The organism is Cobetia sp. QF-1, assembly GCF_002213105.1.
Taxonomy (GTDB): domain Bacteria; phylum Pseudomonadota; class Gammaproteobacteria; order Pseudomonadales; family Halomonadaceae; genus Cobetia; species Cobetia crustatorum.
The window spans coordinates 459,696-575,038 of the sequence record NZ_NBVS01000001.1 but is presented as its reverse complement, the minus strand read 5'-3'; the positions used below and the strand labels follow the sequence as shown (position 1 = coordinate 575,038).

99 protein-coding genes, 1 tRNA gene and 1 riboswitch (2 of these 101 cut by a window edge) are annotated in these 115,343 nt (G+C 57.6%); of the genes, 52 read left to right on the top strand and 48 right to left on the bottom strand.

Annotated features, from left to right (window positions below; translation table 11 throughout):
* The 3 genes from secA to CFN46_RS02525 form a co-directional block, all read left to right on the top strand.
* A protein-coding gene (gene secA, locus CFN46_RS02535; RefSeq protein WP_088742610.1) for a preprotein translocase subunit SecA crosses the window boundary here: on the top strand, positions 1-2,054 show its 3' portion. It extends 688 nt beyond the left edge of the window; the window shows 2,054 of its 2,742 coding nt (coding positions 689-2,742); its start codon lies beyond the left edge, outside the window; it ends in the stop codon at positions 2,052-2,054.
* Positions 2,055-2,157: 103 nt separating this feature from the next.
* Positions 2,158-3,381, top strand: a complete 1,224-nt coding sequence (gene argJ / locus CFN46_RS02530; RefSeq protein ID WP_088742609.1) for a bifunctional glutamate N-acetyltransferase/amino-acid acetyltransferase ArgJ — start codon at positions 2,158-2,160, stop codon at positions 3,379-3,381.
* 97 nt (positions 3,382-3,478) lie between these two features.
* Positions 3,479-4,432, top strand: a complete 954-nt coding sequence (locus tag CFN46_RS02525) for a Nudix family hydrolase (protein WP_024951292.1) — start codon at positions 3,479-3,481, stop codon at positions 4,430-4,432.
* 99 nt (positions 4,433-4,531) lie between these two features.
* Here the strand turns inward: CFN46_RS02525 and yacG are convergent, their stop codons facing one another.
* The 5 genes from yacG to pilB form a co-directional block, all read right to left on the bottom strand.
* Positions 4,532-4,777, bottom strand: a complete 246-nt coding sequence (gene yacG / locus CFN46_RS02520; protein ID WP_035160353.1) for a DNA gyrase inhibitor YacG — start codon at positions 4,775-4,777, stop codon at positions 4,532-4,534.
* A gap of 72 nt (positions 4,778-4,849) precedes the next feature.
* Entirely contained in the window at positions 4,850-5,488 is a 639-nt protein-coding gene (gene coaE, locus CFN46_RS02515; RefSeq protein WP_088742608.1) for a dephospho-CoA kinase, read from the bottom strand.
* A complete protein-coding gene (locus tag CFN46_RS02510) occupies positions 5,485-6,282 on the bottom strand; it encodes an A24 family peptidase (RefSeq protein ID WP_088742702.1) in 798 nt (265 codons plus the stop codon). The genes coaE and CFN46_RS02510 overlap by 4 nt, the downstream gene beginning before the upstream one ends.
* A gap of 198 nt (positions 6,283-6,480) precedes the next feature.
* On the bottom strand, positions 6,481-7,719 hold the full coding sequence (locus CFN46_RS02505; protein ID WP_088742607.1) for a type II secretion system F family protein: 1,239 nt from the start codon (positions 7,717-7,719) through the stop codon (positions 6,481-6,483).
* Positions 7,720-7,965: 246 nt separating this feature from the next.
* Positions 7,966-9,702 carry a type IV-A pilus assembly ATPase PilB gene (gene pilB, locus CFN46_RS02500; protein ID WP_088742606.1) on the bottom strand — a complete coding sequence of 579 codons (1,737 nt, stop codon included), beginning with the start codon at positions 9,700-9,702 and terminating at the stop codon, positions 7,966-7,968.
* 600 nt (positions 9,703-10,302) lie between these two features.
* Here pilB and CFN46_RS02495 point away from each other — a divergent pair.
* Entirely contained in the window at positions 10,303-10,749 is a 447-nt protein-coding gene (locus CFN46_RS02495; RefSeq protein WP_088742605.1) for a pilin, read from the top strand.
* A gap of 68 nt (positions 10,750-10,817) precedes the next feature.
* On the opposite strand, the gene CFN46_RS02490 is transcribed toward CFN46_RS02495, so the two are convergent.
* The 6 genes from CFN46_RS02490 to CFN46_RS02465 form a co-directional block, all read right to left on the bottom strand.
* Entirely contained in the window at positions 10,818-11,120 is a 303-nt protein-coding gene (locus tag CFN46_RS02490) for a hypothetical protein (RefSeq protein ID WP_024951939.1), read from the bottom strand.
* Between the two features lie 63 nt (positions 11,121-11,183).
* A complete protein-coding gene (locus CFN46_RS02485; RefSeq protein WP_088742604.1) occupies positions 11,184-12,476 on the bottom strand; it encodes a cation diffusion facilitator family transporter in 1,293 nt (430 codons plus the stop codon).
* Between the two features lie 123 nt (positions 12,477-12,599).
* Positions 12,600-14,159, bottom strand: coding sequence for an ABC transporter permease subunit (locus CFN46_RS02480; RefSeq protein WP_254918380.1), 1,560 nt, complete (start codon positions 14,157-14,159; stop codon positions 12,600-12,602).
* Positions 14,149-14,937, bottom strand: coding sequence for an ATP-binding cassette domain-containing protein (locus CFN46_RS02475; RefSeq protein WP_088742603.1), 789 nt, complete (start codon positions 14,935-14,937; stop codon positions 14,149-14,151). Before CFN46_RS02475 ends, CFN46_RS02480 begins: the two co-directional genes overlap by 11 nt.
* A gap of 4 nt (positions 14,938-14,941) precedes the next feature.
* Positions 14,942-15,823 (bottom strand): putative selenate ABC transporter substrate-binding protein, encoded by an 882-nt coding sequence (locus CFN46_RS02470; RefSeq protein ID WP_088742602.1) that lies wholly within the window; start codon positions 15,821-15,823, stop codon positions 14,942-14,944.
* 230 nt (positions 15,824-16,053) lie between these two features.
* Positions 16,054-16,911 (bottom strand): MurR/RpiR family transcriptional regulator, encoded by an 858-nt coding sequence (locus CFN46_RS02465; protein WP_024951944.1) that lies wholly within the window; start codon positions 16,909-16,911, stop codon positions 16,054-16,056.
* A 376-nt stretch (positions 16,912-17,287) separates the two neighbouring features.
* On the opposite strand from CFN46_RS02465, the gene zwf reads away from it, so the two are divergent.
* The 3 genes from zwf to CFN46_RS02450 are packed head-to-tail and all read left to right on the top strand — an operon-like array spanning position 17,288 to position 20,196.
* Complete coding sequence (gene zwf / locus CFN46_RS02460; protein ID WP_024951945.1) at positions 17,288-18,778, top strand: glucose-6-phosphate dehydrogenase; 1,491 nt, start codon at positions 17,288-17,290, stop codon at positions 18,776-18,778.
* Between the two features lies 1 nt (position 18,779).
* Positions 18,780-19,484 (top strand): 6-phosphogluconolactonase, encoded by a 705-nt coding sequence (gene pgl / locus CFN46_RS02455; protein ID WP_088742601.1) that lies wholly within the window; start codon positions 18,780-18,782, stop codon positions 19,482-19,484.
* Between the two features lie 49 nt (positions 19,485-19,533).
* Positions 19,534-20,196 carry a bifunctional 4-hydroxy-2-oxoglutarate aldolase/2-dehydro-3-deoxy-phosphogluconate aldolase gene (locus tag CFN46_RS02450; RefSeq protein WP_024951947.1) on the top strand — a complete coding sequence of 221 codons (663 nt, stop codon included), beginning with the start codon at positions 19,534-19,536 and terminating at the stop codon, positions 20,194-20,196.
* Between the two features lie 180 nt (positions 20,197-20,376).
* On the opposite strand, the gene CFN46_RS02445 is transcribed toward CFN46_RS02450, so the two are convergent.
* From CFN46_RS02445 to CFN46_RS02435, 3 genes are read right to left on the bottom strand one after another with little or no spacing between them, the layout of a single operon-like run.
* Entirely contained in the window at positions 20,377-21,414 is a 1,038-nt protein-coding gene (locus CFN46_RS02445) for a ketopantoate reductase family protein (RefSeq protein WP_088742600.1), read from the bottom strand.
* Between the two features lie 26 nt (positions 21,415-21,440).
* Complete coding sequence (locus CFN46_RS02440) at positions 21,441-23,519, bottom strand: DNA topoisomerase III (protein WP_088742599.1); 2,079 nt, start codon at positions 23,517-23,519, stop codon at positions 21,441-21,443.
* Between the two features lie 58 nt (positions 23,520-23,577).
* Positions 23,578-25,482: a hypothetical protein gene (locus CFN46_RS02435; RefSeq protein WP_035159696.1), complete on the bottom strand. Its 1,905-nt coding sequence runs from the start codon at positions 25,480-25,482 to the stop codon at positions 23,578-23,580.
* A 281-nt stretch (positions 25,483-25,763) separates the two neighbouring features.
* Between CFN46_RS02435 and CFN46_RS02430 the strand changes: the two genes are divergently transcribed.
* The gene (locus tag CFN46_RS02430) at positions 25,764-26,723 is read left to right on the top strand and encodes a homocysteine S-methyltransferase family protein (protein WP_246116415.1); all 960 of its coding nucleotides are present in this window, start codon (positions 25,764-25,766) and stop codon (positions 26,721-26,723) included.
* 120 nt (positions 26,724-26,843) lie between these two features.
* On the top strand, positions 26,844-28,670 hold the full coding sequence (locus CFN46_RS02425) for a YecA family protein (RefSeq protein WP_088742598.1): 1,827 nt from the start codon (positions 26,844-26,846) through the stop codon (positions 28,668-28,670).
* Positions 28,671-28,905: 235 nt separating this feature from the next.
* Here CFN46_RS02425 and CFN46_RS02420 read toward each other — a convergent pair whose 3' ends face one another.
* On the bottom strand, positions 28,906-30,282 hold the full coding sequence (locus CFN46_RS02420; RefSeq protein ID WP_088742597.1) for an AmpG family muropeptide MFS transporter: 1,377 nt from the start codon (positions 30,280-30,282) through the stop codon (positions 28,906-28,908).
* 80 nt (positions 30,283-30,362) lie between these two features.
* Here CFN46_RS02420 and rfaH point away from each other — a divergent pair, with 80 nt between their 5' ends.
* A complete protein-coding gene (gene rfaH / locus CFN46_RS02415; protein WP_024951951.1) occupies positions 30,363-30,890 on the top strand; it encodes a transcription/translation regulatory transformer protein RfaH in 528 nt (175 codons plus the stop codon).
* Between the two features lie 66 nt (positions 30,891-30,956).
* Positions 30,957-31,463, top strand: coding sequence for a peptidylprolyl isomerase (locus CFN46_RS02410; protein ID WP_024951952.1), 507 nt, complete (start codon positions 30,957-30,959; stop codon positions 31,461-31,463).
* A 516-nt stretch (positions 31,464-31,979) separates the two neighbouring features.
* Here CFN46_RS02410 and CFN46_RS02400 read toward each other — a convergent pair.
* A complete protein-coding gene (locus CFN46_RS02400) occupies positions 31,980-32,366 on the bottom strand; it encodes a ComEA family DNA-binding protein (RefSeq protein WP_088742595.1) in 387 nt (128 codons plus the stop codon).
* 298 nt (positions 32,367-32,664) lie between these two features.
* On the opposite strand from CFN46_RS02400, the gene pyrF reads away from it, so the two are divergent.
* The gene (pyrF, locus tag CFN46_RS02395; protein WP_024951955.1) at positions 32,665-33,372 is read left to right on the top strand and encodes an orotidine-5'-phosphate decarboxylase; all 708 of its coding nucleotides are present in this window, start codon (positions 32,665-32,667) and stop codon (positions 33,370-33,372) included.
* A 209-nt stretch (positions 33,373-33,581) separates the two neighbouring features.
* Here the strand turns inward: pyrF and CFN46_RS02390 are convergent, their stop codons facing one another.
* Positions 33,582-34,412, bottom strand: coding sequence for an SIMPL domain-containing protein (locus CFN46_RS02390; protein WP_051510874.1), 831 nt, complete (start codon positions 34,410-34,412; stop codon positions 33,582-33,584).
* A 198-nt stretch (positions 34,413-34,610) separates the two neighbouring features.
* Between CFN46_RS02390 and CFN46_RS02385 the strand changes: the two genes are divergently transcribed.
* Positions 34,611-35,546 carry an ABC transporter substrate-binding protein gene (locus CFN46_RS02385; RefSeq protein WP_088742594.1) on the top strand — a complete coding sequence of 312 codons (936 nt, stop codon included), beginning with the start codon at positions 34,611-34,613 and terminating at the stop codon, positions 35,544-35,546.
* Here the strand turns inward: CFN46_RS02385 and cobO are convergent, their stop codons facing one another.
* The 5 genes from cobO to CFN46_RS02360 form a co-directional block, all read right to left on the bottom strand.
* On the bottom strand, positions 35,547-36,146 hold the full coding sequence (cobO, locus tag CFN46_RS02380; RefSeq protein ID WP_024950749.1) for a cob(I)yrinic acid a,c-diamide adenosyltransferase: 600 nt from the start codon (positions 36,144-36,146) through the stop codon (positions 35,547-35,549). It lies immediately after the preceding gene.
* 120 nt (positions 36,147-36,266) lie between these two features.
* A complete protein-coding gene (locus CFN46_RS02375) occupies positions 36,267-38,195 on the bottom strand; it encodes a TonB-dependent receptor (protein ID WP_088742593.1) in 1,929 nt (642 codons plus the stop codon).
* A 133-nt stretch (positions 38,196-38,328) separates the two neighbouring features.
* Positions 38,329-38,564: riboswitch (cobalamin riboswitch) on the bottom strand.
* Positions 38,565-38,696: 132 nt separating this feature from the next.
* The gene (locus CFN46_RS02370) at positions 38,697-39,938 is read right to left on the bottom strand and encodes a NupC/NupG family nucleoside CNT transporter (RefSeq protein ID WP_024950752.1); all 1,242 of its coding nucleotides are present in this window, start codon (positions 39,936-39,938) and stop codon (positions 38,697-38,699) included.
* Positions 39,939-40,166: 228 nt separating this feature from the next.
* On the bottom strand, positions 40,167-42,101 hold the full coding sequence (locus tag CFN46_RS02365) for a sodium:proton antiporter (protein WP_024950753.1): 1,935 nt from the start codon (positions 42,099-42,101) through the stop codon (positions 40,167-40,169).
* Positions 42,102-42,371: 270 nt separating this feature from the next.
* On the bottom strand, positions 42,372-45,584 hold the full coding sequence (locus tag CFN46_RS02360) for an FAD-binding and (Fe-S)-binding domain-containing protein (RefSeq protein ID WP_088742592.1): 3,213 nt from the start codon (positions 45,582-45,584) through the stop codon (positions 42,372-42,374).
* A gap of 358 nt (positions 45,585-45,942) precedes the next feature.
* Between CFN46_RS02360 and CFN46_RS02355 the strand changes: the two genes are divergently transcribed.
* The 5 genes from CFN46_RS02355 (at position 45,943) to CFN46_RS02335 (ending at position 52,346) form a co-directional block, all read left to right on the top strand.
* Positions 45,943-46,818 carry a pyrroline-5-carboxylate reductase gene (locus tag CFN46_RS02355; protein WP_088742591.1) on the top strand — a complete coding sequence of 292 codons (876 nt, stop codon included), beginning with the start codon at positions 45,943-45,945 and terminating at the stop codon, positions 46,816-46,818.
* 208 nt (positions 46,819-47,026) lie between these two features.
* Complete coding sequence (gene crcB / locus CFN46_RS02350; protein ID WP_024950756.1) at positions 47,027-47,404, top strand: fluoride efflux transporter CrcB; 378 nt, start codon at positions 47,027-47,029, stop codon at positions 47,402-47,404.
* Between the two features lie 136 nt (positions 47,405-47,540).
* Positions 47,541-48,818, top strand: a complete 1,278-nt coding sequence (gene serS / locus CFN46_RS02345; RefSeq protein ID WP_088742590.1) for a serine--tRNA ligase — start codon at positions 47,541-47,543, stop codon at positions 48,816-48,818.
* 241 nt (positions 48,819-49,059) lie between these two features.
* The gene (cobA, locus tag CFN46_RS02340; RefSeq protein ID WP_339378974.1) at positions 49,060-50,265 is read left to right on the top strand and encodes a uroporphyrinogen-III C-methyltransferase; all 1,206 of its coding nucleotides are present in this window, start codon (positions 49,060-49,062) and stop codon (positions 50,263-50,265) included.
* Positions 50,266-50,516: 251 nt separating this feature from the next.
* The gene (locus tag CFN46_RS02335) at positions 50,517-52,346 is read left to right on the top strand and encodes an acyl-CoA dehydrogenase C-terminal domain-containing protein (protein ID WP_088742588.1); all 1,830 of its coding nucleotides are present in this window, start codon (positions 50,517-50,519) and stop codon (positions 52,344-52,346) included.
* 81 nt (positions 52,347-52,427) lie between these two features.
* Here CFN46_RS02335 and CFN46_RS02330 read toward each other — a convergent pair whose 3' ends face one another.
* Together CFN46_RS02330 and CFN46_RS02325 are read right to left on the bottom strand one after the other, a co-directional pair.
* Entirely contained in the window at positions 52,428-52,985 is a 558-nt protein-coding gene (locus tag CFN46_RS02330) for a DUF962 domain-containing protein (RefSeq protein WP_088742587.1), read from the bottom strand.
* A 211-nt stretch (positions 52,986-53,196) separates the two neighbouring features.
* Positions 53,197-53,649, bottom strand: coding sequence for a nucleoside diphosphate kinase regulator (locus CFN46_RS02325; RefSeq protein WP_088742586.1), 453 nt, complete (start codon positions 53,647-53,649; stop codon positions 53,197-53,199).
* Positions 53,650-53,868: 219 nt separating this feature from the next.
* Here CFN46_RS02325 and CFN46_RS02320 point away from each other — a divergent pair, with 219 nt between their 5' ends.
* Together CFN46_RS02320 and CFN46_RS02315 are read left to right on the top strand one after the other, a co-directional pair.
* Positions 53,869-54,195: a YnfA family protein gene (locus CFN46_RS02320; protein WP_024950761.1), complete on the top strand. Its 327-nt coding sequence runs from the start codon at positions 53,869-53,871 to the stop codon at positions 54,193-54,195.
* Positions 54,196-54,314: 119 nt separating this feature from the next.
* Positions 54,315-54,686, top strand: coding sequence for a hypothetical protein (locus CFN46_RS02315; protein ID WP_088742585.1), 372 nt, complete (start codon positions 54,315-54,317; stop codon positions 54,684-54,686).
* A 346-nt stretch (positions 54,687-55,032) separates the two neighbouring features.
* Here the strand turns inward: CFN46_RS02315 and CFN46_RS02310 are convergent.
* From CFN46_RS02310 to bioB, 6 genes are all read right to left on the bottom strand, one after another.
* Positions 55,033-55,117, bottom strand: a tRNA-Leu gene (locus CFN46_RS02310).
* Positions 55,118-55,209: 92 nt separating this feature from the next.
* Entirely contained in the window at positions 55,210-55,980 is a 771-nt protein-coding gene (gene bioD, locus CFN46_RS02305) for a dethiobiotin synthase (protein WP_088742584.1), read from the bottom strand.
* A 10-nt stretch (positions 55,981-55,990) separates the two neighbouring features.
* Positions 55,991-56,812: a methyltransferase domain-containing protein gene (locus CFN46_RS02300; protein WP_088742583.1), complete on the bottom strand. Its 822-nt coding sequence runs from the start codon at positions 56,810-56,812 to the stop codon at positions 55,991-55,993.
* A gap of 1 nt (position 56,813) precedes the next feature.
* Entirely contained in the window at positions 56,814-57,605 is a 792-nt protein-coding gene (locus CFN46_RS02295) for an alpha/beta fold hydrolase (protein ID WP_088742582.1), read from the bottom strand.
* Positions 57,593-58,933 carry an 8-amino-7-oxononanoate synthase gene (locus tag CFN46_RS02290; RefSeq protein ID WP_246116414.1) on the bottom strand — a complete coding sequence of 447 codons (1,341 nt, stop codon included), beginning with the start codon at positions 58,931-58,933 and terminating at the stop codon, positions 57,593-57,595. The genes CFN46_RS02295 and CFN46_RS02290 overlap by 13 nt, the downstream gene beginning before the upstream one ends.
* 6 nt (positions 58,934-58,939) lie before the next feature.
* A complete protein-coding gene (gene bioB / locus CFN46_RS02285; protein WP_088742581.1) occupies positions 58,940-60,145 on the bottom strand; it encodes a biotin synthase BioB in 1,206 nt (401 codons plus the stop codon).
* Between the two features lie 408 nt (positions 60,146-60,553).
* Here bioB and CFN46_RS02280 point away from each other — a divergent pair, with 408 nt between their 5' ends.
* From CFN46_RS02280 to CFN46_RS02255, 6 genes are all read left to right on the top strand, one after another.
* Positions 60,554-61,105: a ComF family protein gene (locus CFN46_RS02280; RefSeq protein ID WP_141103617.1), complete on the top strand. Its 552-nt coding sequence runs from the start codon at positions 60,554-60,556 to the stop codon at positions 61,103-61,105.
* A gap of 124 nt (positions 61,106-61,229) precedes the next feature.
* The gene (locus CFN46_RS02275; RefSeq protein ID WP_088742579.1) at positions 61,230-62,327 is read left to right on the top strand and encodes a serine/threonine protein kinase; all 1,098 of its coding nucleotides are present in this window, start codon (positions 61,230-61,232) and stop codon (positions 62,325-62,327) included.
* Between the two features lie 331 nt (positions 62,328-62,658).
* Positions 62,659-63,210, top strand: coding sequence for a GTP cyclohydrolase I FolE (gene folE / locus CFN46_RS02270; protein WP_024950769.1), 552 nt, complete (start codon positions 62,659-62,661; stop codon positions 63,208-63,210).
* A gap of 108 nt (positions 63,211-63,318) precedes the next feature.
* Complete coding sequence (gene folX, locus CFN46_RS02265; protein WP_088742578.1) at positions 63,319-63,723, top strand: dihydroneopterin triphosphate 2'-epimerase; 405 nt, start codon at positions 63,319-63,321, stop codon at positions 63,721-63,723.
* A gap of 76 nt (positions 63,724-63,799) precedes the next feature.
* A complete protein-coding gene (locus CFN46_RS02260; protein ID WP_088742577.1) occupies positions 63,800-64,153 on the top strand; it encodes a hypothetical protein in 354 nt (117 codons plus the stop codon).
* Between the two features lie 156 nt (positions 64,154-64,309).
* Positions 64,310-65,767 (top strand): NAD-dependent succinate-semialdehyde dehydrogenase, encoded by a 1,458-nt coding sequence (locus CFN46_RS02255; RefSeq protein WP_088742576.1) that lies wholly within the window; start codon positions 64,310-64,312, stop codon positions 65,765-65,767.
* 396 nt (positions 65,768-66,163) lie between these two features.
* On the opposite strand, the gene glsB is transcribed toward CFN46_RS02255, so the two are convergent.
* Positions 66,164-67,105, bottom strand: a complete 942-nt coding sequence (glsB, locus tag CFN46_RS02250) for a glutaminase B (RefSeq protein WP_035158591.1) — start codon at positions 67,103-67,105, stop codon at positions 66,164-66,166.
* Positions 67,106-67,411: 306 nt separating this feature from the next.
* Here glsB and CFN46_RS02245 point away from each other — a divergent pair, with 306 nt between their 5' ends.
* A complete protein-coding gene (locus CFN46_RS02245; protein WP_024950774.1) occupies positions 67,412-67,621 on the top strand; it encodes a DUF2061 domain-containing protein in 210 nt (69 codons plus the stop codon).
* 63 nt (positions 67,622-67,684) lie between these two features.
* Positions 67,685-68,776, top strand: coding sequence for an amidohydrolase family protein (locus CFN46_RS02240; protein WP_246116413.1), 1,092 nt, complete (start codon positions 67,685-67,687; stop codon positions 68,774-68,776).
* A gap of 147 nt (positions 68,777-68,923) precedes the next feature.
* On the opposite strand, the gene purH is transcribed toward CFN46_RS02240, so the two are convergent.
* The 8 genes from purH to dsbD form a co-directional block, all read right to left on the bottom strand.
* Positions 68,924-70,501, bottom strand: coding sequence for a bifunctional phosphoribosylaminoimidazolecarboxamide formyltransferase/IMP cyclohydrolase (purH, locus tag CFN46_RS02235; RefSeq protein WP_088742575.1), 1,578 nt, complete (start codon positions 70,499-70,501; stop codon positions 68,924-68,926).
* A 62-nt stretch (positions 70,502-70,563) separates the two neighbouring features.
* Complete coding sequence (gene fis, locus CFN46_RS02230) at positions 70,564-70,809, bottom strand: DNA-binding transcriptional regulator Fis (protein ID WP_225348107.1); 246 nt, start codon at positions 70,807-70,809, stop codon at positions 70,564-70,566.
* A gap of 47 nt (positions 70,810-70,856) precedes the next feature.
* Positions 70,857-71,891: a tRNA dihydrouridine synthase DusB gene (dusB, locus tag CFN46_RS02225; RefSeq protein WP_088742574.1), complete on the bottom strand. Its 1,035-nt coding sequence runs from the start codon at positions 71,889-71,891 to the stop codon at positions 70,857-70,859.
* A 121-nt stretch (positions 71,892-72,012) separates the two neighbouring features.
* Positions 72,013-72,927, bottom strand: a complete 915-nt coding sequence (gene prmA, locus CFN46_RS02220) for a 50S ribosomal protein L11 methyltransferase (RefSeq protein ID WP_024950778.1) — start codon at positions 72,925-72,927, stop codon at positions 72,013-72,015.
* Between the two features lie 133 nt (positions 72,928-73,060).
* Positions 73,061-74,401 carry an acetyl-CoA carboxylase biotin carboxylase subunit gene (gene accC, locus CFN46_RS02215; protein ID WP_024950779.1) on the bottom strand — a complete coding sequence of 447 codons (1,341 nt, stop codon included), beginning with the start codon at positions 74,399-74,401 and terminating at the stop codon, positions 73,061-73,063.
* A 19-nt stretch (positions 74,402-74,420) separates the two neighbouring features.
* Positions 74,421-74,885, bottom strand: coding sequence for an acetyl-CoA carboxylase biotin carboxyl carrier protein (accB, locus tag CFN46_RS02210; RefSeq protein WP_024950780.1), 465 nt, complete (start codon positions 74,883-74,885; stop codon positions 74,421-74,423).
* 160 nt (positions 74,886-75,045) lie between these two features.
* Positions 75,046-75,489 (bottom strand): type II 3-dehydroquinate dehydratase, encoded by a 444-nt coding sequence (gene aroQ / locus CFN46_RS02205; protein WP_024950781.1) that lies wholly within the window; start codon positions 75,487-75,489, stop codon positions 75,046-75,048.
* A gap of 302 nt (positions 75,490-75,791) precedes the next feature.
* Complete coding sequence (gene dsbD / locus CFN46_RS02200; protein ID WP_254918379.1) at positions 75,792-77,798, bottom strand: protein-disulfide reductase DsbD; 2,007 nt, start codon at positions 77,796-77,798, stop codon at positions 75,792-75,794.
* A gap of 378 nt (positions 77,799-78,176) precedes the next feature.
* Here dsbD and CFN46_RS02195 point away from each other — a divergent pair, with 378 nt between their 5' ends.
* Complete coding sequence (locus CFN46_RS02195) at positions 78,177-79,280, top strand: DUF2333 family protein (protein WP_024950784.1); 1,104 nt, start codon at positions 78,177-78,179, stop codon at positions 79,278-79,280.
* A 142-nt stretch (positions 79,281-79,422) separates the two neighbouring features.
* On the opposite strand, the gene ppa is transcribed toward CFN46_RS02195, so the two are convergent.
* Positions 79,423-79,953 (bottom strand): inorganic diphosphatase, encoded by a 531-nt coding sequence (gene ppa / locus CFN46_RS02190; protein ID WP_024950785.1) that lies wholly within the window; start codon positions 79,951-79,953, stop codon positions 79,423-79,425.
* A 306-nt stretch (positions 79,954-80,259) separates the two neighbouring features.
* Between ppa and CFN46_RS02185 the strand changes: the two genes are divergently transcribed.
* On the top strand, positions 80,260-81,987 hold the full coding sequence (locus CFN46_RS02185; RefSeq protein WP_024950786.1) for a bifunctional protein-serine/threonine kinase/phosphatase: 1,728 nt from the start codon (positions 80,260-80,262) through the stop codon (positions 81,985-81,987).
* 103 nt (positions 81,988-82,090) lie between these two features.
* Here the strand turns inward: CFN46_RS02185 and CFN46_RS02180 are convergent, their stop codons facing one another.
* Positions 82,091-83,353, bottom strand: a complete 1,263-nt coding sequence (locus tag CFN46_RS02180; RefSeq protein WP_088742573.1) for a 6-phosphofructokinase — start codon at positions 83,351-83,353, stop codon at positions 82,091-82,093.
* Positions 83,354-83,545: 192 nt separating this feature from the next.
* On the opposite strand from CFN46_RS02180, the gene mpl reads away from it, so the two are divergent.
* The 3 genes from mpl (at position 83,546) to CFN46_RS02165 (ending at position 86,366) form a co-directional block, all read left to right on the top strand.
* Positions 83,546-84,988 carry a UDP-N-acetylmuramate:L-alanyl-gamma-D-glutamyl-meso-diaminopimelate ligase gene (mpl, locus tag CFN46_RS02175; RefSeq protein ID WP_088742572.1) on the top strand — a complete coding sequence of 481 codons (1,443 nt, stop codon included), beginning with the start codon at positions 83,546-83,548 and terminating at the stop codon, positions 84,986-84,988.
* Complete coding sequence (locus tag CFN46_RS02170; RefSeq protein WP_088742571.1) at positions 84,985-85,647, top strand: flavin prenyltransferase UbiX; 663 nt, start codon at positions 84,985-84,987, stop codon at positions 85,645-85,647. The genes mpl and CFN46_RS02170 overlap by 4 nt, the downstream gene beginning before the upstream one ends.
* Before the next feature lie 89 nt (positions 85,648-85,736).
* On the top strand, positions 85,737-86,366 hold the full coding sequence (locus CFN46_RS02165; protein WP_024950789.1) for a LysE family translocator: 630 nt from the start codon (positions 85,737-85,739) through the stop codon (positions 86,364-86,366).
* Between the two features lie 72 nt (positions 86,367-86,438).
* Here CFN46_RS02165 and CFN46_RS02160 read toward each other — a convergent pair whose 3' ends face one another.
* From CFN46_RS02160 to CFN46_RS02145, 4 genes are read right to left on the bottom strand one after another with little or no spacing between them, the layout of a single operon-like run.
* Positions 86,439-87,317 carry a DMT family transporter gene (locus tag CFN46_RS02160; protein WP_088742570.1) on the bottom strand — a complete coding sequence of 293 codons (879 nt, stop codon included), beginning with the start codon at positions 87,315-87,317 and terminating at the stop codon, positions 86,439-86,441.
* Positions 87,318-87,371: 54 nt separating this feature from the next.
* Positions 87,372-88,832, bottom strand: a complete 1,461-nt coding sequence (locus tag CFN46_RS02155; protein ID WP_088742569.1) for a bifunctional DedA family/phosphatase PAP2 family protein — start codon at positions 88,830-88,832, stop codon at positions 87,372-87,374.
* Entirely contained in the window at positions 88,829-89,791 is a 963-nt protein-coding gene (locus CFN46_RS02150) for a diguanylate cyclase (protein WP_088742568.1), read from the bottom strand. The genes CFN46_RS02155 and CFN46_RS02150 overlap by 4 nt, the downstream gene beginning before the upstream one ends.
* Positions 89,791-90,732 carry a hypothetical protein gene (locus CFN46_RS02145; protein WP_088742567.1) on the bottom strand — a complete coding sequence of 314 codons (942 nt, stop codon included), beginning with the start codon at positions 90,730-90,732 and terminating at the stop codon, positions 89,791-89,793. The genes CFN46_RS02150 and CFN46_RS02145 overlap by 1 nt, the downstream gene beginning before the upstream one ends.
* A 229-nt stretch (positions 90,733-90,961) precedes the next feature.
* On the opposite strand from CFN46_RS02145, the gene CFN46_RS02140 reads away from it, so the two are divergent.
* From CFN46_RS02140 to lipA, 12 genes are all read left to right on the top strand, one after another.
* Positions 90,962-92,245, top strand: coding sequence for a glutamate-5-semialdehyde dehydrogenase (locus CFN46_RS02140; RefSeq protein ID WP_088742566.1), 1,284 nt, complete (start codon positions 90,962-90,964; stop codon positions 92,243-92,245).
* A gap of 218 nt (positions 92,246-92,463) precedes the next feature.
* Positions 92,464-93,099, top strand: coding sequence for a nicotinate-nucleotide adenylyltransferase (gene nadD / locus CFN46_RS02135; RefSeq protein WP_088742696.1), 636 nt, complete (start codon positions 92,464-92,466; stop codon positions 93,097-93,099).
* A gap of 139 nt (positions 93,100-93,238) precedes the next feature.
* The gene (rsfS, locus tag CFN46_RS02130; RefSeq protein WP_024950796.1) at positions 93,239-93,598 is read left to right on the top strand and encodes a ribosome silencing factor; all 360 of its coding nucleotides are present in this window, start codon (positions 93,239-93,241) and stop codon (positions 93,596-93,598) included.
* Positions 93,599-93,717: 119 nt separating this feature from the next.
* Complete coding sequence (rlmH, locus tag CFN46_RS02125; RefSeq protein WP_088742695.1) at positions 93,718-94,185, top strand: 23S rRNA (pseudouridine(1915)-N(3))-methyltransferase RlmH; 468 nt, start codon at positions 93,718-93,720, stop codon at positions 94,183-94,185.
* 41 nt (positions 94,186-94,226) lie between these two features.
* Positions 94,227-96,176 carry a penicillin-binding protein 2 gene (gene mrdA, locus CFN46_RS02120; RefSeq protein ID WP_088742565.1) on the top strand — a complete coding sequence of 650 codons (1,950 nt, stop codon included), beginning with the start codon at positions 94,227-94,229 and terminating at the stop codon, positions 96,174-96,176.
* Positions 96,166-97,314, top strand: coding sequence for a rod shape-determining protein RodA (gene rodA / locus CFN46_RS02115; protein WP_088742564.1), 1,149 nt, complete (start codon positions 96,166-96,168; stop codon positions 97,312-97,314). Before mrdA ends, rodA begins: the two co-directional genes overlap by 11 nt.
* 74 nt (positions 97,315-97,388) lie before the next feature.
* Positions 97,389-98,432 (top strand): lytic murein transglycosylase B, encoded by a 1,044-nt coding sequence (gene mltB, locus CFN46_RS02110; RefSeq protein WP_024950799.1) that lies wholly within the window; start codon positions 97,389-97,391, stop codon positions 98,430-98,432.
* Positions 98,429-99,463 carry a septal ring lytic transglycosylase RlpA family protein gene (locus tag CFN46_RS02105; RefSeq protein ID WP_088742563.1) on the top strand — a complete coding sequence of 345 codons (1,035 nt, stop codon included), beginning with the start codon at positions 98,429-98,431 and terminating at the stop codon, positions 99,461-99,463. The genes mltB and CFN46_RS02105 overlap by 4 nt, the downstream gene beginning before the upstream one ends.
* 101 nt (positions 99,464-99,564) lie before the next feature.
* Positions 99,565-100,767, top strand: coding sequence for a D-alanyl-D-alanine carboxypeptidase family protein (locus tag CFN46_RS02100; RefSeq protein ID WP_024950801.1), 1,203 nt, complete (start codon positions 99,565-99,567; stop codon positions 100,765-100,767).
* Positions 100,768-100,903: 136 nt separating this feature from the next.
* Positions 100,904-101,191 (top strand): YbeD family protein, encoded by a 288-nt coding sequence (locus tag CFN46_RS02095; RefSeq protein WP_024950802.1) that lies wholly within the window; start codon positions 100,904-100,906, stop codon positions 101,189-101,191.
* Positions 101,192-101,248: 57 nt separating this feature from the next.
* Complete coding sequence (gene lipB / locus CFN46_RS02090; protein ID WP_024950803.1) at positions 101,249-101,974, top strand: lipoyl(octanoyl) transferase LipB; 726 nt, start codon at positions 101,249-101,251, stop codon at positions 101,972-101,974.
* Positions 101,974-102,966, top strand: a complete 993-nt coding sequence (lipA, locus tag CFN46_RS02085) for a lipoyl synthase (RefSeq protein WP_024950804.1) — start codon at positions 101,974-101,976, stop codon at positions 102,964-102,966. Before lipB ends, lipA begins: the two co-directional genes overlap by 1 nt.
* An 88-nt stretch (positions 102,967-103,054) precedes the next feature.
* Here lipA and CFN46_RS02080 read toward each other — a convergent pair whose 3' ends face one another.
* Positions 103,055-104,041: a LysR family transcriptional regulator gene (locus CFN46_RS02080; RefSeq protein ID WP_024950805.1), complete on the bottom strand. Its 987-nt coding sequence runs from the start codon at positions 104,039-104,041 to the stop codon at positions 103,055-103,057.
* A 127-nt stretch (positions 104,042-104,168) separates the two neighbouring features.
* On the opposite strand from CFN46_RS02080, the gene CFN46_RS02075 reads away from it, so the two are divergent.
* The 5 genes from CFN46_RS02075 (at position 104,169) to CFN46_RS02055 (ending at position 109,885) form a co-directional block, all read left to right on the top strand.
* Positions 104,169-105,584 (top strand): acetyl-CoA carboxylase biotin carboxylase subunit, encoded by a 1,416-nt coding sequence (locus CFN46_RS02075; protein ID WP_088742562.1) that lies wholly within the window; start codon positions 104,169-104,171, stop codon positions 105,582-105,584.
* A gap of 64 nt (positions 105,585-105,648) precedes the next feature.
* Entirely contained in the window at positions 105,649-107,490 is a 1,842-nt protein-coding gene (oadA, locus tag CFN46_RS02070) for a sodium-extruding oxaloacetate decarboxylase subunit alpha (protein WP_088742561.1), read from the top strand.
* Between the two features lie 113 nt (positions 107,491-107,603).
* A complete protein-coding gene (gene gloA / locus CFN46_RS02065; protein ID WP_024953303.1) occupies positions 107,604-108,155 on the top strand; it encodes a lactoylglutathione lyase in 552 nt (183 codons plus the stop codon).
* A gap of 199 nt (positions 108,156-108,354) precedes the next feature.
* Positions 108,355-109,128: an SDR family oxidoreductase gene (locus CFN46_RS02060; protein WP_024953302.1), complete on the top strand. Its 774-nt coding sequence runs from the start codon at positions 108,355-108,357 to the stop codon at positions 109,126-109,128.
* 67 nt (positions 109,129-109,195) lie between these two features.
* Positions 109,196-109,885, top strand: a complete 690-nt coding sequence (locus CFN46_RS02055; protein ID WP_024953301.1) for a prephenate dehydratase domain-containing protein — start codon at positions 109,196-109,198, stop codon at positions 109,883-109,885.
* Positions 109,886-110,076: 191 nt separating this feature from the next.
* Here the strand turns inward: CFN46_RS02055 and CFN46_RS02050 are convergent, their stop codons facing one another.
* Positions 110,077-110,550 carry a methylglyoxal synthase gene (locus CFN46_RS02050; RefSeq protein ID WP_024953300.1) on the bottom strand — a complete coding sequence of 158 codons (474 nt, stop codon included), beginning with the start codon at positions 110,548-110,550 and terminating at the stop codon, positions 110,077-110,079.
* A gap of 52 nt (positions 110,551-110,602) precedes the next feature.
* Entirely contained in the window at positions 110,603-112,072 is a 1,470-nt protein-coding gene (gene pyk / locus CFN46_RS02045) for a pyruvate kinase (protein ID WP_024953299.1), read from the bottom strand.
* A gap of 614 nt (positions 112,073-112,686) precedes the next feature.
* Here pyk and topA point away from each other — a divergent pair.
* Both topA and CFN46_RS02035 read left to right on the top strand, forming a co-directional pair.
* Positions 112,687-115,329 carry a type I DNA topoisomerase gene (topA, locus tag CFN46_RS02040; protein ID WP_024953298.1) on the top strand — a complete coding sequence of 881 codons (2,643 nt, stop codon included), beginning with the start codon at positions 112,687-112,689 and terminating at the stop codon, positions 115,327-115,329.
* On the top strand, positions 115,329-115,343 hold the start of the coding sequence (locus CFN46_RS02035; RefSeq protein WP_024953297.1) for a DUF6586 family protein. The gene runs 465 nt beyond the window's last position; 15 of the gene's 480 nt are visible here — the first part of the coding sequence; the start codon lies at positions 115,329-115,331; the stop codon falls past the right edge of the window. The genes topA and CFN46_RS02035 overlap by 1 nt, the downstream gene beginning before the upstream one ends.

Below are 115,343 nucleotides of genomic sequence, written 5' to 3'. Positions count from 1 at the left end.
AAGAAAATACCGATCTCTACAAGATCATCGACCGCATGGCACGTGAGCTTGTTCAGTGTACCGACGAGGAAGACCCCGAAAGCGGCGACTTTACCCTCGACGAGAAGCAGAAGCAGGTCGAGCTGACTGAACAGGGCCACCAGAAGGTTGAAATGCTGCTGCGTGCGCAGGAGTTGCTGGGCGAGGAGGATTCTCTCTATGCAGCCCAGAATCTGAGTCTGCTGCATCATGTGCACTCTGCGCTACGTGCCCAGAATCTGTTTGTGCGAGATGTGGATTACATCGTCGACAATGGCGAAGTGGTCATCGTTGATGAGCACACAGGTCGCACAATGGTCGGGCGCCGCTGGTCTGAGGGTTTGCATCAGGCTGTCGAAGCGAAAGAAGGCGTAGCGATCCAGAAGGAAAGCCAGACCTTGGCGTCGACGACCTTCCAGAACTACTTCCGTCTCTACGACAAGCTGGCCGGCATGACCGGTACTGCTGATACTGAGGCATTCGAGTTCCGTCAGATTTACAACCTTGATGTGATGGTCATCCCGACCAACAAGCCCATCGCGCGCAAGGACATGAACGACCTGGTGTATCTGACGGGCGGAGAGAAATTCGACGCCATCATTGAAGATGCCCGTGAAAAGGTCGGTGAGGGCCGTCCTGTGCTGGTCGGTACGGCCTCGGTGGAGACTTCCGAACTGCTGTCACAGATGATGCACAAGGCAGGCGTCAAGCATCACGTCCTCAATGCCAAGCAGCACGTCAGTGAGGCTGCCATCATCGCTCAGGCAGGTCGTCCGGGGGCGGTGACTATCGCCACCAACATGGCGGGTCGTGGTACCGATATCATGCTTGGCGGTAATTGGGAGGCCGAACTGGCAGCTCTGGAAGCGCCGACTGATGAGCAGGTCAACGAGATCAAGCATGGTTGGCAGGAGCGTCATGAAGCGGTGCTGGCAGCGGGTGGCCTGCATGTCATCGGCTCCGAGCGTCATGAATCACGCCGTATCGATAATCAGCTGCGTGGTCGTGCCGGTCGTCAGGGCGACCCGGGCTCCACGCGCTTCTTCCTGTCATTGGAAGATAGCCTGATGCGCCTGTTCGGTTCCGATCGTGTTCAGCGCCTGATGGGCGCACTGGGACTCGAGAAGGGCGAAGCCATTGAGCACAAGATGGTGTCCAATGCGGTCGAACGCGCACAGAAGAAGGTTGAGGGTCGTAACTTCGACGTCCGCAAGCAACTGCTTGAGTACGATGATGTTGCCAATGATCAGCGCAGTGTCATCTACGAGCAACGTAACGATATTCTCGAAGCGGATGAGATTTCCGAGAACATCACGGGGATTCGCCGCGAAGTGCTGGATGACGCCATCTCCATGCGCGTGCCGCCACAAAGCCTGCCGGAGCAATGGGATCTGCCGGGGCTGGAGAATGACCTCAAGGCCGATTTCAATCTTGATCTGCCGCTATTGCAGTGGGCAGAAGAAGATGACCATTTCCATGAAGAAACCCTGCGCGAGCGTCTGCAGACTGCTCATGCCGAACTTTATGCCGCCAAGGTCGAGGCTGTCGGCCCTGAGCTGATGCGTCGCTTCGAGAAGCAGGTCATGCTTCAGGTACTCGATACTCGCTGGAAGGAACACCTGCAGGCGATGGACAACCTGCGTCGTGGTATCCACCTGCGCGGTTATGCTCAGAAGAATCCGAAGCAGGAATATAAGCGCGAAGCTTTTGAGCAGTTCCAGACGTTGTTGGTCAACATCAAGGCTGACGTGGTGCGCATTCTGAGCCACGTTCAAGTGCGTCGTCAGGAAGAGGTCGACACGCTGGAAGAAGAGCGTCGTGCCCATCTTGAGCGTGAGCAGGCCAGTGCCGAAATGCATCGTGTCGAAGATGACACCATCAGCGATGAAAGTGTTGAAGCAGCGGAACAGGTGGCCTCCCAAGAGGAAAGCGTCAGTGAGCCGGTGCGTCGTGATGCCCCCAAGGTTGGTCGCAATGATCCATGCCCGTGTGGCTCGGGCAAGAAATACAAGCAGTGCCACGGCAAGCTGAGCTAAGCCCAACCAGGCGAAGTAGGGCAGCCAGGCGCATTCGTGGGTCAGCGTTGGTTGGCCCACGACAGAATGATGTAACAGGAAAATGTGACTGGAGACGTGAGCGATGGCGGTAGGGCATTCCACTTTTCCCGCCGATATGCCGGAAATTGCCGGCTTTCGGATCGGGGTTGCAGAAGCGGGTATCAAGAAGCCGGGCCGTCGCGACCTGGTTGTCATGGCGCTCGATGCTGGTTCTCGCCTTGCGGGCACCTTTACTCGTAATGCCTTTTGCGCAGCGCCAGTGCAGGTCGCGCGTGAGCACCTGAAAGCCAGTGTTGCTGGACCACGCTACCTCGTGGTCAATACCGGCAACGCCAATGCAGGCACTGGTCCACAGGGACTGCAGGATGCTTATGCCACCTGTGAGCAGTTTGCGGAAATCGCAGGCTGTGATTCACGGGCAGTGCTGCCTTTTTCAACTGGTGTGATCGGTGAGCCGTTACCGATGGAGCGTTTGATCGCTGCATTGCCGACGGCCTTCGAGACGCTGGGTCACAGTGATTGGTCTGCTGCTGCACATGGCATCATGACCACCGACACGCGCCCCAAGGGCAGCTGGCGTGAAGTGGTACTGAGCAATGGCGAGACCGTGACCATTGCCGGTGTCTCAAAGGGCTCTGGCATGATCTGCCCCAACATGGCGACCATGCTGGGCTATGTGGCCACGGATGCTGATCTCGCTATTGAGCAGTCAGCGCTGGATGCCATGTTGCAGCGTGTCGTGGTCACCAGCTTCAACAGCATCACGGTTGATTCCGATACATCGACGAATGACGCCTGCATGCTGGCTGTCACGGGGCAGGGCAGCCGTGTTGAAGGCGATGACTTGTTGGCCTTCGAGGTTGCACTCGGTGACGTCATGCTCGAACTGGCACAGGCCATCATTCGTGATGGTGAAGGTGCCACCAAGTTTGTCACCGTTGAAGTCAGCGAAGCTCGTTCGTTGGAGGAAGCGCGTGCCGTTGGCTTCACGGTCGCGCATTCGCCCCTCGTCAAGACGGCACTCTATGCCAGTGATGCCAATTGGGGGCGCATTCTTGCCGCCGTCGGGCGTGCACCACTGGAAGACCTTGATGTTGATGGCGTGGCGATCACGCTCAATGGCATCAGCATTGTTGAACAAGGCGGACGTGCCGCCAGTTACACCGAAGCCGCCGGCAGCAAGGCGATGGCTGAAGAAGAGCTGGTAATCGCGATTCATCTGGGACGTGGCCAGCAGAAGGCGCGTATCTGGACATCTGACTTGTCCCACGATTACGTCACGATCAACGCCGATTATCGTAGCTAGAGCGATGCATCATTAAGCAATAACGCAGCATCTCCCGCAGGCTCTGTCCTTCAAGGGCAGGGTCGGTTGTACAACGCGAGTCAAAGGTACAGGCATCATGCCGAAGCGAAGGGTTCATGTGGCGGCTGCCGCCATCTTAAACGAACAGGGCCAGGTCCTGATTGCGCGCCGTCCGGCGACGGTGGATCAAGGCGGTCTGTGGGAGTTTCCGGGTGGCAAGCTGGCGCCCTACGAAACTGGACTGGAAGCGCTCAAGCGTGAACTGTGCGAAGAGCTGGGTATCGAGATTACTCGCGCTCAGCCATTGATCCGCATTCATCATGAGTATCCGGATAAGCACATCTTGCTGGATGTGTGGGAAACCCGTCAGTTCAGTGGTGAACCGTTCGGGCGTGAAGGGCAGGCTGTGCGCTGGGTGGAGATAGCAGATCTCTACAATTATGCCTTCCCGGCTGCCAATCTACCTATCCTGCGGGCTGTCGCATTGCCGCGTGAGTACTTGATCACACCTGAAGAAGCAGATGAAGCGATTTTCGAGACACGCCTGATTCGTGCGTTGGATGAAGATGGCGTGCGTCTGGTTCAGTTGCGTGCCAAGGAACTCGATGAGGCGGCTTACATCGCACGGGCAGAGAAAGCGCTCGCTATCTGTCATGCACGCGGCGCACGTCTGTTGTTGAATGCAGAGCCTGCGATGCTGGATAAGGTCGATGCCGATGGCATCCATCTGACTAGCGTGCGATTGGCTGAACTTGCGGAGAAGGGCGAGCGCCCAATTCCGGATAACAAGTGGTTGTCGGCTTCTACGCATGATCAGCAGCAATTGGATCAGGCGGGGCAGGTTGTATGTGATTTTGTTTCTCTGTCACCGCTGCGGGTGACGCCTTCGCACCCAGAGCGTCCGCCATTGGGTTGGCATGACTTCCAGAGTCTGGTCGAGCAGGCCTGTATGCCGGTTTATGCGCTCGGAGGCATGTCGCGCCATGATAGTGATCACGCTCGCGCCGTTGGTGCTCAGGGTATTGCGTCGATCCGTGATTTCTGGAAATGAGCTTGATCCTCTGATCGATGCTGCTTGAAACAAAAAGACCGCCAAGGCTAGCCTTGGCGGTCTTTTTGTTACCTGCTGTTCACGGCGATGAAGGCGACTTCATTGCTGATTCAGGTCTCGCTCCATCCTTGCGACCATCTCGTCGATGCTGGTCTCGTCCATGGCCGTTTCACCCGCGATACGATGAGACTCATCTGCCCATGCACCAAGGTCTAGCAGGTGGCAGCGCTTGCTGCAGAAGGGCCGAAATGTGCTTTCGGGGCTCCATACGACGGGAGTACGGCACTGAGGGCAGGCGACCGTTAACGGCGAGCCGGTCTGTTGAGATGAAGAGGAGTCAGACATGGGAAACATCCTGAAGCGGTGAATGATGGGAATTCAATCGACTGGCATGCAGTAAGACGAGTCGCTACAGGTTCAAGGCGATACCTGTGTCAGCGCCAGTGCGCGATAGCGAGCATCAAGCGCGATGACCTGCTCGCGTAACTGCGTCTGTGTCCCTACATTGTCGATCACATCACACGCCTTGGCTAGCCGTGTTGCGCGTGGCAGCTGTGCGGCGAGAATGGCGCGTACCTGCGCCTCGCTGACGCCATCACGCTGTAGCGTGCGTGCCAGCTGTACGTCTTCCGGCACATCAACCACCAGGCAGTGGCTTACCAATGCGTCTTGCCCAGACTCGAACAGTAACGGCGATACCAGCAAGCGGTACGGGCCGGGCATGGCTGTCAGATGCTGCTCTATGCGTTCGCGAATACGCGGATGCGTGCAGCGCTCCAGCCATTGGCGTTGTTCGGGGGCGGCGAAGATGCGCTCGCGTAGCGCCGCGCGATTCAGCTGGCCGGCGCTGTCAACTATCTCATCGCCGAAGTGAGCGATGATCTCGCCCAGTGCCAGCTCTCCCGGGCGAACAATCTCTCTCGCGACGTCGTCGGCATCGACCCAATGAATACCCAGCTCCCCAAACAGACGCGCGACACTGGACTTGCCACTACCAATGCCGCCGGTAAGCCCGATGATCGGCCCTTGGTTGGCCGTATGGTTTTGTGTCGTCATGCGCCGATGACACTAAGGTAGAGGCTCATCAACGGCGTGCCGAACAGCAGGGCGATCCAACCAGCAACAGCCAGATACGGCCCGAAGGGCATCGGCGCACCGCGCAGGCGAGGCACCATCAGCTGCAGCAGAATGCCGAGGACTGCGCCCAGGCCAGCTGACAGAATCAGCAGCAGCGGTAGCCACTGCCAGCCGAGCCAAGCGCCAAGCGCGCCAAGCAGCTTGAAGTCACCGTACCCCATGCCTTCCTTGCCGGTAATCAACTTGAATAGCCAGTAGAAGCTCCACAGCACCAGATAGCCGGCCATTGCACCGACAACAGCGCTGGATAGCATCAACGGCTGGAACATCAACTGATAGGCAAGGCCGGCCCACAACAGCGGCAGTGTGATGGCATCAGGCAGAAGCTGGGTACGAAAATCGATGACTGACAGGACAAGTAATGTCAGGCAGGCACCGAAGATCCACAGGCTCTGCATGTCGAGGCCATAGATGAGGGTAATGGCAACTGCCAAGGTGCCACCGGCAAGCTCTACCAGCGGATATTGCGGGCTAATGTGTGTGTTGCAACTGGCGCAGCGGCCACGGCGCTTCAACCAGCCCAACACCGGGATATTGTCATGCCAATGAATGGGAGTGTCGCAGCCTGGGCAGCGTGAAGCCGGTACCAGTAAATTGAAGCGTGGATTTACCTCTGTCTCGAGTTCCAGTGCTTCGCGGGCTTCGGCGCGCCATTGGCGCATCATCATGACCGGTAAACGAGTGATCACGACATTCAGAAAGCTGCCGACCATCAGGCCAAAAACGCCCGCCAAGCAGGCCTGAAGTGTGAGGGGGAGCTGCGCGAGTGAATCCACGTAAAATCCTTGTCTTGAAGCACATGGAAATACTATTCACGTGAATAGTATTTCCATGATGAGAAAATGAAATAGATAACTTGTTCGGGTATGAGCCGCACATGGTAGATAGATGACTGGTCTTGAGGGATACAGTCAGACCACGTTACCCAGCTCGAAGATAGGCAGATACATCGAGACTACTAACCCACCGACCAGTGTACCAAGTACCACAATGATGAAAGGTTCCAGTAGTGAGGTCAGTGCATCAACCTTGTTGTCGACATCTTCTTCATAGAAGTCCGCAACCTTGTTGAGCATGGCGTCCAGAGAACCTGATTCCTCGCCTATCGCCACCATCTGTACTGCCAATGTCGGGAACAGTTGAGTATTGCGCATGGCAAAGTTGAGCTGCTGGCCGGTAGAGACATCTTCCTTTATCTGGGCGATAGCGCGCTCGTAGACCTTGCTGCCTGAGGCTCCAGCAGCAGTATCAAGCGATTCTATCAGCGGCACACCTGCCTGGAAGGTGGTCGCCAGCGTACGTGAATAACGTGCTACGGAAGATTTGTCCAGAATGTCACCCAGCACTGGCACTTTAAGCATGAAGCGGTGCATCGCATAGGCGAAATTATCTGATCGCTTCATACCTTGAGAAATAAGTACCCCTATGATTATCATGGCACCAAGTGCTATATACCAATAGCTTTGAGCATATTCGGATAGAGTAATGGTCATCTGTGTAAAGGCGGGTAGTTCGGCGCCGAAGCCTTGGAACAAACTTTCGAACTGAGGAACGACCTTGATCAACAAGATAGCCGTCACGCCAAAACCGACGCAGATAACAGCCGCTGGGTAGTAAAGTGCTTTCTTGACTCGCGCCTTCAAGGAATCGATTTTTTCTTTATAGGTCGCGACACGATCGAGCATCTTGTCCAGCGCACCGGCTTGTTCGCCAGCTGCCACCAGATTGGTGAAAAGACTGTCAAAATGTTGCGGATGCTTGCGCAGTGCCTCGGAGAAACTGGCGCCAGCGCCCACCTGACTCATCATATCCTCGACCAAGTGCCTCATGCCGGGACTTTTCATGCTTTCAGCCACGATGCCAAAGGCTTGTAGCACCGGTACACCGGCGCGGATCATGGTCGCCATCTGGCGGGCAAACATAGTGACATCCTTGCCACTAACCTTCTTGCTGCCCCCAAATAGTGACGATTTCTTACGTAAGCGCTTGACGACGATACCCTGACTGATAAGCGTATTCTTGACGATATCGACATTGGCCGACATCAACTCGCCCTTGACGTTCTCGCCACGCGAATTTTTGCCTGACCACTGCCAAGTTTCTATGCCCGCCTTCTTTTTCTTGTGCTTGGCAGTTTTGATTGTTGCCATATTAGCTGTCATTCCCTATTGGGTGGCAGTATTCGTTCAGTATTGCCAAGTTATCTGCACTCATGAGTATTTGTCGCATGGTCCACATGATGCATGCAGTATCGCGTGTCACTGATGTCGACCTTCTCACGATCAATCATCCTGGCTAATGATTATTGTATCTTATCGCTAATGTGCATGATGGCTGAAGAAAAGTCAGTGCTGTTCAAATGTTTAGCAGTTGATTTTTCAACGATTGCAGCGGCTTCAATCCTTGGTAATGCGGTTGACTTCCTCAAGTGAAGTCATACCAGCCATCACTTTACGTAGCCCACTACGTCTCAGGTCGGAGAGCCCTTCCTTGCGTGCCTGGTCTGCCAGTTCGATCGCGGTGCCTTCACGCATAATCAGACGGCTCATTTCATCGGAGATCGGCATGACTTCATAAATACCGACACGTCCCTTGTAACCTAGTGTGCATTGACTACAGCCTACTGGACGGAAAATTGTCGCGCTTTCAAGTTCCTCGCTACTGAAGCCATTATCTGTACGGAATCCCATTGATTCACGTGCCTCTGGTGGTATTTCCGCTGGCTGACGACAGTGAGTACACAGACGGCGTGCCAGTCGCTGCGCGATGATCAGCGAGACTGAGCTGGCGATATTGAAGGGCGCTATGCCCATGTTACTGAGGCGTGTCAGTGTTTCTGGTGCCGAGTTGGTATGTAGCGTGGACAGTACCAAGTGGCCTGTCTGGGCCGCTTTGATGGCTATCTCGGCGGTTTCCTTGTCACGTATCTCACCGACCATTACCACATCGGGATCCTGGCGCAGGAAGGCGCGTAAAGCCGAGGCAAAATCCAGTCCGATCTTGGGTAGTACATTGACTTGATTGACGCCTTCGACCTTGAGCTCGACAGGGTCTTCCGCGGTCGAGATGTTGCGTTCAGCGGTGTTGAGAATATTCAAACCGGTATAAAGGGTGACCGTCTTGCCGCTACCCGTCGGGCCTGTGACGAGAATCATCCCTTGTGGTTCATCCAGTGTCTTCTCGAACATGGCACGTTGTTCAGGCTCGAAGCCCAGCGCCTCAATCCCCATCTTGGCAGAGCTAGGGTCGAGAATACGCAGTACCAGCTTCTCGCCATACACTGTTGGCAAGCTATTGACGCGGAAGTCGATGGAGCGCGATTTGGATAGACGTAGCTTGATGGCACCATCTTGCGGCAAGCGTCGCTCTGAGATATCCATCCGTGACATCACCTTCAGGCGTGCCGAAATACGGTTACGCATATTGAAGGGCGGTCGTGTGTTCTCGATCAGCATGCCATCGATACGGAAGCGGATTCGATAGGTTGATTCGTACGGTTCGAAGTGGATATCCGAGGCGCCGCGTTTGATGGCATCCATCATTACTTTGTGAACGAAGCGCACCACCGGGGCATCATCGCTACTGGCGGTAATCGCCATGTCGTGGTTGTTGTCTTCCTCGCCTTCGAATTCCAGATTGTCGAGTGCTTCACCTTCTTCACCGAGCATATCCATGGCGCTTTCTTCGCCGGCCTCCAGATATTGCTCGAGGGCTGGTGTCAGTTGGTCGGCGGCGACCAGTACGCTCTCGATTGATAGCCCGGTGGCGAACTGCAGCTCATCGAGATGTGTCAGCGTCGAAGGTGAGGGCACACCCACCGTCAGGCGGTGCTCGCGGCGATAAAGGGGTAATACGCCTAACTTGCGCAATACCTTTTCAGGAAGCTCGTCTATAGAAGGGAGGGAGTCGATACGCAGCGCATCGAGATCAACGTAGGGCAGGCCGTACTCCCATGCCGCCGCCAAGGTGGCTTCACGTGCGGGTGCCAAGCCATGCGTAATCACATGTAGCAAGAGGCTTTCTCCGGCCTCGTTGGCTTCCTGTTCGGCAAGCTTGGCAGCCTGAGCCTCCAGCAAGCCTGCTTCGACCAAGCGAGCGGCAAACCCTTTAAGCGTGTGATCTGTCTGAGGCATGGAAATGTCCTGTTCCGAGTCCTTTCGCTTACCTGGGAAGATTTCTCCAAAGGAAGCTTGCCTGACCTCACAGCAATCGCCTTGCTTTCAAGGCGTGAAAAGCCTGTGCTGACAGAGAGTTGATACTGACCTGGTGCTGCTGGCCTCTTGCGGTCAGTGTAGCTCGAAAGCTTTCTATCAGAAATGCTACTGTGAGATTGATTCGGCCTTGGCCAATATCAGGCCTCTGGTATCGACGATAGTGAGAGTGTGGTGCTCTAAACGTTGAATATATAGTGCATCCAAAGGAGAAAGTTTTTCTGGCGTTGCTTGCAATGTCACTGAGTGTAATCTATTGTAACAACCAAGCAGCCGTCAGCGCCGCCAGAGTAGCGTCTTGCGACATGGCAATGGCACCTAGTCTGTGGCTGTGGTATCAATCGTCCCGTCCGGTCGATACCCCGTGATATCAGAATGTTATGGCAAGATTATGAAGTGTGGATAATAGCTGAATGCAGACACAAGTCATGGTGATATAACATTCTGGACATCAGGGAACGTAACCGGGGTCTCAGGACGTACGACCTGATCTCACTACGCAAACGCAAGGGAGTCATACACATGACACGCAAGCAATCTGGTTTTACATTGATCGAGCTGATGATCGTTGTGGCGATCATCGGCATCTTGGCGGCCATCGCTATTCCGCAGTACCAGAACTATGTGGCACGCTCACAAGTCGCTCGCGTAATGAGTGAAACTGGCTCACTTCGGACTAGTGTTGAAGAATGTATCTTGAATGGTCGGACTGATATTGGAGATGCAGCTGGTGAATGTCAGATAGGTGCAACTGATTCTAACCTTCTCGATAGTGGCCGTCCTACAGTTGCTGATGACGCAAAGTTGACTGCAACGACTGAGATTAAAGCTACATTTGGTGATAATGCAGCTGCTGTATTAGACACAGCCAGTCTTTCATGGACTCGTGATGCTAATGGTAGCTGGACCTGCACTACAACTGTAGCGGTTAATTATATTCCTAATGGCTGTGTTGCACCTACTCCGTAAGATTAGAATTATTCGGCACAATAAAAAACCGCCCTTCGGGGCGGTTTTTTATTGTGCCGAATAAGGTATCAATAAAGCGCTTCTTCTTCCTCTACGACATCCTTCAGTAGTTCCAGGAACAATTTGTCGGCATCTGAGTGCTCCGCCGGATCTTCCGGGATATGGATGCTGGTGGTGTCGGACACCTCGTTGGCGATGATGGCCAGCATCTGCGCTTCGCTTTGCCCCTGTTCTGCCCCTTCCTTGAGGCGCGCCCGCGCCACGATCAGCGACTGTTCGAGTATCTTCGGGTCTTGCAGCAGCTTGCGAATGAAGCCTTTCAGCTCACTGATGATACGTGTCTTGTGCATTTCGCCGGATGCATTGCTCATGGGCGTGCTCCTTGATGATCGAGTGTTGTCGTGACTGATATATGGTGCAGTGTAACGCAGACTTCAGCGCGTGGGAGTAGGCGAAATGACACTGAGCTCGAGGTTGCCTAGCCAGTTGATATCGGCTGTCAGGCGTTTCATTTCGGTGATCTCAGTGTTGCGTTTATTCGCATCTCGGTAACGTTCCGCGGTTGGTTCAAAGCAAGTTGCTGTTAGCTCCAGCAGGATATCCACATGTGGTGGCAGCGTGGTGGGCGAATCAGGCATTGATGACGCTGCTGGCTGCTGCTGATGTTGGAAATAATGCAGTGTCATGCCGCTACGCGCGTGCCACAGCGGTTGCTGCTGCCAGCGTTCATCCAGCATGGCGATGATCTCACTGCGTAGCGGCAGTGGCTGGTGAGAGGGCGGATGAGGTGAGTCGGTCTGCGTCAAATGGGAGTCATCTTCCGGGTCGATGTGATAAAGCACATCACTGAGCTGAGGGAATTCTCGCTTGAGGCGTGCCACCGCATGGTGACCAATGGCGTGTCCTTCGGAGACGCTGATGCGTGATGCCACCAGCAAATGCACTTCCAATACGATACGTCCGGCGAGTGTTCTGCTACGCAAGTCATGTACACCACGAACTTCCGGCAGGGTGAGTAAGCACTCACGAATCTCGTGTTGTTGTTCACGCGGCAGCGCGGTATCGATCAGCTCACGTGAGGCCTCCCAGGCCAGTGACACGCCAATCTTGCCCACCATCACGCCGACCACGATGGCTGCGATACCGTCCAGCCAGCCGGCACCCAGCTGCGTGCCAATCAGGCCCACGAGTACCGCGACGGTGGAAAGTGCATCACTACGCGAGTGCCAGGCATTGGCTTCCAATAGTTTGGACTTCTGGCGATGGGCGACCTTGAGCGTGGCGCGAAAGATCCATTCCTTGCCGATCAGCGAGATGACGGCAATGCCGATGCCCAGTACGCCCGGCAGCGGGGCTGTCAGCGTGCCGAATATCAGTGCCCAGCTACGCAGAATCCCTTCCCAGCCAATCGCGCCGGCGACGGCCAATAATAGGCTGCCGAGCACCAGGGTGCCGAGTGTCTCAATGCGCTCATGCCCCCACGGATGCGAGTGGTCTGGCGCTTGACGGCCGTAGTGAGTGGCCACCAACACGAAGGCGTCTGTCACCAGGTCCGATAGTGAATGAATGCCATCGGCGATCAACGCCTGCGAGCCGACCATCTTGCCGATGATCAGTTTGGCGACTCCCAATATGCCATCCAGCACCGCCCCGATGAGTGTGATGCGCTGGGCTTCACGCTTGGCGCTGGCCTTGAGTGCCGAATCTGTTTGAGTCGAAGAGGGCATGTCGGTACTCGCAATCAAAGGCGGGTATGCAGGCTTCGGTGCCAGGTGTTTTTCTGCGGCACAAAAGTGAGTGTTGACTTACGTGGTATCGCTTTTCATGCGCCATGCTGTCGAGTCTGAGCCCTAGCGGACACAGCTGTCTTCCGAGATGTCACTCTTCGGACGTAGGCGGCGCGCGAGGCTATCCACGGCAATATTGAGTATTGCGGTTAACAGCAGCAGCGCAAATGCCTGATCGAACATCATGTACTCGAAGCTCGAATCAATATGGAAGCCCAGCGTTGCCACACCAAGCATGCCGAGTATCGCCGTCTCGCGGATAATGGTTTCGGCGCGGTAGAACAGCAGCGCGAACATGCCCGGCGCGACGCGTGGGTTGAGTTCGTACAGCCAGCACTCCAGACGTCCTTGCGGCTTGCTGAGAGGCAGCTGAATCTGATTGGCATGACGAGCACACAGGAAAGCGATGATGGCCCCGTTATGCAGTGACAACGCCAGCCAGGCGGGCAGTAGAGATGGCCCAAGCAGCAGCAGCAGGATAAAGGCGAGCATCAGCTCTGGCGTGGTGCGCAGGAAGATCAGCAGGCCGCCAGTGGTGCGTTGGGTGAGCCGATTGCCGACATGACGGCTGGCCAGTGGCCACAGTGCCATGGCGATCAGCAGGCTGCCCGCCGTACCCAGCAGGCCAAGCAGTAGCGTATTGCCGAGCGCTGGCAGCAAGTGCGGGAGCTGCCCAGCCCACTGGAGCATAGCTGAGAACAGTTCCCCGGAGACGACCGTCTCCAGAGAGGCGTTGACGAGCGGTGCCGGCCAGATGTCGTGGCTGACAAAGCGCCACAGGAGCGCGGGATTGACGTTGGGCCACGGCCCTAGCCACCACAGGCTTGCGATAGCCAGCACCGGCAATAGGCGACGATGACCCCACCACGGCAGCGTGGCAATCAGTAGATAGAAGATCCACAGCAGTGCACCGGCCTCATGATAGCGTCCTTCACGGAAGGCGCTTTCCAGATAGAAGCCCAGTGTCGGCAGGCCAACGAAGCCCAGCAATACGCTGGCGCGCAGCGCGCACTCAAAGCGATAGCGGGTGTAGCTGGCCAGTCGCGGCCACGCCATCGGTAGCTCGGCATAGACGAAGCGCATCAGGCGTGAGGTGGCTGCAGGCAGTGCCTTGATCGGCGCCTGGGGTAGCTGTTCGAGTATCTCGGCGTAGACCTTGGCGAACGTCGCTGCGTAGGGAATCGTGATCGCAGCCAACGCCGTGACGGCGGAAAGGCCGAAGACCTGCAGCAGCAATAGCGCCCAGAACAGCTCATGTATGGCTCGCAGGCCCGCACATGCGCCGCGCAGCAGCCGTGAGCGCGAGTAGACCAGTGCCAATGGCAGGCCGAGCAGCGCGCCCAGCAAGGTGCCCCACAGCGCGAAAGACACCGTTAGTATCAGAGCATGCAGTGGCGATTCCAGCAGGCTGGGTGAGGGAGACACCAACCCCGCCGACATGCGGAGCAACTCCTGCCACGGGTCACGTGAGGTAATCGAAAGATCGCCGAACGGGGCTAACACCAGCATGGCCAGAATCAGTCCCGCACCTAGCCGCAGTAAGCGCATACCTTCGCTGCGTGCCTTCCACCAAGGCGGTGGTTTGGATACGACAGGCGCCGCTGAGGAGATATCAGTGGGCATTGCGATGTTCTTGAGACACGTCTTGCTGAGCGAACTTCTCGCCAGTCGACTCGTCGGGGGAGTGCGGGCCGGCACTGGATGCAGCGGGATACAGGCAGTCGAGATCCTGCAGTGTCAGCCCGTCGGTCGAGATATCGAGCAGTACCGCGCCATGGCCTCCGCTGTTCTTGCCAAGGCCAATGACGCGCGTGAAGTGAGTGAGCGCCAACTCACGCTGATGCAGCGCAACGATGCTAGTGAGATGCAGAGAGTGAATCAGCTGAATTAACTCACTGGCTTGATGCTGGTCGACACTGGCGACAGGCTCGTCGCCCAGAAAGAGCGGATGTCCCTGATAGAGGGCGCGCGCAATGGCGACGCGCTGCCGCTGGCCGCCGGAGAGTGCTTCTACTGAGCGCTCCATCAGCGATGCAATCCCTAGTGGCTCGCACAGCGTCGCTACCGTTTGCCAATGAGCAGGCTTCGGGCGCAGCAGGTTAAGCAGATTGGTCAGTCGCGAGTGCTGGTCCAATCTGCCCATGAAAATATTGTGATAGACAGATAGCTGGGGTACCAAGCCTTGACGCTGAGGGCACCAGGCAGCAGGCACGTGAGCCACGTGCAATGCGCTACGCAGCGCCTCAAGTAGCGTCGATTTCCCGGCGCCGCTCGCGCCTAGCAACGCGATACGTTCGCCTTGATGAAGACGAACGTCGACGTCACGCAACACGATCTCGTCACCATGACCGAGATTGTGCCGCGTGAGATGTAGCAGAGGGAGAGGCGATACTTGCGTCATGAGCTCAGCGCAGCAATCCGAGCTGCTCACCTACGGCCTTGATGGGGGCGTAGTCGTCATTGCTGGCGGGGATGAAGCCCGAGCGCGGGAAGCTTTCCAGCAGGTCAGGGTCTTTCATGTCCAGCAACGCTTTGGTGACGTGTGCAGTGAACTCCGAGCCAAAACGACTATCTACATCACCGCGCAGTGTCCACTGGTAGTCCGGATAGCTTGGTGTCTGCCACAGTATCTGAACTTTGGTCGGATCGACCTTGCCATCCTTGACCGCTGCATCCCATACCGCAAAGTTGACAGCGCCGACGTCGTAGGTGCCAGCAGCCACGAGTGCGATGGTGCGTGAGTGATCACCTGAGAAGCCTACGCGTGAGAACAATTTTTCCGGGGCTTCCTGGAATTGTTCGCGCAGATAATATTCTGGCATCAGGCGACCTGAAGTGGACGTCTTGGCGCCGAAGGTGAAGGTATGTCCTTCAATGGACTCAGGTAGGGCGTCGAGCGGTTCAGAGGCGTCACCGGCCAGCTTCAGATCACGACGGGCGATGAAGTAGCTGCGGAAGGCGGCATCTTCAGTGCCTTGGGCGATCGCGATGGAGCCCGGTACTAGCTGGCGTGCTTGAACGCCGGTCAGGCCGCCGAACCATGCCATCTGAATCTGATCATTGCGGAAGGCACTGACCGCCGCGCTGTAGGACTTGACCGGCACGTATTCAACCTCAACACCGAGCTTCTCGGCCAGATAGTCCGCCACCTTGTCGAAGCGTTCCACCAGGCGCGACTCATCTTCGTCCGGAATGGCCGTGAACTTGAAGGTGTCGGCCTGCGCCTGACTGATATTCATGGGAAGTGTGGAAAACAGGGTCAAAGCAGCAATGGCCAGCCAGCGCATGGAGACATCCTCGGAATTCACGACAATAGACGCCATGCAGCCCGTGCCGCATGGAAGGTTTATGGCGCGTATTGTTGTGCCTTGTCTGCGTTGGTGCAAGCTCGGAGCAGTACTGAAGGATCACTCAAGGCCATGACAATGGTTGGCAGTGTGATTTGTCTGTGAAATTGGCATGCATGTCGATGCCATTTTGAGAGCGTGAACGACTGCCGGCACCGCTGATATATTGCTCACGATTCCAGAGGAAAACGCGTGTCCTTGAGGCTGTCCTTGATCTTCTTGAGATGATGCTGGAAGTCCTCGCCGCGTCGCAGCGTCACGCCGGTCGCCAGTACATCGATCAACGCCAGATGAATCATGCGCGAGGTCATTGGCATATAGATATCGGTATCTTCTGGTGCCAGTACTTCCAATACCTCGGTGCATTCGCGGGCCAGTGGAGAGTTCGGAGCCGTAATGCCGAGCACGGCAGCACCGTTGCCACGTGCTAATTTAGCGATATCGACCAGTTCACGGGTACGGCCGGTGTAGGAGATGATTACGATGACATCACCGGTATGGCAGGCGGCCGCTACCATGCGCTGCATCAGTACGTCTTCATAGGCCATGACAGGCAAATTGAAGCGAAAGAACTTGTGCTGGGCATCTGCCGCAACAGGGCCAGAGGCTCCCAGGCCAAAGAAGCAGATCTGCTTGGCTTGGCTGAGATAGTCGACTGCACGTTCGATACGTTTGGGATCGAGCGCGCGGCGAGCATCATCGAGTGCGGCGACTGTTGCGCCGAGAATCTTGTCGCCATAGGCCTCGGCGTCATCGTTCTGCTCGACACTGCGCGACACATAGGGCGTGCCGCCAGCCAAGCTCTGGGCCAGTTTTATCTTGAAGTCCGGGAAGCCCTTGGCGTCGAAGTTGCGGCAAAAGCGGTTGACGGTCGGCTCGCTGACCAGAGAGGCCTGGGCGAGCGCCGCAATGCTCATGCCTGTGGCCGCTGATGGATCCGCCAGAATGACGTCGGCGACCTTTCGCTCGGAGCGGTTGAGCTCGTCGAGACGTTCACGGATGCGGTTGATGAGGTCGTGTACAGCCATTCGCCTGTTACCCTGCCATTGTGTAGTGAAATAACTACGTAATCTGGGCATCCTAGCCTCACTCGTCAGGTAGGCCAAGTATCTCTTGGATGCAGGCAGTGACGAGATGGATGCGAAACCGGCGTTTCCTACCACTTTTAGGTAAGTTTACCTACTTGTGAGGCGATTTGTCTTGAGGAGGCGCCGCGTTCTCGCTACATTTGTTGTTAATATAACCAGCCATGTATCGCCAACGCCGTTCTGGCGTCCTGTGTCATTCGAAGCCATTCCTGCGACTACTGCTACTGTAGCCGCAACGAATTTCTTCATGAATAACACACGACCTCTCCGGTTCAGCTCGGCATGCAGGGCAGATTCGACGGGAGAAATCGGCGGCATGAGTTCCGACATCATTCCGGGCGTGGATATTGCCCTGTTCGGCGCCTTGGGCGACCTCGCCAAGCGCAAGCTATATCCAGCCCTATATCACCTCGATCGCGATGGCTTGCTCGACAAGTCAACGCGTCTTATTGGCCTTGCGCGACAGGACATCAGTCTCGATTCCTTCAAGGAAACCGTGGAGGCTGCGCTCAAGGAGCGCGTCAAGCCGGAACACCTGGAAAAGGACGCAGTGGCGCGTTTCATCGCCCGTATTGGCTACGCTGCGCTAGATTTCGGCACGGTTGAAGGCTACTCCGCGATTGTCGATTGGCGGGTGGATGCCAAGGGCAAGTCCTCACCGCGGCCGCTGTTGATCTATCTCTCTGTACCGTCACGTATTTACGGCGATATCAGCAGCAATCTGCAGGCATCTGGCTGCTTGGATGAGCAATCACGCGTCGTGGTCGAGAAGCCGATTGGTTCTGATCTCGAGAGCTCCGGCGCCGTCAATGACGCCATCGGTGCCGTGTTTGCCGAATCGCAGATCTATCGTATCGATCACTACCTGGGCAAGGAAACGGTTCAGAATTTGATCGCGCTGCGCTTTGCCAACCCGATGTTCGGTAATCAGTGGAATCAGAATCAGATCTCCCACGTCGAAATTACCGTCGCGGAGAAGGTCGGGATTGAAGGTCGTTGGGGTTACTTTGACCAGGCTGGCCAGCTGCGTGACATGGTGCAGAATCACCTGCTGCAGCTGCTGTGCTTGATCGCGATGGACCCGCCATCCAGTCTCGATGCTGATGCTATCCGTGATGAAAAGGTCAAGGTGCTCAAGGCATTACGTCCGATTACTGGCGAGCGTCTGAACACTGATCTCGTGCGCGGCCAGTACATTACTGGTGCCGTCGATGGCCAGCGTGTACCGGGATATCTGGAGGAGGAGGGGGCTAACACCGAATCGTCGACCGAGACTTTCGTGGCCTTCAAGACCGAAGTCTCCAACTGGCGTTGGGCAGGGGTGCCGTTCTATCTGCGCACCGGTAAGCGCATGCCGGAGAAGATGTCGCAAATCGTCATCCACTTCCGCCAGCAGCCGCACTATATTTTCGATCCGGACCAGCGCTCACTGGCATCCAACAAGCTGATCATCCGCTTGCAGCCGCATGAAGGTATCTCCCTGCAGGTGCTGACCAAGGATCCCGGTCTCGACAAGGGCATGCGCCTGCGTCCAGGGCCGTTGGATCTCGACTTCAACAATGCCTTCCCCAAGCGTCGAATTCCGGAAGCTTACGAACGTTTGCTACTTGAGGTCATCAAGGGCCAGCAGTATCTGTTCGTCCGTCGTGATGAAATTGAACACGCATGGCGTTGGGTTGACACCCTCATCGACGGTTGGGAATCACGTGCTGCGGCGCCGAGTCGCTATCCAGCGGGCTCCTGGGGGCCAGTGTCCTCTATCGCGATGATTACCCGTGATGGTCGTAGCTGGTATGAGGAGTATTGAGATGGCTTCTGCGATAACCCCGTCTCCTCTTGCGAGCGACCCACGACAGCAAACTGCTGAGGCGCTGGCTGAGTATCTGGCTGCGGCACTGACCACAGACCTCGCGGCTGACCCTGCTGCACGTGCGCTGTTGGTCGTGTCGGGTGGCTCCACGCCAAAGCCGTTATTTGCCGCATTGTGCGACAAGCCGCTGGACTGGTCGCGAGTGGATATCACGCTGGCTGATGAACGCTGGGTGAGCGAAGACGCGAGTGATAGCAATGCGCGCTTCGTACGTGAGCACTTGCTAACGGGTGCCGCGAGTGCAGCAACCTTCTATCCGCTGACCAATGGTGAGGCCGAGCCTGAAGCGGGTTGCGCAGGAGTGAGTGCTCGCATTGCAGCGCTGTCGTGGCCAGCCAGTGCACTGATTCTTGGCATGGGTGGCGATGGTCATACGGCATCGCTATTCCCTGACGGGGATCGGCTCGAAGAGGCGCTGGAAAGTCAGGAGTGCTGCGTGCCAATGCGTGCCCCTAGCGTGTCACAGCCACGTATTACGCTGAGCCTCGCACGCCTGCGCCAAACCCGCCGTACCGTGTTGCATCTTACGGGCGCCGACAAACAGGACGTGCTGTCACGCGCGTTGGGTAATATCGAAGCAGTTAGTGAGCTGCCGATTCGGGCCTTCCTGTCTGCGCCGTTGGCGCTGTATTGGGCCCCCTGATCATATCTGCCGCTGCCATCCATGCACGCCGCGGCACAAGGAGAACGCCATGAGCTTTGAAAAACAGCTTCCGTCGACCCGTACGACCGAGATCGACAGCATCTGCCAGAAGGCCTCTGTGCTGCCGGTCATCGCCATCGAGCGCATTGAAGACGCCGTGCCGCTGGGCAAGGCTCTTTACGAAGGCGGTCTGACCGTCCTCGAAGTCACTCTGCGTACCGATTGCGCTCTGGAAGCGATTCGTCGCATGCGTGAAGCGTTACCGAATGCCAGCATCGGGGCAGGTACCGTGCTGACACCGGAGCAGTATCGTCAGGTCGAAGAGCTGGGTGTCGACTTCATCGTCACTCCAGGCACTACCGAGGCGCTCTATCAGTACGGCGTGACCAGCAGCGTTCCCATGTTGCCGGGTGTGGCGACCGTGTCCGAGCTGATGACGGGCTGGCAGTACGGCTATCGCCGCTTCAAGTTCTTCCCGGCAGAGGCCGCGGGTGGCGTCAATGCCATCAAATCTTTCGGTGGCCCGATCAGTGAAGCACGCTTCTGCCCGACAGGCGGCATTACGCTCAATAATGCGGCTGATTATCTGGCGCTCAAGAACGTGATGTGTGTCGGTGGTAGCTGGGTCGCCCCGCAGAAGTTGATCGACGCGGGTGACTGGGATGGCATTCGTGAGCTGGCGCGTGAAGCGTCCGAGCGTTTCCATCACTAAGCGCTGCTTGCCAGGTTTTTATTGATGATGTGAAGAATATTGGTTGTCCGCCGGCTCATGACAGCGTGCAGTGGCGGGCAACAAATACTGCTCTCTCGACAGCTTGACTGTTGTTTTGTGACCCGTCTCTCGCGAGGCGGGTCTTTTTTCGTCTCTGAATCATGCTGTGGTGGCAAGTGATCAGCTCAGATCGCGATATAGCTGATCCAGCAGCGGTATCTGCAGGCCATGTTGGGCGGCTGTCGAGCGTAGCGGGCCGAGAATTGCCACTATCTCGGTTGGTCGGTCGGCCAATACATCCTGCAGCATTGAGGCGCGATTGTTTGCGGTGGTGCGAATCACGTCATCAATCAATGCTTGCCATCCTTGGGGTGGCGCCGAGACCTGCTTGGCGTTCAGTACGGCGCTTATTTCACTGACGGCCTGTCGCACCATCAAAGAGAAGGGGCGATCACGTAGTTGGCCATTACGAATCCGAAAGCGTGCCACGAGAGGGTTGATCGCCGCATTGACGGCCAGCTTGTGCCACAGACGTTCCTGCATGTTATCTGCAGCCTTACTACTGAATCCCGCTCTCGTCAGCCAGTCGACCTGTTGATGAGCATTGGTGGTGGAGGCGGCTGATGTCATTCCAGTCGCAGCCCACGGGCCGAGCCAGGTCTGACCATGTGCGGCGTGTTGTATCGGGAATACCTGAGTGGAGTGTGACTCAGGTAGCCAGGCACCTTCGGTGGTACTGGCGCATAGCAGGCCAGAATGATGCTCGGCGAACCAGGGTTGTGCGCTCAAGCCATTCTGCCAGCAGGTGATGGGTGTGCTGGGGGAGATATGCTGTTGCAGTGTTGCCCAGACATCTTCCACTCCGTGTGCCTTTGTAGTTATCCAAATCGCTAAAGGAATCTCTCTTGGCGGATTTTTCATGCTATCTATTTTTTCATACATTATCTTTTGGATAACAATGTCGCCTGATGGCGCTATCATCTCTATTGATATTTCTTGGGTTGATAGCGCTCGTCTCCCGATCAGCAGAATGTCGGGGAGCGACGACTTCCCCTGAGATGCGAGTTCATCAGCGCGAGCACTCGCAAGACGTGCTGCCAGCAAGCGCCCGATGGCCCCGGGGCCGATAATCCACAAGCGGTTGCCCCGAAAATTCACCGTTTCAGTAGAGTGGCGGCGACTAGACGCCTTCGTATTGGATGGGAGGAGTGTTGCCATGTGCGAGATCTCGAGAGAGCGTTATATCAGCTGCTGCCTTTGCGTCGCGAAGCGGCCGGTTTTTTACGTGCGGCCGTACCACCACTGCCACGAGCAGTAGTGGCGCCGCTTGATTTACGCCGTGTGGTCTTGCCTTTTCCCTGGCTGCTACGCCGTGACCCGCCTGTCTTGCGCGCGGTTGGTGTAGCACCCCCGACACTCGCCAGGGCAGCGCTCAGACGGCTGGCAGAGCTATCGGCCAACAAAGCGCGCAGATCGACTATCAGCTCACTCAGGAAGGGGGCTGCCGAGTCACCCTGTTCATAGATCATGTTCAGGCGCTGCTCCCACAGCGCGGTGCGCTCAGGGCGTGAGACAGCCTGAGGCAAAGCGCGAATCAGGGCGCGACCAATACGCGTCGAGCGCATCGCCTGTCCTTCGCGTACCAGGTAGCCGCGATTGATCAACGTCTCCAACATGCCTGCGCGGGTGGCTTCGGTACCGAGTCCATCGACGTCACGCAATGTGCGGCGTACCGCCTCGTCCTCGACATAACGGGCAATGTTCATCATCGCCTGAATCAGGCTGGCATCATTGAAGGGCTCGGGTGGACGGGTTTCCTTCTGCTCGATTCCGCAGTCGATGACACGGGCGGCCTCTCCCAGCTCCAGCGCTGGTAATGGCGTCGGCGGAGGCGTGTCCTGAGACTTCTTGTCGGGCTTGTCATCCGCACCACTTGCGCGCTGAAACAACAGCTTCCAGCCTTCATCAATGAGCGTACGCCCACTGGTGCGGAACGGCTCACCGGCAAAGGTGAGCTCGACCTTGACCTCGCGATAGCGGTGCGGAGGGTAAAACTGCGCCAGCACATTGCGCGTAATTATGCGGTAGAGGTTGGCTTCATCACGATTCAGGCGTGCATAGTCCGGCTCACGTCCAGTGGGGGCCAGTGCATGGTGAGCGCTGACCTTGCTGTCATTGAAAGCGCGGGAGCGCAGGCTGAAGTCTGCGCCCCCACTGAAGCGTTCGAGCTCGTCATCACCACTGCAGGCCGTGATCATGATATTGGCCATGCCAGCGTGATGCTCGCGTGGCAGATAACGACAGTCGGAACGCGGATAGGTGATCAGCTGATGACGCTCATAGAGCGCCTGACAGGTATCGAGCACCTTTTGCGCCGGCAGACGAAAGCGGCGTGAGGCATCCACCTGCAGCGCCGAAAGAGAATAGGGCAGCGGGGCGGGTTGTGACTTGTCACTGGCCTCAACGCTTTCAACATGACCATCACCGAGGGTGGTCAGAGTGGCGAGATGCCTCGCGAGACGTTCGGCGGGTCGGCTATCCAGCAGGCGTCCCTTGTCATCCAATGGCAGCGTCGTGCCCTTGGCGGCGAGGCGCGCCAGCCAAGGTGAGCCGGCGGCATGCCACCAGGCTTTCAGGCTACCGGCTGCCACACCGGCTTCGATCCACAGCGGGAAGAAAGCACGTGGCTCGAAGTTCTCGATTTCCTCGTCGCGGCGCACCACCAGCCCCAGCAGCGGTGTCTGCACGCGGCCAACAGATAGCACGCCATCATGACCGGCCTGACGTCCCGTCAGTGTCCAGGCGCGAGTCAGATTCATGCCGTACAGCCAATCAGCCCGCTGGCGAGCGAGTGCCGCCTCATACAGCGGCTGCCAACGCTGATTGTCTTCGAGCTTGTTGAGTGCGCGGGTGACGGCAGGGCGGTTCATGTCGCTGATCAGCAGACGCTTGACCGGGCCGCGCCAGCGCATGTGCTCTAGTACTTCTTGCACCAGTAGCTGACCTTCTCGATCTGGATCGCCAGCATGTACGACTTCGCTTGCCAGCTTGAGTTGCTCGCGGATGACCTTGAGCTGGCCGCGTGCCTGACTGCGTGGCTTGAGCTTCCATTTATCGGGAACGATCGGCAAATGTTCCAGTGACCAACGCTTGAAGCGTTCGTCATAGTCATCCGGTGGGGCCTGCTCCAGCAGGTGGCCAATGCACCAGGTAACGCGGATGTCTCCGGCCTCGATATAGCCGTCGCGCTTGGCGCTGCGGCCGGGTAGCGCATCGGCAATGGCACGGGCAAGACTGGGCTTTTCGGCGATGATCAGACGCATCGGTCATCCTGAGGCTGCATGGTGATTCATACAGTATGCCGTTGGCGGCGCGCGGGGATCAATCGTCGTCGAGGGAGCGACGGGCCTGTACCAGCGCGCGATACCAGTCACGGTTGGCGGTCTGGATCATCGCCGGGCGATTGGATAGATAGCTGATCGGGTGGTGATCAGCCGGTTGGTAGTTACTGAGCATGTTGAGCGTCGCTTCGCGAGCACCGAAGGTGTCACGCAGAAATTCAATGGCTCGTGGCTCCAGTTCGACGCGATAGTGGCGCACGAGTGCAATGGCCAGCGACTCGGCGGTGCGCGACAGGTCATCATCAATCTCGCGCACCATGGCGCTACCCAGTGCTGCCTTGGCAGCGGCCGACTGATTGGGTTCCAGTTGGCCGAAGTAGGCAGCATTGGAGCCATTGATGGCGCGCTGTACCGCAGGGCGTGACAGGTGTATGTGAGGCTCAAGCGCCAGTGCTATCTCGATGGCCATCGCCTTGGCCTTGTCGACACCAACGCGCAGTACCGTCTCGCGGGCCTGATAGGCAATTTCGCTATCGACGCGCTTGATACGACTCTCTTCAAGATGATCAGCGATGTGCTTACAGACCTCTGCCTTGGCCTCATCGTCCAACGCGATGGTCTTTTCCTGAATGCGCAAACCGCGCCGGCCAGGCCCGACGCGTAGCCGCGTGGCGCCATCCGACATCTGAGAGGTGATGTTCTCCCAGCGCTTGGACATCTTGAGGAAGACAGCATGGCTACGCCCGACCTGATCGTAAGCGTTGGTCACTGTCTTGTAGAGGCGGATGGCATTGGTGAGAATGTCGGCGCGAGCCCGCAATACGGTGCGGTGTTCGCGATCGCCTTCGCCCACGGCGATGGCCAGGTGAGTCACTTGTTCGGCGAGTGCATCCATGGCTTGAGTCGAGCGTTGTAGCAGTACTTCGGCACGCAGACCCGAAGCGGCATCTTCGACCAATGTGCCGGACTCAGCCAGATAGATGGTCAGTGCCTTGAGACGTGATAGCCCTGTGGCCTGACGAATGCGGTAGCGAGAGCGCGCATGTTCGAGATTGTCCAGCGTCCGCGCCAGCTTCCAGCGGCCACGATATTCAAAATTGAGCAGCGGAATCTTGCGACCGCTGATGAGCTCGAAGGCCAGAATCAGCATCTCTTCCACATCCTGCAGCGTCATCAGCAGGTCGTTGTCCTGTTCGATGGCCGCCAGCACACGCTCGATGAAGTTCTCGTCACGCGGAACGCCCTTGTGCAGATCAGGCGCGCGACCTTCAAAGCGTTCACGCAGCAAGCCGATCGCTTCTGGTGCCAGCTCTGATAGCTCATTGAACTGCGGGTCAAGCCACTCGCGATTCAGGCTATTGATATCGCGGATGCGCGCATGCAGGCCGATACGACGATAGACATCAATCTGACTGATGATGCGTGCAGCATCGCGGTCATCCAGTAGCTCTAGTGCCGCAAGCTCAACGCCTTCGGGGGCGAGATCCTGTTTGCGTAGCAGCATGGCGGCTGCCTCACGGCGGCGAGCATCACCCTCGAGACTTTCGACAATCAGATTGCGCGTCGCGAGGATCAGCTCTGGCACGGTATCGATCACGCGCTCGATCTTGGCCTCGGTACGGTCATAGCGGCGCGAACTGGTCAGGTTGTGGGCGATGTTGGCGATAATCCCCGCCACGCCGGTGATCACCGTGTAGGAGATGAAGAATATGTAGTTTTCGAAGGTGGGCTCTTTGCCATAACCGAGCAAATAACCGCCCCAAGCACCCAGCAGAGTGACAGGACCTGCCGTCCACAAGATCTGCGTCAAGCTGACCGACCACGGCACACGCTCTACCGCCTGAGTAATGCGGCGAATCTCGTCGCGGCCCTCGCGCTCAAGACGCACCTGTGGGGCATCATTGGCGTTATTGACGCGAGGACGAAAAGGACTCGGCAACAGCAAGGTGGGCTTCCTTGATCAGGGCGGGGCGCGTGGGGAGGAGCATCAACGGGACACTACATCATTGACGTCAAGATCGTCGGCAAGATTGCCGATGACATCGTCGATAAGGCCGTCATACGAAAGGCGATGCTAACAGTAGCATTGGCCGACCTTTTGGCTCCAGTGAACTGCGGGCCGAAGGTGTATTGCACATGCTAGAATTCTGGCCCTTGACTGGCCGCAAGACCAAGACTGACAAGCCATCGTTATCCTATATGTCATCAAAGACCTCAGGAGGTTGTGTGGAACGTGTAGAAGGCACTGAGGTTGGAGTGGAAACCGTCACAAAGTCTGGAGCGGTCGTATTGCTGGATGGCGGAATGGGCCAAGAGCTGATTAGACGCAGCGGATGCACACCGACACCGTTGTGGTCGACCCAGGTGATGTTGGATCAGCCCGAGATGGTGCGTGATCTACACCTTGATTTCATTCGTGCGGGTGCGCGTGTCATTACGCTCAATACCTACACCGCCACACCGCAGCGTCTTGAGTTGGCGGGTGCAGGGGACTCCATCGAGAGGGTACACGCGGCGGCTACCCAGGCTGCACGTGACGCGATAGCACTGAGTGGTGAAGCCGGCATCAAGGTGGCGGGTTGTTTGCCGCCGCTGGTGGCAACCTATCGCCCGGATGTCGCGCCGGATTATGTCGTATCGCTGGCAAGCTATCGTACGTTGGTCGCGCTGCAGGCACCGCATGTCGATGTCTTGCTGTGCGAGGCGATGTCCTCGTGTAATGAGGCCCGCGCTGCTGCTACGGCTGCACTGGAGAGCGAGCTGCCGGTATGGGTCGCGCTGACCGTCAAGGATGATCAGCCGTCCACTCTGCGCAGTGGCGAGCCGCTGGCGGAGGCCATCACGCTGTTGGAGTCGCTGGGTGTATCGGCCATCTTGCTCAATTGCAGTGCGCCGGAAGCCATTGGAGGCAGTGTGTCGACTCTGCTCGCCAGCACGCTACCGACGGGTGCCTATGCCAACGGCTTCACCTCCGTTGCCGCCTTGCAGCCAGGCGGGACTGTCAGTGAACTCAAGGCCCGCCAGGATTTGGGGCCAGAGCAATATGCGACGCTGGCGCTTGGCTGGATAAAGGCCGGTATCAGCATCGTCGGCGGCTGTTGCGAAGTCGGGCCAGCCCATATTGCTTGTCTTGCAGAGCGCTTGAAAGCTGCCGGTTATTCGCTCGAATCGAGTCTGGCGAAGTAGCATTGTCCCGTCGACAGATGAGGGGCAGAAGCCGTCATGATAGACTTCGCCTCCTGATTCGCAGGGCCCTGACGGGCGTTGTGCCTTTAGTCCTGTGAAACGTGTTTTTTTGGAGATGCCATGCTTGCTGAGTGGGTCGAACGGCTCTTGAGTTACGCCAGTGGTGCGCTGGAAGCCATCCGCGCAGACGAAACCTTTCCCGCCTTCATGCAGTGGGCACATGCCGAGGGCGTGAATTATGTCGGCGGGGATGAAGCGCTCGCCGTGGCGTTGGCGCCAGTACTGTGGAGTCAGACACCGCTGGTGCGCCTGAATTTTGCGCGCGAGTCGCTGGCGCCACCGAATCGCAATGAGCCTTGCTGGTGTGACTCCGGTCGCAAGTACAAGCAGTGCTGCGACAAGGTTCAGTTGCCGCCGATCCCGGACCACCTGATGTGGATGCTGTCGCTGCGCGAGTTCAAGGGCGAGCAACTCAAGGCAGCGCTGGCTTCCGCTCTGGCACCGGCGCAAGCACTGCTTGAGGCGGGCTTGATCAGCGCCGAGGCAGGCAGTCGTGGTCGTGCTCAGCAGATCATGGAGTCACTGTTTGATACTAGTGACTGGTCGCGTCTGCCTGAGCAGGCTGAGCCCGGTTTTGAGTTGCTGTTGGATCTCTATCAGGAGCGTGGTTTCACGCGCAAGAAAGCGTTGCTGCTGGATGAGGTGCTCGAACGTGGCCCTGCATTCCTGCGTGGCGTCGCGCTGGAGCATCAGTGCCTGCTGCACCTCGACAGTGATGATCTCGGCTCAGCACGGGCAGCGTTCATTCGTGCCCAGCAGACACTGCCGGATTCTCCGACGCTGGCCTATATCGAAGCCATGTTACTGCTGCACGAAGGCCAGCCGGAAGAAGCGCAGGATCGCGCTCGCTTCTGGTGGCGGCGTCTGGCCAAACAGAAAGATATCGAGCCCGGACAGCTGGAATTTCTGGCTGACCTGGCCGAGAACCCTCGCGCGACGCTAGCTGAGCAGATGGTCAATTCCGATGAGTCACTCTCGGACTCACTGGCCTCGCTACAGGCGTTGTTTGAGGTGCTGACACGCCCGCCACGTCTGGCGCTCGAAACACAGGAGGATGGCAGCCTGCTGTTTGGTCAGAATGCTGAACAGGCTGTGACATTGGGCCTGTGGGAAGCCGTATTCCCGGCGCGTATCGAAGAAGAGGCGGCACTGGCACTCGATATCGACCCGTGGGAAACGCAGGACCCGAACGATTGGCTTCAGCAGCTTTGTGCCTGTCCGGAATGGCTTGATACGCCTGCGGTGTGCCAAGGGCTGATACTGGCACTGGCGAGCCGCTTCGGCAGCTTGCCGTGGATGTCTGATGCCTTCTTCGTGCCGCTGGCGGAGCGCTTTGGCTACTGGCTTGATCAGATCGAAGAGGCGGGTGGCCTGCTGCGCTGGGAGGATGGCGACAATGCCCAGCTGCTGCGCTGTGGTCTGGGACTGGTCATCGGCATGGAGCGTGGCGAGCGTGAACGTTCGCGTCAGCTGGCGGAACGTCTGCTCAAGCTCGATGAAGAAGACAGTCTCGGGCTGCGGGAGCTGGTGCTCGATCAGCTGCTGCGCGAAGGACGCAACGATGAAGCCGTCGTGCTGGCGGAGCATGACCTCGAGCGACGCACCGCCGATGAAGAGATGCCGCTGCTGGGTATCCTGATGGGGAAAGTGCTGGCGCTCTATCGTCTGGAGCGACAGACCGATGCTCAAGAGGCGCTCGTGATTGTGCGCGAAGCCAATGCGCACCTGATCAATCTGCTGCTGGCAGAAAATCCGCGCCCAGTGAGCCTGGTTGTGGATGCACCGGAACCTGGTTCACGTGGTGAGGCTTGGCAGTATCGGACACTGATGCGTGATCAATGGAAGCGCAGTGCAGGTGCACTCGAATGGCTAGCCAAGCATCGTTAGATAAGCACCGTTAGTCACTCGGTGCTTTGCAGAAGAAAGCGATGTCTTGTAGAAGACGCAAAAACCCCGCAGTGCCCAGGCACTGCGGGGTTTTTTATGGTGAATGCTCTTGTATTGAATCTGACTCGACGCTGAATAGCGTTGACGCGCTCCGGCCTATCTTTGGGGAGGGCGTGATGAACCTGGCCCCCCCCCCCGAGGAGTTCCTTTGGGCGGCATACCTCCAGTGACTCAATCACTCTGCCGGTATGGCTGGCGACTTATGAGGGGTGGCCAGCATCGCCCCCCAGTGACGGAAGCGTAGCAGCAGCAGTAGGCCCGGGATGGCGGCAAGGGTACAGATCCAGAAGAAACTGTCCCAGCCAGCTGCCTCGGCAAGGTAGCCGGAAGGAGCAGCGATCACGACTCTTGGCAAGCCCATGATTGAGGACAGCATGGCGTACTGACCCGCGGTAAAGCGCTTGTCGGTCAGGGCGCCCATGAAGGCGATGAAGGCGGCACTGCCCATGCCAGCTGCCAGATTCTCGAACGCTACTACACCCGCAAGCCAGGGGAGGGAGTCTCCGACATGGTGAAGCCACACGAAGCCTGCGGTCGAGATCATCTGCAATAGCCCGAACCACCATAGCGCCCGGTAGATACCGATGCGCATGATCATCAGACCGCCAAAGAAGGTGCCTGCCAGTAATGGCCATAGGCCGAACAACTTTACGGTGGTACCGATCTGGGCGTTGGTGAAGCCGATATCCTTGTAGAAAGGCGTAGTCAGGTTGCCCGCAACGGAGTCGCCAAGCTTGTAGAGCAAGATGAACAGTAACAGCCAGATGGCACCATCGCGCTTCATGAAGTGGCGGATGGGGTCCCACAGGATTTCATGCAAGTGGTGGGCGCGCGGTGCTGCATGGGCCTTGGGCTCAGGGGCGAGCAGAGTGACCAGCATGCAGGCACCGAGCGCGCCAGCCATGATCAGGTAGGTGATGCGGAAGCCGATCAGGTCCGCCAGCACCAGGCCGCCCGCCGAGGCTAGCAGCATGCCGATTCGGTAGCCGTAGACATAGAAGCTGGAGCCGAGGCCTAGCTCATGGTCCGGTAGATGCTCGCGGCGATAGGCATCGATGACGATATCTTGCGTAGCGCTGAAGAAGCTGACTGCCAACGCAATGGCGCCCATGGTCAGCGGTGCCATGTGCGGATCTTGCAGCGCGAGCAGCGCAATCAGCGCTGTCAGCGCTAGCTGAGCGATCATCAGCCAGCCGCGCCGTCGTCCCAGGACAGGCGGCATGATGCGGTCCAGCAGCGGAGCCCACAGGAATTTGAGTGTATAGGGGAGTCCGACCAGCGCCAGCAGCCCGACTGCATCCAGCGCCACGCCGGCATCGGTCATCCAGGCCTGAAGCACGCTACCGGTCAGCAGTAGCGGCAGGCCAGAAGCGAAGCCCATCAGGAACGTGATACCATGACGACCAGCGAGTAAGCGTAAATCCTTTGAAGTCAAAGCCTTGCCTGTCCTTGCCGAGAGTGTGACCGCACATGCCACCCGCGATGTTTCGATGAAGTGATCGCGTGTGCCTTCAGTTGCCGGATTGTCGCACTGCCTGTCTGCAAGAGCCATGTATTGTCCTGCATGGAGGCAGAAGAGCAGACTGATCCCCAGGATGAATTCATGAGACAGGCAGGCAATGAGAGATCATCATGAGTGAAGCCCGAGATGCCGCCAAGGCGCGCTGGTACCTTATTCAGTGCAAGGGTGGAGAGTCCTTTCGTGCTGCCGAAAACCTGACTAACCAAGGTTTTCATGTTTTCCATCCTTTGCTTGAGGTGGAGAAGAAGCGGGGTAGCAAGCTGCGCTGGGTCGAAGAGCCCCTATTTCCCTATTACCTGTTCATTCGACTGGACCAGGTCGATGATAACTGGCGCCCCATTCGCTCTACGCGAGGCGTGCTCAAGCTTGTCAGTTTCGGCACTACCCCGACAGCGGTGTCCACCTTGCTAGTCGAGGCACTAATGGCCAGTGGTGAGTCTCGCAAAGGCCAACCCGCGGAGAATGTCTATTTCCGTGCTGGTGAGCAGGTTGAGATCATTGATGGACCGCTCACCTCACTTAGCGGTGTCTTTGAAAGCAGCAAGGGTGATGAGCGTGTCATCGTGCTGCTCAACTTGATCAATCAGCAGCAGCGCATCGAACTTTCCAGTCGTCAGTTACGCCGTAGTGAACACTGACATTTGTTAAGTACTATCCCTTCTGAGTCTCATCATTTTCAGCCACATGACGTGAGTGGAGTCCCCATGATCATTTCTCCGCAGCAGGTGGTCAGCCTGCATTACACCTTGCGTACCGATGACGGTGCCACTCTGGATAGCTCTCTTGACCGTGAGCCGATGGATTATCTGCACGGTCACGACAATATTCTGGCGGCATTGGAAGGTGCGCTGGAAGGTTGTGAGGTCGGCGCCCAACGCGTTGTCTCTTTGACACCTGCCGAAGGTTTCGGTGAGCGTGATGAAGCGCTCGTCCAGTATTTCGGGCGCGATGCCTTTGGCCCTGGCGAGATTGAGGCAGGTATGCGCTTTCAAGCCCGCACGCCCGAGGGGCAGCGCTCAGTGACGGTACTTGAGGTGGGTGAGCAGCAGGTCAAGGTTGATGCTAACCACCCACTGGCGGGCCAAGCGCTGGTTTGGGATGTGGAAATACTCGATATTCGCGCTGCCACGCGTGCGGAGCTGTCAGCAGGCCACCCGCTGGGGCTCGAGGTCAGCCATACTGAGGTCGAGGACAAGAAGGTTCGTCGCTGAGAGTGATGCATGGTGGTAAAACGAGTGTTGTGCAAATAGATTGCCAGTAAAAAAGAAGGCGCCTCGACAATGGTCGAGGCGCCTTCTTTTTTACTGGTGGTATGCCTTCTGTAATGACGTAGCGTCCATAGGGATAAAAATTGATATGGATCATGACTGTGCGTGTGGGCGAAGCACTGCATGATGTGGCTTGATACAGATCACCTTTCTTATTCAGATGTTGCGATATTCTATTGTCATCAGGAAAGGCATCAACGAGTCAGAATGTGTCGATCGCAGACAGAGGTTGGCATTGAAGGACACCTCTTGGGGAAGAGGCAGGTCAAGGATGGCCTATCTGTCAGAGTCTGACATTTTCAGGCGTCAGTCTTACCGTCAGGGGAAGGGGGAAACCCCATTGGCCGGCCTTCTGGTCGGCTTTTTTAGTGGTGTGTCATTTCAGAATTCAAGGCAGATCAATTTCTTGTCATGAAGACGCCACAGCTAATGCTGTGGCGTCTTGTGTCGGTATTATCATCAGCTTTCGTTTGCCACTACCTTGGTGAGAGCCTCAGAGGTAGCCGCCTGTTGATCCGTTGTCTTGCTCATTGCCGTGGATGGTATCGCAGCAGTTGATGCATTGGCTGATGAAACCTTGGTCGTTTTGCCCAGCGTCAGAGTGGTGTCCATGCGCTGTAGCGTATTGGTGCTGATACCTTTGACATCCGCCAGTTGCTCTACCGTAGTGAAAGGCCCATTGGCTTCCCTCCAGGCCACGATAGCCGCGGCCTTCTTGTCGCCTATCCCCTTGAGCTGAACGAGTTGCTCAAGATTCGCCGTATTGATGTTCAACTCTGCCGCCTGGCTGAGTGAAGAGAACGCCATCAGGCCTGCTACGACAAGTGTTCCGAGTACAGTTTTCATGATCGAATCCTTTGGTCATGATGTGGTGGTCTTGGAGGTAGAGTGCTCGGGCTGACCACCTGTCGCCCAGTGCGAGAATTACTGTGGCTGAAGGATGAGATTTGTAGTTATTTAGAATTAAACGATTACTCACTCTTCCACGCTTTTCGGCCATCAACGCAGAAAAGCACTAGTGCAGGTAGCGAGCTGATTCGTTTCATCTTTCTGTAGGCATACAGGTGAAGAGGGGAGCGCTATAATGCTGCCCCGAACCCATGACCCTCTGTCATTGCGCCTTGTCTCAACGCCCGGAGCCCGGATGCCTGTCACGACTTCACCCCTGATCATCGCCCTTGATTACCCTGACCTCGCTTCGGCGATGGCCATGGCGGACCAACTCGATCCGGCACGTTGCCGTGTCAAGGTCGGCAAGGAACTGTTCACGCGTGTTGGGCCGGATATCCTCACGGCACTGCACCAGCGTGGCTTCGAGATATTTCTCGATCTCAAGTTTCATGATATTCCCAACACGACTGCTCAGGCCGTGCTGGCAGCTGCTGAGCATGGCGTGTGGATGACCAACGTACATGCAGCTGGTGGCGCACGGATGATGGAAGCTGCCGCCAAGGCGTTGACCGCACGCAACTTGAAGACGCAGCTGATCGCCGTGACCGTGTTGACCAGCATGGAGCAGCAGGACTTGGCGGATGTGGGGTTGGATGTGACACCGCTTGAGCAGGTTGAGCGCTTGGCGACACTCGCCCAGCAGAGCGGAATGCACGGTGTAGTGTGCTCGGCACGTGAAACACCGAGTCTCAAGGCCTTGTGTGGTCCGGACTTTCTCAAGGTGACGCCGGGTATTCGTCCGAGCTTTGCGCAGGTGGGTGATCAACGTCGCACCATGACACCTGGTGAAGCGATGGCCGCTGGCAGCACGCACCTGGTGATCGGTCGTCCTGTCACTCAGGCTGATGAGCCGATGATGGCGCTGTCCGCTATCGAGCGAGAGTTGGGTGGCCTGGCTTGAGCATGCACTGCTGAACTTGGGCTGCTGAACTTGGGCTGCTGAACCTGAGTCGCTGAGCTTGGAATGAAAAACGCCAGCCGCATGATGAGCGGCTGGCGTTTTGTACATCAGAGGGCTGTCAGATAACTTCCGGCGGAGCTCAGTTAGTAGAGCTCAGTTAGTAGAGCTCAGTTAGTAGAGCTCAGTTAGTAGAGATCAGTTAGTAGAGATCAGTTGGCAGAGTCTAGTGTCCAGCTGACCTGCACATTGCTCTCCAGGCTCAGTTCACCGGGGCGATATTCGCTGCCACTGCTCTTGGCTTCTGCCATGTCAGCACGCATGGCCATCATCGGCGGGCGCGAGTTGTTGGAAGACTCGTTGATCGACTGTACCGCTCCCAACGTGGCACCCAGTGTCTGTGCCATCAATTCAGCCTTGTGGCGTGCGTTCAGAAGCGCTTCCTTGAGTACCTTGTCTTCCAGGGCATCACGATCGCTGAGCTGGTATTGCACACCGGCAAGCTGATTGACGCCTGCCCCCAGCAATAGATCAATGACCTCGGGCACCTGATTGAGGTCCGTCAGTGAAATACTGATCGGGCGCTCAAGATGTGTGCGCTGCCACTGCTGCGGGTCCTGATTGTTGTCGTTACGCTGATAGTACTGCTCAGGCCGCAGGTTCAGGCTGCCGGCACTGATCTGACGACTATCGATACCCGCCTTTTCAAGCGCTTTGATCAATGTCGCCATCCGTGTCTCCAGTGTTTCGCGCGCCTGACGAGCGGCTTCACCTTGTGCCTTGCTGTCCGGCGCCTTGTCGTCCACCTTGCGAGCGGGTGTCTTTTCCCACAGGCGTGCCTCGATACTGGCCTTGTCGGGGGCCGCTTCGACACTTGCGCTGGCACTGACATTGACCAGTGCGGGTGCTGGGGTCTGATTAGCATGAGCAGTGCCAAGTGCACTCAGGGCCGTGAGTGTCATGCCAAGACTGAGTGCCAAGGTTTTACGGCTGATACGCACGGGGCGAGCGGCGGGCAATAGGGTAGACATGATATTCAACATGGAAGCTCCTTGGATTCATGAGCCTGGGCTCGGGCTAGTGGCGAAGGTGCCGGAGAAAAGATAAAAGTACCGCGCATCACCTGATGTCATATTCATGGAGAGGGAGCCCTCAAGGCAATGACGGGTGAACAGTTATTTTTAGATATAACTCATGGAGAAGGTGCTCATTGAATAAACGCTGCATGGAGGAGGCACAGCATGAAGGAAGCTGAAACCTCCCAATACTTGAGTGCCGCGATTGCCAAACGGTTAGCGTGGTGCATCTGTCTGTGGGTCAGCTTTGGTGTTCTCCCGGTGCTGGCGGCATCGCCGGTGACTGCTATCGACGATAGCGGCAAACACGTCACGCTGCCACAGGCAGCCAAGCGAGTGATCACGCTGGCGCCGCATGCCGCTGAGCTTGTCGTGGCGGCGGGAGGACTTGCGTCATTGGTTGGCGTCAGCCAGGGCAGTGATTACCCTCCCTCAATCGTGCAGCTTCCCCGTGTTGCCAGCTATCAAGGGCCTGATCTGGAAGCGGTGCTGACAGCGAATCCATCGTTGATCGTGGCGTGGGGCAGTGGGCTATCAGAAGAGATGCGCGGGCGGCTTGCGGCGCTTGGCCTTGTTGTCTTCATCAGCGAGCCAAGGGCCCTGGCGGATGTGCTGTCCAATATCACGCGTCTAGGACAACTGATGGGCACACAGGCAGAGGCGGACAAGCGAGTGGCTGCACTCGCGACACGTATCGATCAACTCGATAGCCACTCACTGACAGCAGGAGGCGAGCCACTGCCGGTCTTCTTCATGCTCGGTGATAGCCCGATGACGACATTGGCCGGCGGGCATCTGGTCAATGAGCTGATTCGTCGTTGCGGCGGAGAGCCTCTGCTGGCGGATGCACCAACGCTGGTGCCACAGATTCGTCGTGAGTCGCTGTGGTTGGCAAAGCCACGCTTGATTCTGCACCCTGTGGCCGCTGGTAGTGCGCGTCAGCGCTGGAAGGCTGAATGGCGAGCGGGCGCCGGCCCGCTGGCGTCGGTCGCTCTGGCGGGGCTTGATCCTGATCTGATCAGCCGTCCGGGACCGCGCAGTGTCGAGGCGATGGCAGAGGTCTGTGCTGCCATCGCGAAAGTGCGTGCTGCCTCACGTTGATTAGAAGTCGATGCCACGGCGGGCCTTGAGGCCGTGATTGAAGCCATGGCGGACTTCGGACATCTCGGTGACGGTATCGGCACAGGCGACGATCTCGCGGTTGGCATTACGGCCCGTGATGATGACAGTCTGCTCTTCTGGGCGATTTTCCAGCGCAGTCATCACCTCTTCCAGCGATAGATAGCCGAACTTGACCATATAGGTCAGCTCATCCAGTACGACGAGGTAGACGCTATCGTCTGCCATCATACGCTTGGCTTCCTGCCACACGGCCTGGCAGGCGGCGGTATCAGCTTCACGATTCTGGGTATCCCAGGTGAAGCCGGTCGTCATGGCGTGGACTTCCAGATTGGCATCTTCCGCCAGGCGCTCACGCTCTCCGCATTCCCACAGCCCCTTGATGAACTGGATGACGCCAACCTTGTAGCCATAGCCCAATGCACGAGTGATGGTGCCCCAGGCCGCCGTCGTCTTGCCCTTGCCATTGCCGGTAAAGACGAGCAGCTGGCCACGCTCTTCATTGGCCTGTGCCACCTTGTCATCGACATGGGACTTGAGCTTCTCCATTGCCGCTTTATGGCGAGTATTACGCTCCGTCATGTTACTCCTCGTGTGCACGTTAAGTGCTCTTGCATTTCATATAAATGTCTTTTGAATCAAAGTACTGTGCCGACCCATAGGTCGGCACAGTACGCTTGACGTGCCGCGAGGCAGCATGCCTTAGAAGCTCAAGGTCACGCCGCCTTCGAAGTAGCGGCCCTGGGTGTTATAGCCATTCACCAGCTGGTAATCGCGATCGAACACGTTATCCAGCTTGGCGCTGAGCTTGACGTTTGCCATCACTTGCCAGCTGGTTCGCAGGTCGAAGACGCCATAGCCAGCGGTACGCGTATCCGAGAAGGTATCGGCATCGGTATCGCTTCGGCTAGCGCTGCCGCGCAGGGTGGCACCGAAGTTCCAGTCATTGAGAGCGTAATCGGCATCCAGGCGTGCAAAGCGCTGAGCACGACGCTTCAGCTGTTTGCCGGTATCGCGATCTTCCGGGTCCTGCCAGGTCATGGCGAGGTTCACGCTGAGTGCTTCTCCTTTCCAGCCACTGCTCAGTTCCACGCCACGAATACGCGATCGATCGATGTTGATCGGCGTAAAATCAGGGCCTTCGTAACTGATCAAATCGTCGATGTCAGTCTGAAAAGCATTAACGCCTACGTGCCAGTGTTGTTGCTGTAGACGCCAGAAGATCTCGCCAGTGGTGGAGGTCTCGGCATCCAGATCCGGGTTGCCTGAGCCATACGGGCTATAGAGATCAATCAGGTTGGGAGCCTTGAAGGCGCTGGCGTAGCTGGCACCGATTTGTTGGGCATCTGTCAGGTCGAAGGCATAGCTGGTGCCGCCGGTCACCTGATGACCATAACGATTGTCATCGTCATAACGTATGCTGGTATTCAGGTGATGACGTTGTTGCTGAACCTGCCAACTACCGTAGATTCCCGTCGCGTAGCGACTGTCTACTTCGTAGCCCCTCGCAATGAAGAACGGACCGTCGGCGTCCAGACTTTCCTCGCGGTGATCGATACCCAGACTCAGAGTGCCTACCTTGGTGTAGAAGTCGTGACGGACTCCCACCTCGTTGCGTGCGCTGGCGACACGCCCGGCATCGCTACCGGCTTCAGTGTTTTCGTACTCATCACGGGTACGTGCCACGCTGACCGTCATGTCCCAGTTCGGATTGAGATGAGTGAGAAGACTACCATCCAGTACCAGCTGACTACCTTCCCCAGTGCAGTCCTCGGAAGTACCGAAATTACAGTCATCGTAGTCATAGTCGGTTTCGGTATTCGCGATACCCAGTGACAAGGTGGCACGCTGAGAGAAGTCGTGGCTCAGGCGTAACTCCGCACCGGTTGCTTCAAAGCCATCATCTTCACTGCCGGTATCACGCGCCGAGAAGCCATCGCTCTCGGCATGATGGATATTGGCTGACAGGCGAGTGTCGTCTTCCACCGTGCTGAACTGGGCATTCTGGCGGAAGGTACCATCGCTACCTGCGCGAACGGTGACTTCGGCATGCTGGCCAGGTGTTGTGCCGCCACGCGTGATCAGGTTGATCACTCCGCCGATGGCATCGGCACCATAGACGCTGGCACGCGGACCACGCACGATCTCGACGCGTTCGATCGCTGATAGTGGCAGGAATTCAAAGCGCGCCAGGCCATCGGCACTATTGGCCACTCGCTGGCCATTGACCAGCACCAGTGTGTGGTCGGATTCCGTGCCACGCATGAACAAGCTGGTCTGATTGCCCATCGGTCCTGTGCGCGCGATTTCGATGCCATTGCGTGATTGCAGTAGATCCACCAGCGAGCTGGCCTGCAGACGGTCTATTTCGTCACGCGTGATGACTTCGGTGCTGGCCAGGACATCATTCTGGAGTTGCGGAATGCGGTTGGCAGTGACTTGGACGGTCTCCAGCGCATCGGATGACGCTTCAGCGGCGAGGGCGGTGGGTGCCAGTAGCATGAGGCTACCCAGCGTTGCGCCACTTAGTGTGAAGGATGCCAGGCGCGGGCTGCGCGTAAGGAAGGGCGTAGCTACAGCAGATTCACCGGACTGCGCGGATGCGCGACCGTTAGTGTTATAGGTATTCATGAATGATCCTCAGGCGTCGGACGCAATGAGGAGGACAGGCGTGACAGGGTGCGTGAACACACATCGTCCTGACGCACCTTGACTGACAAGGTGCGCATACGGACGATTTGCCACTGGTGAGGCCCTCCGCATCAACCAGTGTGGAAGCAAGGGCCGGTCTCCGGACTGACGCCTGGCGGACTTCATGAAAAGAAGCCTCACCCTCTCATGCGCCTTCCCACCTCCTTCCCTTGGGAGACGCCTGTGTTAACAGACTATCTCGGAGGCAGTGGCTGGCCAATACGGCCTGCATGAGCGTTGCGATCACCGTTGCGGGGGCAGTACGGGGCTTTCACCCGTTTCCCGAACACCCTAGCTTCAACGCAGGTATTGTCTGAGGCGGGGCAGAGTGAGTCAATAACGTATCTTTGGATACAACAACGCCCGCATGAGGCGGGCGTTGTTGAAACGATGATCGTAGCATCTCTTGCGCGCGATCTTTCGACGACACAGATGGTCGCCTTAAAGCGATAGGAACAAGCCTGCGAGGCTTGCCGACATCAGGTTGGAGAGGGTGCCGGCAAGAATCGCCTTCATGCCCATCTGTGCGATGTCACCGCGACGGTTGGGCGCCATCAGTCCCAGTCCACCCATCAGGATAGCCACGGAAGATAGGTTGGCGAAGCCACACAACGCAAAGATGATGATCGCTTCAGAATGTTCGGACAGCTTGATCTGGTGACTGGCGAGGTCTGCAAAGGCGACGAACTCGTTGAGCACCAGCTTTTGACCGATGAAGCTGCCTGCCTGGATCGCTTCATGCCACGGCACGCCGATGACCCACGCGACTGGAGCAAAGGCATAGCCCAGCAACAGTTGCAGCGTGATGTCGTCATAACCGAACAGACCACTGACCCACCCCAGAATGATGTTGCCCAGTGCGATGAGCGCAATGAAGGCCAACAGCATGCCGCCGACATTGATGGCCAATTGCACGCCAGACGCCGCACCAGACGCTGCAGCATCGATCACGTTGGCGGGGCGATCCGTGTCCTTGGCGAGTGCCTCTTCGACGCTTTGCGTCTTGGTTTCCGTTTCCGGAATCAGCATCTTGGCCATCAGCAAGCCACCCGGTGCTGCCATGAAGGAAGCGGCCAGCAGGTACTTGAGGTCAATGCCCAGCGAGGCGTAACCGACCAGCACTGACCCGGCAACCGAGGCAAGACCCCCTGTCATCACCGCGAAAAGCTCAGAACGTGTCATGCCCGCGATGAACGGACGCACCACGAGCGGCGCCTCTGTCTGGCCGACAAAGATATTGGCTGCGGCGGACAGTGATTCGGGACGGCTAGTGCCGAGCAACTTGGACAGACCGCCGCCCAAGACATTGATGACCACGGTCATGATGCGTAGGTGGTAGAGCACTGCAATCAAGGATGAGAAGAATACGATGATCGGCAGGACGCGCAGTGCGAACACGAAGCCACCGCCGCCAAATACCTCGAACATCTTGTCGCTGACCAGACCGCCGAACAGGAAGTCCATGCCGACATTGGCACTCGACATTACTGCTTGAACACCCTTGCTGAGAGCGAGCAGCATGTCCTTGCCAGCAGGGATGTACAGCACGAAGATCCCTAGCGCCGCCTGGATGGCAAAGGCCCCCAGTACGGTACGCAGGCTGATGGCGCGTCGGTTTTCAGAGAGAAGGAAGGCAATTCCCAGCAGGGCTAAGACGCCCACCAGGCCCATGACGATCTGCATCAAGCAGCTCCTGAATGCGTAGGTGTTACGTTTGAGGACAAGGCAATATCACTGGCCATCGGACGGCATGGCCAAATCAGGCGCGTACTCTACCAGCATTTTCCCTAGCTGTCGGAGTCTGCCACTAACGTTTAACGCATTTTTTGTGACGCGCGCGTCACGCCCTCAGGCGCTGACACCATAAGGCCCGCAATGTGTGGGCCTTATGGTGTTGGATAACGGATTGTTTCAGGAATTGGTGTCGGGCAGGCGATTGGCAGGCAGCGGTGCAGAGATACCGGTATCTGTGGCAGACGCAATGCGACTGTCAGTCTTCTGAGACTTGTCTTGCTCGGCTTTGTCAGCCTTGGATTGAACAGGCTTGGTCAGCTCCGGCGAGTCAGGATATATCAGGCTGATCAGCGTCTCGCCTGGCTTGGGCGTCAGAGGCAGATTCGCTGTGGCGATACGGATGCGGCCCTGATTATTGATGCAGAACAATGTCAGCAGACGGTCTTCATGAATGGCGCAGTAATCGTCGAGGCTGAAGTTTTCAGTGATGCTTGTTCGCCGCAACTGGCCTCCTTGTGACTGCAGGCTGGCCAGCTTGGCGTAGGTGACCTGACCATCGAACAGTAGTGGAAGGTGGCCTAGCGCTTGATCCTGCTGGCGCTTTGCATTCTTGCCATTGTCTTCTGCCAGTCTGAATACACGTCCGTGGCCGAGAATATGCTCGAAATGCAATGCGGCAAGACTGTTGAGTTCACGGTAGGGGGACAGCGGTATCAGATGGCCAATCCCGGTCAGTTCCAGATGTTGGACGGCATGTTCAGACAGAGGATTGCCGTAGTAGACCGGCAGGCCCGCCATGCGCGCTTCCTGTACGGCGTCCCAGTTGGTGTCGGTCAGGCGTACCGAGAAACCGGCTTCTACCAGCTCGCGCGCCACCATGCGTGCCACTGAGTTGGCACCAAGAATCAAGAACCCGGCGGGCGGTGGCTCGCCTACACCAAGCATCTTGACGATAGGGCGTGATAGCAGGCTCTGGACCACCACAGTGCCGATGATGACGAGAAAGGTCATCGGCACTAACATCTCCGCGCCCTCAATGCCTTTTGCCTCGAGCTTGAGCGCGAATAGCGAGGCTACTGCGGCGGCGACAATTCCGCGCGGTGACAACCAGGCCAGCAGCGCTTTTTCGCGTAATGTCAGTCCACTGCCCATGGTGCATATCCACACGGTCAGTGGGCGCGCGATCCACATCAAGACACCGAGGAAGATCCATGCTGGCCATGAGAGTAGCGACAGCTGATCTACCGTCAGACGACCGGCCAGTAGCAGGAATAATCCTGATATCAGCAGGATGGTCAGTGTTTCCTTGAACTCGATGATTTGCTGAGTTGGCACGCCACGCATATTGGCTAGCCATACGCCCATCACGGTGACGGTCAGCAGCCCAGACTCATGGAATAGTGCGTTGGAAATGGCGAACAGGCCCAGCATCACCATCAGAGTGCCGAAATTGTGCAGTTTCTGTGGCAGCCAGAAGTGCCGCAATACCAACCCCCAGCACCAGCCGCCCACCGCCCCCATGCCCAATCCGAGGCCTACCGTCTGGGCAAACAGTACCAGCGTATGCGAGGCAGCATTGCCGGTCATGCCCAGTGCCACGTACTCATATACGAGTACTGCGAGCAGGGCACCGACCGGGTCGATCATGATGCCTTCCCAGCGCAGAATCTGAGTCAGATTGCCGCGTGCACGTAGTGTCTGTAGTAGCGGCATCACTACGGTGGGGCCGGTGACGACGAGCAGGGCACCGAGCACTGCTGCCATCTCCCAGCGCATATCAAGTAGATAGTGTGCTGCGACCGTGCCGATGACGCCGGTGATCACAACACCAGTGGTGACCAGGCGCCTGACGATATGGCCATGGCCGCGCAGGTCCTTGAAGTCGAGTGTCAGGCTGCCTTCAAACAGGATGACGGCCACCGCAAGCGATACCAGCGGGAAGAGCAGGTCGCCCAGTAACTCGTCTGGCTTCAGCCAACCAGTGACCGGGCCGGCCAGAATGCCGACAATCAGCAGGGGCAGGATTGCCGGTAGACGCATGCGCCATGCCAGCCACTGACAGCCAAGGGCCATCAGGCCGATCATGGTCAGCGCCAGAGCGGGTTCTGTCATCGAGAGTCTTCCTTGGAATCAGCGAAAATGAGCGGTGCCACTTCTGCGGTCACCGCTCATCAAATCATTGTGTCCTGGCCTTGCAGACCAGCGGCTAACAGCGCACGCACCAATGTCCTGCGCACAGATGCCTTGTGTATCTTGCCCAACCTTTACGGACGGGAATGCGCGCAGCCTAGCCGCTGATTTCGTGTGATGCAACGCTGGGTTGCCCAGCTGACAACGCTGATGCCAGCCCTCGCACATTTCTCGATGACGATGATCTACCGGCTACTGCACACGACGTAGCAGCGGTAGCAATGTCTGCAGGGGATGTGGCAACTGGCTGCCCGAGAAACGTTTGCTCTGGCTACGGCATGAGTAACCACTGGCAACCAGTTTGTTCTGATTCGCTTCATCCTCGACCACTGATTTCCACGATAGATCATAGATGGTACGTGAAGTCGCAAGATTGCGTGCCTCATGCCCGTAGGTGCCCGACATGCCGCAGCAGCCGGTAGCAATGGTCTCGAGATTGAAGCCAAAGGCCGCATAGACCTGCTGCCAGGCCTTGGCCGCGCCGGGAGCATTGGTGCTCTCGGTACAGTGGCTCAATAGCTTCATGCCCGGGTCCATCTTGCGTAGCGTAGCCTTGGTGATTCCCGTGGGCAGCAGCTTGCGTAGGCTGATCAACCACTCCTGTAGCAGTAGCACTTCTGGCACGGCCTCAGGCCCCAGTGTCTTCACATATTCCTGGCGATAGGTCAGCGTCATCGCGGGGTCGATGCCGACCAATGGTACGCCGAAGTTGGCCAGCGCCTTGAGTCGCTCAGCCTGACGGCGAGCAGTGTGCATAAAGGCACCAGTGAAGCCCTGTACTTGCAAGGGCTTACCATTGGGGGCATAGGGCGCGACGAACACGCGGATATCGAGGCGCGACAGTAGCTCGATGATGTCGATCACCAGCTGGGCTTCGAAATGGCTGGTAAAGGCGTCCTGTACGATGATGACGCTTCTGGCTTTCTGGGCTTCCGTCAACCTGCCGAGTTGAGTGGCAGAAGCTTCAGCCACCCCCCAGCTCTTGAGCTGACGACGCAGACTGGCGCGAGACAGGTGCGGCGCATCCACCATGCCGATGGGGCCTTCCATCAAGCGACTGACCAGTCGATTGGCCAATAAGGCGTTATAAAACGGTGTGACTCGCTCGGCCCACGGCAATACGAATTCGAGACTGCCGATCAGGTAGTCGCGCAGCGGGCGCTGATAACGGTGATGATAGACCTCGAGGAAGCGACTTCTGAAATCGGGCACATTCACTTTGATCGGACATTGACCCGCACAGGATTTACACGCCAGGCAGCCTGCCATCGCGTCATACACTTGCTGATCGAAGCCCGTTTCATCGCTATCTGGACGACCTTTCACTGCTCGACGTGCTTTGAGCGACGCTCCAAGGCGTGCTGGCAAGCGTGCTAACCATAGACCAGTGCCCTTGAGCCCAGGTGTACGCGCCGCCTGAGCTTCAGCGAGCACGTCGCGACCGGCATTACCCTCAAGGCGTAGCCATTCGCGCATCAGACTGGCACGCCCCTTGGGTGAGTGAATGCGCTGGCGGGTCGCCTTCCACGACGGGCACATGGCGTCGCTAGGATCATAGTTGTAGCAGGCACCGTTGCCGTTGCAGTAGACGGCGCTTTCGTATTCCTGCCATACGCGCTCATCGATCTGACGGTCGAGATCGCCGCGCATGGTCACTTCATCAATCCGCATCAGCCTGGGATCAAAGGTCCCGGCGCCAGAGACTGAGGGGGTAGTAATATTTTCCTTTGCATCCGTCTCAACGGCATCTGATGCAATCAAGGCATCGGCAGGACGAGGTGACGCGATCTTGCCTGGATTGAGCTGATTGAGTGGGTCAAACGCGGCTTTCACTTCCTGCAAGGCTTCATAGAGGCTGCCGAAGAAACGGGGAGAGTATTCAGAACGCACGCCCTTACCGTGTTCTCCCCACAGCAAGCCGCCGTACTTGTGGGTCAGTGTGGCAACCTCATCGGAGATCTCGCGAATCATCGCCTGTTGAGCGGGATCTTTCATGTCGAGCGCCGGACGCACGTGAAGCACGCCAGCATCGACATGGCCAAACATGCCGTAGCGCAGACCGCGTGCATCCAGTGTTGCGCGGAATTCAGCGATATAGTCGGCCAGATGCTCCGGCGGCACCGCGGTGTCTTCGACGAAGGGTAGTGGGCGCGCTTCGCCCTCGACATTGCCGAGTAGACCGACTGAACGCTTGCGCATGCCATAGACGCGACTGATCTGTGCGCGGCCGCGGGCCTCGGTAAAGCCGAGGCGTTCGACACTGGTATCGCTGGCCAGGTGCTCACTGAAAGCGCGCACCTTGGCGTCGAGTTCATCCTCTGAATCGGCATTGAATTCGATCAGATTGATACCGCCGATCGGTGGCGTGCCTGTATCGCTTGCGGGGAAGAATTCCTCGACGCTATCCCACACGAAATCCTGCATGGCGAGATTGAGCACGGTGTCATCTACCGTCTCGATGGAGGTCGGGCGATTGCCCGCGACCGCCATCAGTGTCTTGGCGTCACGCAGCGCATCCATGAAGCCTGCGTAGCGCAGATTGATCAGCGTTGAGCATGGCGCGATGGGCAGCACATTCAGCTCGGCTTCGACGATGAAGCCCAACGTGCCCTCGGCGCCACACAGCAGGCTATTGAGATTGAAACGGCCGTCGGCTTCACGCAGGTGGGCCAGATCGTAGCCGGTCAGGCAGCGATTGAGCGGCGGGAAGATGGTATTGATTTCCTCGGCGCGCTCATCAGCGATGGCGCGGGCAGTACGGTAGATCTCACCGACGCGATCATCACGTGCACAGAATGATTCAAGCTCGGCCTCATCAATGGTGTGACTGTGCAGGCGCGTACCATCCAGCAGCACGCTATCCAGTGCCAGCACGTGATCGCGCGTCTTGCCATATTCACAGCTGCCCTGACCGGAGGCATCGGTGTTTATCATGCCGCCGAGCGTGGCGCGATTGGAGGTCGAGAGCTCCGGTGCGAAGAACAGGCCATGTGGCTTTAGCGCGGCATTGAGTTGGTCCTTCACTACCCCGGCTTCGACACGTACACGACGATTCTCGACGTCAATCTCGAGAATGCGGTTCATGTGACGCGAGACATCGACCAGCAAGCCATCATTCAGCGACTGACCATTGGTGCCGGTGCCACCGCCGCGCGGGGCCAGCGTGACGCCGACGAAGCGTGACTCATGGGAGAGACGGGCGATGCGCTGCACATCCTCGGCATCGCGTGGATAGACCACGGCCTGAGGCAGCACCTGATAAAGAGAGTTATCGGTCGATAACACGGTGCGGTTGGCATAATCCGGACTGATATCACCGGCAAAGCCTGCATCACGCAGGGCGGCCAGGAAGTCCAGATAAAGGGCATCGACGGGGGCAGGCGTATTCAGCAGGCGTTCAGTCATGATCTCGCTCGGGCAGTGAGTCGCGTCAGGCAGGCCACAGAGGCCAATGTGCCTAGCTTACCTGAGCTGGTCGTGTGGCCCCAGCCCGTCAGGGCATTGAATGTCTGTCGGTATGGGATAACTCGGTGAAGGAGGTAAGGACTGACTACGCTTGAGATGAGTGTCATTCAATATGCATCACGCGACTATTGCAGAGTGCTGTGGTGGATCATCTTGTAGATTATCGCTACCTATTTATTGTGTTATCTCACACTGCGTAACCGTTATACCTGTACTCGCTACGACTATAGGCGTCATCTTGTGTCTTGTTTTACCGGTGCTGTTTTTCTTTTCATGCTTGGTCATCAGGAGTTAGCTCATGGCATCGCCTTCCTATTCCTCTCCCTGCTATCGCGAGTCTCGTAGCCCACCTATGCGCCTTGGCGTGCTGGGAGTGGGCGAGTTGACGGAATCTCTGTTGGTGGCACTGGCACGAGGCAGTCAGCGTGAAGGTCGCTCGCGGACTGATCTTGAATTCCATCTATCTCCGCGCAATGACGTCCGCAGCCATCGCTTGGGATGGCGCTTCGGCGCTGTCCGGCATGCCAGTAATGTTGCCGTTTGCGAGGCCAGCCTGTGCTTGTTGGTGGGCGTTCGCCCGGATCAGCTTGAACCGTTGGCCAGTGAGCTGCGCGAGGCACAGGTACTGGAAGCAGATCATCATCTGATGGTGACGGCGGCAGGTGTGCCACTGGTCGATCTACAACGCTGGTTTGCGCCGGCGCGAGTGGTGCGGGTGATGACAGGGCTTGCTGTCTCGGAAGGGCAGAGCGCGCTGACGTTATATCCTGAGGACCTGCTGACACGGGATCTGCTTGGCCCTGCGGTCAAGCAGATTATTGCCTTTGAAGAGGAGGCGGCGTTTGAGGCGAGCATGCTGGCGGTGTGCATCAATGCTTGGCAACTCGCGCAACAACAGGCCTTGCTCGACTGGTTCCAGACGGTACCTGGCATGAGTGGTCCACAGGCCAGGCAGCTATTGATGGCCCAGCTGCGTGATGCGTTGGCGTTGATGGAAGCGCATCCTGATACTCCACCCGGTGAGCTCGCCTCGCGGATTGGCACACCAGGCACCTGGACTGCGCGTGGCCTTGAGCAGCTTGGAGGTGGTGAGGGCGCGCATCGCCAGTGGCAGCATGTGCTGGAAGGTTTGCGCAGTGAGCTGGATGATACTCGTCCGAAAAATGACCGATAGGGCGCCTTGTTGCCCGTGAGCGTTGCTCTCTGAATTTACTCTATGATTTTGCTTTCTGGATCTGTTCTCTGGGGGGTGTCATTACTGGAACGGTTCTTTTGTACTGTTTGCGTTCCCCGAGCCTCGCGTTTTTTCTACAATGGTGGCTCGATATGCGCCATGTGGTATGTGGGGCAGAAGTCCGTAACGCAGCTGAGGCAGAGAGCACATGGGAACCTGGTTGGCAGTAGCAGCGGGCGGCGCCATCGGCGCATTGGGGCGCTATCTGATCAGTGGTTGGATCTTCGGAGCCGCCGGTCGCGGATTCCCGTGGGGCACGCTGGGTGTCAACCTGATTGGCAGTTGCCTGATGGGCTTTCTGTTCATCTGGGTCACGCAGGAGCTGAAGTTAGCCCCCGTATGGCAAGCGATCATGGTGGCTGGTTTTACTGGGGCCTTCACGACCTTCTCTACCTTCGCCCTGGAAGCGCTTAATCTGATGATGAGCGGCCGCACGTTGGTGGGCCTTGCCTATATCGCGGTCAGCGTGGTGGCGTGCCTGGGGATGGTTGCGTTGGGCATGAAGATTGCGCGCGTTCTGCTCTGACGTTTTTCAGCGTCTCGTGAGTGCTTGTCGAGACGCGCTGCGGCTGCGAAGTGAGGCTTGGCTGAGGTAGACTAGGTCGCATAACCTTTCCGCGCCGCCTTGCGGCATGAGTGATCCGACGAGAGAGCCTTCCCACATGCTGGACCCGAAACTTCTGCGCGCCGACCTTGAAGCGACTGCCGAGCGCCTCGCACGTCGTGGCTATCAGCTGGACACCGCTGCCTTCTCTACGCTGGAAGCGCGCCGCCGCAACCTGCAGGTCGAAACCGAGTCACTGCAGAACGAGCGTAATACTCGCTCCAAGTCCATCGGTAATGCCAAGGCTCGCGGCGAAGACATTGCGCCGCTGCTGGCAGAAGTCAGTGACCTTGGTGAGCGTCTGGACGCCGCCAAGAAAGAGCTCTCGGAACTGCAGGCCAAGTCAGATGCGCTGGCGGCAAGTATTCCGAATCTGCCGAACGGTGAAGTGCCTGAAGGCGCCGACGAGAGCGATAACGTCGAGTTGCACCGCTGGGGTACGCCGCGTGAATTCGACTTCGCTGTGCGCGATCACGTCGATCTAGGTGAGTTGCGTGGTCAGCTGAACTTTGAACTGGCTGCCAAGATCACCGGCTCTCGTTTTGCCGTCATGCACGGTTCCATCGCGCGCCTGCATCGCGCACTGGTGCAGTTCATGCTCGACAAGCAGACGTTGGAGCATGGCTACGAAGAGTATTACGTGCCTTATATCGTCAACCGTGAATCCTTGATGGGTACCAGTCAGTTGCCCAAGTTCGAGGAAGATCTATTCAAGCTCAATGATGATCGCGAGTTCTTCTTGATTCCGACCGCAGAAGTGCCGCTGACGAATATGGTGCGTGACGAGATTCTCGACGCTGCCAGCCTACCGCTCAAATTTACCGCACATACCCCGTGCTTCCGCAGTGAAGCGGGTGCTTATGGCCGTGATACCCGCGGCATGATTCGTCAGCATCAGTTCGACAAGGTCGAGATGGTACAGGTAGTTGAGGCTGACAAGAGCGCTGAAGCACTGGAAGAGATGCGTGGCCACGCCGAAGCGATTCTGCAGGCGTTGGAGTTGCCGTATCGCGCTGTCACTCTGTGTACGGGCGACATGGGCTTCGCGGCGACCAAGACTTACGACCTGGAAGTCTGGCTGCCGAGCCAGAATACCTATCGCGAGATTTCTTCCATCTCCAACTGCGAAGATTTCCAGGCGCGTCGCATGCAAGCGCGTGTACGTGTCGAAGGTCAGAAGAAGCCGCAGCTGGTGCATACACTCAATGGTTCGGGTCTTGCCGTAGGCCGTTGTCTGGTTGCAGTGCTGGAAAACCATCAGAACGCTGATGGTTCCATCACGGTACCTCAGGCGCTGCGTGGCTACATGGGCGGAGTTGAAACGCTCAACGTCTGAGTTGTTCACCTCGTGCTGAGCTCGAAGCCCTCATTTCCTATTGGAGATGGGGGCTTTTTAGTGCGCTGCTCACATGATTCAGTAGAGCATGGATGGAAAAATCCACGATGGAGATACTGAAGCTACGACATCACATAGGGTGGTTATTCTTATTAGTTATTTTAGAGAGTGTTTCTTATGCTCTAAAATATCAATCACTAGAGGCTGCTTCCCAGCCTTGCAAGCGTTTGTGGATATGCCCATGGAATTTCTCAATCTCTCCTGCGACCCCTCACGACTCCAACTGTGCCTGATTGGCGGCGGGCAGGAGGCACTGGCATTAGCGGAACGTTTCGCTGGTCTTGGCGCTGATCTGTGTGTATTCGGCGATACCCGAATGCCTGCGCTGGAGATGCTGTGTGGGCGGGAAGGCTGGGAAGTTGCCGATACGCTGCTCCCAGTGCCAGCGCCCGGTCAGCTATGGCTGGTAGCCACCGGCAGTGTCGGACGTGATCGTGGCATCTTGCGCCATGCACGTGAGCAGCAGGCGATGGTTTTTGCACCGCGCCATCCCAACGATTCCAGCGTACGTTTGCCACCTCGCCTGGTGGCGGGAGAAGCTGTGTTACCCATAAAAGAGGGCGAAAGGTTTACCGGCACGCGTGGTCAGGTGGCACTGGTGAGTGCTGGCCCGGGAGATCCGGAGCTGCTGACGTTGAAAGCACTGCGTCATCTTCAGCAGGCCGATGTCATCATTCATGACCGGCTGGTGAGTCACGAAATTCTGGCGTTGGCCAATCCGCAGGCCCGTCGTCTCTATGTCGGCAAGGCACGTAGCGATCACAGCGTTCCTCAGGAAGGCATCAATCAGGCGCTGGTGGATTATGCGCGTGCGGGTCATCGTGTCGTGCGTCTCAAGGGTGGCGACGCCTTCATCTTCGGGCGTGGTGGAGAAGAGCTGGAAACATTGGCAAGCGCAGGAATCAGCTTCGAGGTCGTGCCGGGTATTACAGCGGCCTCGGGCTGCGCGGCCTACGCCGGTATCCCCCTGACCCATCGTGATCACGCACAATCAGTGCGTTTCATTACTGGCCATTTGAAAGATGGCAGCTGTGATCTCGATTGGGAATCCTTGGCGCGTCCAGCTCAGACACTGGTGTTCTATATGGGGCTGGGCAGCCTGTCATTGATCTGCGAGCAGCTGATGGCCAATGGTTTGGCATCCACTACGCCGATTGCGCTGGTAGAACAAGGCACGACAGCGCGCCAGTGCGTCCACGTAGCGACATTGGCAGACATGCCCGCTCAGGTCGCTGGCCAAGGACTCAAGCCACCGACATTGATCATCGTGGGTGATGTGGTCAGTCTGCACGATTCGCTCAAGTGGTTCTCGCCGACAGCGAATAGCAGCCTTGGCTGGGAAGATGGCAAGCACCCGACGCCGCTTGGACAAGTACAGACAGCCTGAGAGTGATGATCGTTTATCGTTTAGATTGAGCTATTGAAAGTCTATGTCCCAGACGCCGCCACGGTATACATGCCGTGGCGGCGTCTGGCGTTTCAGGCACCACCCAACCTGTTCGAGCATCGGTTGGGTGGTGCCTCTTGGGCCAAGGTCGAGATGACGTGGAGCAGTATTGCGCCTATTGTTTCAAGCAATCGTTTGAATTTGCTGCGAGCTAATATCGCTGCTGTCCCATTGTTTGCGAGGAGAGTTACATGGCCAAGTATCAGGCGCCACTCAAGGATTCACGCTTCATTCTCAACGAGGTGTTTGGCGCTGAGGATGAATGGGCAGGAATGTCCGCCACCGAAGAGGTGAACGCTGAACTGGCCGAGGCGATTCTCGAAGAGGGGGCGCGGGTCACGCAGGCAGAATTATTGCCAATCAATCTAAGTGGTGATGCCGAGGGTGCACGCTTTGAGGGAGGCAAGGTCACCACGCCCAAGGGCTTCAAGGAAGCCTATCGGGTGCTGGCTGAGGGTGGCTGGATGGGGCTGGGCGGAAATCCCGAGTACGGCGGTCAGGGCATGCCCAAGATGCTGACGGTGGCCTTCGAGGAGATGCTCTATGCCACCAATACCAGCTTTGCGCTTTATCCAGCATTGAATGCTGGCGCTTGTCTGGCGATGGACAGCCATGCTCCCGAAGCCGTCAAACGCATGTTCTTGCCGCGGATGTATGCCGGCGACTGGTTGGGCACCATGTGCCTGACCGAACCGCATTGTGGTACTGATCTGGGGATGATTCGTACGCGCGCCGAGCCGCTTGAGGACAATGATGAGGTGCTGGATCTGCCGCGTTATCGCATCACGGGTACCAAGATATGGATTACCGGTGGCGAGCACGACATGGTCGAGAACATCGTGCATCTCGTGCTCGCCAAGCTGCCGGACGCCCCTGAAGGTACACGAGGTATCTCGCTGTTTCTGGTCTCCAAGCATCTGCTGGATGGCAACGGCGAGCCTGCCGAGGCGAATGCAGTCAGCTGTGGTTCCATCGAACACAAGATGGGCATCAAGGGCAGTGCGACTTGCGTGATGAATTTCGATGGTGCGGAGGGTGTCTTGATTGGCGAGCCGCATCAGGGCTTGGCAGCGATGTTCACCATGATGAATTACGAACGGCTGTCTATTGGCCTGCAGGGGCTCGGGCTGGGTGAGGTGGCTTATCAGAGCGCCATGGACTTTGCCGCTGAGCGCTTGCAAAGCCGTGCTCCGAAGGGAGCTGTCGCTCCGCAAAAGCCGGCAGACCCGATACTGGTGCATCCTGATGTACGACGCATGGCATTGGAGGCGCGTACCTGGAACGAAACGGGGCGTGCCTTTGCAGTACTCGTGGGTCAGCAGCTGGATCGGGTCAAATATCATGCTGACAGTGAGGTGAAGGCTGCGGCTGATGACCTCGTGCAGTTCTTGACTCCGGTGGCCAAGGCTCTGCTGACGGACCGTGGTTTTGATGCCACTGTGATGGCCCAACAGCTTTACGGCGGCAATGGTTACTGTGTCGAGTGGGGGGCTGAGCAGTATGTGCGCGATGCGCGGATTGCCATGATTTACGAGGGGACCAACGGTATTCAGGCAATGGATCTGGTGGGCCGTAAGCTGTATCGCAACCGTGGCGCCTATGTGTCGCGCTTTGCGATGTTGGTACGTGATGAGCTGAGTGCACAGAATGATGATGGCGATACCCAGTGTTTTGCTGAGGCATGTCAGCAGGAACTTGAGCGTCTGGAGCGAGTGTCTGAGCAGTTGATTGCCCGTGCGCAGGATAATCCTGATGAGCTGGGAGCTGCTGCCAGTGATTTCCTGAACCTGACCGGATTGTGTGTTTACAGTTATCTGTGGCTGCGTATGGCGCGTGCCGCAGCGCGCGGGCTCAAGGAAAAGGGTGCCTGCGGTGAAGGCTTCTACCGTCGCAAGCTTGCGTTAGGGAATTACTTCGTGAGTCGTATTCTGCCGCGTGCCGTCGCGTTGGAGGCACAGGTTGCCGCCGGTTCTGCTTCCTTGATGGCATTCAGTCTCGAGGATTTCACTCCTGAGCAGTAAGTCTGACAGATTGGGATAAAGTCGTTCCGTTACACAAATGCCCCTCAGCGTGTCAGCGTTGAGGGGCATTTTATGGATAAATCATCGATGTTTCAGTTGATCGGTCTTGGGCATATCCTGCGCCACCAGCCAGTGGCGTATAGCGGGGAATAGCTCAATAAGGACGAATAGCGGTCCGATCAGCAATTGACGTAAATCATCAAGGAAGGCAGGTTTTCGCCCTTCGATACGATGCCCAATGAACTGGCCTGTCCATGCCAGCAGGAACAGCGCCAGCATCAATGGCACAACTGGCCACTCGAGACCCAGCATGGCAAACATCAGCGCCAGGCTGGCCAGTGTCCAAATAAGCATTACGCTAAAGGCACGTAGCGAATAGCGTGCGTAAAATGCAAGAGTCGCGATTGTCAGTGCGCCACCGGGTATCATCCACATGCCCAAGCCTGGTTCACTGGATATCCATTGCCCTCCGAGAATCCGCCACAGCAGAATGAGAGTCGCAGTGAAGATCAGTGGCACACATATCAGATGGATGCGCACATTATCGGGATGTTGATGGCTGTCAGCATAGTGATCGAGCGCTGCGTGCAGGCGGCGCTGTGCAGTAGAGGAAACCTGTGGATGTAAGCGCGTGCTCATAAACGACCTCCTGGCCAGTACCGAGAGAGTCCTGCGTGCGTGACGGAGCAGGAATTTTGGCGGGTTGGCGTCAGGCGTGCTCGAGCAGTGGCATGTTTGGGTAACATGCTCATATGGCGTAATCAGCTGGCAGTACTACCGTCATTCACGAATAGCATGGCCCGCGCCAGAAAGTGGCACGGGCCATGACAGAAGAAGCTGTCATGCATGATTAGAGGTGGAACATGCCGTAAGCTTCTGGCTGATGCACAATGGCATCGATGCGAATGACATCATTTTCGCCATTGTCTTCCGGCAAGCTGATGCTTTCTCCGATCGGCAATCCCAGTAATGCAATGCCCAAAGGCGACATGATGCATAGTGGTAGGGCGGTTTCCTGTTCGCCGACTGCCGTTATGCTGCGGCTGATTTCCATGCGCTCCTCATGAAGAGGGTCTGGGTAATGTAGCACCCACTCGCTCTCGCCAGAGCGCGAACCAATGAGTCGTAATTGGCTGCGCATGCTAACGCGATCCGCGGGGAATTCATCGGGATCAACGATTTCAGCTTGAATCAGGCGACTTTCCAGCCGAGTGGCGAGTTCGTCATCTTGCTGATGACTATCGATCAAGCGCTGCAGACGGTCAGCATCCAAACGATTGATGATCAGGCATTGCCGTGTCATCCGAGTTTCCTTGTAAGCGAGTTGCAGGGTGTTATCCACTGCAAGACGGCGCCAATCCTGGCTTTATTTTCATATCATGGTAGAGCGTGCTATGGGCGTGGCGTATCTGCCAGCACGTTATCCGCTAATTTATCCTAGCGGCTTTTGTCTGTGGGCGGGAGTCGTCTGAAGCCGACAGCTGACAGGACGCTGTCATCTTTTCTCAAATGAGATTAATTCATGTCACTCTTGTGGATCTACCCTCTCGCGGCACTGGCAGAGATCGCCGGTTGCTTCAGTTTTTGGGCCTGGTGGAAGCTGGCACGCAGCCCGCTGTGGCTGATTCCTGGTCTGATGAGCTTAGCCCTATTTGCTTGGTTATTATCATTGGTAGAGGTGAGTCAGGCTGGTCGAGCTTTCGCTATCTATGGGGGTGTCTATATTGCCGCTTCGATTATCTGGCTATGGCTGGTGGAGCAACAGTTGCCAAATCGATGGGATATTATCGGGTCTGTCATCTGCCTGCTCGGAAGCGCCATCATCGTTCTTGGTGCTCGAGGGCAGTAACATAAACCTCTGATTGATGGGTTTTCTGCACTCATGGTATGGGGATAATCATTCTCGGGTATACTGACCGATAATGAATACCAGTTGTGTTTTTCAGGCCAATCCATCGAGGCGCCAAGATGACGAGTGAATTACTGTGGGGGCTAGGCGGTCTCGTGGCTGGGAGCACTATTGGCTTTCTGCTAGGGCGTTTTCGTCCACGACGCAATGAGTGGAATCAAGCAGTGGGTCCACTGATTTCGGCGCTTGCGCAAGCGGAACCGCGCGTGGCGCGTGGCGAGATGTTGGAATTGGAATCAACACAGTTGGAAGCTTTCCGTCAGATAGCATCACGTGGTGACTTCTATAAGTTCAACAGTGGTGTTGAATACGTGAACCAGCAGTTGGCTACCGCTCAGGCAGTACATCATGATCGACAGCAACAACAAGCGCTCTTGAATAGTGCCTGTTTGAGTCTGGCCACGTTACAGAACAGGGTGCGCCGTCGCTGAGATCGGCGAAAGAAGAGAGCCATTATCATTTGCGAGTTAAGCAAGTACATACTTGCAGTGGCCGAGCATAGCGCGAGGGGGGGCCGATATTCTTGAGGCTGATGCTCTTGAAATCGATATTGTGGTGTTAGAAATGTTGAAGCAAAGGGTAGGGTTTGGTACTCGAGGAAAGGACATATCACGAAACGCAGTGCTGACAAGCGTTGAGACAATGGCTAACAGCGATGAATCAGGGATGTTTCAGAGAGACGTTCTTTTAAATACATCACTGCAATAGGGGATATTACAGAGAATAAGACAGGCTACGCTGTGCATTACCTGAAAATCATCAGCGTGTTACTGCTGATGGTGCGGAAGGGGGGACTCGAACCCCCACACCTTACGGCACCAGAACCTAAATCTGGCGTGTCTACCAATTCCACCACTCCCGCTAGAAGCTGGACAGTATTCTACCTGTGATGCCTTTCAAGTCAATCGCTTGTCTGCATTTATAGCCAATATTTTTCTTACTCCTGATTACAGCTCAATCTTCTGAGACGTGCTCGCTTCGTGACTCCAGCCCACAGGGCAATTGCAGATAACTGGCAGCACGCTCTGCCGCATGCCGACAGTCGCTCAAGTCATCGTGCATCCAAGGCACTACGCCAAGACATGGCGCTCTTAGCGTACGCGATAACGTGGCCATATTGTCTTCACTCACTTCGATGTCAGCCTCAAGGTGATTGATAACGTAGCCGGCGACTTCGAGGCCGTCGCGTTCGATCGCTTCCAGTGTCAGGCGAGCATGGTTGATACAGCCGAGTCTCAATCCCACTACCAGAATGACAGGTAGTTCTAGCTGGATGGCCAAGTCAGAGAAATCTTCCTCATCATTGAGCGGCACTCGCCAACCACCAGCACCTTCCACCAGCGTTAGATCACGTGATGCTGTCGCCATCTGGCGTCGTATGTGCGCTTCAATCACACTGACTTCTAGTGCAACACCTGCCTGGCGCGCTGCGATATGCGGTGCGATGGCAGGCGCAAAGCGCCAAGGGTTGATGGCTTCGTAGTCAACTGGGGGCGTGCATTGCGCTTGTAGTGATAATGCATCGACATTGACCAATCCATCATGGTTCTCAAAGCAGTCCGAGGCGACAGGCTTCAAACCCTGAGTGGTAAGGCCACGCATACGTGCCCGAGCCAACAAGGCGCTGGCAATGAAGGTCTTGCCGATTTCGGTGTCAGTGCCGGTGACAAATGCCGCAATACCGTGACTGGTAAAGGAAGGTCGGGATATGTCCTGTGAGGGCATCTTGTTGCCTTTATGCAAATTTTCTTTGTATTTCATTGTCATTGTTGACAGGTTTTTCAAGTGTAAGTTCAATTACGTGATAGCTAACAGGTAATCCTTTCTCGGTGCGCAATGTTTCATGACGAGATCGAGCATGCTGTAAATCAGCGCGTAAAAGGCGCCGGCCACTGGCCGTTTGTGCCCCGATTCTCTTGATGGAATCCATTACGCGAGCGAAGTCAGGGTAGTGAAAGACATGCTGTCGCATGTCCCATTCGCAGATAAGGTCTGCTGATGTCGCCAGTGTGACGAGTGTCTCTGCTGAGGGAAAGTGACGCACTGAATCATCATCGCGCTGCCAGGCGTGCCGTACCTCGCTCAAGGTGCCGGGGCCGAGCGTGTTGATAAAGGCCTTGCCGCCTGGGCGCAAGATACGAGCGATCTCACTGAGCCATTTTTCTGGCCTATCGCACCACTGTACTGCAAGGCTTGAGAACACCAGGTCGAAGCTGTCGTTTGCCAGTGGCAGCCGTTCGGCATCTCCACGTAACCAGCTGATGTCGTCATTGTCGGCGGTACGAGCGGCTTCTTGCAGCATGGCCATCGACAGATCGAGCCCAAGGCAGTGGGCAACGGGATAGCGTGCAGTCAATGCTTGAGTCCAGTGGCCCGGGCCACAGCCTAGATCCAGTACCCGAGAGCGTGCTGGAAGATATACAGGCAGTGCATCGAACAACATGCGCGCCATCACGTGTTGCGCTTGTGCAAGTGTAATGTAGTCGGCAGCGCCGCGATCAAAGGCTTTGGCGATGTGGGTGCGTGTCGTCGATAGGGGAGAGTGTGCGGCTTGCATGTCAGAAGTTCTCGCTCTGGCAGGTGCGGCTGCCGCCAGGTGCCATTCGCTTCAGTAGTGCCTCCGCAAGCGTCTCATGGCGGCTGACGGGTAAGCAGTGGCCGCCATCAAACTCAGTCACGTGATGCCCTTGTTCACGTAATGCCGCGGTCAAGTCCGGCGCTAGCAACGGATCGTGTTTTCCCAGCCAGAATTCCTCTGGTCGAGATAGTGTCATGACACGGGTCGCGAGTTCATTCAGTCCTGCTGACAATACTGTTGGTGAGCAGCTGGCACGTGTGCCGATCAATGCACGTAGCCGTTTCAAACAGTCACGCGCATCTGCCTCGCCACTGGCTTGCCAGCGGAGAAAGTGTTGCCAGCTGGCCTCGGGGGAACGAGTGAAGGCGTTAGCGAAGGTTGTCAGCGTGCCCGCTGGGAGTGCCGGAAATTCCACCTGAGAACATGATGATATTGATTGTGCGAAACGAGGCCCCATCGCCAATGAGATTCTCGCGCCAGGCTTTTTCTCCGCTGGCAATGAGTTTGCCAGTGCTTCTGCGCGCAGTGCACCCAGTGACCACCCCAGCCACAGGCTGTGTGCTCCTCCTAGTTCTGACAGATGAGTTGTATTGGCTTCGGATGCTGGTTGCGGCCAGTCTGGCGTCAGAATTTCAAGCCGCCTTTCCTGCATATGCAGCGATGAGGTTTGGTGAGAGGCAAGGTGACAAGTGAGGCTCGTAATCAATGGTTGCCATACTCGCGCATCGACTCCCCAGCCGTTGAATAGCACCAGGCGTGTCAGCGCGGCCATGAAGTCTCCCCCTTGGATTGCTGCTCCTGTGCCAATACCTCGGCAATAGCTTCCAGTAGCTGATCAATATCTTCTACCTGGTGAGCTGCTGAGAAAGTGAAGCGCAGGCGTGACATGCCAAGCGGTACGGTGGGCGGACGAATCGCGGAGACTAGAATTCCGCGTGATTTGAGCGCCTCACTCCATGCAAGTGCCCGTGCTTCACTACCCAGTACCAGCGGCTGAATCGGTATGAGGATCTCGTCGCTACCAACTGAAATCGTCGAGGAATGCCCAGCGAGTCCCAGCGACAACTTGCTTCCTGTGAATATACGGCGACAGCCATCGCGAAATTGTTTGATGCGCGCCTGCAAGTGAGCGCGTCTCTCAGGTTCATACTTGACGATGTCGAGTGCTGCCAGGGTGGCAGCGGCGACATGCGGCGGTTGAGCGGTGGTATAGATATAGGGACGAGCCAATTGAATCAGGCTCTCGATCAGCGTTTCGCTGCCTGCCACGAAGGCCCCGGCGCTGCCCAGCGCCTTACCCAATGTGCCGACCACTATCGGGACGTCAGCCAGCGAGGTATCACGGCTGACCACCCCTTCACCCTGATTGCCCAGTACGCCGACCCCATGGGCATCATCGATCATCAGCCAAGCGCCGTGACGTCGGCATACTTCACTCAAGCCCTGGGTATCAGCACAGTCACCATCCATGCTGAAGACACCGTCACTGATGACCAGTCGGTCATCCGCACGCGAGAGGCCGAGCTGACGGTCAAGGTCAACAAGGTCACGATGATGGAAGCGTCGAGAGCTGACGGAGGTCGTGTTGGAAGATGCGAGTCGTGCCCCGTCCAGCAGACTTGCGTGGTTGAGGCGATCATGAAAGATCGCAAGTGTGCGTCCAGCAGTGCGTGAAGCACTGGCCAGCGCATCGATAACGCCAAGATTGGCCATGAAGCCAGTGGAGAACAGCAACGCGCGTGGCCGGCCAGTGAGAGTCGCTAACCGTTGCTCAAGCGCATGATGTGACTGTTGATGGCCATTCACCAGATGCGCACTGCCACTGCCGACACCGTACTCGCGAGCCGCCACACACGCGGCCTCAATCAAGGCGGGGTGCGCCGCCAGCCCGAGATAGTCATTGGCCGTAAAGTTGAGCAAATTGAGCCGCTCAGGAGTGCTACCGCCGGCAGCGACGAGCTTGACGTGTACGCCCTGAGCCGAGGCAAGTGTCAGGCGCTGTCGATAGCGGCCAGCCTGCTGACGATGGGTGAGCAGGCTGGCCAGGTGCGTGAAGCTTGTCGTTGACCTTTCACTCTGGTCTGAATCGATACCGTCCACGTGAATTCAGACCACCATGCCGCACGGCTTGCGCTCGCGGACATGTCCATTGCCCGTGGCTGGAGTCGCTTCCTGCGTGGCGTCATAGAACAGACTGCCTTCCACGTTGGTACGCGCCTGCTCTTCCATGGCGGCCTTGAGTGCGGCTTCGCGCACTTCATCACTCGCCACCTCGTCGCGCTTTTCAGGATGCAGTCCGAGGCGGCTGAACAGCTCACGATCACGATTGGCTTGTGGGTTGCCGGTGGTCAGCAGGCGCTCGCCGTAGAAGATGGAGTTGGCACCGGCGAGGAAGGCCAGTGCCTGGGTAGAGTCATCCATCTGTTCACGGCCGGCAGAGAGGCGTACGTGGCTCTTCGGCATCATGATGCGCGCCACGGCGATGGCACGAATGAATTCGATGGGATCGAGATCCTCGACGTTTTCCAGTGGTGTCCCCGCGACCTTGACTAGCATGTTGATCGGCACAGATTCCGGCTGCGGCTGGAGATTGGCCAACTGTCGCAGTAGTCCGGCGCGATCGGTAGTGGTCTCTCCCATGCCGAGAATACCGCCGGAGCACACCTTCATGCCGGCTTCACGCACACTGGCTAGCGTATCGAGGCGCTCGCTATAACTACGCGTGGTAATGATCTCGCCATAGTATTCCGGCGAGGTATCCAGATTGTGGTTGTAATAGTCGAGGCCGGCATCGGCCAGTTTCTTGGCCTGTTGAGTATCGACCATGCCCAGCGTCATGCAGGTCTCTAGCCCCAGCGATTTCACTTGCCGCACCATCTCGGTGACGACTTCCAGATCGCGCGCGCGCGGGCTCTTCCAGGCAGCGCCCATGCAGAATCGACTGGCACCGGCTTCCTTGGCTGCCTGTGCCTGCTCGACAACCTTCTGAATCTCCATCAGCTTTTCCTTGCCAAGCCCCGTGTTGTAGTGGCCTGACTGCGGGCAGTACTTGCAGTCTTCGGGGCAGGCGCCTGTCTTGATGGAAAGCAGGGTGGAAATCTGAACCGCGTTCGCATCGAAATATTGACGATGCACTTGTTGCGCTCGGAACAACAAGTCATTGAAAGGCAGCGCAAGCAACGCTTCTATCTCTGCGACGCCCCAGTCGTGCCGCACCTGTGTGTCAGCAGCTGTACCGGTAAATGTACTGGCTGCTGTGGCGGTTGCTGTATTCGCAGCTTGCGTGTTCACGGGCGAGGCTTCTACGGTCATGAGATAGAGGTCCTTCTTCAGGCGGGCAGGGCGAGGGTGGCGTAGATCTGTTGGTCGATTCTGTGTGTCGATCAAAAGGTCAACGTTCCTTGTTATTAAAGGTTGACTGGAATGATAGAGTTTCGACGAGCGCTGTCAACATTAAAGGAGTTCAAGGTTGACCAATGGCGGCTATCACGGCCGTGCGCCTTTTGCTTGCGTCAGCAATCAGTCGATACCCCGGAGGGCAGCCAGTACTCGAACGATATGTCATCGGGCAAGAAGCGCTCGGTCACGAGCGTACGCCACAGTGACTGGTGCGATGAATGCGATGCGATGATTGTTCGCAATCGTCATGCCTGCCCTTGCTGTGCTGAGCCCATGGCCTCCGCCGCTCTGAGCATGTCACCCTGCGCGCGTTGTCTTCTCGTGCCGCCTGCGTTTCAGCACACCTTTGCACCGCTGCGTTATGAAGGGCTGGTGGCAGGGTTGTTTCAGCGCTACAAGGACCAACATCAGCGTCGTGCGGGTAGATTGTTGGGGTTGCTGATGCAGCGTGAACTGACACCATTATGTAAAGCATGGCTGTCACTGCATCCAGAAGCCGTCGTGATTCTGGTGCCAGCAGATGAGAGGCGGCAGAAATTACGCGGACACGATCCACTGTCTGGGTTGTACAAGTTGCTCGAGAAGACGGTGCGCAAGCATCCCCAGAAGGTGGCAAGGCTGAGAGATGATGCCTCCTCTCATGACGACCAGCGTCTGCGCGGGCGACGCGGACGTCTAAAAGCGCAGCGAGGGCGTTATGACATCATCGGCCCCTTACCCGCCAGCGTCATGCTGATTGATGATGTGATGACCAGTGGTGCGACGCTCGATAGCTTGGCATTGGCATGTCGCCAGGCCGGTGCTCGTGAGGTAGTGGCCTGTGTGCTGGCTCGCACGCCGCTATCGACAGCTGCTGCGACGCTTGAGGGTTAACCTTTGTTCTTGCGTCACACTCGTCTTGGTGATCAATCAGGGAGAAGACTGGCGGTAAGAGGGTCTAATCTCATAGCATGCAGGGTCCGGCAGCCGTTTGCTGGTCCATGCCCGAGGAATTGCCATGCCTATTGATCCTGTTCCACCTGCTGCCTCGCAATCTTCCGGCACCTCGAGTGATATTGATGCGCTGTCCAATGGTAATACCTGGCCGACATCAACGGCTCAGGATGGCCAGGTGGACAAACGCTTCCACCCTTTTGATGCACTGGCGCCTGATCGTGTTGTTGCCGCTGTCGAGTCACTAGGATTCTGGTTGCCTGGTGAGCCTTTTGCGCTCAACAGCTACGAGAATCGTGTCTACCATCTAGCTGATGACGATCGTCGACGCTGGGTGGCCAAGTTCTATCGTCCGGAGCGCTGGAGTCGTGCACAGATTCTCGAGGAGCATGCCTTTCTGGCCGAGCTTGAGGATTCTGGTGTTCCGGGGGCGCCCGCCTGGGCGAATGCGAATGGTGAGACCCTTCACCAATACGAAGGATTTGATTTTGCGTTATTTCCCCACGTCGTGGGACGTGCACCAGAACTAGAATCAGCGGAACACCTTTTTCATCTGGGTGAGCTGATCGGTCGTGTGCATGCCATTGGGCGCAAGAGCCAGTTTAAGGAGCGCGAGACGCTATCTCCTGCGCGCATTCTCGATGAGAGTCGCGACAGCGTGCTGGCATCTGACTGGCTGAGTGAGCGCCAGCGTGATAGCTACACTCGGGTGATCGAAGCATTACGACCGCTGGTCGCCGAGCAGAGCTGGCCAGAGAATGCCCTGATCCGCACGCACGGTGACTGTCATATCGGCAATATGCTCGGGCGTGATGAACACTTCGCGCTGGTGGATTTCGATGATTGCCTGAGCGCTCCTGCGGTACAGGATCTCTGGATGCTGCTGACAGGAGACAGTGACCCTGAGTTGCACATGCAGCTCTCGGAAGTGTTGGAAGGTTATGAGCAGCACTGTGATTTCGATCGCGGCCAGCTCAAATGGATAGAAGTGCTGCGTACTCTACGCATGGTGCGCCATAGCGCCTGGGTCGTGCGGCGCTGGGCAGACCCTGCCTTCCCGCTTGCCTTCTCACATGTCGCGAGCCTGGGATACTGGGATGATCATATCCGCAGTCTTGAGCAGCAGCGCGTCGCGCTGGATACACCGCGCTGGCTTGCCTGACAGAAATGATGCTCTGATCGATAGACGCGCTTGAACAGCATGTCGGCGCAAAACATCACCCTCATCGGTCTTCGGTGGGGGTGATGTCGTTATCGAGGAAAGGATATCGTGGGGAATGTTTATGAGTGCTGAGCAGGCTAGGCGGTGAATCACTGAGCTGGAGCGTGATCAGGCCTGCGCTGATGGCATCCCTGAGGTAGAATCTGCCCCTGACATTGAACACATAGTTGTACGAGGTTTGTTCGATTGCGGCCTGTTGTATAACTTATGTGCTTTACCCCTGCTATGCGCGCGCTCACGTGCGCCCCTGACCGATATCATAGGCAGACGGATGACCGAAGAGATTGCCAACCACTACCGCCAGATCATCACTGCACTCGGTGAGGATCCGCAGCGTGAAGGCTTGCTGGATACCCCGAAGCGGGCTGCCAAGGCCATGCAGTTCCTGACGCACGGCTATCATCAGTCGCTGGAGGAGATTGTCAACGGCGCCGTCTTTACCTCCGATACCGACGAGATGGTACTGGTCAAGGACATCGAGCTGTATTCGATGTGTGAACACCATCTGCTGCCTTTCATTGGCAAGTGTCACATCGCCTATCTGCCTGCGGGCAAGGTGCTGGGGCTATCCAAGTTTGCACGCATCGTCGACATGTACTCGCGTCGTATGCAAATTCAGGAAAACCTGACCAAGCAGATTGCCGAAGCGGTTCAGCAGGTGACTGGTGCGCGTGGCGTAGCTGTTGTCGTCGAGGCGCGTCATATGTGCATGATGATGCGCGGCGTCGAAAAGCAGAATTCCAGCATGAAGACGTCGGTCATGCTAGGCGCCTTTCGTGACAATCAGCCGACCCGGCAGGAATTTTTGACGCTGATTAGCTGATGTGAATACCACGACGCCGCCGCTTCCGGCGGCGTTATCGATTGAGGGCGCCACCTCATGAGAATGATATCTCCTTGAGGACGCCCTCCCTGATCGGAGTACCAGCCGATGCCGATGCATGCCCTGCATGATGAACATCTCGATCACGATCTCGCCACCATCCGGATCAAGAATCTGCGTCTGCGTACCTATATCGGTATCAATGAAGATGAGATCCAGAATCGTCAGGATGTCGTGATCAATGTCGTGATCCGCTATCGCGCTGCACGTGCGGTGCAGTTCAATCACATCAGCGAAGCGCTCAACTATCGCACCATCACCAAGCAACTGATCGCTCATGTCGAGGATGGCCGCTTTGCGCTACTCGAACGCATGACGCGTGAAGTGCTCGACATCGTGATGAGGCATGAGCAGGTGATGACGGCACAGGTCGAAATCGACAAACCGCATGCGCTGCGCTTCTCTGATTCAGTCTCCATTACGCTGTCCGACAGCCGCGAAGATCGCACCTGACGAGAGTCTGGTGTCTCCGGCTTGATGCTCTGTCAGAGAGCCTGTCGAATATCGCTCGAATATCAGGAGTCGTGACGTGCTAGGTGAAATCAAGACCTTCGATGATGATCGCCAAGAAGGCATTATCGTGGATGAGAAGGGCGCAGAGCATATCTTTGATCTGGTCGGCTGGCGCGGACGCGGCTTGCCTGGCAGTGGGCTGGCAGTCGATTTCGAAGTGCGTAATGGGCGTGCCGTACAGGTATTCAATACACGAGTGAAGCAACAGAAGGCACGCAAGAAGATGCCTGCTGAACCGTCCTCCCTCTCGGATTCTCCTACGTCCTTTACTTCTCGTATTGGTTCGCCATGGTTGGCGAAAAGCCTGATCGCTCTGTTGCTGATAACACTGCTGGGGTTGTGGTTGTTGAGTAACGCCCCCACCCACTAGGCTAGTCTTATCGGTAGCCTCTGAACGTATCGGTAGTGTCTGACGTCCTTGAGCATTCTTGGTGCCTAGATGGAACCCAAGTGGCATTTAAGGAGTCAGGGGCTTGATGCTACCGATATCTCGGCTTGACCTGCATGCATGTCTCGGGAGTCCACTATGGAACATCTTAACGATACCAGTCTGTTTCGCCCCTTTGCCTATATTGACGGTGGCTGGGTAGCCGCTGATTCTGGCGAGCAGATAGAGGTCAATAATCCCGCCACTGGCGAGATCATTGGTCGTGTGCCGCGTTTGGGCTATGCCGAGACTGAGCGTGCCATCGAGGCTGCCCAGCGCTCCTTTTCTGATTGGAAAGATACGCCTGCCCTCGAGCGCGCTGACATCCTGATGAAGTGGTATGCGCTGATGCTTGAGCACAAGGATGATCTTGCGCGCATCATGACGCTGGAGCAGGGCAAGCCGCTGGCCGAAGCCGCTGGTGAGATTCAGTATGCTGCCAGCTTCTTGCGCTGGTTTGCCGAGGAAGGTCAGCGTATCTACGGTGATACTATTCCGGCCGCCAAGCGTGATCAGCGCATTATCGTACTCAAGCAGCCTGTTGGCGTCGTCGCTGCCATCACGCCATGGAATTTCCCGTGCTCGATGATCACTCGCAAGGCGGGTGCCGCACTGGCAGCGGGTTGCCCCATTGTCGTCAAGCCGGCCAGCCAGACCCCGTTCTCCGCACTGGCGCTGGCGGTATTGGCTGAGCGCGCTGGTGTGCCGCGCGGTGTGTTCAATGTCGTGCCGGGTTCGGCAAAAGACATTGCCGCTGCCATGACGGATTCCAGCATCGTGCGCAAGGTGACCTTCACCGGCTCCACCGAAGTGGGTCGCGGCTTGATGGCCAATGCTTCCCAGCACATTCAGAAGATTTCGCTGGAACTGGGTGGCAATGCTCCCTTCCTGGTATTCGAGGATGCTGATCTCGATGCTGCAGTTGAAGGCGCGATGGCCGCCAAGTTCAGAAATGCCGGTCAGACTTGTGTGTGTACCAACCGTTTCCTCGTTCAGTCCAGCGTCGTGAATGCTTTCAGCGAGAAGCTGGCGGCCGCGATGAATGCTGAATTGACGATTGGTAACGGACTTGATGAAGGCGTCAAGGTCGGCCCGCTGATCGACAATGATGCTGTCGAGAAGGTCACCGAGCACGTGCGTGATGCCCTTGATAAGGGCGCTGAGTTGCTGCTGGGTGGACACCCGCATCCGTTGGGGGGGAGCTACTTCACGCCGACGCTGATCACTCAGGTGACGCCAGAGATGAAGGTCGCGCGTGAAGAGACCTTTGGTCCGCTGGCGGCCATTTTCCCCTTCGAAAGTGAGGAAGAGGCTATTGAGATGGCCAATGACACCGAGTTTGGCCTCGCCAGCTACTTCTACAGTAGTGATCTCAAGCGTGTGTGGCGTGTCTCGGAAGGTCTCGACTATGGCATGGTCGGTATCAATACCGGTCTTATCTCGAATGCTGCGGCACCCTTTGGTGGCACCAAGGCATCGGGGCTGGGTCGAGAGGGCTCCAAATACGGTCTCGAAGAGTATATGGAAACCAAGTATCTGTGCCTGTCTTTGACCTGATGCATCTGGTCTGTATTTTGTGATCACTGCTGAATTGATGCATCACATCAGTAAGGCAGAATCGCAAACGAAGCGCCCGCTCGAGGAGACTCGAGCGGGCGCTTTCACTTTAATGGGTTCTCGTTGCTTTAGAGGACTTGGCAATCAGTTGTGCTCTAACGCGTGGTATCCCTATGGCTGAGGCAAAAGCTCAGCACTTTTACTGGTCAGTGACGGTAATCTCTTGATGAGCTTGTCGGCATTCACTTACTTGTGAATGTTCTTAAGTAAACTACAGTGAATAAGCGGGACCTGTGGTGATAGTCTTCACGGATTGAAGACAGGGCGAGTAGCGTGGCGGACGCGGCTCGCCCTTTTTGTTGGCTGTCTTTTGTGCCCTGTCGCCTGTCGCCGTGCTCAGCCAAGAGGAGAGAGCCCCATCCCTGCCACCAGTCCTTCCAGTGCATGACGACCGGCAATCGAGTTGCCATAGCCGTCCAGGCGCGGCGACCACACGCAGATGCTCATCTGCCCCGGTAGAATCGCGATGATCCCGCCGCCGACGCCGCTCTTGCCCGGCAGGCCCACCCGCCAGGCGAAGTCGCCCGCTGCGTCATATAGCCCGCAGGTCAGCAGCAGTGCGTTGATCTGACGTGTCTCCAGCGTCGTGACCACTTGCTTGCCATCCAGTGGATTGACGCCACGGTTGGCGAGGAAGGCGAAGCTACGTGCCAACTCCACACAGTCCATCTCCACCGAGCAACTGTGAAAATAAGTATCCAGCACATCATCCACATCAGCATGGACATTGCCGTAGGCCTGCATCAGATAGGCCAGTGAGGCATTGCGTGCCTTGTGGTCCATCTCCGAGCGAGCGACCTTCTCGTCAAAGCCGATGTCATCACTGCCGGAAAGCCGTCTGAGCTGCTCACGCAGAGTGTTCTGGATCGAGACGATGCGTGACACCAGCAGGTCGGTGATCACCAGCGCACCTGCATTGATGAAGGGATTGCGCGGTATACCGTTCTCCACCTCCAGCTGCATGATCGAATTGAAGGCCTGACCGGAAGGCTCACGGCCCACGCGTGTCCAGATTTCATCGGATTCAAGGCGCTGCATCGCCAGTACCAGCGCATGCACCTTGGAGATGGACTGTATCGAGAAGCGTGTCCGAGCGTTACCTGCGTACTGGACGCTACCGTCTACATGGCACACAGCGATACCAAATTGATCCGGATCTACCTTTGCCAGCGCCGGAATGTAGTCGGCCACCTTGCCTTCATTGAAACAGCGAGCGGCATCTTCGGTCAGGCGTTCAAGCAGTGTCTGGAGGGTAGCGGAGTCAATATGCGGCGTCATGGCGACCTTGCAGGAACAAAAGGAGAAAAGAAGAAAAGAAGTTAAAGCTGCTAGTCAGCACCGGTTAACCGACTGGCAGTGCATTCTAGCGGATCTGTGCTCGACTGGCGCGCGTGGATCAGAGCAGGCGTCGGGAAGGGCGATAGCCAAGGCTTATCGATAACGTAGGGTAAAGTGATTTCATAATGCAGATGAGACTCACTATCATTAATTTCATCGAAGCAGCACCACTCAGTACCACGCTGCTTCCCACGTATTCATTTTGTATTTCCTTGCAGAATATTGATGGCCCGGAGGGCTGCCGACATGACCAAGACACTGACCTTTGCCAGCATGCACTTCACCATCGCTTTCGGCGTGACCTACCTGCTGACTGGCGATATCGTGGTCGGAGGACTGGTCGCTATCGTCGAACCGGCCGTCAATACCGTGGCCTTCTTCTTCCACGAAAAGGTCTGGAATCGTGTCGCCGCACGTCGCGAGCAGCTCGGCAGTGAAGGCGTAATGGCAGGCTAAGTGCGCTTGCGCAATAGCCGGTAGGCACCGCAGAATCATGGGTCCTGTCTGCCGGAGTTCTTCATGTCACTGTTTATTGCTTCACCTGCGCGTTTGATGCTCGCCTACCGCCTGCCACGATCGTTATTGATCGGTGGCCTGGCGTTGGCTACCAGCCTTGTAGTCGGCGTGGCGCAAGGTGCGGATGGAAATCCCGAAGCGACGACGCGAGATTATCATTACAGCGATGCTCACCTACATTTCGTCGATTTCTTCCAGCATGGCGATGGTCTGGGGGATTTATTGGATGCAATGGACACGGCACACGTCGATCATGCACTGATCACCGGGATTGGCGTCGCCAAGAAGTGGCAGCAAGATGCCCCCAAGAAGCCGCGCTACTACATGGGCGATGATGCGCCGGTGTACTGGTATTCTGGCACTGATTACATCCTTGCCGAAGCGCTGACCCGTGCGCCCAAACCGGTGCAGGCACGCTTCTCGCCCTTCATCACTGGCTTCAATCCCACTGACCTGAACGCGGCTGACGAAATTCGTCAGTTGATGGCGATCTATCCCGGTTTCTGGAAGGGCATTGGTGAAGTCTTCACGCGTCATGATGATCTGACGCGCTTGACCGATGGCGAGACGCCGCGCGCCAATCATTCAGCCTTGATGAAGGTCTACGCATTGGCAGCCGAAAAAGGCCTGCCGGTATTGGTGCATTCCAATATCACCAGTAAGCGCGAAGGGCATGAGCCGCTATACCTCAATGAATTCGAGAGCGCGGTGCGTGATAACCCCAAAACCACCTTTATCTGGGCGCACGCCGGCACCAGTGCCGAGTTGACGCGACGGCTGGGGCGTATCGAATGGCTGTACGACGAAGTGGAACGCATGCTGGAGACGTACCCGAATCTGAACATCGATCTATCGTGGTCAGTGCTAGAGCCTTACCTGCTGGATGATAATGGCCAGCCGCGTTCGCGCTGGGTGAAGCTGGTTGAACGCTTCCCCGAGCGTTTCGTGCTGGGCAGTGATGTGGTGGGGCGCTTCGGCTCAGTGGGCGATATCCTGTCAAGCTATACGCCATTCCTCGATGCACTGTCACCGGCTACGGCACGCAATGTGGCGCGTGACAACTTCCTGCGCTGGGTCAACGTCCCGCTCGATTGAGCAGTAGTGCCTTCATGAGTAAGAAAAAGCCCCCGTCAGCGAGTCGCTGACGGGGGCTTTTGATTGAGCGCGGGATGCCATGTGCTAGACACTGCGTTCAGTCATGTCACTACTGCCCATCAATGATGCGTGTTCAATGACGCGCCCTTAATGACGGAAGTGACGCATGCCGGTGAAGACCATGGCGATGCCGGCTTCGTTGGCCGCGTCGATGACTTCCTGGTCACGCATGGACCCACCCGGCTGGATGACGGCTGTGATGCCTGCTGCTGCAGCGGCATCGATACCATCGCGGAACGGGAAGAACGCATCGGACGCCATCACTGAACCCGGCACGACAAGTCCTTCATCAGCGGCCTTGATGCCGGCGATCTTGGCGGAATAGACACGGCTCATCTGGCCCGCGCCCACGCCAATGGTCTGGCCATCCTTGATGTAGACGATGGCATTGGACTTGACGAACTTGGCGACTTTCCAAGCGAAGGTCAGGTCGTTGAGTTCCTGCTCGCTCGGGGCGCGCTCGGTGACGACCTTGAGTTCATCACGGCCGACCATGCCATGATCGCGGTCCTGCACCAGCAGGCCGCCCGTCACACGCTTGAAGTCATGGCCGCCGGCACGTTCGATTTCCCACGCATCAGCGACGTTCAGCAGGCGCACATTGGCCTTGGTCGCGATGATGGCAGCGGCTTCTTCGCTGATTCCCGGAGCGATGATCACCTCGACGAACTGACGTGAGACGATGGCCTGCGCGGTCTCGGCATCCAGCGGCACGTTGAAGGCGATGATGCCGCCGAAGGCGCTGGTCGGGTCGGTCTGGAAGGCGCGCTCGTAGGCGGCCAGTGCAGACTCACCGATGGCGACGCCACACGGGTTGGCGTGCTTGACGATGACACAGGCCGTCTCATCAAATGCCTTGACGCATTCGAAGGCGGCATCGGTGTCAGCGACGTTGTTGTAGGACAGTGCCTTGCCCTGTACCTGCACGGCAGTCGCGACGCTGGCTTCACGCGCATCATCCTCGACGTAGAAAGCCGCCTGCTGATGCGGGTTCTCGCCGTAACGCATGTCCTGCTTCTTGGTCAGGCTGACGTTGTATTGACGCGGCAGCCCTTCGCTGCCCCCTTCGACACGCTGGCCCAGCCAGTTGGCGATGGCACCATCGTAGGCAGCGGTATGCTCGAAGGCGGCCACGGCCAGATCAAAGCGCGCGGCGTCGCTGACGGCGTTGTCGTTGGCATCCATCTCGGCGATTACGCGGTCATAATCGGCTGCGTTGACCACGATGGTGGTATGCGCGTGGTTCTTGGCGCAGGAACGCACCATGGTCGGACCGCCGATATCGATATTCTCGATGGCATCTTCAAGCGAACAGTCCGGATTGGCCACGGTGGCGGCGAACGGGTACAGATTGACGATGACCATATCGATGGGATCGATGCCATGCTCGGCCATCACTGCATCGTCCTGACCGCGTCGGCCAAGAATGCCACCGTGAATCTTCGGATGCAGCGTCTTGACCCGGCCATCCATCATTTCCGGGAAGCCGGTATGCTCGGACACTTCGGTGACATTGAGACCGTTGTCCTTGAGCAGGCGGAAAGTACCGCCGGTGGACAGAAGGGCGACACCGCGGGCGTCGAGGGCACGGGCGAATTCGACAATGCCTGTCTTGTCGGAAACACTCAGGAGGGCGCGACGGATGGCTTGGGGCTTGGCTTGCATGATGCTCCACTCGTGGATCAACAAAAAGACGCCGGGGCACCTGTGAAGGTGCCCCGGCGGGATTAGATCAGATCAAACTGCTTGAGCTTCTTGCGCAGTGTGCCTCGATTGAGGCCCAGCATGTCGGCGGCGCGGGTCTGGTTGCCCTGAGCGTGGGCCATCACCGCTTCCAGTAGTGGCGCCTCGACCTCGGCCATCACCATGGCATGCAGGTCGGTAACCTGTTCGCCATCCAGGTGGGCAAAGTAGCGCGCCATGGAATGCTCGACGGCCTCGCGCAGGGTCTGATGGTGCCGTACAGGCGTCATCAGGGTGGCCTGGCTTTCGTCGTCCGGTGAGAGGGGGTGCCTGCTGGTCATGCTGCGTGACTTCCTTGCGTCTCGGTGCGGGCGATGCCTTCCGGCTCGCCGAACAGGCGGGTCAGGAACTGGCGCTGATCATCTGGCTCCTCGAGAGGGTTGAAGTGGCGTTTGAGCTCACTGCCATCCTCGCGTGTCGCCAGATACCAGCCCACATGTTTGCGCGCGATGCGCACGCCCATGTAGTCACCATAGAATTCGTACAGAGCCTCGAGGTGGGTGCGCATCACGTGAGCACGCTCCGCATCACTCGGGCCACAGGCTACCTGGCCAGTGGCCAGATAGTGATTGATCTCGCGGAAAATCCAGGGATTTCCTTGTGCGGCGCGACCGATCATCACGGCGTCCGCCCCCGTATAGTCAAGCACATGACGGGCTTTCTCGCCGCTGTCGATATCGCCATTGGCGAAGATGGGAATCGATACCGCGGCCTTTACAGCAGCAATGGTGTCGTATTCGGCTTCGCCGGTATATTTCTGCTGACGAGTACGACCGTGGATGGAAAGCGCCTGAATGCCGGCGCTTTCGGCCATGCGCGCGATGATCAGCGCGTTGCGTGTGTCGTCACACCAGCCGGTGCGCATCTTCAGCGTCACGGGGATGTCGACGGCACGAACTACCGCGTCGAGAATTTCACCGACCAGCCGCTCATCACGCATCAACGCGGAACCGGCGGCCTTGTTGCAGACCTTCTTGGCCGGACACCCCATGTTGATATCGATGATCTCAGCGCCCATTTCGGCGTTGAGAGCGGCCGCCTCGGCCAGCATCTCGGCATCGCCTCCGGCGATTTGTACCGCGCGCGGACCGGGCTCACCGGCATGGTTCATGCGCGTACGTGACTTGACCGTATTCCACAGGCGCTTGTCGCTCGTGACCATCTCGGACACCACCAACCCAGCGCCCAGTTCACGGCAGCGCTGCCGGAATGGACGATCGGTGACACCCGCCATCGGGGCAAGAATCACGCGATTGGGAAGCTGATGCATACCGATGCAGGGCAGGTCGGTATGAAGAGAAGTCTCTGTCATGGTGCTCGTGTCTGATGGGCATGAGGGCTAGCGCGGGGGCGTCATGATACCTAGAGCGCCGCGGGGTTTGAAGGCCTATTTCATCCTGATGCATTCCCCGCAGCGATTGAGGGCTGGCTAATCAGGTCATTTGCGGGCGCTGACCGTTGAGGCGCACCCAGCCGTCACGTTCTACCGGCTCATCCATGATCAGGCCTGCCTCGCGGTAGGCTTCCAGCACGCCGGCTGCTTGCGGTGCCAGAATGCCGGACAGTGCCAGCAGGCCACCCGGTGCGATGTTGGCCACGATCTGTGGAGCCAGTTCGACCAGCGGGCCGGCCAGAATGTTGGCGACCACGATCTGGTAGTCAGTGTCTGGCAGGCGGTCCGGGTAGCAGAGCGTCAACTGATCACTGACAGCATTGCGCAAGGCATTGTCACGTGAGGCCTGCAGTGCCTGAGGGTCAATATCAGTACCAAGTGCCTGTACCGCACCGAGTTTGAGTGCTGCGATGGCCAGAATGCCGGAGCCGCAGCCGAAATCGAGCACGCTGTGTCGGGCGAGCTTACCGTCAACGGCCAGGCCGTCGAGCCATTCCAGGCACAATGCCGTGGTCGGATGGGTACCGGTGCCAAAGGCAAGGCCCGGATCCAGCATCAGATTGACGGCGTCCTGCTCGGGCGCCTCGTGCCAGCTGGGCACGATCCACAGTCGCTGGCCCATGCGCAGTGGCTCGAAGCCGTCCATCCACTCGCGCGTCCAGTCACGGTCTTCAAGGATTTCGACCTCGATTTCGGGGCAGGGCTCGCCGGGGATCAATGCCGCCCAGCCAGCGCGTACTCGTTCACGCATGGCTTCGATGCCTTCAGTACCGTCCCATAAGCCAGTAAGGACGGTTTCACTCCACAGTGGCGTACTGCCGAGGTCAGGCTCGAACAACGGCTGGTCTTCGGCGTCCTGCAGGGTGATGGCGCAAGCGCCTTCCTCAAGCAGCAGATGCTCGAGAATTTCAGCATGATCCGGAACGATACGGGACTTGAGTTGCAGCCAGGACATGGTGACTCCTGTAGAAAACGGTATGAGAAGAGGGGGATAGAGACGACAGAAGGGCGGCCGAGGCCACCCTTCTGTTACGTCTGCCTGCAGATGCATATCCACTACGCACCTGCAGGCATCAGCCAGGCATGGATTACAGGCCCAGCTTCTTCTCCAGATAATGGATGTTGACGCCACCTTTCTGGAAGGCGCTGTCACGCACCAAGTCCTTGTGCAGATCAGTGTTGGTCTTGATGCCTTCCACCAGCAGTTCATCGAGAGCAATACGCATACGCGTCAATGCGATCTCGCGGCTTTCGCCCCAGGTGATCAGCTTGCCGATCAGAGAGTCATAATGCGGCGGAACGGTATAGCCAGAGTACAGATGCGAGTCCATGCGTACGCCCAAGCCGCCCGGCGCATGATAGAGCTCGACCTTGCCCGGAGACGGCATGAAGGTGCGCGAGTCCTCGGCATTGATGCGGCACTCGAAGGAGTGACCACGTAGCTTGATATCTTCTTGGCGCACGGACAGTGGCAGACCAGAAGCGATGCGTAGCTGTTCCTTGACGATATCGATACCGGTGACCATCTCGGTGACCGGATGCTCCACCTGAACACGCGTGTTCATTTCGATGAAGTAGAAACCACCATCTTCGTACAGGAACTCGAAGGTGCCGGCGCCACGATAGTTGATTTCAATGCAGGCATCGGTACAGGACTTGAGCACCTTGGCGCGGGCTTCTTCGTCGAGTAGCGGAGCCGGTGCTTCCTCCAGTACCTTCTGGTGACGGCGCTGCAGAGAGCAATCACGGTCATACAGATGGACAGCATGACCTTGGCCATCGGCCAGTACCTGAACTTCGACGTGGCGCGGGTTCTGGAGGAACTTCTCCATGTACACCGTGCCATCGCCAAAGGCAGCGGCTGCTTCACCGATGGTGATGCTGACAGAGGACAGCAGGCTGGCCTTGGAGTGTACGACGCGCATGCCGCGACCACCGCCGCCAGCCGCGGCCTTGATGATCACCGGATAACCGATGCGCTCAGCGATGGCATAAAGTTCATCTTCATCTTCTGACAGCGGACCGTCAGAGCCCGGTACGGTAGGTACACCCGCGAGCTTCATAGCCTCAATGGCAGCAACCTTGTCACCCATCATGCGTATGGTTTCAGGGCGCGGGCCAATGAAGGCGAAGCCGGAGCGTTCCACCTGTTCGGCGAAGTTGGCATTTTCTGACAGGAAGCCGTAGCCCGGGTGAATGGCGTCGGCATCCGTCACCTCGGCTGCTGCGATCAGCGCCGGGATGTGCAGATAGGATTTGGCAGAGGAGGCAGGGCCGATGCATACGGCTTCATCTGCCAGGCGAACGTGCATCAGGTCGCGGTCGGCCTTGGAGTGCACCGCTACCGTCTTGATGCCCAATTCCTTGCAGGCGCGAAGGATGCGAAGGGCGATCTCACCGCGGTTGGCAATCAGTACCTTGTCGAGCATGGTGACGTGTCCGTTGGGATCAGGAAATGACGATCATGGGCTGGTCGAATTCGACAGGTTCGCCGTCTTCGATAAGAATCGCTTCAACAACGCCATCCTTGTCGGCTTCGATCTGGTTCATCATCTTCATGGCTTCGACGATGCAAACGGTATCGCCTTTCTTGACGCTTTGGCCGACTTCAATGAAGGACTTGGAGCCCGGTGCCGGAGAGCGATAGAAGGAGCCGACCATCGGTGAGTTGATGGTATGGCCCTGCGGCGCAGCCGGTGCTGCCGGAGTCTCGATGTCCCCGGTAGCCGGAGCGGCCTGCTGTTGCTGCATCGGCTGCTGCATCATCATCGGGGCCTGCATCATCGGCTGCTGGGCAAAGCCCTGCGGATGGCGGCTGATACGGACGGATTCTTCGCCTTCCTGGATCTCGATTTCGCTGATGTTCGACTCTTCGAGCAACTCGATCAGCTTCTTGACCTTGCGGATATCCATGAAATTAATCCCGATATAAAAGTGGCTGGAAAAAGTAAGTGCAGTCGTACTGCATTCGTTTTTGCAAAGGCTGCGGGCGACAGCCCTGATGGCTGTCCCGGCCGTGAAACTGACCGGTGAATCTGTCTGTCAGGCCGAAAGGAGGCCTGATGGCGATGTGTTAGCCGCTGGCTAGATCATTCAGGGCTGCTTCAAGCGCCATGTCATAACTATGAGCTCCAAAGCCCATGATGACGCCACGTGCCACATCGGAAAAATACGAATGATGGCGGAACGCCTCGCGAGCATGAGTATTGGAAAGGTGCAGCTCAATAAAAGGGAGTGCGACACCCAGCAGGGCATCGCGCAGCGCTACGCTGGTATGGGTAAAGGCCGCCGGATTGATCAGGATAATGGCGGTACCGTCCTCGCGGGCAGCATGGACTCGCTCGACAAGTACATGCTCGGCATTGGACTGCAACCAGTCCAGCTGATGGCCTGCTTCGCTGGCACGCAGACTGAGACGCACTCGGATATCGTCCAAAGTGGTCGTGCCATACACCTCAGGTTCACGGGTGCCCAGCAGATTCAGATTGGGGCCGTTGAGTACCAGGATGTGTGCCATGAAAGTCCCTTCTGTCAGCAGATACCGAGTCGTAAGCTCGTTGAGCTGTTAACCCTAGAGGAAAGTGCAAAGATACCGTCACTATCCGCGACGTTTACCTATTGAGCCTAGGCTGTTGCCGCAGTGACGCGGATTCTGCCGAAATTCTCGAACGCTGTCCAGTTTGGCACCGAACCTGATTTTTTGCCGCTTTCCGTTCATCTGTTGAGGCACGGATGAAGTATCTGTGCATGCAACAAGAGCTTGGCCCGCCACCGTACGCACGGTGGCGGGCGGCAATCGCAGATGAAGTGTGATGCGAATCACTTGCTACGTTGCTGACGGAGGACTTTATCCAGATGCAGGCCTAGCTGTTCGGTATTCACTTCACCTTGAATACGGGCTTCACGCAGTTCCTGGTTATCGGCAAAGAACAGCAGACTCGGTGGACCGAAAAGACCGAAGGACTTGAGCAGAGCCTGGGTCTCTTCACCAGTGCCGGTAACATCGGCGCGGATCAAGTGAAACTGACGCAGCTGACTGGCAACCTTGGGGAAGACTTCGCGCTCCATGACCTTGCAGGAGATGCACCAATCAGCATAGTAGTCGACAAAGACCGGCTGGCCGCGGCTAGCGGCCAGTGACAGCTCGCGACTGAGTGCATCCATGTCGGTCACGGTAGTGAAATCAAGTGCCTCGCTTTGCGTGTTATCGCCGGATGACGTACCGCCGGTGAACGGAAGCAGCGGGCGGAGTGGGTCTGTCGCGCCACCGGCTACGCCGAGCAGACTAATCATTCCCCAGCCCAGTGCGATCAGTCCGATTGCCTGGCGGGCGCGGCTCCAGCCCTGCGTGGTGCTCGAGAGCGCTCCGAGTGCTACTCCAGTGCCAATCGCGAGTGCCGCCCAGCCGAGCAGGGTCAGCGATGCCGGCAGCAGTCGCTCTATCAACCATAACGCGACACCCAGCAGGAGCAGACCGAAGGCCTGCTTGATGCCATTCATCCAGCTGCCAGCCTTGGGTAGCAGACTGGCACCAAAAGTACCGACCAGTATCAGTGGGATGCCCATGCCAAGCCCGAGCGCGAACAGGGCCAGTCCACCCTTGAGCGCATCACCACTGGCTGAAAGGTAGACCAGTGCACCCGCAAGAGGTGCCGAGACGCATGGTGAAACCACCAGTACTGACAATGCCCCCGCGAGGGCCAGTCCACCAGGGCCTGCGCTCATCAGGCGTGACTGCAAGCCATCGAGACGTGAGTGCAGGCTGCCGGGCAGGCGCAGGTTGAAGGCGCCGAACATGGCGAGAGCAAAGACGACGAACAGTGCCGCGAAGGGAATCAGTACTGCCGGTGCCTGTAGATGGGCTTGCAGGTTGAGACCCGCGCCAAACAGTCCCATCAGCGTGCCAGCGGCGGCGTAGGTCAGCGCCATGCCGAGTGCGTAGCTTGAGGACAGTAGCAGGGCTCGCGGACGGCTGGGGCGCTGGCCGACGATGATCGAGCTGAGAATCGGAATCATCGGCAATACACAGGGCGTGAAGGTCAGTCCAAGTCCTGCAAGGAAGAACAGTCCCAATGCCGTAAGAAGGCTTGCATCGATAAACAATGCGCTGAAACCTGCATCAGTACTGGTCGCCGTCGTCGGTGACGCAGTTTGGCTCTTGGCCTTGTCGCTATCTACGCCGGACTTGCCATCAGGTATGTTGGCAGTGGAAGTCGGCACCAGATCAGCAAACTGGGCCGGTGCGCTTTGCTCTCCTGCTTCGAGTGTCACGGTTTCCGGTGGATAGCAGAGCCCTGCATCGGCACAGCCCTGGAAGGTCAGCGATAGAGATACCGGGCCATTGGCAGGTCGCTCTTCGCGCAGTCCTTTAGGGGAGCCCTTGAGAGGAATGCGAATGACCAATGGGTCATGAAAGACTCGTACTTCGCCCATATACGGGTCTTGCTTGAATTCTCCCGACGGAATGTCTGCCTTGCCTAGCGCTATATCGACATCGCTGCTGGAGAAAGAAAACTGGTGTCGGTACAGATAGTAGCCATCTGCACTCGTGAAGCCGACATAGAGATTGCTGCCTTCTCGCCAGGCGCGTGGAGTGAAGGCTTCTCCGACCGGCAGGAATTCGCTGTTGCTGTTACCGCTGCCAAAAAGCCCGGTAGATGACGATGCACCGGAAGAAGAGGAGTCATTGCCGAACAAACCCGCATGGACGGGTGTCGATGTGCTCAGTACGGCGAAGGTCAGCAGCAGGGCGACAACAGTCGCCGCGAGTCGGCGCAGTAATGATGGACTGAGCGGAGCGCAGCTTTCTAAAAACGGACGAAGCACAAAAGCATCCTTTTACAGTGCCGGAGGCCGCTGCGGTGGTCTATCGTGGGATAGTGTCAGCAGCGAGAGAGCGTCAGCGGCGAATAGCGCCTATTGAAAGATAGCGTCAGCGCCGAGTGATGCCGACCATGATCACCGAAGGTGACTTGCACGCAGATGAATATGCCTTTATGTCAACGTCATCATCTTCGTGTATCTGGTCTACCTCGCTGAGTGCGACTGGTACACGCAGGGACGCATGATAGGATAGGACGTACGTCATGAGTACCGGCGATAGATGCATCACGGATACCGACATCTGCTTCAGGTCTTATCGCACGTCTTTTTACTCGTATTTACACAAGGCCTTGCTACAAGGCTTTCTACAAGGAAAAACGCATGGCCCTATTCGGTAAAGGCAGCAAGAGCAGCGCAGGTCGCGACGTGCTGGAAACGCCTCAGTATGGCTGGATCTGGAAACCCTTGGTCGGCCTGTTCATCATTTACCTGCTGGTATGCGTCGGTCTTGGCATTTATTGGAGCACTGAACCGGACGAGTTCAATGTTGATCAAGCCACCCGCACTGAATTGGCGCGTGTGCATGGTCTTGCCGTACCTGAAGCCAGTGTTGATGGTGAATCCGTTGCACCTGCCTTCGAAACTCTGCCGACGGGTACCGCAACGGTCGCCACGTTGATGAAGCTCAATGACACTTTGCTGCACAAGCCGGGTGGTTATCTGAAGAACGACATTGCACCGCCCGGGTTATGGCTCGATAACATGCCCAACTGGGAATATGGCGTGCTGGTACAGATACGCGACATGACGCGCGAGATGCGCAAGGAATTCAGTCGCTCTCAGTCCCAGTCCAGCGATGACAAGGCGCTTGGCAAGGCTGAATCACTGCTGTTCATCGATGCCAATGCCTGGATGTTGCCGAAAGCTGAGAGCGAGTACGCCGATGCCAATCGCCAGCTGGGGGATTACCTCAAGCGTCTGAGCGATGATACCCAGAACAACGGCCAGTTCTATGCGCGTGCCGATAATCTGGTGGCATGGCTGTCTGATGTCGAGAATCGTCTTGGCTCGCTATCGCAGCGTCTCTCTGCCAGCGTTGGCAAGTCCCAGCTCAATCTGAGCCTGGCCGGTGACAAGAATGCTACGTCGGCCAAGAACACGGAAACGGAAGAAGAGATCAAGACGCCGTGGCTCGAGATCGATGATGTCTTCTATCAGGCACGTGGTACCTCCTGGGCACTGATTCATCTGCTCAAGGCAGTGCGTCATGACTTCCATGGTGTATTGGAAGACAAGAATGCGCTGACCTCGATTGATCAGATTATCCGCGAGCTGGAGTCTACTCAGACGGACATCGGTAGCCCGGTCATTCTCAATGGTTCCGGCTTCGGTTTCTTTGCCAACCACTCGTTGGTCATGGCCAACTACGTCGCGCGTGCCAACTCTGCCATCAGCGACCTGCGTAGCCTGCTTGAGAATGGCTGATCGCCAAGCGTCGCTAGCGGTGAGTCAGGTTGAGCGGCTGTGATGTAGCCTAGGTAGAACCAAAAAAGCCCCCGTCAATGACGGGGGCTTTTTACGACTAGTCGGTCACCTGTTGGCAGATGACGATAGTCACCGGAAGGATTTAGTCCTTCAGGTAGGCAGCAGCAGCTTTCACGATTGCGGCACGGGCAGCATCAGCGCCGGCCCAGGAATCGATCTTGACCCACTTGCCTTTCTCGAGATCCTTGTAGTTCTCGAAGAAGTGCGCAATCTGCTGACGCAGCAATTCCGGTAGGTCAGTGACTTCCTGCACGTCGTCATACAAGGAGGTCAACTTCTGGTGCGGCACACAGACTAGCTTGGCGTCTTCACCAGCTTCATCGCTCATGTTGAGAATGCCGACCGGACGCGCGCGAATGACGCTGCCGGGAGTGACCGGATACGGGGTCACAACCAGTGCATCGAGGGCATCGCCATCGTCAGCCAGAGTATTCGGGATGTAACCGTAGTTGGCCGGGTAGAACATCGGGGTGGCCATGAAACGATCCACCATGAGTGCATCGATGTCCTTGTCGATCTCATACTTGATCGGCGCGTGATTAGCCGGAATCTCGATCGCTACGTAGACGTCGTTCGGCAATTCCTTGCCAGCGGGGATCTTGTCGAAACTCATTGTCGAGTCCTTGGGTTTGCGGGTTGAAGGCCTGCGGGGCAAAATTCCGCTGAATTATACGAACTGACAGACCGTTTTGCCATTATGCCATGCCCTGTCAGCTGCTGTTGCACCATCGAGTGATAGCGTTACGTGAGCAAGCAGGTAACACTTGGCCGCATCTAGCGCCATCAGGCGCACTCAGACCGTCCAGTCAGTGATGTTGGCGTGTTACGTTCATGAATAAATAGCACCGAGCCAGCGAAATCGTGACAGCAGAATCGAGACAGCGGCATCTAGTGTGTAGCAACAGTTAAGGAGACCGCCTTGGCGGATGCAGAGCTTTCACTCAGTTATGGGCAGGCCTTCGTAGCGCCGGATCGCAAGCGTCATCGTAGCTCGATGTCTCTGGAGATTCCGGTTGAGCGAGGTCAGTTGGCGGCCAAAGGAGGGTGTGCGCTGATCGCGGACACCACCAGCAAGAATGCGATTGCCAAGCAGGCGGGTGATCTTACCGTGCGCGGCTTCTTGGCCGACTACTTTGCGACGCCCGATAATTGGAGCGTCAAATATTCTGCCACGCGAGTGCTACGCGCGCTAAATAGCTGGTGCTATAGCCAGAGTCGCTTCGTGCGCGGCGGTAGCTACGTCACTTCGATATCGGCGGTGATCTTCCGCGGCCAGTCAGCGCACTTGTTCCATGCCGGCGATACGGTGGTATTTCGCCTGCGCGGCGGTGAGTTTGAGCAGATCTCGCGTGATCATGTCACTGATCTCGGCGGCTATCGTTATCCGTCGCGCGCGCTGGGCATGGATGTCAATCTCGATATCGATTACATCGAGCTGCCCCTCAAACAGGGCGACATCTTTCTGCTGACCACGCAGGCCGTGCGTGGCACGTTGCTGCCGTCAGATTTCGTTTCATTGATTCGTGCCGACGTGTCTGATCTAGATGCGGCCAGTGAGCGTCTGGCGCATGCCGCTGCTGAGCGTGCCGATGAGCGCGGCTACACCGCTGATCAATTCTGCTTCCAACTGGTGCGTATTGATCGACTGGCGAGTGCCGTCGACGATACCCCCGGGCGTGTCTATGGCGATTTACCGGTGCCACGTGAGTTAGAGCCGGGTGACCGCATCGATGGACTGGAAGTGCTTGAAGTGATGTCACGCAGCGCGCGAGTACGTGTCTACAAGGTGCGTGACATCAAGAGCCGGCGCGTGATGGTGATGAAGGCGCCAAGCCCGGAATTATCGCTCAAAAATGCCTATCTGGAGCACTTCCTGCTTCAGCAGTGGGTGGTAGATCGGGTCAACTCGCCCTTTGTGGTCAAGGTGATGGAGCCGTCACGCCCGCGTGACCACCTCTACTATCTGCTCGAGCATCTGGAAGCGCGTACCTTGACCGACTGGGCACGCCAGCATCCTCAGGCCAACCTTGAGCAGCGTCTCGATATTGCGCGTCAGTTGGGAAAGGCGGTGCATGCGCTTCATCGTCGTGAGGTCATGCATCAGCTGATCCATCCGGATAATGTGATGATTGACCGTCATGGCAAGGTAGTGCTGGTGGATTTCGGTGCCTGCCATCTGCGTGAAGGCGATGGACACGAGAGTGCAGGGCCGCTGGCACGCCAGGTTGGGCTGACCAAGCACAGTGCGCCGGAGTATGCGTTAGGCGCTGAGGTAAGCCGACGCAGTGATCAATATGGGCTGGCATCGGTGATTTACTGGCTGTTGACGGGTATGCAGCCGTACTCCCAGTCGCTTGAGCAATTACGCACCCAGACTGACCTCGAACTACTGGAGTATCAATCGGCGCGCATGCGTAATGCAGAAGTGCCACAGATGTTGGATGAGGCCCTCAAGCGTGCATTGGACCCACAGCGTACGCTGCGCTTCCGGCGCCTGTCGGAGTTGCTCTACGCTCTACGTCTGCCGCAGCAAGATCCCGGCAAGGCGCTGACGCCATCAGAGGCCATGCGCGAGCCGGCCAATTTCTGGCAGGGCGTCGCGGGCATCCTGTTGCTGTTGCTAGTGCTGTCGTGGTTGCTCAAATAGTCATCTATTGCTGATGACGCATGCTTCTTTCAGGAAACACCAACGCGAAAAAGCCCCGCACAGTTTCCTGTGCGGGGCTTTTGCTTGACGATGAACCGATCGATCAGATCGAGAACGACGTCAGTTTCTTCTCGACCTTGGCTAGCGTTAGCTTGGCGACCGCCGGTAGTCCGTTGACGAAGGGCGGGAAATCTTCGCCCTGAATCAGCGGCGACAGGTACTGACGGCAGGCTTCAGTGATGTAGAAGCCATCGTCGCTGATGTAGTTCAGCGGCATGAACTTCTCATGGTTGGCGATCTGCTCCAGCGGGGCTTCGATGATGTCCCACGCGTAGTCGTTACCCTCGCCGAGACGACGAATCGCCGGCATCACGGCATTCTTGCCCGCTAGCGCCATTTCCACGGCCGCGCGGCCAGTGGCGTAGGCTTGCTCGACATCGGTCTTGGAGGCGATATGGCGGGCGGCACGTTGCAGATAATCTGCGACGGCCCAGTGATACTTGTAACCCAGATCCTGCTTGACCATACCGGCTAGCGTCGGCGCAACGCCGCCCAGCTGGCGGTGACCGAAGGCATCGGTGTTGCCAGCATCCGCCAGGAAAGTGCCGTCTTCGTAGCGCGCACCTTCCGACACCACGACCACGCAGTAGCCGTACAGATTGACGCACTCATCGACGCGTGCCATGAACTGCTTACGATGGAAGGCGACTTCCGGGAAGATGACGATGTGCGGTGGCTGGGTCGCATCTTCGCCCGCCAGTGCGCCAGCAGCAGCGATCCAGCCTGCGTGACGTCCCATGACTTCCAGGATGAATACCTTGGTGGAGGTGGCGCACATGGACGCGATATCGAGACCCGCTTCACGAGTAGAAGTGGCGATGTACTTGGCCACGCTACCGAAGCCCGGGGAGTTATCGGTGATCGGCAAGTCATTGTCCACGGTCTTGGGTACGTGGATGGCCTGGATCGGGTAACCCATTGTTTCCGCTAGCTGTGACACCTTCAGACAGGTGTCAGCGCTGTCGCCGCCACCGTTGTAGAAGAAGTAACGGATATCGTGGGCCTTGAACACCTCAATCAGACGCTCGTACTGGGTACGGTGATCTTCGATGCTCTTGAGTTTGTAGCGGCAGGAACCGAAGGCACCACCGGGTGTATGACGCAGAGCCGCGATGTTTTCGTCGCTTTCCTGGCTGACGTCAATCAGGTCTTCGGTCAGGGCACCGATAATGCCGTTGTGACCGGCGTAGAGCTTGCCGATTTTGTCACCGTTTTCACGGGCGGCTTCGATCACGCCACAGGCGCTGGCGTTGATGACTGCGGTAACGCCGCCAGACTGGGCGTAGAAGGCATTGTGCTGGGCCATGGGCTTCTCGTCTCTGCTTCCTTGTCGTGGGCTTGAGCGGGCTGACGCCTGCCGCGGCATCATATCCGAAACCCCTCGTTCCTGCACGACGCGGGAGCGCCACGACACTGTCGTTTTCTCCCGACAGTCCGCGCGCTACTCGCGGCCTGGCGAGCATGCTAGGCTGCTCGGGCTTCCGGATTGGAGAAACAGATGCACCTTCACGTCATCGGTATTTGCGGTACCTTCATGGGCTCGCTGGCACTCCTTGCCCGCGCTCGTGGCCATCGTGTGACCGGCAGCGATGCCAACGTCTATCCGCCCATGAGTACTCAGCTGGCTGAGGCCGGTATTACTCTGATGGAGGGGTATACGGCGGACAATCTTGCCCCCGCGCCTGATCTCGTGGTGGTGGGCAACGCTGTGTCCCGCGGCAACCCAGAGATTGAGGCGCTGCTTGAGCGTGGTCTGGCCTATACCTCAGGCCCGCAGTGGTTGTGTGATGAGGTGCTGACGGGGCGACCAGTGATCGCGATCGCGGGCACTCATGGCAAGACCACCACTGCCACCATGACCGCCTGGATTCTGGAATGTGCCGGCCTTACTCCCGGCTACCTGATCGGCGGTGTGCCGCCGCAGCTGGGCGATTCGGCACGTATCGGCGATCCGACAGCACCTTTCGTGGTCGAGGCCGACGAGTACGACACGGCCTTCTTCGATAAGCGTTCCAAGTTTGTGCACTATCGTCCGCGTATCGCCGTGCTCAATAATCTGGAATTTGATCACGCTGACATCTTTCCAGACCTCGCAGCCATTGAACGTCAGTTCCACCATCTGGTGCGTACCGTGCCGGCAGGCGGCAAGCTGGTTGTCGCAGCAGATGCAGTCGCGGGCGCCGAGGCGCTGGAGCGTGTGTTGGATCAAGGCTGCTGGACCCCGGTCACACGCTTCAGCGATGAGAGCGGTATCGAGAATGCCGGTGGCGACTGGCGCTATCGCCTGATCAGTGCCGATGGCAGCCACTTCGCACTGGCAGCACCGGACCAGACGGCAGGTGAGCAGGACCGTTTCGTCGAGTGCCAGTGGTCGATGCGCGGCCGTCATAATGTGGCCAATGCCTGTGCCGCTGTCGCAGCGACAGTCGAGTGCGGGGTGAGTGTCGAGACAGCGCTTGAAGCACTGTCGCGTTTTGCACCGCCCAAGCGCCGCCAAGAGCTGCGCGGTGAAGTGGCAGGCGTCAAGATTATCGATGATTTCGCCCATCACCCGACGGCGATTGCGACCACGCTTGAGGGCTTGGCGCCGGGCGTAGCGGCCGAAGGGCAGGGCGGGCGTCTGTGGGCGGTGATTGAGCCGCGCTCCAATACCATGAAGCTCGGTACGATGAAGGCACGCTTGCCGTCCTCGGTGACATCTGCTGACCGCGTCAGCTGGTTTGCGCCGCCAACACTGGGTTGGTCGTTGGATGCCACCGTCGCTGAATGCCGTGCGTTGGGGGTCGATACCGAGGTCGAGAGTGATCTTGAAGCGCTCATCCTTCGTATTGCCAGTGAGGCACGTGCCGGTGATTGGGTGGTGGTAATGTCCAATGGCGGTTTCGGGGGTATTCATGAGCGGTTGTTGAGTGCATTGGCAGCGCGGGAAGGTGAGGAATGACGGATAACGTTCAACAGACGGCTGAGGCAGGGCGTGCATTCAAATCAGCCGTGACCGTGGCGCTGACAGGTGCCTCTGGTGCCCAGTACGGGCTGCGCCTGATCGAATGTCTGGTCGCGGCGGGTCACGAAGTGATGGTAATGGTCTCCAAGGCTGCCCACATGGTGATTGCTACCGAAACGGATGAAGAACTACCAGCACGTCCAGTGCGGCTTGCCGAGGTGCTGAGCGAGCGTTATGGCGCCAAATCTGGCCAGATTCGCTGTTTCGGACGCGAAGACTGGATGGCCCCCGTGGCCTCCGGTTCTGGTGCGCCAAGTGCGATGGTGGTGTGTCCGTGCTCCACCGGTTCACTGTCCTCGATTGCCTGTGGTGCTAGCAATAACCTGATCGAGCGCGCGGCGGATGTCGCGCTCAAGGAGCGACGCACACTGATTCTGGTGCCGCGCGAAACGCCTTTTTCGGCAATTCACCTCGAGCACATGCTGGCGCTGACACGCATGGGCGCGGTGATTTTGCCTGCCGCACCAGGCTTCTATCATCGTCCGCAATCCATTGATGACATGATCGACTTCATCGTCGCGCGCATTCTCAACCAGCTAGGGATAGCGCACACGCTGATGCCGCGTTGGGGTGAGGGTCACGTCGGTCGCGATTGAGCCATGGATCGCACGCGTTGGTAGTCAAGAAGAATGGCGTCATCAGTGTCGATAGCGAAAACAGATTAAAAGCACACGGAGTGCAGAGAATGTTGAACTGGTCATTGCTGTCGGTGTTCGTGCCGACTTTCTTTCTGGTCTCGCTGACGCCGGGCATGTGCATGACATTGGCGATGACGCTGGGCATGACGCAGGGCGTCAAGCGCACTCTATGGATGATGGTGGGTGAGCTGCTGGGAGTTGGGTTGGTGGCGGTATCAGCGGTGATTGGGGTTGCCACCATCATGCTGCGCTACCCGATGGTATTCTCGGCCTTCAAGCTGGCGGGTGGAGCCTATCTGGCATGGCTGGGTATCCAGATGTGGCGCTCGCGTGGGCGTCTGGCACTGGGCGCTGCAGGTGAGGCCAGTGCGGCACCGCGTGCCTCGCGGCGTGAACTGGCCACGCAAGGCTTCGTGACCGCGATTGCCAACCCCAAGGGCTGGGCCTTCTTCATCGCGCTACTTCCGCCGTTTCTGGACGCCAGTCTGCCGATGGCTCCGCAGTTGGTGGCGCTGGTCGGCATCATTCTGACGCTGGAATTCAGTTGTCTGATGCTTTACGCCGGTGGTGGTAGCGGATTGGCACGTTGGCTGGGTCGCGGGTCGCGTGTGCGACTGATGAATCGCGTCGCAGGTACCCTGATGATTGGCGTGGGCATCTGGCTCGCCACGGGCTGAGCGCATGATTGCAATGTCGCCAGACACAGAAAGGCCCGCCAATGGCGGGCCTTTCTGTGTCTATCAGTCTGGTCAATTGCGGCGTAATGTTTCCAGCGCCGCCGCCGCCACGATGAAGCTGCCACCCACCAGCGTCATCCAGGTCGGTACTTCGCCGAGGATTAACCAAGCCAACAGCACGCCGTAGACAGGCTGCATGCAGCCAATCATGCCGACGGTCTTGGCCTTGAGGCCGCCGAGGGCAAAGGTCATCAATGCATGGGGTGTCGCAGTGAAGACGATCGCCAGTACCAGCATGGCGATACCGGTGCCTGGGCTTGAGTCCATGATGTCACCGGAAGCAAACGGCAAGGTGAGAACGACTACGCCAAGCGCCTGCAAACTCATCGACAGCACTGGATTGATGTGGCTCAAACGATAGCGCACCAACAGGTTGCGTATCGCGAACAGTAGCCCCGAGAATACGCCCCACAGCACTCCCGCCAGACTATCACCATCTACATTGCCGTTACCGCCTGGTACCAGTAGCCATACGCCTACGCAGACCAATGCAGCAGCAGCGAGATCGCGTGCTTTCAGGCGCGTGCCCTCGACCCAGGGTTCTAATAACACGATGAATATCGGATAAGTAAACAATGCCAGCATGCCGGTCGCTACCGATGACACTTGCATGGCATGGAAGTAGCTGACCCAGTGGACCGCCATCAGCAAGCCAGCCAGGCCGATCAGCGCCCAGTCCCGCCCACTCAAGCGCAGCGAAACATTCCACTTCAGGCGTGCAATCCACAATAGGAAGAGCCCCGCGAGCAGGCTGCGCCAGGTGGTGATATCGAGTGCTGATAGCGGCAGGCTTTTCGAGAATAGTGCGGTGCCGCCTAACAAGGCGATACCGAGATGAATCGCCATCAGGGCCTGTGGCTGATTGGCGGGAGGGGCTGCGGGACCGGGCATGAGTATCCTCGTGATAAAGATCTTGTTATCGAAAGCTGGATGAGTTCGGGCTGGCTAAAGCGGCAGCCACAGGATTCGGGCCAGCAGCAGCAGCAGGCTGATAGCGCTTAGCCAGAGCACGGGGAGCGGTTGCGTAGCAGGTACTGGCGGCTGACGTACGAAGGCCGGGTAGCTGATACGTACCAAGGCACAGACCAGTAAGCCCAGGCAGGCACCACCGAGGATATCGCTGAGGTAATGTACGCCGAGTGTGATGCGTGACAGGCCTATCAGGGTGCAGAGCGCAATTGCTCCCCAGTAAATCCAGCGACGTCGTGATGAAGGCTGTCGTTCAGCAATGAAGGCAGCAGCCAGGCCGAATACGGCCACCGCGCCAGCCGTATGTGCACTTGGGAACGACATTGAACCTTCGAGAAAGGCTGGCGTGCCGGGTCTGGGGCGTTGAATCAGGTACTTGAGTACGGTGTTGGCGCACGCGATACCGACCCAGGCAGCTGTCAGGTGCAGCCAGGCAGCATGACGGCGTTTGAGCAGTAGCCATAACAACCACGGTGCGACCAGCGCTGCCATGCCGCTACCATCGCCCAGCTGAGACAGTATCAGGCTCACTTGATGCAGGAAGTTATTCGGTACTAGCGCATTGAGACTGATGGCCAGCGAAGCTGCTACGCGATCGATCCACCAGGGCTCAGGGTGTGCCAGTGCTGTCAGGCTCATGGCTGGCACACTGATGACGGCAAAGATCAGCAGTGCCATCGAGGCGAGCGGAAACTCGCCCTCAGGGTCAGGATGGCGCAGTTGCCACCATAGACGACGTCCCGATGAGGTCTTGCGCATCCGACATGCCAGCCAGTGGTACAGGCGACCTTCACGGCCCAACTGGCGGCGCAGGAAGGAAAAGGCAAAGGCGCATAGAATCAGTCCGCACGCGAACCCTATGAGTAGGCCGTTAGCTCCATCAGGAAGCGTAAATAGTGACTGCCAAGTCTGACCTAGCAGGTAGCCCGGCAGCAGGTAGGCCGGTGACCATGCCAGCGCCGACAGGCCATTGACCAGAAAGAATTTCGCGGGTGGCATGTTCAGCATGCCAGCCACCAGCGGAATGATGGGCCGCACTGGGCCGACGAAACGCCCGAAGGCGATCGACCAGCTACCGTGACGATGAAAGAACTGCTGGCCGTGGTCCAGCCACTCTGGATGGCGTAAGAAAGGCCAGCGTCCGGGGAGCTGATCACGATAGCGGACACCCAGCCAAAAACTGACACCATCGCCGATAATGGCGCCAAGCGCGCCCGATATCAGTAGCAATGGTAACGACAGTTCAAGATGACCGGCTAGCGATGCACCCGCGGTGAGGATGACCACGCCAGGGACCAGTAGCCCGATGATGGCGAGGGATTCAAGCAGGGAGACAAGGCCGATGATACTGATGAGTGCGATGGGATGATCGCTAAGCACTGCCATCAATGTGGTGGGGTCTAGCCAGTGGGTCAGTGTGGCAAGGGTGTTGCTCATTCATTGAGATCCATCAGGGCAAGCTGGGCAGCCAGCAGGCGTTGCTCGAGTTTTTGCGACGTGTCACTGGCCTTGTAAATCACTAGGCGGGCGCGGGCAATGATTGATCCGGTTTCCGGTTGAGTGGTCGCGGCGAGTGCTGCGGTCAGGCGTTCACGCATGATCAGGGCGCCGGCCTCACCGGTATTGGGTAGCATCAGCCACAAGGTGGCTTTATCGCTACGACACAACAAGTCTCCCAGACGAGAGATGTCCTGCATGACTTCGCTTGCCGTGGATAGGCATTCGATGCGTCTGTCTTCGCCGAACTGTTCGCTGAGCATTTCCAGCTGGGGGAGATAGATCACCAGAATACTCAATGGCTGGTCCAGCGCTCTGGCGCGTGCCGCCTCACTGGTCAGACGCTCCCGGCCGGTACTGGCATTGAACGCGTTGCACTCGGTTTCTTCGCTGGCAGTCAGCGTCATGAAGTCGGCTTGCAAACTATTGATGACGAAGGGTTGGCTGGCGACCAACAGTAAGCACAGATAACGTAACTCTTCCCCAAAGTTGTCATCCTGCTGCCCTAGCAACCATAACCATAATGGAGCTAGCACCAGATTGAGCAACATGGCCGGTGCGAGTGGCAGCAGCAGCAGCGTCAGAATGCAGGGCAGCCCCAGCCATAGCGATAGCCCCGGATAGGCCCCTGGTGCTTCCAGCGCCAGCATCAAATAGCTGGCAATCAGCGTGAGATAGGAGGGTAGGGGATTTTCGTCATCGAGGAGGTTGAGCCCAGTGGCAATGCCCATCAGGAGTGTTGATAACACTGGCGTTAGAATATGGTCGAAATCGCCGACAAGATAACGCCACAGGGCATAGGTGGCGATCACTAACGTCGCCAGTAGCATGATCAATGTCTTGCGGTTGGCGAGTTGACGGTGATCGCGGGCATGAGTGAGAGCAGTAAGAAATGGCATCAGTCGTCAACCTCCCTATGCGAGGCGATATCCTGCGAGTCAGCGCGAGAGGACAGAGGGGGCAATAGCGTGATCAGTTCGTTTTCTTGAGCCAGATTGAGACCAAGGTTGGTCAGATCAAGCGCATGTATATCGCCGTTGTTCAAGGGCTGAATGCGCGCACGTACCTGCATGGCGAGATGCTCTATCAGCTGGCGCCGTCTCAGGCTGGCCATGCGTTCAGCTCGCGTTACCAACAGTACCGCCAGGCAGCCGCCGTTGAGTATATAGCGGGTTTCATGCGCCATCGCTGCGCTGTCCAGTGTGTTCATCAGGCGTCGACGGACGAGGCGGCCGGGCATGACAGGTGCCAACAGTATCAACTCGATATGAATGCCTTCGCGATCAGCACGCGCAATTTCTCGCGGTAGATCACGCATCAGCTGGTATTGTGACCAGATAGCCCGATTCGGGTCGCGGCGGCCGCGGCGCTCCAGTTGATGCCAGACGTGTTGCTGACGCCGTCCGCCAATGGCACCGAGCGCCATCAGGGTCGCAGTGATGCCGATACCAAGGCTTAGCCAGTCACTGCCCAGCGGCCTGAGGGCGTACCAAGTCGTGACAAGACCGATGGCTGCGCATGCGGGAGCTAACCAGCGTGGACGTGGGTACAGCAGCAGAACGGGGAAGCCCCACAGCCACATCAGGTGTTGTTCTGGCGCCAGCAGTATCAGCGCCGACATGATGAGCGCGACGCTGAGCATGACCAGTGTTCTGAACCAGCTGAGGGCAAATAGCTCGTGGGCCAGAGAGACAACCAACAGCATGGTGCCCCCCACGGCAAGCAGCAGTGCAGTGACCGTCAGGCCGAGGCTGATCTGGCGAGCTGCTTCCAGCAGCAGCAGCACAGAGCCGAGCAGGCAGACGAACTGACTGATGCGGACTTTGAACTTGATCTCCATGGTGTCTTATATTGGCACCTTTCCCGTGGATGGTATGAAGCTGGCCGTTTTCCTTGGCCGAGCAGTATTAGACAAGCAGTCTTGTGCAAATCAGTGGGCAGCATACCCCAAACGGCGAGTTTCCAAAGCGCCTGCGATCATCAGGACACCTTTGACTCCTCCGCAAGCCGGATGATGATGAGTCAGTGGCTACCGATCGTGGACAACTCAAACAAGCGAGACAAGGCACATGAGCGAGCAGGGCAAGTACGACACTACAGATGTCGTAGCTTACATGAACCGTCTGGGGCATGAGGCACGTGCGGCAAGCGTCGTGATGCGACGTGTCGATAGCGGCATCAAGAATCGCGCCCTGCAGACCATGGCGCGATTGATTGACGAGCGCCGTGATGCGCTTATCGAAGCCAATGGCGAAGATTTGGTGCGCGCGCGTGCCAATGACCTGTCAGACGCGATGGTGGACCGGCTGGCGCTGACCACGCCGCGTATCGACGCCATGATCGAAGGGCTCGAGCAGGTGACGGCACTGCCAGATCCGGTCGGCGAAGTTGACGGGTTGCGCTATCGTCCCAGTGGCATTCAGGTCGGTCACATGCGTGTGCCGTTGGGCGTGATCGGCATCATCTTCGAGTCGCGCCCCAATGTGACCATCGAAGCGGCTAGCCTATGCCTCAAGTCCGGTAATGCTTGCATCCTACGTGGCGGCTCCGAAGCCGCTGCCAGTAACCGTGCACTCGGCGAGATCATCAGCGAAGCGCTGATCATGGCGGGCTTGCCGGCGACGGCGGTGCAGGTCGTCGCGACGACGGATCGCGCCGCTGTCGGCCAGTTGATCACGATGTCCGAGTTTGTCGACGTCATCATCCCGCGTGGCGGCAAGAGTCTCATCGCGCGTATCTCTCGTGACGCGCGCGTGCCGGTCATCAAGCATCTCGATGGCATCTGTCATGTCTATATCGATGCCACGGCAGACCTCGACATGGCGGTGAACATCGCCGAGAACGCCAAGACGCATCGTTATGGCACTTGCAATACCATGGAAACGCTGCTGATTGATGCTCCCGTGGCCGCTGAGGTGTTGCCGCGTATCGCTGAGCGCCTGGCGGCGCATGATGTAGAGATGCGAGGCTGTGAGCGCACCTGTGCACTGTTGCCGCAGGCGGTGACGGCCAGCGCAGAAGATTGGGACACCGAATACCTTGCACCGATTCTGGCCATTCGTATCGTCGATGGCATTGAAGCGGCGATGGCGCACATCGAACGCCACAGCTCAGGACATACTGAGGCCATCATCACTGAAAACTATTCTCTGGCGCGGCGCTTCATGGCAGAAGTCGATTCAAGCTCGGTGATGGTCAATGCCTCCACCCGCTTTGCCGATGGTTTTGAATATGGACTAGGTGCCGAGATCGGCATCTCGACTGACAAGCTGCATGCCCGCGGACCGGTAGGTCTGGAGGGGCTGACTACGCGCAAGTATGTCGTGTTTGGTGAAGGGCATATTCGTCAGTGAAACACGACGACATTCAACGTGCTCTTCAACACGCACCAGTCTTCTCGCCTCGGGCGCTGGACGATAGTCAGCGTCCGCTGAATGTCGATGGCAGCGCGCAGGAGCGTGAGGCGGTACACGACACGAGTCCCCACGAGCATGATCACTCTCGCTTGGAAGAAGCGAGCGAGACAAGTCGCGGGTTTGAAGGTTGTCTTGGTCCTGTGCCGCGTGTAGCGATGCTGGGAGGTACCTTTGATCCTATCCATCATGGCCATCTACGCAGCGCCATCGAGCTGCGCGAAGCGCTGGGGCTGGATCATGTGCGCCTGATTCCGTGCCACCAGCCACCACACCGTGAGGCACCTGGCGTCAGTAGCGAAGAGCGACTGGCCATGTTGGAAGTCGCGATTGCAGGTGAGCCAGGCCTCATGGCGGATGACCGTGAGTTATTTCGTGAGGGTCCGTCCTACAGTGCCGATACTCTAGCGAGCCTGCGTGCGGAATATGGCCCGCAGGCGCGTCTGGTGATGGCGATTGGCCATGATGCCTTCCTGAAGTTGGGTGAATGGCACGCTGCTGAGCGCCTTTTTGATGATGCTCATGTCGTCGTGATTGAGCGGCCGGATCACGATGCGCCCTTGCCACCAGCACTTGAAGTCTTGATTGCTGGGCGCGAAGTTGAAACGGTACAGGCATTGATGGCACGACCGGGTGGGCAGTTGTTGCGGTTATCATTGCCGACACGGATGGCCATTAGCGCGACCTTCGTGCGCGAACGACTGGCATTGGGGGATAGCGTGCGCTATCTACTGCCTGAGACGGTGATCAGGCACATTGAAGCGCACGATCTTTATCGTCCACAGTCGGAATGAAACTGTCGTTATCTGCGTGAAATAGTGCCATGGAATGCCTTCATGACTTGCCTTTGGTGAGTAGATTGACGATGCCCATAGGCGCGCGCACTCCCAGCGGGTAGAATGCGCCCCCTGCCGAACAAACTCCCGAGGAAACATGCAGACCGAAGCTCTTAAAAACCTGGTTATCGACGCACTTGAAGACCTCAAGGCCCAGGAAATCAGCGAGATCAATGTCTCAAAGCTGACTAGCGTCACTGATATCATGGTCATTGCCACTGGTACTTCCAGCCGGCATATCGCTGCACTGGCCAACAATGTGCAAGTCAAGGTCAAGGAAGCGGGTGTGAAGCCGCTAGGCTGTGAAGGCGACAACGGTTCCGACTGGGTGCTGCTGGATCTGGGCGACGTCGTCCTTCACGTCATGCTGCCGGAAACCCGTGCACTGTATGACCTCGAGCGTCTGTGGAGCGATCTGCCCCGCGAGACGCGTGAAGAGTACGAACAGCGCAGCTAATGCCTGTATTTGGCTGACGTGTGAGAGCGAAAGCGTCGGGCAAGGCAGAAAAGCGCCAAAGGCGGACGCATGCCTGTCAACGGCACTGCCGGATGATATGACAACGCATGGGGCAGGACATGAAGATCCGAGTATTGGCAGTCGGGCAGAAAATGCCCGATTGGGTGGAGAAGGGTAGCCGAGAATATCTCAAGCGCATGCCGCGAGATTTTTCGCTTGAGTTCATCGAGCTGGCGCCCGGCAATCGCGGCAAGAATGCGGACATCGCCCGTGCCATGGCCAGTGAAGGCGACCGGATGCTGGAAAAACTCAAGGGAAATGAACATGTTGTTGCCCTTGATGTCCTAGGTAAGGCTTGGAGTACCGAACAGCTTTCCCGTCATGCAGATGACTGGCGACTGGGTGGGCGCGATGTGGCCATTTTGATTGGTGGCCCCGACGGACTCGATCCACGTTTGTTGGCACGTGCCGACCAGCGCTGGTCACTCTCGGCATTGACCCTGCCGCATCCGCTGGTGCGTATTGTGCTGGCGGAACAGCTCTACCGTGCCTGGACATTACTGGTCGGGCATCCTTATCACCGGTAAGCGCCAGTCGCTTGCGACAAGACACAAGTTGCGAGACCCGCATGCGCCAACGCCGGGCGACGATCAAGAATCCCCAACAGGAAGTGCGGATCTTTCGCCTTCGCAGCATCGTGGCTGCCAGCCTTGTCTTGGTGCTGGCCTGCTGCCTGTTGGCACGACTGTTCTTCCTTCAGGTTGTTGAACACGATATCTACACCACGCGTTCGGACAAGAACCGCGTGCGTGTCGAGCCCTTGCCGCCCACTCGCGGCTTGATCTACGACCGCAATGGTCGCCTGCTCGCTGAAAATCGTCCCAATTACAACCTGACCATCGTGCGTGAGCGCGCTGTCGATCTCGAGACAACGCTTGAGCGTCTGGTGGAGATTCTTGATCTTCCGCCGGATGAGATTGAAGACTTCAAGGAACGCTCGCGCCAGCGTCAGCGTCCCTACCAGCCTGCCTTGCTGATGAGCGAGCTGAGCCAGGAGCAGATTGCCCGTCTTGCGGTCAACCGCTACCGCCTGCCTGGCGTTGAGGTCGAGGCTCAGTTACTGCGTTATTACCCCGATGCCAAGCCGCTATCCCATACGTTGGGATATGTTGGGCGCATCAATCAGGCAGAACTCAAGACGCTCGACAAGGGCAACTACTCAGGCACCCACTTCATCGGCAAGACGGGCATTGAGCGCTTCTATGAAGAGCAATTGCACGGGCAGGCCGGACTGCGCAAGGTGGAAACCAACGCCCGTGGCCGTGTGCTACGCGAGCTGTCGCGCACTGATCCGGTCCCTGGCAAGGATTTGACCCTCACTGTTGACCGTGGCTTGCAAGATCTTGCCTATCGGCTGCTCAAAGGGCGGCGGGGGGCAATTGTTGCCATCGAACCCAAAACGGGTGAGATTCTTGCCATGGCCTCGGTGCCAGGCTTCAATTCCAATGAGTTCGTGACTGGCATCAGTGTCAAGAGTTATCGCGCGCTGCGTACCGATCTCGATCTTCCGCTATTCAATCGCGCCATCCGTGGTCAGTACCCGCCTGCCTCTACCGTCAAGCCCTTCATGTCATTGGCGGGTCTTGAAAATGGTGCCATTACCACGAGTACGACCTTTTTCGATCCCGGTTACTTCCAGTTGCCCAACGACAGTCACAAGTATCGTAATTGGCTGCGTTGGGGACATGGTCGCGTCAATATGCGGCGTGGTATTGCCGTCTCCAATGACACCTATTTCTACAATGTCGCCTACCGGCTGGGCATCGATCGCATCAGTGAGTATATGCACAAGTTCGGCTTTGGCGAGCAGACTGCATTAGATGTTCAGGGGGCGTTGCCGGGGTTGATGCCCTCCAAGGAATGGAAGCGCAATCGTTACAATAAGCCGTGGTATCCCGGTGAAACCATCTCCATCGGTATTGGTCAGGGCTATTGGCTGGCGACACCGCTGCAACTGGCTGCCGCCGAGGCGACGCTGGCCAATCGTGGCAAGCAGGTACAGCCACATCTGGCCAAACGGATTGGCGATGACGCGGTGCTGTTGCCCGAGAGTGATCAGAAGCCGCCGATCGTGCTGGATAATCCTGCCTGGTGGGACGATGTCATCTCGGCACTCGAGGATGTGGTCAGCGGCCGTGAGGGGACAGCACGCAAGTATGTTGGTCCTGGTCTCAAGTATCGCATGGCAGGAAAGTCAGGTACTGCACAGGTCTTCACGCTTGGGCAAGATCAGAAGTACAACGGCAAGGAACTGGCGGAACGTCTGCGTGACCATGCCTTGTTTGCGGCCTTTGCACCGGTCGAGGATCCCGAGATAGCGGTCTCGGTCGTCATCGAGAACGGCCAGGGTGGCAGCTCTGTGGCAGGCCCGATGGCGCGCGCAGTGACGGATTACTGGCTGTTGCCGCGAATCGAACCTGCGGCGCGTGATACTGCGCTTGCCTTGGTCGAGGCTCTCAAGCCACCTCCAGAGCCGTTAAACAGTGAAGGTGAGCAAGGAGAGAGCAATGCCGACTGATTATCAGCGTTCGATGCGCGGAATGGGCGGCGATTTCAACCAACGCCGTCGCACCAGTCTCTGGGAGCGGATGCATCTGGACCCATGGCTACTGTTGCTGCTGTTGATCGTGCTCGGCTGTGGGCTGATCGTACTGTACAGCGCCAGCGGCCAGGATATTGATTTCACGCTGCGCCAGGCATCGCGTCAGGCGCTGGCGTTAGGTGTCATGATTGGCTTGGCCCAGCTGTCGCCTGGCACCTTGTATCGCTGGGCGCCGGTTGTCTACGGGGGCGGCTTCCTGATGTTGGTGGCGGTAGAGGTGCTAGGAGATGTCGGCATGGGCGCGCAGCGCTGGCTGGTCATTCCTGGTGTCGTGCGCTTTCAGCCTTCCGAGCTCATGAAGCTGGCCATGCCGATGATGGTGGCGTGCTGGTTAGGGCAGCGGCCGTTGCCGCCGCGCTGGCGAGATCTTGCCGTCTGTGCAGTGATCATCGTGGCGCCGGTGCTGCTGATTGCGCGCCAGCCTGACCTTGGGACCTCGTTGTTGGTTGCCTCTGCTGGCGTATTCGTCATCCTGCTGGCGGGGCTGTCCTGGAAGTTGATTGCCTTCTTCGGTGCTCTGCTGGCCTCCGCCATGCCGCTGTTGTGGATGGTGATGCATGATTATCAGCGTCGCCGAGTGCTGACCTTCCTGAATCCTGAGTCTGATCCACTGGGGTCTGGCTGGAATATCATTCAGTCCAAGACGGCGATCGGTTCCGGCGGTATCTTCGGTAAGGGCTATACGCTGGGCACCCAGTCGCAACTCGAATTCTTGCCAGAGCGGCATACCGATTTTATCGTCGCGGTCATCGGTGAAGAGTTGGGGTTGATCGGTATGAGCTTTTTCCTCGCACTGTACGTGTTGATCGTACTGCGTGGACTGGTAATGGCGAATAATGGCCAAGATAGCTTTGCTCGTTTGACGGGCGGTGCGATCATCCTGACATTCTTCGTATACGTCTTCGTTAATATCGGCATGGTGTCCGGTATTTTGCCGGTGGTGGGCGTTCCGCTGCCATTGGTCAGTTATGGTGGGACCTCCAGCGTGACCTTGTTGGCTGGCTTCGGTATTCTCATGAGCATTCATACTCACCGGCGCCTGCTGTCGCGTTGATGCGACGTAAAGCAGTGGCTGAGTGGCAAGGACATTCGCGAGCACGAGCTCGCAGACAGGCAAGGAGAGAGTCGATGACGGTGAACAATGCGCGTGGGCGACGTCTGAAGAGCTGGGGTGCTGCCCTGGTAGTGGCAGCACCGCTACTCGGTATGGCCGGGGCAGTTACAGCTGCACCGGACGGCTTCGCGCCGGCGACTCACCCGGAAACTGCCAAGCTGGTAGATGAGCTGGTGGCCAAGGGGCTGAATCGCGACCGTGTGACCGAGCTGATGAATCAGGCCGATTACAGCCAGAAAGTGCTGGATGCGATGTCCCGTCCTGCCGAGGGGCACCTGCGCTGGGACCAGTACCGTGCCATCTTCATGAAGGAATCGCGTATCGAAGCCGGTAAGCGCTTTATCGCTGAGCACCGCGAGACCTTTGACCGTGCGGAAGCCGAATATGGCGTGCCGCCGGAAGTCATCGCCGCCATCATTGGTGTCGAGACCTTCTTCGGCAAGCATACCGGCACGCACCGCGTCATCGATTCGCTCTCTACGCTGGCCTTTGATCACCCGCGTCGTGGCACTTTCTTCCGCGGCGAGCTGTCGGCCTTCCTGCAGCTGACGCTAGAACAGGGTATCGATCCGCTCTCCATCAAGGGCTCTTACGCCGGCGCGATGGGTTATCCGCAATTCATCCCGACCAGCTATCAGGCCTACGCCGTCGATTTCGATGGTGATGGTGTGCGTGATCTGTGGAATAACCCGGTCGATGCTATCGGCAGTGTCGGCAATTATTTCGCACGGCATGGCTGGAAAGCGGGTGCGCCGGTGGTCAGTGTGGCAGATGGCCCGGGCAAACCGCCGTCATCCGTGACCTTCAACAAGACCAAGAAGCCTTACATGAGCGTTTCTGCGCTTGAGGCTGCCGGTGTTGACGTCGCCGATGGTGTGTCGGGTAACACTCAAGTCATTCCGTTGGCGCTGGACCTCAAGAAGGGCTATCGCTACGCCGTGGGTTACAACAACTTCTACGTCATTACCCGTTATAACCACAGTCATCTGTATGCCATGGCCGTCGATGAATTGTCCCAGGCGATCAAGCGTCGCCTTGAGGATGGGGGTGCTGGATGAGCTGGTCACGCGCGCTACCGCTAGCACTAGCGCTTGCACTATTAGCCGGGTGTGCCAGCAGTGGGGGCACGCAGGTCAGTGATGGCGCATCGACCAGTACTGGCAAGAAGGCGGGTAAGAATGGTCGCTACGATATGGACGCCGATGCCTACCCTGAAGATGCACCGGATGTCTCTACTGTGCCGGACGCCGTGCCGCAGGTAGAGCCTTACACGCGCAGCGGCAATCGCAGCGAGTATGAGGTGTGGGGCAAGCGCTATAACGTAATGGAAGATCCGCGCGGCTATGTCGCCGAGGGCACTGCCTCATGGTACGGCAAGAAGTTTCATGGCTACGCCACTGCCAGCGGCGAGGTCTACGACATGTACACCATGACGGCAGCGCATAAAGGACTGCCGTTGCCGACATATGCCCGCATCACGAATCTGGATAATGGCAAGCAGGTCATCGTCAAGGTCAATGATCGTGGGCCGTTCCATGATGATCGACTGATTGACCTGTCTTACAGTGCGGCGTGGCGCCTTGACATGCTGGGACATGGCACAGGTCATGTGCGTGTCGAGGCACTTGATGCCGCCACTTGGCGTCCGAGTTCCAGTCCGACCAAGGGGACGGCAGAATCTGAGCGTCTGTTGGCTCGCAGTCAGGCCGTTCGTCGTGAGCAGGGTATTGCCGGGCTTGAGGAAATGGACGCAACGGGCGGTTCTGCCACGACTGCTGCTTCAGGCGCGGGCGTTGCTGCCAAGCCCGTGGTAGCCTCTGCGGCGCGCAATTCCGGCGCGGCTGCGTCTGGTGGGGTTGGCGAGGCCAGCTTCCTGCAGGTCGCGGCAGTCAGTGACCAGCGCAAGGCTGACAGCATTCGTCAACGCATTGGCACAGCGCTTGATCGGCCGGTCCGCGTGCTGGGAGATGGCAATCTGTACAAGGTGCAGGTTGGCCCGCTGGAAGACAATGTCCGTATCGAGTCGCTGAAGTCGGCGCTGGCTAGTGCTGGCTTCGCTGGTGCCTTTAGCGTCAAGGCGCCGCGCTGAGACGGTGAGAGCGTGTCAATTAATCATGTATCCCGTGACGGGGTGCAACATGGCCGAGGCTAACGTCTCGGCTAACGCATGAGTGTCAAAGAGATTCCAACATGTCCTTGAAAGCCAGACTTCTTCCACTCCGGCGTCGGCTTGCCACGCTGATGGCAGCCAGCGGCATTGCGCTGGTGGCCAGCGTTACTGCCAGTCCGGTTCATGCCATTGAAACCGATACCCTGATCCCGGCTGCGCCGCAGCTGGCAGCGTCATCGTGGATTCTGATGGATGCCAATTCCGGTCGTATTCTGGTTGAGCATAATTCTGATCAGCGCTTGCCGCCGGCCAGTCTGACCAAGATGATGACGGCCTATCTTGTCGAGACCGAGATTGATGACGGCAAGCTGAGCCCGGATGAGGAGGTGCGCATCAGCGTCAATGCCTGGAAGACAGGCGGCTCGCGTATGTTCATCCGCGAAGGTACCAGCGTCTCCGTTGATGACTTGCTGCATGGCGTCATCATTCAGTCCGGCAATGATGCCAGTGTCGCGTTGGCTGAGCGTATTGGCGGCAGTGAAGGTTCCTTTGCTGACCTGATGAACCAGCATGCCAAGCGTCTGGGCATGAAAAACACCCACTATATGAATGCCACTGGTTTGCCGCATGCAGAGCATTACTCCACTGCGCATGATTTGGCGATTCTGGCGCGTAGCATCATCGAGGACTACCCGGATCACTATCAGATCTACTCCCAGAAATACTTCACCTGGAATGGCATCAAGCAGCCTAACCGCAACAAGCTGCTGTGGCGTGACAAGGATGTTGACGGCTTGAAGACCGGTCACACTGAAGAAGCGGGCTACTGTCTGGTAGCCTCGGCCAAGAAGGACGACACCCGTTTGATCAGTGTCGTGATGGGGACTAGCTCCGAAGAAGCCCGTGCTCAGGAGTCCCAGAAACTTTTGACCTATGGCTTCCGCTATTTCGAAAGCAAGAAGCTCTACGACAAGGGCGCAGTGCTTAACCAGGCTCGTGTCTGGGGTGGCGATAAGGACCAGGTACGTCTTGGTATGGCGAAGGATGTCTACCTGACCGTGCCGAGCGGTCAGTCCGATAAACTGACTGCGCGCCTGGATGTGAGTGAAACCATCAAGGCACCGGTTCAGGCGGGTGAGCAGTACGGCACTCTCCAGATCAAGCTGGATGACAAGGTGTTGGCTGAAGAGCCGCTGGTCGCGCTCGAGTCGGTGGAGCAGGGTGGATTGTTCAAGCGTCTGTGGGATGCATTGATGCTGTTCTTCCACGGCTTGTTCAACTGATCTGAACATCTCGACTGTGCCAGTCGTGTACCTGTCATTATCAGGGCCACGATGACCAGAAAGGGCGATCCGGCTGACGGATCGCCCTTTGTTGAGTAGAATGGTCGGAAATAGATTTACATGAAGGGCTATATCCATGGCCAAGACGCCAGAAGTGGGTGGGCAGACGCCCCCCAAGATCGAATATCCCTGTGATTTTCCCCTCAAGATCGTCGGCACTGCTGCTGAAGATCTTGTCGAAGTAGTCTGCAATATCCTCGAAGTGCATGCGCCGGGCTTTGATGCGACGGCCATCTCTTGGCAAGACAGCAAGAATGGCAACTACCGCAGCGTGCGTGTGGTGATCATCGCTACCAGCACTGAGCAGCTAGACGCCTTGCACCGCGACCTCAAGGCCACTGGTCGTATCCACATGGTGCTGTGACGCCCACGTGACACGTCTGCCCCCACCATCTTGCGTCTTCAGTACGGGAGCGCATGCATGAACACGATTCACGTCTATCATCTTGGCCTCATGTCCTACGGCGAAGTGTGGTCGGCCATGCGTCATTTCACCGACACGCGCGAGGCCGATGCGCCGGACGAGCTGTGGGTGGTGGAGCATCCTGCAGTATTTACCCAGGGTCAGGCTGGCAAGCCAGAGCATCTGTTGATGCCGGGTGATATTCCGGTAGTGCAGACAGACCGAGGCGGGCAGGTGACCTTTCATGGGCCGGGTCAGCTAGTGCTTTATCCGCTGCTTAACGTCAAGCGCAGTGCCATCGGTGTACGTCAGTTGGTGACGGCACTGGAAAAGACGGTAGTGACGGCACTGGCGGAACATGATATCGAGGCGTATCCGCGCCCTGATGCACCGGGTGTTTACGTGAAAAAATCGGCGCAGCGTGGCGATGATCCGCGTCGGTCGATGGAAGAGGCCAAAATTGCTTCGCTGGGGCTGCGCATTCGTCGTGGCTGTAGCTTCCACGGTGTAGCAATCAATCTGGATATGGACCTCGCGCCTTTCGGGCGCATCAATCCCTGCGGCTATGCCGGCATGGCGATGACCCAGCTACGCGACCTGACTCGCGAGCCAGTGGATCTTGCCATCGAGCGTAACCGCCTGGTGCGTTGTCTGGGTACAAGCCTGGGCGACGTAACCCTGACTCCGGTGAGCGGGCTGCCCGCGGCACTGGCTGACATTTCTCGAACAGCAGGACAGAACTGATGACCGAGACCATCGTTACCCCGAAGCCCGCCCCGTCCGCCGCTCCTGCTCGTAAGGAACGCGGCGTGAAGCTGCGTGGCGCCGAGAAGGTCGCCCGTATACCGATTAAGGTGATCCCCTCCGATACTCTGCCCAAGAAGCCGGATTGGCTGCGCGTACGCATGCCGGCTTCACCGGAAATCACACGCATCAAGCAGACTCTGCGTAAGCATGGCCTGCACACGGTGTGTGAAGAAGCCTCCTGCCCGAACCTGGGTGAGTGCTTCAGTGGCGGCACCGCGACCTTCATGATCATGGGTGACATTTGCACGCGTCGCTGCCCGTTCTGCGATGTGGCACATGGTCGCCCGAATATCCTGAATGCTGATGAGCCGCGCGAACTGGCCGAGGCCATCGCCGAGATGCGACTGAATTATGTCGTGGTGACCTCGGTTGATCGTGATGATCTGCGCGATGGCGGTGCCAACCACATCGCTGAGTGCATCAGCGAGATTCGCGAGAAGTGCACGGGTACCGAGATAGAAGTGCTGGTCCCGGACTTCCGTGGCCGTATGCAGGTCGCACTGGACGTGCTCGAACAGACGCCGCCCGATGTCTTCAACCACAACCTGGAAACCGTGCCGAGCCTGTATCGTCGCGTACGTCCGGGGGCTGACTACCAGTGGTCGCTTGATCTGCTCAAGGGCTACAAGGAGCGTCGTCCGGAAGTGAAGACCAAGTCTGGCTTGATGCTGGGCGTGGGCGAGACTGACGAGCAGGTGCTCGAGGTGCTGCAGGATCTGCGCAACCACGGCGTTGATATGCTGACCTTAGGCCAGTACATGCAGCCGTCACGCAATCACCTGCCGATCGATCGCTGGGTGCATCCTGATACCTTCGATTGGCTCGGTCAGAAGGCGCGTGAGATGGGCTTCTTGCATGTGGCATCCGGCCCATTGGTACGCTCCTCCTACCACGCTGATAAGCAAGCACATGGTGTGGAAGTGAAGTAAGACATTCTGTGTCTCGTCATGAAAAAACCGCCTCGGAGACTTTCTCTGGGGCGGTTTTTTCATGGGCTGCCAGCGACCCCGTGCAACGCTATTCGGTGGCCAGTGGCAGGCATGCCACGCTATGGCCCGGCATTGGCTCCATGGGCGCACTGAAGTGCGCATTCAGCTCTGGCAGCAGCTCACGGACGAAGCGCAGGAACAGCTCAGTCACCGGCGTCGGATAGCGGTCCTTGGGGTAGACGGTGCACCATGAGCGCCGCAGCGGGAAGCCTGGCAATGACGGTGAAGCCAATAGCCCCGAGGCCAGCTCCAGCTGAACCGCCAGGCGCGGCAGGATCGCCACGCCGAGATGTGCCATCACACCCTGCTTGATAGCCTCATTGGAGCCCAGCTCCAGCGTATGGCGCAGCGAGACGCGCTCGCGTGCGGCGAACTCTTCAAAGGCGGTGCGCGTGCCAGAGCCCGGTTCGCGCATCAGCATGTAGTACTGCGTCATGTCTTCCAGTGTGATGCCTTTTTCCGTCAGCAACGGGTGGCCCGGCCAGACGATGGGTATCAGTTCATTGTCCAGAATCGGCATGAAGGCCAGATTGGCGTCGTCCGGTACCATGCCCATGATCACCAGGTCATCCCGGCGTTCGGCGAGTCGCTCGAGTGCCTGGCCTCGGTTACAGACCTTGAGGCGCACCGAGACTTCCGGATAGCGAGCACGAAAGCGCGCCAGAATATGTGGTACCACATACTGAGCGGTGGACACTGCGGCCAGGTTCAGCTCGCCACGGATTGTGCCAGCAATCTCCGACAGCTCCATTTGCAGGCTCGAGACCTCGCCAAAAATCGACTGTACAGAGCTTGCGAGAGCGTTGGCAGCGGGCAAGATATGCAGTGTCTTGCCGGCGTATTTGAACAGCGATTGTTCAAGCGCCTGTTCCAATTGGCGGATTTGAGCACTAACTGCCGGTTGTGTCAGGCCGAGTTGCTCTGCAGCACGTGAGTATGACTGCTGGCGATAGACTGCCTGGAACACTTGTAACTGTCTGAAAGTTAAACGATTTAACAGGTTTGGACGCGACATGACACACCCAGTCATAAGGTTTTGCTTATAGATTGGCAAAAAAATATCAACTTTTCTATTGGTCTCTCGCTGGGTAGCGTGGAAAGTCTGATAACAAGACCACAGCGTTCCGGCAGGGAGAGTCACCATGTTCCGCAAGTTGCTGATTGCCAACCGAGGGGAGATCGCAGTGCGCATTGTACGCGCCTGTGCAGAGATGGACATCCGCTCTGTCGCGGTCTACACCGAGCCAGATCGGTTCTCATTGCACGTCAAGCGCGCAGATGAGGCGCATTTCATTGGTGAAGACCCGCTCGCTGGCTATCTGGATGCGCGCCGACTGGTAGATCTGGCGCGTGAGACGGGCTGTGATGCCATCCATCCGGGCTATGGTTTCTTGTCTGAAAATTCAGAGTTTGCGCGTATTTGCGAGACCGCCGGCATCGCGTTCGTCGGGCCGACCAGTGATGTGATCGCCCGCATGGGCGACAAGACCGAAGCGCGCGCTGCGATGAAAGCGGCAGGCGTACCCGTGACTCCGGGGTCTGCTGGTAATCTGGCTGACGTAGAAGAGGCGCTGTCAGTCGCAGAGAAGATCGGCTACCCAGTGATGCTCAAGGCTACCTCAGGCGGGGGTGGCCGTGGTATCCGGCGTTGTGATGATGCCCACCAGTTGGGGCAGGCATGGGGGCGTGTCATCTCCGAGGCGACCAAGGCCTTCGGCAGTGCTGCTGTCTTCCTCGAACGCTGTGTGGTTGATCCGCTGCATATCGAAGTGCAGATTCTCGCAGATAATCACGACAACGTGATTCATCTGTTCGAGCGCGATTGCTCCATTCAGCGCCGCAATCAGAAGCTGATCGAGATCGCGCCCAGCCCACAGCTGACGCCCGAGCAGCGCTCCTATGTGGGTGAGATGGCCGTCCGCGCTGCGCGTGCCGTGGGTTACCGCAATGCGGGTACGGTGGAGTTTCTGGTCAAGGGCAATGAAATCTACTTCATGGAGATGAACACTCGCGTGCAGGTGGAGCACACCATCAGCGAGGCCATCACCGGGGTGGATATCGTCCGTGAGCAGATTCGCATCGCCTGGGGGCACAAGTTGTCTTTCCGCCAGGAAGATATTCGTCACCACGGCTACGCCATCCAGTTCCGCATCAATGCTGAAGACCCCAAGAATGACTTCCTGCCGAGCTTCGGCCGCATCACGCGCTATTACGCGCCGGGTGGGCCTGGCGTGCGCACGGATACGGCGATCTACACCGGCTATACCATTCCGCCGTATTTCGACTCCATGTGTCTCAAGCTGATCGTGTGGGGATTGACGTGGGAAGAGGTCATCAATCGTGGCTCGCGGGCACTCAATGACATGCGCTTGCAGGGGATCAAGACCACCGCGCCTTACTATCAAGAAATCCTCAAGCATCCAGACTTCCGTAATGCGCATTTTGATACTGGCTTTGTCGCGGCGCATCCGGAGCTGACTCAGTATTCGGTCAAGCGCTTGCCGGAGCAGACAGCTCTGGCGATTGCCGCCGCCATTGCAGCGCATGCGGGGCTTTAGGCAAGGGTGCATGAGCCAAGCCTCGTATTAGTCAAATACACTTACAATTAAAAGGATTGCTGACATGACTGACATTGCTTCTTCTGTCGCTGCTTCCCCTGCTGATGTATCTGCTGACACCGTTAAAGTTACCGAAGTCGTACTGCGCGATGGCCATCAGTCTCTGATAGCGACCCGTATGCGTACCGAAGACATGCTGCCTATTGCTGCACGTCTCGATCAAGCCGGCTTCCACAGTCTTGAAGTGTGGGGCGGCGCGACCTTTGACGCCTGTGTGCGCTTCTTGAAAGAAGACCCTTGGGCGCGCCTGTCAGCTCTCAAGGAAGCCATGCCGAATACACCACTGCAGATGCTGCTGCGTGGCCAGAATCTGCTCGGCTATCGTCACTATGCCGATGATGTGGTGGAAGCCTTTGTGGAGCGTGCAGCGGCCGGTGGTATCGATATCTTCCGTGTATTCGATGCTCTGAATGATTTGCGCAACATGGAAACTGCCATGCGCGCTGTCAAGAAGGCTGGCAAGCATGCTCAGGGCACTATCTGCTACACCGTGAGCCCAGTGCATACACTTGAGATGTTCGTTGAGCAGGCCCGCAAGCTGGTCGAGATGGGAGCTGATTCCATCGTCATCAAGGACATGGCAGGGCTGCTGACGCCTTATGCGACCTTTGATCTGGTCAGTGCATTGGTCGCCGAAGTCAGTGTGCCGATTCATCTTCATAGCCACGCCACGGCAGGGCTTGCGCCGCAGTGTCAGATCAAGGCGGTAGAGGCCGGCTGTCGCCATATCGACACCTGCATCTCGGCCTTTGCGGGCGGTACCAGTCACCCGGCGACGGAATCCTTTGTTGCCTCGCTGCGCGGCACGCCTTGGGATACCGGGCTTGAGCTTGAGGCATTACGTGAGATTGGTGATTACTTCCGTGAAGTGCGCACCAAGTACTCCGCTTTCGAGAGCGAGTTCACGCGTGAGGATGTCTCGGTACAGATCAGTCAGATTCCGGGCGGCATGATGTCGAATCTGGCCAGTCAGCTGAAAGAACAGAATGCGTTGGATCGCATTCGTGAAGTTTTCGATGAGATTCCGCGTGTACGTGCTGATCTCGGCTATCCGCCGCTGGTCACGCCGACTTCACAGATTGTTGGCACTCAGGCGGTCCTCAACGTGCTGACGGGCGAGCGCTACAAGAGCATCACCAACGAGGTGAAGCGCTACCTGCAAGGGGGTTATGGCCAGGCACCGGCAGCCGTCAATGAAGATGTACGCTCACGTGCCATCGGTACTGCCCCCGTGGAAACAGGGCGCCCGGCAGATCTGTTGTCTCCCGAGATGGCACGCCTGACTGAAGAGCTGGGCGCGCTGGCCGAGTCTCCTGAAGACGTACTGACCTTTGCCATGTTCCCGGAATTGGGGCGTGATTTCCTGACTGAGCGTCGCGATGGCACGCTCGCGCCGGAAGTGGTGCCACAAGGTGAGGCGGAACGTCCGGTTTCCTCCGGCGTACCGACCGAGTTCGTGATCGACGTGCATGGTGAATCCTATGCTGTTCAGATCACCGGCGTGGGTGGAGCCAAGGGCAGCAAGCGTCACATTTACCTGACGCTGGACGGCATGCCGGAAGAGGTCGTGTTCGAGGCCAAGGATGACTATGTGGCCGCAGGGCAGGCTAATGGGCGCGCGAGTGCCTCGGCTCCAGGCCATGTCACGACGGCCATGCCGGGTAATATCGTTGAGGTACTGGTGGCAGTGGGTGACAGTGTCACCGCCGGACAGGCAGTGTTGATCACCGAAGCGATGAAAATGGAGACCGAGATCGCGGCGCGTGTCGATGGCACGGTAAATGCCATCCATGTCACGCGTGGGGATCGTGTGACCCCGGGCGAGGTGTTGATCGAAATTGCATGAGAAGGTCGGTGGCTTGTAAATGTCATCCGTCGCCACCATCTGCAAAGGCATTCGATCATTCAGAGGGCGTCGCACGAGACATGCGCCGTCCCCCTCAAGCATGGACCTTTATCATGGCGACCCATTTCGAGAATGTACCAGGGCTGAGTGAGCAGCTTGATCCGGCGACACGCGGCTTTGTTTTCAATCAAACCATGCTGCGTATCAAGGATCCCGAGCGCAGCATGGACTTCTATACCCGCGTGCTTGGCATGCGATTGGTACGCAAGCTCGACTTCCCCGAGATGCAGTTCAGTCTTTATTTCCTCGCTTATCTCGATGAGCAGCAGGCAGATGAAGTGCCGAGCGATGATCTCAAGCGGACGACCTATACCTTCGGGCGTGAGGCGATGCTTGAGCTGACCCATAACTGGGGTACTGAGAATGACGCTGATTTCGCTTATCACGATGGTAACGCTCAGCCGCAGGGTTTTGGTCATATTGGCATCAGCGTACCGGATGTCTATGCCGCCAGTGAGCGCTTTGAGGAGCTGGGCATCGAGTTCGTCAAGCGCCCCGATGATGGCAAGATGAAGGGGCTTGCCTTCATCAAGGACCCCGACGGTTATTGGATCGAGGTGCTGCGTGCCGATACCTTCGAGCGTCAGGCCAAGGGTGATAGATGACTAGCCGCCTATCGTGATGCGGTATCAAAAAAAGCCCGCCACTCAAAAGAGTGGCGGGCTTTTTTTGCCTATCTGGCGCCGCCCACAGGCTTGTGAGATAGCTGTCATGCCAGATGTCATTCGCTGAAGTCTTCGCTAATGTAGTACTGACCGCCTTCAGCTATATCGAGTCATTAAACAGATAAATAAGGAAGACACTATGCAAGGTGACAATCAGCAAGTTCAGCAAGCCGTACAAGACCTTGCAGACAAGGTCGCCGTGGTCAGCGGTGCCTCGCGCGGGATTGGGGCGGCCGTTGCTCTGCGCTTGGCGGCGAGTGGCGCCAAGGTCGTTGTCAACTACCGTAGCGATGTCGAGGGCGCTCAGCAGGTGGTGTCCGACATCGAATCCTTGGGTGGGCAAGCCATCGCGGTACAGGGCGACGTGGGCATCAGCGCTGATGCCGGTCGTCTGTTCCAGGCCGCAAGCGAAACCTATGGCGGGGTGGATATTCTGGTCAACAATGCTGGCATGAGTATTTACAAGACATTGGCCGATTTTACCGATGAGGACTTTTCCAGCTTGATGAATGCCAATCTCACGGGCTCATTCAACTTGATGCGTGAGGCGGCGCTACATCTGCGTGATGATGGGCGAGTAGTGAATATATCGACGTCAGTCACGCGGCAGATGTTTGCGACTTATGGGCCTTATGCGGCCTCCAAGGCTGCGGTAGACCAGCTGACCCGTGTACTGGCCAAGGAAGTGGGCGCACGCGGCATTACCGTCAATGCGGTGGCTCCTGGCCCGACAGATACTGGGTTGTTTCGTGCTGGCAAAAGCGAGGAAACCATTGCCAGGCTTGAGGGCATGGCAGCGCTGGGGCGGATTGCCAGTCCACAGGATGTGGCACGCGTCGTCGCCTGGTTGACGAGCCGTGACGCTGGCTGGGTGACAGGGCAAATCATCGGTGCAAATGGGGGCTTCGCCTAACGTCTTCATTTACGGCTATGCTGTTGGTAAGGCGGGTTTTCATCAGGCATTGTCATGAGGGGCAGGGATGAAGGTGACAGTTAGCGAATCTCAGGAAGATACATCGCACGAGGGCGTGATTCATGCTGCGTTGCGTGTTGGCTATCCGGGACATTTAGGAGGCTATTCTCGAGAGTGCGCATCCAAGCTATATGCTACTGATGCCAATCTGAGTGCCTATGCCGGGATTGAAGAGGTTGTCATGGCATTGGCAGAAGGCGAGATCGATGCCGCCGTAGTGCCATGGTCGCGCGGCCATCAGCAGCCAGTGAGGGCTACACACGATGCATTGGCTGCGTGGCCGGGCATTCGTGTCGAGCGACGGTTATTTCGCGCCATCAGTCTTAGTCTGCTTGGCCCGCCGGAGCTAACGCCCAGCAAGGTGCAGCGCATCGTGGCGCGTGAGGCGCTATTTGACGAGTGTAATGCATGGCTTGAGCAAAATCTGCCGCACGTGGAGCGCGTCGAGTGCCTGCATATGGCAGATGCCCTCGACATGGCCGAGAACCGTCACGATACGCTCGCGATCGCGCCTCCTTCGTTGGCACGGCGGCCAGGATTAGTATGTCTTGCGCCGCGAATTGAAGATGACCCCGGGCGAGTATCCCAATTTGCAGTGCTCAAGCGTGATGAGAGTAGCGTGCGTGGCCAGGGCATTGCAGGTGATCAAGGTGACGTGCAGCAATGCAGTGTCGCGGGAGAGCCTGGGCGCAGGTGAAAGTCGGTACTGAAGAAGCGAGAGATCACTCGAAAACACGCAAAATGTAGTTTGATTACAACATTTCGCGTGTTTTGGCCGTTGAAGGATGAGCCATAAAAAACGCCGTCAGCGCAAAAATAGAGCGCTGACGGCGTTTTTGGGTAGTGCTTTGCAACAATGTACTTAATGCAATATATCCGGTGAGGTGGTCAGGCGCGCGTGCTGACCCAGTCATTGGCGTCTGGCACGGCGACTTCGACGGCCTGTGACATCAATGCCGAGTTGAACATGAAGTCGGCACTCGCGGCATTGCTGGCGACGGGGACGTTCCATAAAGCCGCCAGTCGTAGCAGAGCCTTGACGTCAGGATCATGCGGCATCGGAGCAAACGGGTCCCACAGGAATATCAGTATATCCAGATTGCCTTCAGCGATACGGGCACCAATCTGCTGATCGCCTCCCAGCGGTCCACTCATCAGGCCTTCCACCTCAAGGCCGAGCTCCTTGCTGATGCGCCGCGCGGTCGTACCGGTACCTACCAGCTGGTGACGAGAGAGCTCGTCGCGCCAGCGGTTAGCCCAGTCCAGCATTTCATTCTTCTTGCCATCATGGGCTACCAGCGCAATACGCTTGCGTGCTGGGAGGGTGCGCCGCGCCTGGCGCTTGGGTCGTTGCTCGCTCATGTCGCATTGCCTCCTGATGGCGGGGTGCTTGCCCCGCCAGTGCTCAAATGCTTCAGTCGATAGTGCCGCCGACGGTGACGATCTTCATGGTGTTGGTGCCACCATGAGCGTTCATCTGGTCGCCACGTGTCAGGATAACCAGGTCGCCGCGGGTAGCAATGCCACGGGCTTCGAGCTCAGCGATGGCGCGACGGTTGATTTCCGGCGCCGGTAGTTCGCTTGAGTCGAAGGGCAGGGATACCACGCCACGGTACAGCGCCATGCGACGCTGAGTCTTCTGGTCCTGTGCCAGCCCGACGATTGGCAGGCCAGAGCGAATGCGTGAAGCGATCAGCGGCGTATAGCCGGATTCGGTCATGCACACGATGGCTACGACACCGGTCAGGTGGTTGGCAGCGTACATGGCAGACAGCGCGATGGTTTCATCGGTCTTGCTGAAACCTTCGTGGATGCGGTGCTGGGATTCCTGTGCAGAGCGCTCCCGCTCCGCGCCCAGGCAGACGCGGTGCATGGTCTCGATGGTTTCGACCGGGAAGTCGCCCGCGGCCGTTTCGGCAGACAGCATCACGGCATCGGTACCATCAAGCACGGCATTGGCGACGTCGAAGACTTCTGCGCGAGTTGGCAGTGGCGCGCTGATCATGGACTCCATCATCTGCGTGGCGGTGATGACCACACGGTTGAGGCTGCGCGCGCGGCGAATCATGCGCTTCTGTACGCCGATAAGCTGGGCATCGCCAATCTCTACGCCCAGATCACCACGTGCCACCATGACACCCTCGCTGGCGAGGATGATGCCGTCGAGCACGGCGTCATCAGCGACGGCTTCAGCGCGCTCAACCTTGGCGATCAGGCCAATATCACGGCCCTTTTCGCCCAGTAGCTCACGCGCTAGCTGCATGTCAGCGCCGCTACGCGGGAAAGAGACAGCCAGATAATCAACGCCGATATCGATGGCGGTCTTGAGATCGGACTTGTCTTTCTCGGTCAGTGCTTCGGCAGACAAGCCGCCGCCCTGCTTGTTGATACCCTTGTTATTGGACAGCTTGCCACCCACCTTGACGGTAGTGTGGATCTCGTTGTCCTTGAGCTCAATGACTTCAAGTACTACACGGCCGTCGTCAAGCAGCAGGACATCGCCGGCTACCACGTCATCGGCCAGTTGTTGGTAGTCGCAGCCGACACGCTCGGTGGTACCTTCATCACGGCCCAGGCCGATGTCCAGGACGAAGGGCTGGCCTTCGCTCAGAGTAACAACGGTGTCCTTGAAGCGGGCAATACGAATCTTCGGTCCCTGCAAGTCACCCAGTACTGCGACGCTACGTCCTTGTGCGGCGGCGGCCTGACGGACAGCCTCTGCGCGCATGCGGTGATCTTCCGGGCTGCCGTGGGAGAAATTGAGGCGTACCACATCGACTCCGGCACGAATCATCGCGTCGAGAACACCCGGCTTGTCACTGGCCGGACCGAGTGTGGCAACAATCTTGGTGCGGCGGATCGGGCCGTTGAACGCGTGCGGCATGAAATCTACTCCTTGAACACTGGCGTGATGGATCAGACAGATTGTGTTGTCATTTTACTACATTGAAGGCTGAAAGGGAGCCTGTCGAGTGCAGTACCTTGTTGCGGCATGTTTTGAGGCAGACTCTTGCTGATGGCCATGATCAATAATCCTGTCACGCGACATCGCAATAGTCGGGCGAGGCTTCATTCCTGCATCGCGTCGAATGCGCTACGTTGATCAGGTCATGCTCCTAATGTACTGAGAGATGTCACACTGACGTTATCGCTGCCAACATCGTTACCTCTCGATTGATTTCTCTGTCCCTCTATATAGTGGCAGCAAATCAGTGACAGAAAAAAGTGCACGCCAGACGCTATATCGCAGAAAGGTCTTGGCCGTAAGTTGATATTGCAAATGTCAATTTTGTGGGCCGCCCTGATGGCATCAGAGACCTCCTGTTAATAGGAGCCGCAACGCCTACCGAGAGTATCTAGACACTCCGCCAGTCTTAACATTGCTGGTCAGCGCCGAAATGCTGGGGTAGGGTAGGCGCATTTTTCGGCTGGGAAAAAACCCAGCGCGACGATTCATTCGCTGGCGCACTCAGCGCCGGCCAGGAGATGCGAGCAACCATGGGCAAGTCACTGGTGATCGTCGAGTCGCCCGCCAAGGCCAAGACCATCAATAAGTATCTCGGCAACGATTTCGTGGTGAAATCGAGTGTCGGGCATATCCGCGATCTGCCAACCAGCGGTAGCGGCAAGCAGGCAACTGATCCGAAGGAACGTGCCCGTCAGGCTGCGGAGACTCGCAAGATGTCGCCGGAGGTCAAGGCCGCTCATAAAGAGAAGAAAGCCAAGACTCAGTTGATCCGCCGTATGGGGGTTGATCCGGAGAATGGCTGGGAGGCGCATTATGAGATCTTGCCTGGCAAGGAAAAGGTTGTCTCGGAACTGACGCGTCTGGCCGAGAAAGCCGACACCATCTATCTCGCGACGGATCTTGACCGCGAAGGTGAGGCTATTGCCTGGCACTTGCGCGAAACCATCGGTGGCGACGAGACGCGCTATAAGCGCGTGGTATTCAACGAGATCACCAAGAAAGCGATCACGGCGGCTTTTGACGAACCCGGCGAGCTGAAGATGGACCGAGTTCATGCACAGCAGGCGCGCCGCTATCTGGATCGCGTGGTGGGCTTTATGGTTTCGCCGCTGCTGTGGGCCAAGGTGGCGCGAGGCCTGTCTGCCGGTCGTGTTCAGTCTGTGGCTGTGCGCTTGATTGTTGAGCGTGAGCGCGAGATTCGCGCCTTCATTCCGGAAGAATTCTGGGATGTGCACGCCGAGCTTGCTGCCGCGAGTGGAGAAGCGATTCGTTTTGAGCTGGCGCGCCAGAACGGCAAGGTCTTCCGGCCGACGAGCGAGAAGGACACGCTTGAGCGTATCGCCTCACTGCGGACTGCAGCACTTGCGATCTCTAATCGCGAAGACAAGCCGACTCGCTCCAAGCCGAATGCCCCCTTCATTACCTCGACACTGCAGCAGGCGGCCAGCGGTCGTCTCGGGTTCTCGGTCAAGAAAACCATGATGATGGCGCAGCGCCTGTATGAAGCTGGCTACATCACTTATATGCGTACTGACTCGACGAATCTGTCGGCGGATGCAGTGGCGACGGCTCGTGATTTCATCAGTGAAGAATATGGCAGTAACTACCTGCCGGAAGCAGCCAACGTTTATTCCAGCAAGGAAGGTGCTCAGGAAGCCCATGAAGCGATTCGTCCTTCTGAGGTGGCCAATCGTGCGACTGATCTCGCGGGTATGGAGCGTGATGCCGAACGGCTCTATGAGCTGATCTGGCGCCAGTTCGTGGCCTGTCAGATGTTGCCGGCTGAGTATCTGTCCTCGACACTGACCATTGAAGTGGATGGTTATGATCTGCGTGCGCGTGGCCGCGTACTCAAGTTCGATGGCTATACTCGTGTCATGAAGCCGATGGGCAAGAAGGAAGAAGATCAGTCGCTGCCCGACCTCGCGATTGGTGAAAAGTTGGATCTAGTGGAGCTGGACCCTCAGCAGCACTTCACCAAGCCGTCGGCGCGCTATACCGAAGCCAGCTTGGTCAAGGAGCTCGAGAAGCGTGGCATCGGTCGCCCCTCGACCTATGCCGCCATCATCTCGACCATTCAGGATCGTGGCTATGTGGCACTGGAAAATCGCCGCTTTTACGCCGAGAAGTTGGGTGACATCGTCACTGATCGTCTCAGCGAATCCTTCAAGGACCTGATGGACTTCGGCTTCACAGCTCGCATGGAAGACCACCTGGATGAGGTGGCCAAGGGGACACGCAACTGGCGTGAACTACTTGATGCCTTCTATGCCGAATTCAAGGCTGAGTTGGATCATGCCCAGTCAGAAGAAGGCATGCGCCCGAATCAGCCGGTGCCAACGAATATTTCTTGCCCGACCTGTGAACGCGAGATGCAGATTCGTACTGCATCCACCGGTGTCTTCCTTGGTTGCTCAGGTTATAACCTGCCACCGAAAGAGCGCTGCAAGACCACCATCGATCTGTTACCAGGCGATGAGGCTGTAGCCGCTGATGCCGATGAAGATGCTGAGACCGACGCGCTACGTGCCAAGCGCCGCTGTCCGATCTGTGCGACGGCGATGGACAGCTACCTGATCGATGAGCATCGCAAGTTGCACGTCTGTGGCAACAGCCCGGATTGTGTGGGACACGAAGTCGAGGAAGGGCACTTCCGTATCAAGGGCTATGATGGTCCAGTGATCGAGTGCGACAAGTGTGGCGCTGATATGCAGCTCAAGACTGGCCGTTTCGGCAAGTACTTCGGCTGTACTAGCGAGACCTGCAAGAACACTCGCAAACTGCTCAAATCGGGTGAGGTCGCACCACCGAAGATGGACCCGATTCCGATGCCGGAGCTCGCCTGTGTCAAGGTTGAGGATCACTACGTGCTGCGTGATGGCGCGAGTGGCTTGTTCATGGCAGCCAGTCAGTTCCCGAAGAATCGTGAGACGCGTCCACCATTGGTGATGGAGCTCAAAGCGCACGCTGACGAGTTGCCGGAGAAGTATCACTTCATCCTCAAGGCGCCGGAGAAGGACCCGGATGGGCGCCCGGCGCAGATTCGTTTCTCGCGCAAGGTCAAGGCGCAGTACGTTATGAGTGACGAGGAAGGTAAGGCGACTGGCTGGAAAGCGACGTTCGAGAATGGCCGTTGGGTTGTCGAGGACAAGCGCAAGGGAGTCAAGGTCTGATGAGTCATCGTGCC

What these genes read in the sequence shown, in the direction of transcription:
- folE (WP_024950769.1), top strand. Translation starts at nt 62,659, where the DNA reads ATGACCGAAGAGATTGCCAACCACTACCGCCAGATCATCACTGCACTC.
- CFN46_RS02050 (WP_024953300.1), bottom strand. Translation starts at nt 110,550, where the DNA reads ATGAGCGAGCAACGACCCAAGCGCCAGGCGCGGCGCACCCTCCCAGCA.
- CFN46_RS02480 (WP_254918380.1), bottom strand. Translation starts at nt 14,159, where the DNA reads ATGCCCACTGATATCTCCTCAGCGGCGCCTGTCGTATCCAAACCACCG.
- CFN46_RS02320 (WP_024950761.1), top strand. Translation starts at nt 53,869, where the DNA reads ATGTCACTCTTGTGGATCTACCCTCTCGCGGCACTGGCAGAGATCGCC.
- mrdA (WP_088742565.1), top strand. Translation starts at nt 94,227, where the DNA reads ATGCGCCAACGCCGGGCGACGATCAAGAATCCCCAACAGGAAGTGCGG.
- CFN46_RS02170 (WP_088742571.1), top strand. Translation starts at nt 84,985, where the DNA reads ATGACGGATAACGTTCAACAGACGGCTGAGGCAGGGCGTGCATTCAAA.
- CFN46_RS02060 (WP_024953302.1), top strand. Translation starts at nt 108,355, where the DNA reads ATGCAAGGTGACAATCAGCAAGTTCAGCAAGCCGTACAAGACCTTGCA.
- CFN46_RS02300 (WP_088742583.1), bottom strand. Translation starts at nt 56,812, where the DNA reads ATGCAAGCCGCACACTCTCCCCTATCGACGACACGCACCCACATCGCC.
- CFN46_RS02425 (WP_088742598.1), top strand. Translation starts at nt 26,844, where the DNA reads ATGCTTGCTGAGTGGGTCGAACGGCTCTTGAGTTACGCCAGTGGTGCG.
- CFN46_RS02370 (WP_024950752.1), bottom strand. Translation starts at nt 39,938, where the DNA reads ATGCAGATCGTCATGGGCCTGGTGGGCGTCTTAGCCCTGCTGGGAATT.
- purH (WP_088742575.1), bottom strand. Translation starts at nt 70,501, where the DNA reads ATGCAAGCCAAGCCCCAAGCCATCCGTCGCGCCCTCCTGAGTGTTTCC.
- bioD (WP_088742584.1), bottom strand. Translation starts at nt 55,980, where the DNA reads ATGCCCTCACAGGACATATCCCGACCTTCCTTTACCAGTCACGGTATT.
- mpl (WP_088742572.1), top strand. Translation starts at nt 83,546, where the DNA reads ATGCACCTTCACGTCATCGGTATTTGCGGTACCTTCATGGGCTCGCTG.
- cobA (WP_339378974.1), top strand. Translation starts at nt 49,060, where the DNA reads ATGGAATTTCTCAATCTCTCCTGCGACCCCTCACGACTCCAACTGTGC.
- ppa (WP_024950785.1), bottom strand. Translation starts at nt 79,953, where the DNA reads ATGAGTTTCGACAAGATCCCCGCTGGCAAGGAATTGCCGAACGACGTC.
- zwf (WP_024951945.1), top strand. Translation starts at nt 17,288, where the DNA reads ATGAGTTCCGACATCATTCCGGGCGTGGATATTGCCCTGTTCGGCGCC.
- CFN46_RS02155 (WP_088742569.1), bottom strand. Translation starts at nt 88,832, where the DNA reads ATGAGCAACACCCTTGCCACACTGACCCACTGGCTAGACCCCACCACA.
- serS (WP_088742590.1), top strand. Translation starts at nt 47,541, where the DNA reads ATGCTGGACCCGAAACTTCTGCGCGCCGACCTTGAAGCGACTGCCGAG.
- CFN46_RS02445 (WP_088742600.1), bottom strand. Translation starts at nt 21,414, where the DNA reads ATGGCAACACTCCTCCCATCCAATACGAAGGCGTCTAGTCGCCGCCAC.
- CFN46_RS02360 (WP_088742592.1), bottom strand. Translation starts at nt 45,584, where the DNA reads ATGACTGAACGCCTGCTGAATACGCCTGCCCCCGTCGATGCCCTTTAT.
- accB (WP_024950780.1), bottom strand. Translation starts at nt 74,885, where the DNA reads ATGGATATCCGCAAGGTCAAGAAGCTGATCGAGTTGCTCGAAGAGTCG.
- CFN46_RS02145 (WP_088742567.1), bottom strand. Translation starts at nt 90,732, where the DNA reads ATGGAGATCAAGTTCAAAGTCCGCATCAGTCAGTTCGTCTGCCTGCTC.
- CFN46_RS02470 (WP_088742602.1), bottom strand. Translation starts at nt 15,823, where the DNA reads ATGCGCTGGCTGGCCATTGCTGCTTTGACCCTGTTTTCCACACTTCCC.
- CFN46_RS02315 (WP_088742585.1), top strand. Translation starts at nt 54,315, where the DNA reads ATGACGAGTGAATTACTGTGGGGGCTAGGCGGTCTCGTGGCTGGGAGC.
- CFN46_RS02295 (WP_088742582.1), bottom strand. Translation starts at nt 57,605, where the DNA reads ATGGCCGCGCTGACACGCCTGGTGCTATTCAACGGCTGGGGAGTCGAT.
- pgl (WP_088742601.1), top strand. Translation starts at nt 18,780, where the DNA reads ATGGCTTCTGCGATAACCCCGTCTCCTCTTGCGAGCGACCCACGACAG.
- lipA (WP_024950804.1), top strand. Translation starts at nt 101,974, where the DNA reads ATGACCGAGACCATCGTTACCCCGAAGCCCGCCCCGTCCGCCGCTCCT.
- pilB (WP_088742606.1), bottom strand. Translation starts at nt 9,702, where the DNA reads ATGCCTCAGACAGATCACACGCTTAAAGGGTTTGCCGCTCGCTTGGTC.
- CFN46_RS02400 (WP_088742595.1), bottom strand. Translation starts at nt 32,366, where the DNA reads ATGAAAACTGTACTCGGAACACTTGTCGTAGCAGGCCTGATGGCGTTC.
- fis (WP_225348107.1), bottom strand. Translation starts at nt 70,809, where the DNA reads ATGACGCCTGTACGGCACCATCAGACCCTGCGCGAGGCCGTCGAGCAT.
- pyrF (WP_024951955.1), top strand. Translation starts at nt 32,665, where the DNA reads ATGCCTGTCACGACTTCACCCCTGATCATCGCCCTTGATTACCCTGAC.
- prmA (WP_024950778.1), bottom strand. Translation starts at nt 72,927, where the DNA reads ATGTCCTGGCTGCAACTCAAGTCCCGTATCGTTCCGGATCATGCTGAA.
- CFN46_RS02275 (WP_088742579.1), top strand. Translation starts at nt 61,230, where the DNA reads ATGCCTATTGATCCTGTTCCACCTGCTGCCTCGCAATCTTCCGGCACC.
- CFN46_RS02055 (WP_024953301.1), top strand. Translation starts at nt 109,196, where the DNA reads ATGAAGGTGACAGTTAGCGAATCTCAGGAAGATACATCGCACGAGGGC.
- CFN46_RS02240 (WP_246116413.1), top strand. Translation starts at nt 67,685, where the DNA reads ATGTCACTGTTTATTGCTTCACCTGCGCGTTTGATGCTCGCCTACCGC.
- coaE (WP_088742608.1), bottom strand. Translation starts at nt 5,488, where the DNA reads ATGACGACACAAAACCATACGGCCAACCAAGGGCCGATCATCGGGCTT.
- CFN46_RS02365 (WP_024950753.1), bottom strand. Translation starts at nt 42,101, where the DNA reads ATGACAGAACCCGCTCTGGCGCTGACCATGATCGGCCTGATGGCCCTT.
- yacG (WP_035160353.1), bottom strand. Translation starts at nt 4,777, where the DNA reads ATGTCTGACTCCTCTTCATCTCAACAGACCGGCTCGCCGTTAACGGTC.
- folX (WP_088742578.1), top strand. Translation starts at nt 63,319, where the DNA reads ATGCCGATGCATGCCCTGCATGATGAACATCTCGATCACGATCTCGCC.
- CFN46_RS02490 (WP_024951939.1), bottom strand. Translation starts at nt 11,120, where the DNA reads ATGAGCAATGCATCCGGCGAAATGCACAAGACACGTATCATCAGTGAG.
- CFN46_RS02160 (WP_088742570.1), bottom strand. Translation starts at nt 87,317, where the DNA reads ATGCCCGGTCCCGCAGCCCCTCCCGCCAATCAGCCACAGGCCCTGATG.
- topA (WP_024953298.1), top strand. Translation starts at nt 112,687, where the DNA reads ATGGGCAAGTCACTGGTGATCGTCGAGTCGCCCGCCAAGGCCAAGACC.
- CFN46_RS02150 (WP_088742568.1), bottom strand. Translation starts at nt 89,791, where the DNA reads ATGCCATTTCTTACTGCTCTCACTCATGCCCGCGATCACCGTCAACTC.
- CFN46_RS02510 (WP_088742702.1), bottom strand. Translation starts at nt 6,282, where the DNA reads ATGGTCGGCAGCTTTCTGAATGTCGTGATCACTCGTTTACCGGTCATG.
- aroQ (WP_024950781.1), bottom strand. Translation starts at nt 75,489, where the DNA reads ATGGCACACATCCTGGTACTCAACGGCCCCAATCTGAATCTGCTGGGC.
- CFN46_RS02465 (WP_024951944.1), bottom strand. Translation starts at nt 16,911, where the DNA reads ATGGCTGTACACGACCTCATCAACCGCATCCGTGAACGTCTCGACGAG.
- CFN46_RS02165 (WP_024950789.1), top strand. Translation starts at nt 85,737, where the DNA reads ATGTTGAACTGGTCATTGCTGTCGGTGTTCGTGCCGACTTTCTTTCTG.
- CFN46_RS02525 (WP_024951292.1), top strand. Translation starts at nt 3,479, where the DNA reads ATGCCGAAGCGAAGGGTTCATGTGGCGGCTGCCGCCATCTTAAACGAA.
- lipB (WP_024950803.1), top strand. Translation starts at nt 101,249, where the DNA reads ATGAACACGATTCACGTCTATCATCTTGGCCTCATGTCCTACGGCGAA.
- cobO (WP_024950749.1), bottom strand. Translation starts at nt 36,146, where the DNA reads ATGACGGAGCGTAATACTCGCCATAAAGCGGCAATGGAGAAGCTCAAG.
- oadA (WP_088742561.1), top strand. Translation starts at nt 105,649, where the DNA reads ATGACTGACATTGCTTCTTCTGTCGCTGCTTCCCCTGCTGATGTATCT.
- CFN46_RS02075 (WP_088742562.1), top strand. Translation starts at nt 104,169, where the DNA reads ATGTTCCGCAAGTTGCTGATTGCCAACCGAGGGGAGATCGCAGTGCGC.
- rsfS (WP_024950796.1), top strand. Translation starts at nt 93,239, where the DNA reads ATGCAGACCGAAGCTCTTAAAAACCTGGTTATCGACGCACTTGAAGAC.
- CFN46_RS02330 (WP_088742587.1), bottom strand. Translation starts at nt 52,985, where the DNA reads ATGAGCACGCGCTTACATCCACAGGTTTCCTCTACTGCACAGCGCCGC.
- CFN46_RS02390 (WP_051510874.1), bottom strand. Translation starts at nt 34,412, where the DNA reads ATGTTGAATATCATGTCTACCCTATTGCCCGCCGCTCGCCCCGTGCGT.
- accC (WP_024950779.1), bottom strand. Translation starts at nt 74,401, where the DNA reads ATGCTCGACAAGGTACTGATTGCCAACCGCGGTGAGATCGCCCTTCGC.
- rfaH (WP_024951951.1), top strand. Translation starts at nt 30,363, where the DNA reads ATGAGTGAAGCCCGAGATGCCGCCAAGGCGCGCTGGTACCTTATTCAG.
- CFN46_RS02440 (WP_088742599.1), bottom strand. Translation starts at nt 23,519, where the DNA reads ATGCGTCTGATCATCGCCGAAAAGCCCAGTCTTGCCCGTGCCATTGCC.
- rlmH (WP_088742695.1), top strand. Translation starts at nt 93,718, where the DNA reads ATGAAGATCCGAGTATTGGCAGTCGGGCAGAAAATGCCCGATTGGGTG.
- CFN46_RS02180 (WP_088742573.1), bottom strand. Translation starts at nt 83,353, where the DNA reads ATGGCCCAGCACAATGCCTTCTACGCCCAGTCTGGCGGCGTTACCGCA.
- argJ (WP_088742609.1), top strand. Translation starts at nt 2,158, where the DNA reads ATGGCGGTAGGGCATTCCACTTTTCCCGCCGATATGCCGGAAATTGCC.
- CFN46_RS02505 (WP_088742607.1), bottom strand. Translation starts at nt 7,719, where the DNA reads ATGGCAACAATCAAAACTGCCAAGCACAAGAAAAAGAAGGCGGGCATA.
- CFN46_RS02245 (WP_024950774.1), top strand. Translation starts at nt 67,412, where the DNA reads ATGACCAAGACACTGACCTTTGCCAGCATGCACTTCACCATCGCTTTC.
- CFN46_RS02095 (WP_024950802.1), top strand. Translation starts at nt 100,904, where the DNA reads ATGGCCAAGACGCCAGAAGTGGGTGGGCAGACGCCCCCCAAGATCGAA.
- CFN46_RS02495 (WP_088742605.1), top strand. Translation starts at nt 10,303, where the DNA reads ATGACACGCAAGCAATCTGGTTTTACATTGATCGAGCTGATGATCGTT.
- dusB (WP_088742574.1), bottom strand. Translation starts at nt 71,891, where the DNA reads ATGACAGAGACTTCTCTTCATACCGACCTGCCCTGCATCGGTATGCAT.
- CFN46_RS02375 (WP_088742593.1), bottom strand. Translation starts at nt 38,195, where the DNA reads ATGAATACCTATAACACTAACGGTCGCGCATCCGCGCAGTCCGGTGAA.
- bioB (WP_088742581.1), bottom strand. Translation starts at nt 60,145, where the DNA reads ATGACCGTAGAAGCCTCGCCCGTGAACACGCAAGCTGCGAATACAGCA.
- CFN46_RS02105 (WP_088742563.1), top strand. Translation starts at nt 98,429, where the DNA reads ATGAGCTGGTCACGCGCGCTACCGCTAGCACTAGCGCTTGCACTATTA.
- CFN46_RS02325 (WP_088742586.1), bottom strand. Translation starts at nt 53,649, where the DNA reads ATGACACGGCAATGCCTGATCATCAATCGTTTGGATGCTGACCGTCTG.
- gloA (WP_024953303.1), top strand. Translation starts at nt 107,604, where the DNA reads ATGGCGACCCATTTCGAGAATGTACCAGGGCTGAGTGAGCAGCTTGAT.
- CFN46_RS02475 (WP_088742603.1), bottom strand. Translation starts at nt 14,937, where the DNA reads ATGACGCAAGTATCGCCTCTCCCTCTGCTACATCTCACGCGGCACAAT.
- CFN46_RS02080 (WP_024950805.1), bottom strand. Translation starts at nt 104,041, where the DNA reads ATGTCGCGTCCAAACCTGTTAAATCGTTTAACTTTCAGACAGTTACAA.
- CFN46_RS02195 (WP_024950784.1), top strand. Translation starts at nt 78,177, where the DNA reads ATGGCCCTATTCGGTAAAGGCAGCAAGAGCAGCGCAGGTCGCGACGTG.
- CFN46_RS02420 (WP_088742597.1), bottom strand. Translation starts at nt 30,282, where the DNA reads ATGGCTCTTGCAGACAGGCAGTGCGACAATCCGGCAACTGAAGGCACA.
- CFN46_RS02385 (WP_088742594.1), top strand. Translation starts at nt 34,611, where the DNA reads ATGAAGGAAGCTGAAACCTCCCAATACTTGAGTGCCGCGATTGCCAAA.
- CFN46_RS02335 (WP_088742588.1), top strand. Translation starts at nt 50,517, where the DNA reads ATGGCCAAGTATCAGGCGCCACTCAAGGATTCACGCTTCATTCTCAAC.
- rodA (WP_088742564.1), top strand. Translation starts at nt 96,166, where the DNA reads ATGCCGACTGATTATCAGCGTTCGATGCGCGGAATGGGCGGCGATTTC.
- glsB (WP_035158591.1), bottom strand. Translation starts at nt 67,105, where the DNA reads ATGACGCCGCATATTGACTCCGCTACCCTCCAGACACTGCTTGAACGC.
- CFN46_RS02255 (WP_088742576.1), top strand. Translation starts at nt 64,310, where the DNA reads ATGGAACATCTTAACGATACCAGTCTGTTTCGCCCCTTTGCCTATATT.
- crcB (WP_024950756.1), top strand. Translation starts at nt 47,027, where the DNA reads ATGGGAACCTGGTTGGCAGTAGCAGCGGGCGGCGCCATCGGCGCATTG.
- CFN46_RS02410 (WP_024951952.1), top strand. Translation starts at nt 30,957, where the DNA reads ATGATCATTTCTCCGCAGCAGGTGGTCAGCCTGCATTACACCTTGCGT.
- CFN46_RS02355 (WP_088742591.1), top strand. Translation starts at nt 45,943, where the DNA reads ATGGCATCGCCTTCCTATTCCTCTCCCTGCTATCGCGAGTCTCGTAGC.
- CFN46_RS02485 (WP_088742604.1), bottom strand. Translation starts at nt 12,476, where the DNA reads ATGCCCTCTTCGACTCAAACAGATTCGGCACTCAAGGCCAGCGCCAAG.
- CFN46_RS02450 (WP_024951947.1), top strand. Translation starts at nt 19,534, where the DNA reads ATGAGCTTTGAAAAACAGCTTCCGTCGACCCGTACGACCGAGATCGAC.
- mltB (WP_024950799.1), top strand. Translation starts at nt 97,389, where the DNA reads ATGACGGTGAACAATGCGCGTGGGCGACGTCTGAAGAGCTGGGGTGCT.
- CFN46_RS02140 (WP_088742566.1), top strand. Translation starts at nt 90,962, where the DNA reads ATGAGCGAGCAGGGCAAGTACGACACTACAGATGTCGTAGCTTACATG.
- CFN46_RS02100 (WP_024950801.1), top strand. Translation starts at nt 99,565, where the DNA reads ATGTCCTTGAAAGCCAGACTTCTTCCACTCCGGCGTCGGCTTGCCACG.
- pyk (WP_024953299.1), bottom strand. Translation starts at nt 112,072, where the DNA reads ATGCCGCACGCGTTCAACGGCCCGATCCGCCGCACCAAGATTGTTGCC.
- nadD (WP_088742696.1), top strand. Translation starts at nt 92,464, where the DNA reads ATGCTGGGAGGTACCTTTGATCCTATCCATCATGGCCATCTACGCAGC.